Below are 111905 nucleotides of genomic sequence, written 5' to 3' on the forward strand. Positions count from 1 at the left end.
GACCAACACCTCCGAGGCCCTGCCGGGCCCGCTCACCCCGCTGACCATCGATCTGCACGCCGGCGCCATCCGGCTCGCCAACGAGGCCATGGGCACCATGATCGCCCTCGACGGAATCGCGCTGGAGCACTGGACAAGTCGCGTCACCACGGTGCTCGGCCATCACATCTACATCAACGCCTCCATCGGCGTGCTGGCCGCGGAGAACATGCCCGGCTGGGACGAGGAGAGCATCCGCCGCGACGCCTACGGCAATATTCCCGACGAGATCCCGCTGACCCCGCACGGCAAACCGCCCATGCCGACCGGCCTCGGCAGTGTCGCGGGCACCTGGCGCGCCACCTCCCGGGTGATCGCCACCGCCCGCCGCTTCGGCGCCACCGCCGAACTGATCAACGCCGCCGCGAAGGCCGAAGCGCTGGACGCCGAGGCGATTCACGAACTCGCCGACGAACAGCTGCATGTGCGCGCCCTGCTCTGGCGTGACCGGCTGTATCAGGCCTGGCAGGCGGCCTCGATCGGCGTCATGATGACCGGCGCGGCCACCGCCGTCCACGCCCGCGGCAAGAACGCGGGCGAGGTCCCGATCGACCTGCGTCGCCTGGAGTCGGCGAAACCGATGCTCGCGGTGGAACGCCTCGCCGAGATCTGCCGTGCCGATCCGGATCTGCGCGAACTCGCCCGCGCCGGCGACGTCGCCGGGGCCCGCGCGAAGTCGGCTGCCTTCGCTACAGCCTTGGACGAGGAACTGGCCGAGGTCGCCCACCGCGGCCCCGGTGAATGCGAACTGATCAACCCGACCTTCGGTGACAAGCCCACCCTGTTGGTCAACGCGGCCGCCCGCGCAGCCGAAATGCCCGCTCCGAAAAGGGAACCCGTAGATCAGTCGCCGGGTCGGACCGCTCGCATGGCCGCGGGAGCGACCGTCGCCCGGGAACGCGCCCGCGACGCCGTCGTCCGGATCAACCACTGCCTGCGCATCGCGGTGCGCGAACGTGGCGCCCGCCTCGTCGATGCCGGTGTGCTCCGCGTCCCCGAAGACGCATACTTCCTCACCTTGGACGAAATCTTCGTTCCTCCAGCCGATGTCGCGGGCCTGGTCACGCGCCGGAAGGCCGAGCGCGAACGCCTGAAGGCGCTCCGCATGCCCGATGTCATTGCCGGGCACTGGGAACCGGTCGCCGACGCGGGCGCGCTGGCCGCCGACGAAAGCCTCACCGGCATCGGCGTCTGCCCCGGCGTCGTGGAGGGCCGGGTGAAACTCGTGCTCTCCCTGGACGATGACATCGAGCCCGGCGACATCCTGGTCGCCTCGGTCACCGACACCGGCCACACCGCCATGTTCGCCTACGCGGCGGCCGTGGTCACCGACATCGGCGGCTCCGCCTCACACGCCGCCATCGTCGCCCGGGAGTTCGGCATCCCCTGCGTGGTCGACACCAAGACCGCCACCACCAGCCTCTCGGACGGCCAGCGCGTCCGCGTCGACGGGGCCGCGGGCACCGTCACCCTGCTCGCCGACGCCTGAGGCGCACCCCTGCTTGGGCCCGTGTTCGTGGCTCATGATCGAAAGGAACCCGCTCGTGACTTTCTCGCGCGCACTCCGCGGCACCGTTGCCGCATCCGCTGCCTTGTTCATCGGTGTTCTACCGCTGAATATTCCTGTGGCACTAGCAGATTCGGCCGCCGTACCGGTGCTCCGGGCGCCCGGCCAGGCCGACCGCCCGATGGGTCTGCCACACGCACCCAACGCTCGCGACATCGGCGGCTACCCGGTGACCGGCGGCGGCAAGCTGAAGTTCGGCCAGGTGTTCCGCGCCGACGCGCTGGACACACTGGATGCCGGTGAACAGGCCAAGCTCGAGGCCTTGAAGATCACCGGAGCCATCGACTTCCGCAGCCCGACCGAGGTGGCCGCCGCGCCCGACAAGCTGCCGGCCTCGATTCCGCGCATCGAACTACCGGTGTACGACCCCGCCAACGACTTCTACATCATGATCTCTCAGATCATCGGCAGCGGCCCGGAGAAGCAGCAGGAAACCCTCGGCAACGGCAAAGCCGCCGAGATCATGCGGACCTACTACCGCTGGTTCATCACCAACCCGACCGCCCGCGGTCAGTTCAGCACCGCGCTGCGCAGCATCGCCACCGCGCCCGGCCCGATCCTGTTCCACTGCACCGCCGGCAAGGACCGGACCGGCTTGATGACCGCCATCATCATGGAGGCGCTCGGCGTCGCGAAAGGTCAGATCTACCAGGACTTCCTGGAGTCCAACGACAACCTCGCCGCCGAGAACGAGGCGCTGCTGTCCGCGCTGGAGGCCCGTGGCCTGATCAAGGATCGCGCTCTGCTGATCCCGATCGTCGGCGTGCAGCGCGACTACCTCGACTCCTCCTTCGACCAGATCAAGCAGTCCTACGGATCGTTCGAGAAGTTCCTCAGCGAGGGCCTCGGGATCGACGCGGCGACCCTGGACGCGCTGAAGACCAAGCTGGTCAGCAAGAGGTGAACCGGCCTGCCGCCGCGCCGTGCAAGTGACCTGGCGGCAGTTTCCGGCCGCACTGCACCAGCAGCAGGTCCTGGGCGCGTCCGGTCAGTGGCTCGCCGGAGCCGTAGGTCCAGTCCATGTCGTCGGCGCGCAATTCGACGCCGTTCAGGTCGACGCCGAAGAACTTTATGCTCTTGGGCGATTGCTCGCTGATCACATACCGCAGCCGGTCTTCCGGGACGACGCGATCGAGTCCCAGCGCCACAGTGATGTCGAGCCCGTGGATGATGTCGTGACCGAGTGCGTCCTCGAACTTGCCGCCCGGCGGCTTCCAGGGGTGGGTGATGTTGTCGCGCAGGCATTTCACGAAGGCCGCCGACGAGATGTCGGCGGTCTCCCTGCGGGCCACGCGGTCCGCCATCTTATTGAAGTTGCCGCGCGCCTTCATCATCTCGAGCCCGAACGTAGGGAGCGACATCCGGAACGGCATGGTGATGTGGGCGACCACCTCCCGCACCCGCCACCCGGCGCACAAGGACGGCTTGTCCCATTCGCTCTCGTCGAGTCCGGCCAAAATATCGGCCAGCTCGCCCCGTTCCGCCTCGATCGCCTTGCGTACGTCACCTTCGGTCATCGGCACTCCTCGGTTCGGTCGAAACTCTCCTCGAATCAGGACGGTGCGAGACAGGCAGAATCATCGGATACGGCTAGGACGATTACCTGAAACGCTGGCTGTTCACGCCACGAGCCGGAGCTTTCAGCGGGCGCGTAGGAATGTTCCCGCATGCAGGTCGGTGCCGAAACCTTTTGCGAATTTCCCGTACTCGTAGAGCAGGTGCCCGTTCACCAGTGTGGCGGCGACGGCGCGGTCGTTGCGGTTGACCATCCGCCGCACGTCGATGCCGGGCATCGGCGCTTCGGCATAGGCGGCGCTGGATCCGTCGAAACCGGCCGGATCGATCACCGTGATATCGGCGCGCGCACCCTCACGCAGCTGACCGGCGTCGAGTCCGTACCAGTCGGCGAGCTCGCCGGTGAGCCGATGGACGGCCTGCTCGATCGGCATGAAACCGCGCTGATGCACCCGTTCGAGCAGGCGCAGACCGAAGTTGTAGAACGCCATATTCCGCAGGTGCGCACCGGAATCGGCGAATCCGACCTGCACCTGCGGTGACAGTTGCAGCCGGTCCAGCACGTCGTCGCGATCGTTGGCGATGACCGTGCGCCAGCGCAGGGCGGAGCCGTGCGCGACGGTCAGATCGAGCAGCGCGTCGGCGGGATGGATGCCGCGTTCGTCGGCGACCTGGCCGAAGGATTTACCGATCACCGCGGCGTCCGGGCACCCCACGATCTCCGCGTCGTAGAGATTCCGGTGCCACACCCGTGGCCCGAAGCGCTTGCCGAGATCCTTACGGAACCGGCGACGGTAGCCCTCGTCCGCGAGCAACTCGCTCCGCCGCATGACGTCACGAATGTTCAAAGCCGCTACACCGGAACCGAATTCCTCGAACACCACCAGGTCGACGCCGTCGGCATACACCTCGAACGGCACCGGCAGATGCTGCCAGCGGAACCGCGCACCACCCAGCTTGTTGGACAGCCAGGCCGCGGCGACAGCGGCGCGGGCGGTGGTCCGGTCGGCCTTCACATCGGCGGCGGCGATCAGCGTGGTCTTCAACGGCCGGCGGAACCGCCCCGCGCTCTGGGCGAAGTACCGCGCCATCTCCAGCCGCGAGGTGAGCGTCGGCGTGCTCTGATGCACCCGATTGCGTTGCCGCAGAATCTCATTCAGCGCGGCGTACTCTCGCCAGCTGGCGTATGTCGAAGGCAACTGCCGAGTGGGATAGCGCTTACCTTCCAGCTTGGAGAACGAGCTGCGGATAGTGGACAATCCGACGAACCCGGCATCCAGTGCGTCGATCAGCATGTGGCGCATGCGATCCAGCTCGGCCGCGGTCGGCTCCACATTCCCATCGACCGCCCGCTCCAACCCCATGACGGCGACACGGATATCCGAATGCCCGAGCAGCGCAGCCACATTCGCGCCGAGCGGCCGCCCCGCCAGCGACGCGGCATAGGACTTCGGATCGTCCCAATCCTTATGCTCCTTCACCGCCGCATTGACCGCGTCCCAGGGCAGCGCCTCCACACGCGCGAACATATCGGCGCAATCCTCCGCGTCGGCGTAAACCGTGGACAGCGAACAATTCCCGAACACCACCGTCGTCACGCCGTGCCGCACCGATTCCCCCAGCCCAGGGCTCCCGAGCACCTCCGCGTCATAGTGGGTGTGCACATCGAGCATCCCGGGCATCACCCATTTCCCCGCCGCCTCGATCGTGCGCACCCCGTCGGGCAGCCCTTCCCCGATCGCAACAACTTTGCCGTCAGTGACCCCGACATCGGCAACCCGAGGCGCACTACCCGCCCCGTCGAACACCGTCCCGCCGCGAATCACCACATCGCACCGCGTCATCGCAGGCCCCTCACATTGCTCGAGATATCCGGTACCCCCGGTATGCCCTACATGCTCCCACGCATCGCGTCACCCTGTGACGCCATCGACGCCTCTCGAGCGCCGCTCGGACGAATCTGGATCTTTCGGCCCACCCCGTTGCGGAAAGCCTGGAGCGCATCCGGAAACTCGTCGAGCCCGAAGGTGTGCGTGATCATGGTTTCGGCATCGATCGCGCCCTTGCCCATGAGTTCCACTGCGCGCCCGAAACTTCCGAGCACCGCCATCGAACCGATGATGCTGATCTCGTCGTTGTAGATCCGGAACGGCGACACCGCCGCGGTCGCCGCGCCCGGCGCCACCCCGAACTGTTGAAACACCCCGCCTCGCCGGACCCGTGTCAACCCGTCTTCGATCGCCGCGATTGCCCCGGTGCAGTCGATTACGACTTCCCAACCTCGAGCCCGGTCGAACTCTTCGGCCCCAGTCGCAATCGCATCGGCGCCCAACTTCGCCGCCACCTCGAGCCGCGCGGTGTTCACATCCACCACCGACACCGAAGCGGCCCCGGCTATTCGCGCCAGCTGCAACATCAACAAGCCCATCGTCCCCGCCCCGTACAGCAGATAGTGCGCTCCGAGCGTCCGTGGCAACCGGTCGAACCCGTGCACCGCGCACGACAGCGGCTCCACCAACGCCCCGTGCGTCATCGGCATCCCCTCCGGCAACCGATAACAGTTGGCCGCCGGCACCGCCACATACTCGGCCATCGCCCCATCCACGGTGTCGCCGATGGCACCCCATCGCTCACACAGATTCCCGCGCCCGATCCCGCAGTAATGGCAAGCCCCGCAGAACAACGACGGGTCCACCGCCACCCGATCCCCAACCCGCCATTCGCCCGCCGCTGTCACGATCTCCCCGGCGAATTCATGCCCGGGCACAATCGGATACGGCGTCGGCGGAAACTCCCCTTCGACAATGTGCACGTCGGTCCCGCAGATCCCGACCGCATGAACCCGCACCACCACCTCCCCGGCCTGGGGCGCCGGATCCGGCACCTCCCGCACCGAGAACCGCCCAGGCGTCTCCACCACCACCGCGCGCATCCCTCTACCTTGCACCCGCACCTGGCGCACCGGCCGCATTTCTCCCGGTTCCCGCCTCGATGTCGCCGGTCGCCCGTGGTCCGGATTGGTTAAGTGGGACACCACCGGGGGCTTTCTCGGCGGATGCCTCGACCATGTCCCACTTGGCAAGTCGCGCTACGTCGGGTGAGGTATGCGATGTGGTGGTGGGTGGGATCGGGCACACTGGTGCCGTGTCCAGCGTGGTCGATATGGCAGCAGCACGGTTTCCCGGCGGGATCCGGCGGTCGGCGGCGCTGTCCGGTATGGGGTGCCAGGCGGGGTGAACGACAGAGCGAGCGACGAATTCGAGCTCCGGGTTCGGACCGGCGAGGGGATCACGCTGGATGCGCTGACCGAGCCCATGCTCGACGACCTCCTCGACGCACAGGCTCCGCCGGCGGAGCCGTATCTCGAGATCGAACGCGGGAGCGGCCAGTCGATTCGGGCTCGTCTGCTCCCAGATCTCGTCTACCAGTTGAGCCATCATTCCGAGGCCGGGGAGTTCGAGCTCTACACCTCCGACCCGACCCTGGTCCGCGACATCCTGTGGGCCTGGGTCGACGAGGAACCGTGGTGGCTGGACCGCGTCGCCTGGTCACCCGTCGACCCGGCGATCGCCGAAATCGAATCCATGCGCCAGGAAATGACCGGCATGCTGGACGGTATGTCGCTGCTGGATGACCTCGGTGCGACCATGGACGACGCCCTCGCCCGCGCCGACGAACTTCTCGAAATGGATTGGGAAGCAACAGATCCCGACCTGTCCTGAATTGCGATGCAGCGGTGCGGGTTGCCGCGGCACGTTGCGATCCGGCCGCCGTTCGCTCGATCGAGCCCAAACCGCCTGCGCCCCCTGGTATCTGTAGATCCGTCGACATCTCCGACCACCCAGCTGCGGGAGGCACGGCATGGCACGCATCGGCGTTATCAGTTTTTCCGACGGGCGCGACTATGTGCACGCGGGTATCGCGCATTTCATCAGGACGACGGAAGATCGTCTGGTTGCGGCGCTTACGGAGGCCGGGCACGAGGTGATCTGCGGGTCTACGCCGATCAGTGACAATGCGCTGGCCGGGTCGGTGGCGCGGAGTGTGGCGGCGGCCGGGGTCGATTTGACGGTGTTCCATTATGCGGTGTGGGCTTTCCCGCATTTCACGATGCTGGCGGCGGGGGTGACGCCGGGGCCGTTGCTGTTGTTGTCGAATATCGATCCGGTGCAGCCGGGAATGGTGGGGATGCTGGCGGCCGGTGGGGCGCTGGATCAGATCGGGCGTGAGCATGCGCGGTTGTGGGGCGACCCGGCTGATTCGGAGCTGATTGCCGCGATCGGGGCCAGGGCGCGGGCGGCGGGTGCGGTGGCGGCCTTGCGGGGCAGTACTTTCGGGCGGTTCGGTGGGCGGCCGATGGGGATGAACACCGCGGTCGCCAATACCGATCAGTGGCAGCGGCTGTTCGGGATCGATGTCGAGGAGATCGATCAGTGGGAGATCGTGCGGCGCGCGGAACTAGCCGATGGTGCGGAGGCGAAGGGTGCGCGGGAATGGCTGGAGCAGCATGCCACCGTGCATTACGACGGGCAGAAATTGACCCCGGAGCTGCTGGAACGCCAGATTCGCTCGTATCTGGCGGTGCGTGAGCTGATCGAGGAGTGGCGGCTGGATTTCAGCGGGATCAAGGGGCAGCCGGAACTCACCCAGTATTTCGCGACCATGGACGTCACCGAGGCGTTCCTGAACGATCCCTACGATTGGAACGGGCCGAAAGAGACCCACGTGTGCGCCACCGAGGCGGATATGGACGGTGCGCTTACCATGCAGCTGCTGAAGCAGATCGCCGGTACGCCAGTGCTTTTCGCGGATGTACGGCACTATCACGCCGATCGTGACATCTGGGATCTGTGCAATTCGGGGCAGCACGCGACCTGGTTCGCGGCCCGCAGCGACGATCCGGCGGAGAACCTGGCGAAGGTGCACCTGTATCCGGAGGTGTTCTTCTTCCCGGCGGGCGGCGCGTCCGTCCACCACCTCGCCGCACCGGGGGAAATGACCTTGGCGCGACTCACACGTAAGGACGGGGCGTACCGAATGCAGTTGATGCTGGGCGAATTCGAAACCTACGACGCGGAGGCCAACGAGGCGTTGATGCGGCAGTCGACCTGGGAATGGCCGCACGCCTTCGCCCGGCTGGACGCGCCCGCCGACGACTTCCTGTCCCGCTTCGGCGCCAATCACATTCACGCGGTCCCCGGCGATCACCGCGAAACCGTCCGCGCGGCATGCGGATTGCTCGGGGTGACCCTGGACGAGTTCACTCGGGGTGCGCGGTGAGCGACGCGCTATTCCTCGGTGTCGACATCGGGACCTCCAGTTCGAAGGGCGTGCTGGTCCGTCCCGACGGCAGCATCGTCGCCAGAGCCGAACGCGTGCACGGTGTTTCGACGCCACGACCGGGCTGGGTGGAGCACGACGCGGAGAAGATCTGGTGGACGGATTTCGTCGAGATCGCCCGGGAGCTGGTCGCTGCCGCGGACGGTGCCCGCTTGGGCGGCCTCGGGGTCTCCGGTATCGGCCCGTGCCTGCTGCCCGCCGACGCCGCGGGCAATCCGCTGCGCCCCGCGATCCTCTATGGCGTCGACACCCGCGCGACCGCCGAAATCGCCGAACTGAACGAGGAATTCGGGGCGGACACGGTCCTGGAACGGGCGGGTTCACCGCTGACCACCCAGGCGATCGGCCCGAAACTGCGCTGGCTCGCCTGGAACGAACCGGAGGTCGCCGCCCGCACCGAATTGCTGCTGATGGCGAGTTCCTTTCTGGTGCACCGGCTCACCGGCCGCTACATTCTCGACCACCAGTCGGCCAGTCAGTGCGTGCCGATGTACGACCTGCGCAAGCGCGAATGGTCCGCGGACTGGTGCGAGACCATCGCGCCGTGGCTGCGGCTGCCCGAACTCGCCTGGCCCTCCGAGATCGTCGGCGCGGTCACCGAAACCGCCTCGGCGGCAACGGGTCTGCCCGCCGGGCTACCGGTCACCGCGGGCACCGTCGACGCCTGGGCCGAGGCCGCCAGCGTCGGGGTCGCGGCGCCCGGTGACGCGATGGTCATGTATGGCACCACCATGTTCCTGGTCCAGGTACTGACCGAACCGCAACCGCACCCTGGCCTGTGGACCACCTGCGGCGCCTGGCCCGGCACCTACACGGTGGCGGCCGGCATGGCCACCTCCGGCGCGGTGACCGAGTGGTTGCGCAAACTCGTCGGCGGTGATTTCTCCGACCTCGTCGAGGAAGCCGCCCGGGTGCCGCTGGGCAGTCGCGGGCTGCTGGTGCTGCCGTACTTCGCGGGGGAGCGCACGCCCCTGTTCGACCCGGACGCCCGCGGCCTGATCGCCGGACTCACCCTCGGCCACGGCCGCTCCGAGTTGTACCGTGCCGCACTGGAATCCATCGCCTACGGCGTCCGGCACAACTTGGCCGCGATGAGCGAGGAAGGCGGGCAGGCGCAGCGCTTGGTCGCGGTCGGCGGCGGCACCAGGGGCGGTCTGTGGACCCAGATCGTCTCCGACGTCACCGGCATGCCCCAGCAACTGACCGCCGAGACCATCGGCGCCTGCCTCGGCGACGCCATGTTCGCGGCCGCCGCGGCCGGCATCGATACCGCCGGCTGGAATCCGGTGGTGGACACCGTCGAACCCGACCGGCAGCGCTACGACCAATACGAACCGTTCTACCGGCACTACCGCGAGCTCTACACCGCTACCGCCGAGATCGCGCACTTCCTGGCCCGCGAGCAACACCGCGCGCACCCGGCTGGTGCCGAATAGGACCCCCATGCGAGGATGCGAGGTTATTTTCACCATGATTGGGTGTGCGGTACCAGCGAACACCCGGGAGGACCTTCATGCCCACCGTGACCTTGACCCAGCTCAACTTCAGCACCGTCGTAGCCGGTAACAACATCGTCCTCGTCGATTGGTGGGCCGGCTGGTGCGGGCCGAGCACCCACTTCGCGCCCGTGTACGAGGATTCCGCGGAGCGGCACCCGGAGCTGGTGTACGGCAAGGTCGACGTCGAAGCCGAGATCGAGCTGACCGCGCTGGCGCAGGTCGACCGATTCCCGACCCTGATGGCGTTCCGCGAGGGTTTGCTGGTGTTCAACAAGGCCGGGTTCCTGCCTGCCGCCGATCTGGAAGAGGTTGTGCAGCAGATCATGTGGCTGGACATGGACGCTGTGCGCCGCGCCGCCGCCGAAGGCGAAGGCGGTCAGGTCGCCGCGAAACCCAGCGTGTCGACGAATTCGCAACGCCTCGCGGGCCAGGCCGCCGGACCCGCCCGATATGGCTGGCCGGGCTTATGACCCCAGCGGGATCTTCCCCGGACCTGTGGCGCCTCGACGCCGCGCGCACCCGCTCGGTCAGCCCGGAGAACCCGACCGGCGCGCGCGGCGGCGGCGCACAGGCCACCGAGGGCACCGGCGCGCACGCGTCCCGGTTTCTCGGTCCCGGCTGGAAGGTCTCGCCGTCCATTCACCTCACCCCAGGTGAAACCGCTTTACTGGCAGAGGTTTCCGGCCCCGGGGTATTCCGGCACTTCTGGCTGACCACCGATCGCGCTGTGCTGCGCCAACTCACACTGCGCATGCACTGGGACGACGACCCGCGTTCCGCCGTCGACCTTCCGCTCGGCCACTTCTTCTGCAACGGCTGGGAAGAACTGGCCCTGCTCGGCTCAGAAATGATGGTCGTCGCCCCGGCCGGCGGCCTGAACAGCTACTGGCCCATGCCGTTCCGTTCCCGCGCCCGCATCACCCTGCACAACGGCAGCGACCGCACGGTACCGGTGTACTACCAGCTCACCTACACCGAGGAAGACCTCCCCGAGAACACCGCCTACCTGCACACCGAGTGGCGGCGCAGCGCACCTCTCGGCATTCCCGCGATCCACACCATCCTCGACGCGGCATCCGGCCCCGGCCGCTATGTCGGCACCTACCTGGCCATCCAGCCCGGCGCCGACGGCTGGTGGGGCGAGGGCGAACTCAAGTTCTACCTCGACGGCGACGCCACCCACCCCACCCTCTGCGGCACCGGCACCGAGGACTACTTCGGCGGCGCCTGGAACTTCGACCTGGCCGGCGCCTACCGCACCTACTCCACCCCGTATGTCGGCCTGCACCAGGTCCTTCCACCCGATGAGATCTACCGGGCCCACCAGCGCTTCGGCATGTATCGCTGGCACGTCCGCGACCCCATCTGCTTCCAAGAGAACCTGCGGGTCACGATCCAGGCGCTGGGCTGGGGTGACCCGGAGACATACCTCCCGCTGGAGCACGCCGACATCGCGACCACCGCCTGGTGGTACGCCTAGCGCCGATCCTCAGCGCAGCTTGCGGAAGAACTCGCGCAGGTCCGCGGTCAGCAGGTCCGGAGCTTCCATCGAGGCGAAATGGCCACCCCGGTCGAATTCCGACCAGTGCACCACGGTGTTCTGCTTCTCGGCGAGGCCGCGGATCGTGCTGCCGCCGGGGAAGATCGCGACGCCGGTGGGAACACCGGAGTTCGGGAGGTCGGCGCCCCACTGCTGCGATTCGTGGTACAGCCGCATCGACGACGCAGCGGTGTTGGTGAACCACAGCACTGCCAGATTGGTCAGGAGCAGGTCGCGGTCGATGGCATGGTCCGGGCGTGAGCTCGCCGGATTCGTATAGGTCTGAACCACATCCAGGATCCAGGCGAGCATCGCCGCCGGGGAATCCGCGACCGCGGGCGCGATGGTTTGCGGACGGCTGGCGTGCACCATGGCATAGGCGGAGCTGCCCTGATTCGACCAGTCCTGCAGTTGCGCCAGCTTCTCCTGATCCTCGGCGCTGTAGCCGGAGCCGTCGTCATCCCAGGTGGGGATGGTGATCGGATCGTTGAGATGGACTCCGGCGACATGCTCGGTATCGATGCGGCCCAGCTGCGGAGCGATGAACGAACCGGCGTCGCCACCCTGCGTCCCGTACCGCGAGTAGCCGAGCCGGGACATGAGTTTCGCGATGAGCTCGGCGCTGCGCTCGGTAGCGGCCTCGCCCGGATTGCGGGTCGGTCCGGACAGTCCGCAGCCCGGCAGGCTCGGAATCACCAGGTGGAACGCATCCGCCGGGTCCCCGCCGTGGGCGCCGGGATCGGTGAGCGGCCCGATCATCTCGGTGAAATCCTCGAACGGCCAGCCATGGATCAGTACCAGCGGCAACGCGTCCGGCTCCGGGGAACGCACATGCGCGAAATGCAGGCGCTGCCCGTCGATCTCGGTGACGAACTGGGGCACCGTGTTGCGGGCGGCCTCGGCTGCTCGCCAGTCGTAGCCGGTGCGCCAATATTCGGCCAGCTCCCGCACATACGAGGTGGGAATGCCGTAAGTCCAGCCGACGCCCGGCAATTCGTCGGGCCAGCGCGTGTTCGCGAGGCGCGCGTGGAGATCGTCCAGATCGGACTGCGGAATGTCGATGCGGAAAGGCTCGATGTTTGTCATGTCTGCAACGGTAGAATCGGCTTAGGACTGATTCGTTCCTAAGAAGACGCGCCGGTCAGCGCGGGACGACTGTTCCCGAGGTCCGGGTCGGAAACGACAACTGCGCCAAGTGCACCCCGCCCTGACCCCAGCCCGCGCTGGTGATCCACCACTGGTCCGCGTCCTGCACCAGCTCCGCGGCGTGCGAGCGGATGTGGCCGACCTTGTCGCCGATGCGGAAGCGGAAGGGATTGTCGCTGCGGAAGACATCGGTGCCGACATAGGTGGGGCGGGGGCCGATGAAGAGGTACCAGGAGTTGTTGTGGGGGACCACGAACGGGGATTCGGTGTTGCCGGCTTCGGTGCCGATGGTGGGGTCGGTGTAGGCGATGTGGCGGTCGCCCCAGCGGGTGAGGTCGGTGCTGAGGCGGTAGCAGACGACGTGGTGGCCGCCCTGGGGTGTGCTGGTCGCGCAGTAGTACATCACCCATTTCTCGCCCAAGCGCAAGATCATGGGGTCGCGGGCGTCGTAGCCGTCGTGGAAGAGCGGGCCGTGCGGGCTGCGGGTCCAGCGGAACAGGTCGGGGGAGGTGGCGAGGTTGATAGCGGCGCGGGTGCGGTCCGGCCCGCCGCCCGCATAGAACATGTAATAGCGCCCGCGGGAATGGATTACGTGCGGGGCCCACAGGTGGGTTTCGCCGTAGCCGGGATCGACGGTGAGGGCGGGGGCCCGCTTGGTCCAGGGGCCGTGCAGGTCGCGGGCTACGGCGTGCGCGAATTCGACCTCGTGGAACGGGTCGGCGGGTTCGGGGTGGGTGATGCCGAACAGATGCCAGCGGCCGTCGTCGGCGCGCACGACAGTGTGGTCGTTGATGTACCAGGGGCGGTGTTCGCCGACCGTGGGGTCGTAGATCTTCGCGAACGGCCCCGCTCGCACCACTTCGCGCGTCGCCATAACGACCATGATCCCGTCGCGCGGCCGATTCCGGGCCGGACTCAGCTGTTGGGTGTGCCGCTGGGTGGGGGAGCCTGGCCCGGGTACTGCTGGGAGCCGGGATGCGGTCCCGGAGGCTGATGCCCGCCTGGATGTTGTTGTCCGCCGGGCCCGTTCGGGAACTGGTGCTCGGTGGTCGGCCCGCTCGGAAACTGCTGCTGTTGCTGCTGGCGGGCCGGGTGCGGCATCACGGTGGTGGGTGCCTCGGGGCCGGTGGGGTACGGATGCCGCGGCGGCGCCGGCTGGTGACCCGCGTTCTGCGGGGTGTTGTTGCCGCTGCGCCGGAACCGGTTCGCGACCTGCCCGAACCGGCTGCCAGAGAAGTGCGAGCCGTAGACACCGAGGGCGAGCGCACCGGTGACGAGGATGGCGACGCCCGCCACCCAGTCGATATGCCAGAACGCGGCGATCACGCCGATGATCGAGGCGAGCATCGCCAGGCCTTTGACGGCCTCGTCGGTGGCATTGGATGGGGCCGGGGAATCCCCGCTGCGCAGTTCGCCGAGCAGGATCAGCACCGCGAGCAAGGGCAGCGCGATCGCGAAGGCGATCACCGAGATCCTCGCGGAGGTGCCGAGCGGATGCGCGGTGAGGAAGCCCTGCAGGATCACCACCCCGATGGCGATCAGGCCGCCGTACATGAGGTTGTTCTGCTTGGCCCAGCTCTGCCGTTCCGCGGGGGTGGCGAACTCGGAGTAGGCGTCGTCCTCTCTCATGAGGCCGACCCTACCCTCGCTACCCCTCGACCAGCACCTGACGCAATTGCGTCAGCTCCGCCGCGCTCAGTCCGTGCGTGCGCAGCCAGGCCGCGCCGCCGCCGTGCGTGGCGTGCAACCCGGCGAGGAACTGCCGGATCACCTCCGGGTCGACGGCGAGGATGCCGGTATTGACCGGCGGCAGACCGTGATAGGAGGGCAGCGCGTCCAAGCGCGCGCGGATCCGGGCCAGACGTTCCCCGGTCAACGCGTAGTCGGCGGCGATCACCTCGGACGGCACGCCGACCGCGTCCAGCAGGACCGCCGCGACCAGCCCGGTGCGGTCTTTACCGGCCGCGCAATGGAATACGACGGAGTGCTGGTCCGGGTCGGTGATGACGCGGGCCGCGGTCACCACGGATTCCGCACTGCCGCCCAGCAATTCGCGATAGAGCCCGACCAGGTCGTAGTGCTGTGCGTCGGGGACCAGGTCGGCCGGGGTGAGGCTGGTCTGAGTGGGTTTGCGCACGGGCAGATTGACCTTCCGCACCGCGGAGTCCGCCAGCAGGCCGTAGCCTTCCCGCTCCACCTCGTCGGGGTTGCGCAGATCGATCAAGGTGCGCAGCCCGAGCGGGCCGAGCAGGGTGCTCAGGTCGCCCTCGGTGAGGTGTTGCGGGGTGCTGGCGCGGTAGACGACGCCGAAACGGGTTGTCCCGCCGCCCTCCACAGGTAGGCCACCCAGGTCGCGGACGTTGTCGATCTCGGCGAATTCGATCCATCGCCGCAGGTTCGTCTCGGTATACATCAGTGCGCCCGCCCCGCGGCTGCTTCCTCCGCGCGGGTGAGCCCGCACAAACCGATCAGATCTTCGTGCAGTTCGAACCACACCGTGTGATAGCTGTCGATGATGGGCCGTGCCACCCAGAGATGTTCGCCCGCCTGGATTTTCGCGACCGCTTCGTCGAAGCGGGCCGGATACGGGCGCAGTCGCGGCGCGATCGAGCCGATCCAGCGGACCAGTGGCGTCACCCGCTCGTGCAGCCCGAGCAGCCGGGCCAGCACCGCCGCGTCGTAGGCGCTGTCGGCGTGATCATTGGGCGTGGCAGCGTCTTTCATCTGCCAGGCGGTGACGATCTCCTTGAGTTCGCCGTTGAACCCGCAGAATTCCTCGTAGATCGCGGTGACCGCGTTCGGGTCGATCTGGCGGCGTTCCTGTTCCAGCAGCGCGGCCACGTGCTCGCGGCCCGCCGGGGTCAGGCGCAGTCCGGCCGGTGTGTTCGCACACCAGCCTCGATCGACGAGATCGGCGCACCGGCACACGGTTTCGTATTCCGGCCGGCCGAGGCTGGTAGCCACGGCTTCGGGTCGCACTCGTCCCTTGATGCCGATCAGCCGGAGTAATGCCAAATCGGGGTTGTCGGTGGTCGGCTGCGTCTGGCTGTCGAGCGGGGTGGTGCGCGGCAGAGCATCGGACGCAGGCAAGGTCCCTGCTGTCATCGCTCCATTGTCGGCCGAATCGATTGCCGATGAACGCCTTTCACCCGCGCCGGTTCGGGCCGCCAGGGCTGCGGGAAGTTCGCCCGGATCGACTGTGGCCCACGCCGCAAGGCGCGCCACATCGGCGATTACAGCCTGCTCCACCGGTTTTCCGGTGACCTCGCCGAGCAGGACCACCCCCGCTCCGCCGTCCACGGTGACGGTGCGTCCAGCCAGCGCGGCGACGACCCCGGGCCCGCAGCCGACCACGCACGGCCGGCCCAGCTCGCGGCTGACCAGCGCCGCATGCGAAGTGGCGCCGCCCAATTCGGTGACGACGGCGCGGGCGGCGATCATGCCGTGCAGGTCGTCGGGGCTGGTGGTGACGCGCACCAGGATCACGTCCTCGCCGGCGGCGGCACGGGTTTCGGCCTCGTCGGGGTCGGTCACGACCACACCGGCAGCCAGGCCGGGACAGGCGGATTCGCCGCGCGCCAGCGGCATCGCCCCGGTATCGGTCCCGGACTCCGGACGCAGCACGGTCCGCAGCTGCTCGGGGCTGACCCGGCGCAGCGCCGTCTCGGAATCGATGAGACCTTCGTCGGCCATCGCGACCGCCGCCCGAACCGCGGCCCGCGCAGAACGTTTCGCCGGACGCGCCTGCAACAGCCACAGCCGCCCGGCTTCCACCGTGAACTCGATGTCCTGAATATCGCGCCCGTCGCGTTCGAGCAGCGCGGCGGCGGCCAGCAACTGGGAGTGTGCCGCGGGCAGCATGGTCGCCAGATCGTGCAGCGGCCGCGGTGTGGTCCGTCCCGACACCACGTCCTCGCCTTGCCCGCCGACCAGCCATTCGCCGAACGGTTGTGGCGCACCGGTATTCGGATTGCGGCTGAACAGCACCCCGGTCCCGGAGTGTGCGTCGAGATTGCCGAACACCATGGCCTGCACCGTGACCGCCGTCCCGAGCTGATCGGAGACGCCGCGATTGCGCCGATACGCCTTGGCGCGCGCGGAATCCCAGGACCGGAACACGGCGGTGATCGCGCCCCGCAGCTGTTCCCACGGATCCTCGGGCACCTCCGCGCGGGGATCGCCGAGCACGATCTCGCGGTATTGCGCGAGAAAGCGCCGGTGCGTGTCGCTCGCGTAGGACGGACTTCCGGTCTCGGCCAGCAAAGCCCGCTCGGCCGCGGTGTTCATCCCGAGATTGAGCACCGTGTCCATCATCCCGGGCATGCTGACCGCCGCCCCGGACCGCACCGAGACCAGCAACGGCTTGGTCGCGGCGCCGAATGTGCGCCCGGTACCGCGCTCCAGTGCGGCTATGCCGTCGCGCACGCCCGCCCAGACCGTTTCGCTCAGGGCACCGCGGGCACCGAACTCGGCCCACGCCTCGGTGGTCAGCACGAACGCGGGCGGCACCGGCAGACCCAGCGCCCGCATGTGATCGACGCTCCACGCCTTGCCGCCGATGCGTTCCCGCGGCAGCGCGCACGTCCCGTCCAGCTCGGCGACCGAAGGAGCATTCACCTGGTCGGTATGGTCCGGCAACTCCACGGGCCCCACTCCGGTCGTCATGTCACTCCTTCGGTTTCAGGTATCGGAAAGCCACCACGCACAAGCGGGTGACGGAGGCGGATCCGCCGCGAATCGAGGTCGCGGCTGGCCGGTCGCGGCTGGAACTTCCACAGGATCGCGGCGTCGGATCGCCCGGACGAATGGCGCGGTTCAGGCGCGAACTCCAGCCTGCCCGGGGCCGCTCCGGATGCGTACCGGTCGTCCCGGTCACCAAGACGAGATGGCGGCGGAAAAGAAGTGGCTGCCCGGATGGCGGGCCGCCTAGCGTGGGCCCGTGATATCCGAAGAGCAGGAAGAGGCGATCGACAAATCCGCGGACCCCTGGACTGCCTACGACGACACCATGGCCGGCACCGGCTTCTGGTCCATGGCGCGGCAGCTGCCCGTCATGATCGGCCGGGTCCTGCGCGAATGCTGGGCGGTGAACAGGCGCGATACCGCCGCGTTGGTGCTGTGCTCGCTGATCGCCGAGGTATTCACCGCCGTCGGCCTGCTGGCTACGACGAATGTCCTGGAGCGGTTGCTGGCCGGCGGGCCGACGCCGGACCGGTTGCGATCCGCCGCGCCCGCGCTGTCGCTGATCCTGGCGGCTATCGTGCTGCGCGGCGCTTTGCGGCAGGCGGCGACCTGGGTCCGGTCCCGCCTCGAGCCGCAACTGCGGCGCAGCCTGAGCGTCCGGCTGATGGAATTGAGCACCGGGGTGCGGCTTTCGGCGTTCGACGACGACGTTTTCCACAACACTCTGCACCGGGTGCGGGAGCGCGCTCAGCACGCGGTCCCGCTGCTCCTCGACGGCACACTGCGGCTGCTGGCCGGTGGTATCAGCTTGGTCGCTGTCGGCGGCGTGCTCACCGTGCTGCATCCGATGCTGCTGCCGCTGATGGTGCTCGCGCTGGTGCCGACGTGGTGGGCGTCGGTGCGGTCGGCGCACCTCGGTTACCAGGTGTACGCGGCCAGCAGTGGGGCAGAGCGGAGGCTGGAGACGCTCACGAATTTGATGGCCGATCGGGAACCCGCCGGTGAGGTGCGGGCCTACACGATGCGCGGTTTCCTGCTGCGTGAGTTCCGGCAGCTGGCTGTGCACGTGCAGGACCGGACGTTGCGGATGGAGCGGCGGCAAGCGCTGAGCCAGGCGACCGGTGAGGCGCTCAGCGCCGTCGGGGTGGGTGTGGTCTATCTGGTGCTCGGCGCGCTGCTGTTCGCGGGGGCACTGCCGCTGGCGGTCGCGGGCACCGCGGTCGTTGCGATTCAGACAGCCATGAGCACGCTGCGGGCGGTCGTGGAAAGCCTGCACTGGACCTACGAGAATGCGCTCTACTACCGGGATTACCTGGATTTCACCGCCGAAGCTGGCAGACAGCAGGAGCGCCGCGGCGGCGTGGCTCCGCCGCCGGAGGTCGACCGGATCAGCGCCCGCGGCCTGACCTTCACCTACCCATCCGGTGACCGGCCCGCGCTGAGCGGCGTCGACATCGATATCGCACCCGGGGAGATCATCGCGCTCGTCGGCGAAAACGGCTCGGGCAAAACCACTCTCGCGAAAATCCTGAGCGGACTCTACGAACCCGACAGCGGCACCGTGACCTACGGCGATGTGCCGCTGACCGAAATCGACCTCGAGCTGCTACGCGACCGGATCGCGGTGATCGCACAGAACTTCACGCACTGGCCGTTCTCGGCCCGCCAGAACATCACCATCGGCCGCACCGACCACCCGCAATCGGAAGTAGCACTGCAAAAAGCCGCGTCCGCCGCAGGCGCCGACGAGGTCTTCGCCGACCTGCCCAAGGGCGCCGACACCCTCCTGGATCCCACTTACCAAGGGGGAGCGGAACTCTCCGGCGGTCAATGGCAGCGCATCGCGGTAGCCCGCGGCCTCTACCGCGACGCCCCACTCCTGATCTGCGACGAACCGACCGCCGCACTGGACGCCCGCACCGAACACGCGATCTTCGAAACCATCCGCCGCCACGCCGCCCAGCGCACCGTCGTCCTGATCACCCACCGCCTCGCCAGCGTCCGCTACGCCGACCGCATCTACGTCCTCGACCACGGCCGCATCGCCGAACACGGCGCCCACCGAGATCTCATGGCCCGCAACGGCAGCTACGCCGAGTTCTACAACCTCCAGGCCCAGGCCTACGAGTAGACCCCGATCAGGCGACTTCCTTCTTCATCTGGGCGGTGATGATCTTCTGGTAGCCGGCGCCGAACAGGCGGGGGAGCAGGGCGATGACGCGGGCGTCGGCGCCGATGAGGATTTGGGCCTTGTCCTTGCGGATGCCCTTGAGCATGGCCTTGGCGGCGGATTCGGGGGTGGTTTTGGCCAGGCGGTCGAAGTTGGCGGCGAGGGCGTCGCGGTCGCGGTCGCCGCCGGCGCGGGCCTTCCAGGCGATGCCGGTTTTGACCATGCCGGGGTGGACGCAGCTGACGCCGACCTGGTGGCCCGCGATCTTCATTTCCTGGCGGAGCGCGTCGGTGAAACCGCGAATGCCGAATTTGGTTGCGTTGTAGGCGCTTTGGCTGGGGCAGGCGGCGAGGCCGAACATGGAGGAGACGTTGGCGATGTGGGCGTCACCGGAGGTGATCAGCTGGGGCAGAAAGGCTTTGGTGCCGTACATGACGCCCCAGAAGTTGATGTTGACGATCCACTCGAAGTCTTCCCAGCTGAGTTCTTCGACATTGGCGGTCAGCGAGACCCCGGCATTGTTGACCAGCACGTTGGCCGGGCCGAAATCGGCGTGTACGTCCTCGGCGTGGGCATAGACCGCGGTGCGGTCGGTGACGTCGAGTTTGTAGGCGCGGGCCCGGGCGCCGGCTTTCTCGCACAGCGCTGCCGTTTCGGCGACATTGTCGAGGTTGCGGCCGGACAAGGCCAAACGTGCACCGGCATCGGCCAATTCGAGCGCGAGCGCCCGCCCGATGCCCGCACCGGCGCCGGTGATGACGGCGACTTTGTCCTGAAAGTTCTTCACGGTGTTCCTTACTTGGTGGTGTAGCCGCCGTCGGCGACGAATTCGGAGCCGGTGCAGTAGCCGGCTTCGTCGGAAATCAGGAACAGCACCAGACTGGCCAATTCCTCCGGGGCCGCGGCACGGGGGAGCGGCTGGTCGGCGACCATCGCGTGCGAGCGCTCGGATTCCTCGGTCATCTCGGTGGCGACCACGCCGGGATGCACCGAGTTGACGCGGATGCCGTCGGCGCCGAACTCCTGCGCGGCCGCCTTGGTCATTCCGCGCACCGCCCACTTGGAGGCGACATAGCCGAGGATGTTGCTGAAGGCGATGATGCCGCCGATCGAGGAGATATTGACGATCGAACCGCCCCCGGCCCGGCGCATCGAGCCCACCACGGCCTTCATGCCGAGGAACACCCCGATCTGGTTCACGTCGAGTACCTTGCGGAAATCCGCCTCGGCGAGCTGTTCGATCGGGTCGACATGCACGATGCCCGCATTGTTGACCAGGCCCGACACCGGCCCGAACAGCCGTTCGGCCTCGGAAACCACGGACTGCCAGGCGGATTCGTCGGTGACATCGAGCGGCAGGTACACCGCCCGCTCGCCGAGTTCGGCGGCGACCGCCTTGCCTTCGTCGGTGCGCACATCGGTGACCACCACCGCGGCCCCCTCGGCGACCAGACGCCGCGCGAACGCCGCACCCATGCCGCGGGCGCCGCCGGTGACGATCACCGTCTTGCCGTTGACCCTGCCCATGTCCTGCTCCTTACTGCTCGAGGTCGGCGAGATGCTGGGCCGCGAGGTAGCCGAACACCATGGCGGGGCCGATGGTGGCGCCCGCGCCCGCGTAGCTGTTGCCCATGACGGCGGCCGAATTGTTGCCTGCCGCATAGAGTCCCGGGATCGGCGCACCGTCGGCGCGCAGCACCCGGGAGTGTTCGTCGGTGACCAGTCCGCCTTTGGTGCCGAGGTCGCCGGGCACCATCTCGACTGCGTAGAACGGGCCCTGATCGATCGGCGCGAGGCAGGGATTCGGCCGCACCGTGGGATCGCCGTAATACTGGTCGTAGGCGGATTCGCCGCGCTGGAAGTCCTCGTCGCGGCCGGCGCGAGCGAATCCGTTGAACCGCCGCACCGTTGCGGTCAGTTTGTCCGCAGGCACGCCGATCGCGGTTGCCAGTTCTTCGAGAGTGGCAGCCTGTTTGATGATCCCCGCGTCGAAATACTTCTGCGGGATAGGCCGTTTCGGGAACGTGCCGAGGAACAGGTATCGGTCCCGGAACCGCTGATCCATGATGAAATACGCGGGCACATGCCCGACGCCGGTGGCGTGCCGCTCGAACATGGTGTGCACCACGTCGACATAGCTGGCCGATTCGTTGGTGAACCGCTCACCGGCGTCGTTGACCATGATTCCGCCGGGCTGAGAGCGTTCGGCGAGACAGAAGAACGGCGGACCGTCCGGGTTGCGCACCGACGGGCCCCACCACGCGTCATCCATCAAATCCAAGGCCGCACCAGCGGATTCACCCGCGCGGATGCCCTCGCCGACGTTCTCGACGGCACCGACGGTCCAGTCGGTACTGACGGGGCCGGTGAAGTACTCCCGGCGCATCTCGAGGTTGTGCTCGAAACCGCCTGCGGCCAACACGACTCCGCGCCGGGCCCGGATTTCCACCGGCTTACCGTCGCGTTCGGCCCGCACACCGACCACCACGCCCTCGGAGGTAATCAGCTCCGAGAGTGGGGTATTCAGCCAGACCGGCACATTCGCGTCACGCAACGCCAGCCACAGCCGCGCCACCAGCGCCTTGCCCAGGCTCAGCGGGATTCTGCCGCGCAGCCGGTTGACGACCGCCTGCGCGCCCACCCGCACCGCGGTGCGCTTACCCTTCCAGGTGCGCCCGATCATGTTCAGATCGTGGAAATCGCTGACCGTGAACGCGATTCCCTTCGGACCCGACATGGTCGGTTGATTGATCAACGCCAGATCCTTGCCGAGCAGGCGTCCGTCCACGATCGCCGGTTCGATACTGCGGCCCTGCGCGAGCCCGCCCGGCTTCTCCGGGTGATAGTCGGAATAGCCGCGGTCATAGACGAATTGCAGATGCGGGGTGCGCGCCTGCAGATAGGTCATCATGCGCGGCCCGTTGTCCAGGAACGCGTCCTGCTTGACCTGCGGAACCCGATCACCCACAACCTCTTTGAGATACACCCGGGCCAGATCGGGGCTGTCGGGCACGCCCTCGCGCACCAGCACCGGATTGTTCGGGATCCACACCCCACCACCGGACCGCGCGGTGGAACCACCGAATTTGGCGCTCTTCTCGAGCACCACCACCGACAGCCCGCGATAGGCGGCGGTGAGTGCGGCGGTCATCCCCGCCGCGCCCGAACCCACTACGACAACGTCGAATTCCATGAATGTCCCCTCGCTCAGTAACCGGCGCCGGTCAGCATGCCGCCGTCGACCACGACCTCGGTGCCCGTGCAATAGCTCGCGGCATCCGAGGCCAGGAACACCACCGCCTCGGTCACCTCGGCGGGCTGACCCCACCGCGAAATCGGCAGTCCCGCAAAGAACTTGTCGCCATCGACGCCGGAACCGGCCGCCTCCGTCATCGGCGTGGCGATACCGCCGGGATGCACCGAGTTGACCCGGATCCCTTGCTTGCCCAGCTCCCGCGCCGCCGACTTGGTCACCCCGCGAATCGCGAACTTGCTCGCGCTGTACGCGGATAGTCCGGCCGCACCGATAAAGCCCTCGACCGAGGAGACGTTCACGATCGACCCGCCACCGGACTCGGTCAAAGCCGCTGCCACGGACTTGATCCCGAGCCAGGTGCCGGTCACATTGACGTTCAGGATGGTGGTGAAATCCCGCACCGGCATGTCCGCGATGGACTGAAACCGCAGTATCCCCGCATTGTTGACCAGCACATCGAGCCGCCCGAAACGTCCCTGCGCCTCGGTAACCGCTGCCGCCCAATCGGTTTCACTCGTCACGTCGTGATGCAGATAGTGACAGGCGGGTCCGATCTCGGCCGCCAGTTCCTTGCCCGCGTCGTCGAGCACGTCACCGAACACCACCCGCGCACCCTCCGCGACGAACCGCCGCACATGCTCGGCGCCCATGCCGCGCGCGCCTCCGGTGATCAACGCGACCTTGCCCGCGAGCCGACCCTCTCGATCCTGATCCATGGCTCGAACGCTAAGTCCGGCCGGCAGGCGGGAGCGGGTGCAGTCTCAGCCACCGAGACCTACGGCTGACCTCCACGCAAGCATCGGAAATATTTCTACTAGGCATATACAGACTTGGAGGCAGTGCATGAAGTTCTCGATGATCTTCGAGGCGCAGATGACCAACCCGTCGGCCGACCACGAACGCCAGGTGTTGCGTGACTGTGTCGAGCAGGCGGTGCTGGCCGAGGAGATGGGCTTCGACACCGTGTGGGCCGTGGAGCACCACGGGCTGAAGTGGTACGCGCATATGAGCGCCCCGGAGATCTTCCTGACCTGGGTCGCCGCGCGGACCTCCCGCATCCGGATCGGGCACGGCGTGGTGTGCATGCCGTTCAACTTCAACCATCCGGTGCGCGCCGCCGAACGCGCCGCGATGCTCGACGTGCTCTCCGGCGGCCGGGTCAACCTCGGCGCCGGCCGCGGCGCCACCCCGCAGGAGACCTCCATGTGCGGCGTCGACCCCGACCGCACCTATCAGGAGGTCGAGGAGGCCCTGTGCATCATCGGCAAGGCCTGGCAGGACCCGGAGGGCGAATTCGAGTGGCACGGTGAGCTTCTCGATATCGACCCGCATCCGCTGCTGCCCCGTCCGGTGCAGCTGCCGCACCCGCCGCTGTTCATGGCGTGCACCAAGAAGGACACCCTGAAACTGGCGGCCGACTACGGAATCGGAGCGCTGGTCCTCGGCTTCGCGGGCATCGAGGAGATCGCCGAACTGCGCCGCACCTATGACGCGGCCATCGCCGAGCGGACGGGGGAGAAGTTCGTCTCCACCGTGGTCAACGACCATTTCGCGGCGCTGTGCCCGACGATCGTGCTCGACGATCGGGAGCAGGCCCAGCAGATCGGCGCTCGCGGCCAGCGTTTCTTCGCCCAGTCGATCAAGCACTGGTACGGCGCGGGCCCGGTCCCGGACGAGGCGGTCGACAACAGTGTCGACGAGGTCGCGGGCATCAAGAAGGCCGCCGAGGAACACCTCGCCTACCTGCACGAGGCGAAGATCCCCGTGAAGCCCGGCGCCACTTCGGTTTTCAACGTGGAGCACGCCTACGGCAGCCCCGAGGACGCCATCGCCTACGTCGAACGGCTGCAAGCGGCGGGCGCCGACGAAATCCTGTGCCTGATCCAGATGGGCACGGTGCCGCAGGAAGCCTGCCTCGAGACCATCCGCCACTGGGGCGAGAAGGTCATCCCGCACTTCCGCAAGCAGTAACCCTCTCTCGACAAGGAACTCGAAATGACCGATCTCACCGGCAAAGTCGCCATTATCACCGGCGCGGCGCGTGGCCAAGGCGAGGCCGAAGCCCGCCTCTTCGTCGAACAAGGCGCCCGCGTCGTCCTCACCGACGTCCTGGAGACCGAGGGCAAGGCGGTCGCCGAATCCCTCGGTGACGCAGCCCGTTTCGTCCGCCACGATGTCGGCAACGCCGACGACTGGGCCGCCGCGGTGCGCACCGCGGTCGAGGATTTCGGCGGCCTGAACATTCTCGTCAACAACGCCGCCATCTACACCGCCAAGGCGCTGACCGACACCAGTGCCGAAGAGCTGGAACGCATCCTGCGCGTCAACCTGATCGGCTCCTTCCTCGGCATCCAAGCCGTGGTCGGCCCCATGGCGGCGGCGGGCGGCGGCTCCATCGTCAACATCTCGTCTCAGGCCGGGCTGCAAGGACTTCCGGGCCACGCCGCCTACGGCGCCTCCAAATGGGCTCTGCGCGGCCTCACCAAAACCGCCGCCCTGGAACTGGGCCCGGCAGGCATCCGCGTCAACTCGGTGCACCCCGGTCCCATCGCCACCCCGATGATCGGCCACCTCGGCCTCACCACCGGCCCCGGCAGCTTCCCGACCTTGCCCCTCGGCCGAGTCGGCCTCCCGGCGGAGGTCGGCAGCCTCGTAGCCTTCCTGGCCTCCGACGAAGCCGCCTTCATCACCGGCGCCGAGCTCGCCATCGACGGCGGCCTCTCCGCCGGGCCCTTCATCCCCCAGTAACCCCCCGCCGAGTGGCACACCACGGCGGGCCTACTCGGCCGTTGCCGCAACCATGTGCCACTCGGCGATACCAGATAGGAGGCGGCGATGCCGTTGAAGCCAGAGGCGCGGGCGATCGTGGACGCGGCCAACGCGTCGTTCCCGAAGCTCGGTACCGAGGTGCTCGATGCGGTGGAGGCGCGGCGGATGCTTGCCGCCCGGCCCACGGTCGCGGTGGAACCGATACCGGTTCGCAAGGTCGAGGAGCGGGTGGTCCCCGGCCCCGAGGGCGCACCACCGGTCCGCGTCCGCATCTATCACCCGGCCGGAGCGACCGGCGAACTGCCCGCCGTAATCTTCTGCCACGGTGGCGGATTCACGATCTGCAGCCTGGAATCCCACGATCAGCTGTGCCGCGCCATGGCCAACGAGGTCGGCGCGATCGTCGTCTCCGTCGACTACCGGCAAGCCCCCGAACACCGTTTCCCGGCCGCCGCCGAAGACGCCTACGCGGTGCTGTGCTGGGTCGCCGAACTCAAAGCATCACTGGGCGGCGATCCCACCCGCATCGCGGTGGCTGGCGACAGCTCCGGCGGCAACCTGGCCGCCGTGACCGCCTTGATGGCGCGCGACCGCAACGGCCCCGCCATCGCCTACCAGCTGCTCATCTACCCGATGCTGGACCCCTCCCGTGCCACGCCCTCCTACCGCGACAACGCCCACGGCTACTTCGTCACCGCCGACCACCTGCGCTGGTACTGGGAGCAATACCTCGGCCCGGACACCGCCACCGACAACCCCTACGCGGCCCCCGCGCGTGCCAACGACCTCTCCGGCCTGCCACCGGCGCACATCGTGACCGCCGAGTACGACCCACTCCGCGACGAGGGCGAAGCCTACGGTGCCCGCCTGCGCGCGGCGGGCGTCGAAACCGAGGTGCTGCGGTACAACGGCGAGTTCCACGGCTTCTTCAGCATGGCCGACCACCTCCCGGACGCGAAAGAGGCCGCCACTACGGCATATTCCGCTCTCCGCAGAGCACTGGGCGGCTAGCAGGAGCGTCCGTGGCGCAAGGTCCGTACTCGGCGTAAGTCGCTGAGCGCCTGAAGATCTGGCCGTGCGGCAGTACGCTTCGGCGATGACGAGGTTTCTGCTGCTGACCGTCGAGAGTGCGCAACCGTCCGGCGATCAGGTCCGGCTGCTACCCCGGATTCCGATAAGCGACCTGATTGCCCGGGGCGGCGGGCAGCTTCAGACGCCGATGCCGGGCAGCCCACTCGAATTGCGTTTGCCCAGCGGCGAGACCGCGTCTGCCAGAGTCGCCGCCTTCGGTGTCGAATCCTGGCAGCGGGAAGACGGCACGCTGTACACCACCAGCGACCCATCCAGCCCGGAGCTGACCCTCACCCTCGACGGCGCCTCGATTCCCGGCGATATCCCGCCCGGCACCGAAATCTGGCTCCCAGCAAGGGAATAGCGTGCACCCTGCCGGTGACCGAACACCCGCTACAGGGGGTGCCAGGTCAGCGGCAGGGGTGCTCGGTGGTGGAGGGTTATCCCTGCGTCAGGGCGTGGGCGGCGCCGCGGTGCAGCGGAACCGGTTCGGTCTTTTTGGCGTTGTCCTTGACGATGCCTTTGGCGGCCGAGTTCGCCTGTTCCAGTTGGGGTTTACGGTCGAAGACGGTCTTGGCGAGGACGCAGGCCAGGTTGGCGTCCAGGTCGTCGCGGACCAGCAGGACGTTGGGGACGACGATGGTTTTGGCGTCGGCCGGCAGTCCGTAGGTGGCGGCGGGGATGGTGCCTTCCTCGTAGACCGGGCTGACCTTCTGCATCGCGGCGTTGAGGCCGGCGATGTCGAGGAACTTGACCTGGTCGCGAGCCGAGGTGAACAGGTCGGTGATGCCCGGGGTGGGCAGGCCGCCGGAGAAGAACATGGCGTCGATGGAGCCGTCCTTCATGCCGTCCACGGTCTTGGTGAGATCGAGACGCTGGGCGGAGATGTCACTGTCCGGGTTCAGGCCCGCGGCCTGCAACACCCGGTTGGCGATCACCTCGGTGCCGGATTTCGGCGAGCCGGTGGAGACGCGCTTGCCGCGCATGTCGGCGACCGAGTTGATGTTGGCGCCCTTGCGCACGACCACCTGGGTGTAGTTCGGGTACAGGCGCGTAAGCGCTTGCACCGGTTGCTTTTTCCCGTCGAAGCTGCCGGTGCCGAGCACCGCGTCGGCCGCGGAGTCGGCCAGCGAGAACGCGACCTGGTAGGTACCGGCGACCAGCTGCTGGATGTTCTGCACGGACGCACCGGTTTCCGCGGCGGTGGCCTTGACCGTGCCGTTGGTGGCCTGCGAGATCTGGTCGGCGTAGGCGTTTCCGAGCGCGAAGTAGACGCCGGTCGCGTTACCGGTGGCGATGCCGACCCGAGTCTCTTGGTGCACTTCGCAATTCACCTCCCCGCCCGCGTCGGTCTTCGGTGCGTCGCGGCGACCACCGCAGCCGGTGAGCAGTCCGGCCGACAGCACCGCGACGCCGAGCACCGCGATCACCCCCGCCGATCTGGACCTGACGAAACCCTTTGCGACTGCGCTCATGTCGTCCTCCTTCGTGACAGGGCAGTGACCCCTACGGCCGCGCCGACCGCGACCAGCCCGGCGATGATCGCACCGGGCTCCAGGTACAGCAGCGTAAGCCCACCGAGTGCGGCGAGCACGCGGGCGGGTTTCCCCGCCGGTCCGACGCCCAGGATCCAGCCGCCGGTCGCGATGGCCAGTGCCGCCACCGCCAGGCAGGCGACCACTGTCGTCCACAGCACGCCGAGCAAAGGCCCACGGCCCAACAGGGATTCGCCGTTCGAGGTCATCACGAACACCACCGGCACCAGGAACGCGGGCAGGGCGTATTTCAGCGCCTGCCACATCGTCGGCACGGTTTTTCCGCCGGTGATCGCGGCCGCGCCGACAGCGGCGAGCGCGGTCGGCGGCGTCACTTCGGACAGCACAGAGTAGTAGAAGACGAACATCGCGGCCGCCGGCGCGGGCACACCCAGTTCCAGCAGCGCGGGCCCGATGATCGCCCAGCCGATGATGAACGACGCCGTCACCGGCACCGCCAAGCCCAGCATGGCCAGTGCCACGGCCGCGAAAACAACTGTCAGAGCCAGGATTACGGTGTGGTTGTCCGATACCGAGCCGGCCGCTTTGACCAGCAGCGCCGCGAGCTGAGCACCGAGACCGGTCTTGGTGGTCATCGCGGTGATCACACCGGCGGCGGTACACACCGCGACCACCGGCAGTGCCGACCGCACCCCGGAGCCGAGCGCGGCGAAGAGCAGACGCGGTGACCGGGCGCGGGCGCGGGTCTTGGAATCCAGGAACGCCAGCAGGAACGCCAGCGCGGTCGCGTACACCACCGACTTGGTCGCGCTGACCCCGATCAGCAGCAGCACCACGATCACGATCAGCGACAGGAAGTGGTATCCGAACCGGCCCAGCAGCCGCCACACCGAGGTGGTCGCGACCTCCACCGGCCGGGTGCCCAGCCGCCGGGCGTCGATCTCCACGGCGAGCAGAATTCCCAAGTAGTACAACAGCGTTGGAATCAGTGCCCAGCCGAGCACGGTCACATAGGACACGTCGAGATACTCGGCGACGATGAACGCCGCCACACCCAGCGTCGGCGGCGACAGGATCGCGCCGACACCCGCCGCGGCCAGCATGCCGCCGGCCTGCTCGGGCGGATACCCGGCTTTGCGCAGGATCGGCCAGGTCACCGCGCCGACACTGACCGCGGTCGCGGTACCCGACCCGGACACGGTGCCGAGCAGGAACCCGGAGGCGACAGTGGTGCGTCCGGCCGCGGTCCGGGAGCGCCGGAACGCCGACACCGACAGGTCGACGAAGAACTGTGCGGCGCCGGAGAATTCGAGCACCGCGCCGTAGAGCGTGAACAGCACGATGTAGGTGGCGGCGACATCCAGTGGGGTGCCGAAGAATCCGCTCGCCGAGTTGTACAGCGCGTCGATGACCTGCGAGAAGTCCAGCCCCGCATGCGCGATGGACCAGCCCTGCGGCATCAGCCCGCCGTAATAGCCGTAGGCGACGAACACCAGGCACACCAGCGGCAGCACCCAGCCGGTGGTGCGCCGGCAAGCCTCCAGCACCAGCACCAGCAGCACCGCGCCCATGGCGATATCGACCGGATCGAACAGCGCCTGCCGATCCAGGAAAGCGTCGTAACCGCCACCGCCGGAACCGATCTCGATCGGCAGCACCGGGTACAGGCACACCAGCAGCGTCACCACGGCCAGCGCATAGTCGACCGGTCCCGGCCCGGATTCCCGGTCCAGCCAACGGATCCCGGACCGATAGGCGAGAAACACCAGCGGCAGCGTGGCGGCCAGGAAGATCACCAGATAGAACTGGCTGCCCTGTGGTAGCGGGCGGAACACCTGCCACAGCGCGAGCAGCGCCACTGCGAACGCGACGGCGGCCACGATCCGCTCCGGCAGGCCCGTCAGCTCTCGGGCGGGGCGCTCCTCGTCGTCGACTTCGATCGTCTCCGGGAGTTGCCTTGGCTCATCGGGCAATTCGACGCGGGTGGTTTCGAACTTCCCCGGCTCGACCTTCCGGGCCTCGGTGTTTTCCGGCTCGGCCGGGGGTAGCGGCTGTTGCTCAGCGGACGGCTCGCCCCCCGATTGAGCGTCCTGCGAGTCCAACATGGCGCGACGATATCAACGCAGTAGGTCAAGATCACAGAGTTTCGAAACATGTTGGCCCGAACATTAACTAATCCTTAGGTGTGGGGATGCCCACATTTCGCTCGGGCGCCGGGGCCTGCCAGCGCGAGAACATCGCCCCGGGGGTCACTCCGCCCATCGCGACGGTCGTGCGGACCAGGTGCGATTGGTCGGCGAACCCGGTTCGCGCGGCCACCTCGGCGGCCGGGCGGAAAGGTAGCTGGACGACAGCCTCGCGCAGGCGATGCCAGCGCCGCAGGGTGGGCAGCGAGCACCCCAAGGTCGCGGCGCCGAGTTGGCGTAACCGTCTGGGCGACAATCCGACTCGCGCGGCCAGCTCGGCCGCCGGATCGCCGCCGTCGAGCAGGTCGAGCGCCTGGGCCAGCCGGGGATCGAGCGGCGGGTTCATGCCGAGCGTCCGGTCCACGGCCGCACGCAGCCGATCCGGTTCGAGCTCGGTGCCCAGGCCGGTCAGCAGCCGGGTGACCTGGGTGCTGTCCAATGCGTGCAGGCCAGGCGGGCCGGATAGCCGATAGGGGTCGATCCACAGCGAGACATAACCCGCCGGATAGCTGAACGTGCGAAAGACACGGGGCGAGACCAGGATTCCGGGCCCGCTGGTCACGCCCCCGAGTTCATCGCGAACCAGCACCGGCGCTTCCGCCGACAGCACAAGCTGCCATGCCGGGTGCCGGAACCCTTTCGGCTCCGCGGCGGAATTCTCGCCGATACAGGCGAACTCTGCCCCCAGCGCGACGAACGCGGCATTGCCGTTTCGTTCAATACGCCAGGACCGCGCCTGCTCGACCATGCATCCATGGTTGCACCCGCATCCGACCCCGGCCAGCGCGTCGCTTTGTGACGTCGACCTCGCGAAAGGCCCGACGATGAGACTTCCGAAATCCGCGCACACCGAGCGTCCGTGGCGAATCCACGAGATCGCCGCCGATTTCATCATCGAGGATGTGTGGGCCCTGCCGACACCCGGCGGTCCTGACGACCTGCCGGAGTTCGTGGATTGGTTCGCCTCCGACGACGGCGACGCCGAGCCCTCGGCGATTTACCGCATCCTGTTCGCGATCCGCTGGCGGCTGGGCGCGCTGCTCGGCCTGGATTCCGAGCAATCCGGTGTGGGCAAACGCGTTCCGACAGTGCGCGATCGGCTACCCGCCGACCTCCGCGACGGCCCTCGTGGCCCGGACCTGGCCACGGTGCCCTTCACCTCGGTATACCTGACCGACACCGAGTGGGTCGCCGAGATGGCAAACAAGACCGTCCACGGCCTCATGCACATCGGCTGGGTCCCCGACGGCAACGGCGGCTACCACGGCCAGATGGCCGTACTGACCAAACCCAACGGCCTGCTCGGCAGGCTCTACATGGCCGCAATCCTGCCGTTCCGGTACGGGCTGGTCTATCCCGCCCTGATGGCAATGATCAAACGCGGCTGGGCAGCCCGCGGAGTCGGTCGCAGCCCGAGATAGTTACGCGGGACATGACCGAGGGGTGCTCCCGGTATTCGCCTCGGTCATGTCCCACCTATCAGCGTTCGCCGAGTGCGCCGAGGGCGCGGTCGACGTCGGATTCGGTGTTGAAGAGGTGGAAGGAGAAGCGGAGGCCGCCGGCGCGGGCGGAGGCGATGACCTCTGCTTTCTCCAGGCGGTTTGCGGCGTCGCCGGCGCCGGGGACGGTGACGATCGCCGACGGCTGTTGCAGCGGCTGGTATCCGAGGTCGACCACGCCGGCGCGGAAACGGTCGGCGAGGCCGAGATTGTGCGCGTGGACCTTCTCCACGGTCAGCTCCTCGAGCAATTCCAGCGCCGAGGCGGCGGCGACCACGCCCAGCCAGTCCGGAGTCTGATCGAAACGCCTTGCGGTGGAGGCCAATGCGACGGGGGTGTACAGCTCGGCCCAGCGGTCCTCGGCGGCGTACCAGCCGGGGCCGATCGGCCGCAGCCCCTCGGCGGCCTCCGGGGCCGCGGCGAAGAACGCGACACTGCGCGCGCCGATCAGCCATTTGAACGTCGCGCACACCCAGTAGTCGGCGTCGTCGAAGCGCAACGGCAACCAGCCCGCCGCCTGGGTGGCGTCGAGCAGGAGTTTCGCCCCATTGGCCCGGGTGGCCTCGCGCAGCAGCGCGGTATCCGCGATCCGGCCGTCCGCGGATTGCACCACGCTGACCGCGACCAGTGCCGTCTCCGGGCGCACCTCTGCGGCCAGCCGCTCCAACGGGACGGTCCGCACCGCGAGATCGCCGCGGAACAGGAACGGCATCGTCACCGACGCGAATTCGCCTTCTACGACAAGCACTTCCGCACCGGCGGGCAGCGCCGCGGCGACGGGCCCGATGAGCCCGGAAACCGTGCTGCCCAGGCCGATGTGGTCGGCCTGCGCCCCGTCGAGCAGCCGGGCGAAGGCCGCACGGATATCCGGCACCAGACCGTCGTGCACCATGGGCGCACCCCGGCCGGCAGCCCATTGGTCCTGTACTTCCCGCAACGCGGCCAGCGCGCGGGCGGGCGGCAGGCCATGCGAGGCGGTATTGAGGTAGACGGTTTCGGGCGCGAATTCGGCGGGAGCTAGGGACATATCCCGAGCATGGCCCCGCGTATTCGGGCCGTCCAGCACCACTGCTGCCAAACTGGACCGATCTTCGGCCATCCGGTCAGCCCGTTAACCCCGTGCGCGCCTCGGTCACACAGTCGGCCCACTGCCGGTCGCCGAGCTCGGTGACACCGGAGTCGCTCATGAAGGCGCTGGACACGATGATCTCGGGGGCGAGCCGCCCGAGCCGCTCCAGGCTGGACACGAGCGTGTCGCGATCGCTGTGTCCCTCCAGGTAACCGGCCCACCAGCCGTCCTTGCCGAGCACCAGGGTGTCGCCGGTGAACAGGTGCCGTCGGCCGGAGATGGTCGCCAGGTAGCAGGCGCTGCCGGGCGTATGACCCGGCGTAGGAATCACTTCCAGCCCGCCGAGCGCGAAATGCCGGGTATCGAACGGGTCGTCGACCGGGACCTGGGTGACCTCGCCGGCGTCGGCTTTGTGAATGTGCAACTGTGCCCCGAACCGTTCCCGGACGGTGGCCAGCGACGAGGCGACCTCGTCGCGGTGGCTCAGATACTGGTGTGCGACCCCGCCCAGTTCGGCCATGTGGTCGAACTCGTGCTCGTGGGTGGTGTTGTAGAACAACACATTTCCCTCGGGGGAGGTCCACAGGTAGGCGTTGGTGTTCAACCCGGGGAACGGGCTCAGCGTGTCGGTCTGCCAGAGATCAGCGGAAATCTGCTTCATGACGTGCTCCGTCTCGATGCTGCCGTAACCGAGCCTAGTCCGGTTCGCGGAACCGGTCAGTCGGTTCCTGCGGTGGCCCACCTGTTCGTCAGGAGCTGGAAACTCGGTGTGTCGGCGAGTGCCTGGGAGGATTCGTAGATGCGCTGGTAACTGGTGGCGGTGATGCGCCAGCGGCCGTCGGAGTCCAGGCGGTAGCGGTCGGTGTAGTAGCCCGAACCGCGGATCAGGACGCCGTATTCGGTGGCGATCACGGTGTCCTCGAAAAGCCAGGAGCCGGTGGCGGTTTCGCCGTCGATGTCGATCTCGGGGTGGTTCGCCACATGTGTGGTGTTGACCGTCGGGCCGAGATTCTGCCGCATGAAATCGGTGATCGCGTCGCGCCCGTCGAAGACCAATGCCTTGCCGAGAGCGTGTGTGCCGTAACGACCCTCGGCGTCCACGGCGAGGGTGTCGGCGAACTCGTCCCATTGCTTCAGATCGAGCGTGCGAAAGTAGCGGTACTTCAGCTGACGGACAGCTTCCAGGGCGGCGAGATCCATCCGCACAGGCTCGCACGGGCGGTGGGCCGAGACAATCACTCCGCCTGCGCGGTTCCGGTGTTCAGGACGGGATCTCGACAAGTGCGTACCCGGTGTGCTGGGTACCCGCGTCGGCGATGCGCTCACCGTCCGGGCCCCAGCCTCCGCTGCAACCCCGGCACTCGCCGACCTGATTGGTGCCGGTGACATTGGCCAGCACTACGTAGAGCCGGTTGTCCCGGGCCCGGACCGGATAGACCTTCTCGAACGAGTCGTTCGCCACATCGAGCACCGAGCTCGCCAAATAGGCATGGCAGCCATCGGCTTTCGCACGCTCGGCGAGGTCGGCAAACCGGTTGTCGTAACAGGTGGCCAGCGCGAAACGCATTCCGTCGAGCTCGAATCGGCCGTCCCGGTCACCGGCTTCGAAGATCTCGTCCTCCGGGCTGTACAGATGCCGCTTGTCGTAGCGGGCCAGTAGTTGGCCGTCCGGGCCGATGACGAGGGAGGTGATGGCAGGCCGCCCGGCTGCGGTGACCACCGCGGCGTTGACCACGGCCGCCGCGTCGGCGGCACGACAGGCGGCGCGCACCGGTTCGAGCCGCGGATCCTGCGGTGTCAGCCAGAGATTCGGCTCCGCACGGATCATGTCCGGCACGTATCCCGTCACGGCCAGCTCGGGAAAGACGACGACCCGCGCGCCGGCCGACCGGATCAGCGCCGCCATGGTCTCGACGTTGTCGGCGATCGCACCTGGAACCGGGGCGAACTGCGCTGCTGCGACGATCATGCGCCTATCCTCACCCGCAGCCTCGAAGTCCGCTCAGTGGGTGTGCTGTCGTGGCTGCGGCGCATCCGGTTTTACCAGCCGGTAGCGCAACATCATGTCGCGGTCCTCGTGGTCGCCGAGAAGACAGCGCCAGCCGAGAGCTCTGCGCGACCGAGCAAGCGTCAGGTAAATAGCCGGTGAACAGTAGCTGTCGAGCGTCTCGCGGCCTCGGAACGCGCGTCGAGCGGGGGTACTCGCGAAGTGGGCGCGGTCCACGCGCCCGGAACCCCGTCCACGCCGAGGAGACCGCCGTGACCGAGAGTCCCGCCACCGGCACCCGCCCCAACGACACCGTCCTCGACCAAGACCTGGCACTGCGTGTCGCCGCCGGTCGTTTGGCGGAGGAGTTCGACGCGCTCGCCGACGAAGCCGTCATCGAAGGCATGCTGAACGCCGCCTACGACCACCTCGCCGCCGACGCCACCCTCGACAATTTCCTCCCGCTACTGGCCGAGCGCTACACCCGGGAATGGCTGCGCGCAGCCGCGGAGGAACGGTCCGCGCCCGCGATCCGCTGAGCAACAAGCCACCGCCGCTGCCACCCCCGCCACCCCCGCCACCCCCGCTGCTGCTGCTGCCTCCGCCTCCGCTGCCGCTGCCGCTAGCACTGGCGTTGTCGCTGGCGTGCCGTTGCCGTTGCTGCTGCCGCTGGCGTTGTCGCTGGCTGGCGCTGGCGCTGGCGCCATGGGTCGTCCACTGCGCTGCCCTGCCGGAGCCGGTTCCTCTCACATCCCTGGCACGGACTGCCGGACTGAGACGTCAACCGTTGGGGCGCACCAGGATCTGGATGTGATCGTCGGGGTTGCGGAGTGCCTCGATGGCGCCCGCGACGCCGTCGAGGCCGACCTGATCGGTGATCAGGGAGGCGGCGTCGATGCTGCCGTCGGCGATGCGGCCCAGGGTCTTGGCGTACTCCTCGTGCGGGTAGACCATGCACATCTGCAGCGAGATGTCCTTGTAGATGCCGACGATGGGCCGGATGACGTCGTCGGTCATCACCGAGCCCACCTGGAGGATGGTGGTTTGGCGGGGGACCTTGTACATCAGGTCGTTGAGCATGCCGGGGACGGCGGCGCAGACCCAGACATGCAGGAGCTGGCCTGGGGAGGCGGCCTCGCGCCAGACCTCGACCGGGTCCTGGACGGCCGGGTCGACCACTCGGTGTGCGCCGAGCCGTAAAGCGGTCTCCCGCCGCAACTTCGAGGGATCCGAGGCGACGATGGGGGCGACGCCGCGTTCGGCGAGGGCGGCGACAGTGCCCAAACCGACTGGGCCGCAGCCGATCACGATGCCGGTACCACCCTTGCCGATGCCGGTGCGGGCGACATTGCCGTAGCCGACCGCCAGTGGTTCGGTGAGGGCGGCGACGTGGGGCGGGACGTGCTCGGGGATGGGTTCCAAGGCCATGGCCTGCAACACCATTCGCTCGCCGTAGCCGCCGGGGAAGTCGTTGGAGAAGCCGACGCCGTGGATCTGGCCCGCGTGGTCCACGGCCCAGGGCAGGGCGACGACCAGCTGGCCCTCGGTGTGCGGGGTGTCCGGGCCCGCCGAGAGGACGCGGGCGGCGAGTTCGTGGCCCATCACGACGTCGCGGTGCGGGTCGAATTCGAAGGTGGGTACGCCGCTGTCGCGGGAGGCCTGGAGGAATTCGTCGGTGTAGTCGAGGGCCTGTTTGTCGGATCCGCAGATGCCGCAGGCCACCGTCTCCACCAGGACCTGGCCCGGACCGGGCACCGGGTCGGGGACCTCGTCGACGACCAGTTGACGGTCGCGCATCACTACGGCACGCATCAGTTGCTCTCCTCGGTCCCGAGCGCGGAAGCCAGTGCCTGGCCGTGCTTTTCGAAGGCGCTCTGGATGCCCGCGGTGAGGCCGCCGATCATCCGTTCGCTGTTGGCGTGCGCCCATTCCAGGGAGGCGACGCGGTTGCGGTTGGCGCGGGTGAAATGTGGAATCACGTGCTCGGCGAACAGTTTCGCCGAGCGCTGGGTGGCATCCCAGTCCGCGACGTTGAGGCCCAGCAGCAGGAAGGTGCCGAAGCCGCCGGATTGCTCGGCGAGCTTCTCGATGGTGGCGATGGCGTCGTCGGGGGTGCCGATGGTGGCGCGGCCGAAGGCCGGAAAGCCCTCGCCGGTCCACTGTTCCACCGCGGCGCGGGCCGAAGTGTTCCAGGGAGCCTGCCTGCCGCTGAGCTTCTCGATGTAGTCGACGAGGTGCCCGACACCCCATTCGGCGTCGCGCATGGCCTGTTCGCGGGTCTCGGCGATGTGCATGGGGGCGACGAGCCGCCACCTGGAGCGGTCCACGGTGTGCCCGTGCTCGGCCATGGTCTGCTCGTAGACCTTCCAATTCGGCAGTAGCGCTTCGTATCCGGAGGGATCGGAGGCTGCCAGCGACAGCAGTCCCGCACCGTGGCGTCCGGCCAGCACCGCACCGGACGGCGAGATCGTGGACGCCACCGCCATCTCCAGCTCGCCATAGGGCAGCAGCTGCAGTCTGGCCTCGTCCAGGTGATACCAATCTGATTGGGCGGTAACGGTTTCCCCGCGCAGCAGTCGGACCAGCACGCCCATGGACTCGTGCATCATGTCGCGCTGGCGGACCGGATCGATGCCCATCATGGCGGCGTCGGTGGCGAGCTGGCCGGGTCCGACACCCATCATGGTGCGGCCCATGTTCAGGTGATCGAGCAGGCACAGGCGGTCGGCGAGCATCATCGGCTGGTGATACGGCAGCGAGTTCACACCGGTGCCGAGCCTGATACGCCGCGTGCGCTGGGCCGCGGCGGCGAGGAAAACCTCCGGGGCGGCGATGATTTCGAGTCCGGCGGAGTGATGTTCGCCGATCCACGCTTCGGCATAGCCGAGCTGATCGGCCAGTTCCACCAGGGCCAGATCGCGGTGGATCTGCAGGGTGGGGTTGCCGGTCAGCGGGTGGTAGGGGGCGATGAAGAATCCGAACCGTTGCGGCCCGTTGTGCGCGTTATCGGTCAACGCGGTGTCCTTACTAGTACTGCTGAGTCCCGGCGGGTGCCGGGATGACGAGGGGCTTACCGGGACCAGTCGTGGCCCCAGTAGCTGTCCGCGGTGATTTCCTCTGCGGTGTAGGTGGATTCGTCGACCGTCATGCCCTCGCACCCGAATTCGAGGTCCCAGCCGCCCGGGGTGCGGACGTAGAAGGAGATCATCTTGTCGTTGGTGTGGCGGCCCAGCGTCGAGGACAGGTGGTATCCCGCCTTGCCGACCCGGTCCAGCGCGCGGCCCACATCGTCGAGCGAATCGACCTCGACCATGATGTGCACCAGGCCCGAACCCTCTTGTCCGCCAGAGGGAATCAGTGCCAGGCTGTGATGCCGTCGGTTGACGCCGAGGAATCGCACCCGCATCGGCCCGTATTCCGGTGGGGTGGGCAGCCGGAACGCGCCGCGTGGCAGGAAACCCAGCACCTCGGTGTAGAACCGGAACGCGGTGTCGAGATCCGGCACCGGCAGCACCGCGTGCCCGAGGCCCAATCCCTCGGTGACAAACCGATTTCCGTGTTGGCTGAGCACCGGAGAGTGGTCGAGCACCGGCCCGTGGAACACCTCCACGGTGGTGCCGGAGGGATCGACGAAGCTGATCACTTCCTCGACCCGCCGGACGTCGGCCTCCGCCAGCGGCAGCTGGGTGACCTCGATCCCGAACTGCTCCACCGCTTCTCGCACCTGGGCGAGCGCGCGGTAGTCGCGCACCTCCCACCCGATGGCGAGTACCTTGTCGGCTTCGCCAGGCACCAGCACCAGCCGGGCGGCCCGCTCGTCCATGCGCAGATAGATGGCATCGGGGTCGGGGCCGGTGCCCTCCGCGAACCCGATGACGTCGAAGGCGAAGGTGCGCCAGGCGTGCGGGTCGCTGACCGCGACCTTCACATAGCCGAGCGAGCTGATGACAGCCATAGTCGATCCTTAGGAGAGAGGGGTGGTCACAGAAGGTCCTGTTCGCGGGTGCGCAGGCCCAAAGCGCCTGCTGTTACCGCATTGTCGATACTGCGGCGCAGTGCCAGGCAACCCTGGAAGGGGCCCTCACCGGCCTCCGCGCACGCCCGCGCGGCCGGTCCGGACCACTGCACGCTGGTGTGCGCGGAACTGAATTTGACGACGCCGACCCGGTTTCCGCAGGTCTGGCAAGTGACCGCACTCATGTCAGAAAGTGCGCCCGGCGGCCAGATTCTCCGCCACTTCGGCCTCCCACGCATGCACGGCGCGGGTGGTGTCGACCTCGAATTCGAAACGGGCGGTCATCTTTTCGTCGATATCGGCGACATCCCGATAGAACTGCTCATACCAGCGCCGCAGCTGATAGACCGGGCCGTCCTCCTCACAGAGCAGCGGATTGTCGATGCGGGTCTTGCGCTGCCAGATCGCCACGTCCTGCTCGAACCCGCGGCCCAGTCCACTGGCGAACCGCACCGCCATCGCCTCGGACTCTTCCGGCGACAGCTCCGGGCGCTTCTTCACGATCGCGCCGTACTGCAGCACGAACTTCGTCGGCGTCACCGGGTAGTGGCAGTTGATCAGCACCGATTCGACTGCCACACCGTTGGATTCGCTGACCAGGTTGTCGATCATGTAGGAGGGCCCGTGGTAGTGCGCCTCGGAGCGCAGCACATTCTGCCCGCCGGCCTCCTTGGCCAGTTCGCCCTGCACGTCCTCGCGGCCGATGGAGGTCATGTACTGGCTGGCGACGTGCCCTTCGAAGACGTTCTTGAAGTAGGTCGGGAACGCGAAGTGCACGTAGAAGAAATGCGCCATGTCGACCACGTTGTCGATCACCTCGCGGCAGTTCGCGCCCTCGATGACGATCTGGTTCCAGGTCCAGTCGCTCCACTCGTCGCTGAACGCGCCCTCGATCCGCGGGATCGTGACTTCCTCGGCCGGTGGCTTGCCCTCCGGGTCGTTCCACACGAACAGCTGCTTGTTCTGCTCCAGCGTGGGCCAGGACTTGGTGCGCGCCAGCGGCGGCACCCGGCGCGCGTACGGGATGTCGGCACAGCGGCCGTTGCCCTTCCAGCGCCAGTCGTGGAACGGGCAGGCGAGGGTGTCGCCCTTGATGGTGCCGTCGCCCAGGTTCCCGCCCATGTGCCGGCAGTAGGCGTCGAGCACGTTCAGGGTGCCGTCGCTCGCGGCGAACACGACGAGCTCGGTGCCGAAAGCCTCGATGGTGTGCGGCTTTCCGTCGCGGAAGGAGTCCGCGAGGCCGAGGCAGTGCCAGCCGCGGGCATACCGTGCGGGCGGGGCGCCGGTGTCGATCACGCGCACCTGATCGTCGGTCATGATGTGGTGTCCTCGGGGGGATGGTCGTCGGCGGAGCCGACGGGGGTGGGTAAGAGGAGTATTTCGGTCAGGTCTATGACGGGCTGGGTTATTTCGATGCTGAGACTGCGGGTCGGGGACCGGTAGCGGGGGTCCCACTCAACGGGCGTTGCTCCAGACGCTCGAAAGCCGAGCGGTAGAACAGCAGCGGCGGGGCTTCCCGCTGTTCGCCGAGCGCGGTGACGTGACCGACCACGATGGTGTGGTCGCCGCCGTCGACTTCCTGGGCGAGCGTGCAATCGATCCACGCGATCGCACCGGCCAGCAGGGGTGCGCCGTTGGGGGAGCGCGTCCACTCCAAATCCGCGAATTTGTCTGTACCGCTGCGACTCAGCTGCCGGCACACCGATTCCTGGTCGGCCGCAAGGATGTTGACGCAGAACCGGCCGACCTCGCGGATGCGCGGCCAGGTGGTGGAAGTCCGGGCGGGGAAGATCGCGACCGCGAGCGGGTCCAGCGACAGTGCGGAGAACGACTGGCAGGCGAACCCCAGCGGCTGCTCCCCGTCCAGGGCGGTGACGGCGGTGACGCCGGTGCAGAACCGGCCGAGGACGGCCTTGAAGTCGAGGTCGACGGCCATATCGGCTGCCATCCTTTCACGACGAAGTTTCGACTAGACATATTCCGTTTCGCCATGAAAGTAAGCTGTGACCGCGAGGGGGTGTCAAGGATGGATTCCGGCTACCGAGAAGATCCGTAGCGGTCTACGTAGTTTCCGGGATTCGCCCATCGGCCCGGGTCGGCACTGTGATGGGGGACACAACAAGGAGTGCCGAAACCGCACATGCCTAGTCGAAATACTCCTAAGCTTGGATGCGCTACACCACTGGAGGTAACCATGACGGTCGAGATGCTGACCCATCCCGAGTCCGGCGAAGCGTGGACGGGAACGGGTCGAGCGGCCGCCAAGCCGGCGCAACCGCCGGTGTCCATGATCGAGCGAATGACGTTGATACTGGACGCCTTCGACGGCTCGACCCCGACGCTCACGCTGCTCGGTCTCGCCGAACGGACGGGGCTCCCACGATCCACGGTGCACCGCATCCTGGACCAGATGATCCGGCTGCGCTGGCTCGCGCACGCCCCCGGCGGCTACCGGCTCGGCATGCGCACCCTGGAACTCGGCGGACTTGCCGCCGACCACAACGAGATTCGCGATGTCGTCAGCCCGCTGCTGCACGATTTGGCGCAGCGCACCGGCATGGTCGGGCACCTCGGCGTGCTCGACGGGCGCGAGGTGCTGTACCTGGACAAGGCCGGCGGCCGCGGCACCGCGAACGTGCCGACCCGCCTCGGCGGCCGGATGCCCGCGCACAGTACGGCTTTGGGCAAAGCGCTGCTCGCCTCGCTGGAGCCGAGCATCGTGGAAGCCTCCTTCCGTGATCCGCTACCCCAGCTGACAGCCCGAACCATCTGTGACAGAGGCGAATTGCATCGCGAGCTGGCGCGGATCCGGCACCGTCAGGGCGTGGCCGTCGACAACGAGGAGGCGGTTGCCGGGATCGCCTGCGTCGCCGTCCCCGTGCGCGGCCGTGGCGCCGCCGTCGCCGCCCTCTCGCTGACCGCTCAGATCACCGGTGAACGCACCGCTCTCGACACCGCGCGGCTGGCCCGCGTCCTCGTCGAGGTGGCCCACGAAGCAGGCCGCAGCCTCTTCCCGAGGCATGCGCGGTGGCGCTAGCCGGATTTTCCTGGCCAGGTATATACCTAAGCGATATAGTCCGATTCGTGAGTGATCGAACCAGGCGTGGCCATGAGTGATGTGAAAGTCCCGGAGCTGCCGACCACCAGCTGGGCCGTGCTCGGAATGCTCTCGCACGCCGAGGAATTGTCGGGCTACGACCTGAAGAAGTGGGCCGACTGGAGTCTCCAGTTCTTCTACTGGAGTCCCTCCTTCAGCCAGATCTACGCCGAACTGAAGCGCCTGGAAAAGCACGGCTACGCCACCTCGCGCACCGTGCTGCAGGATGACGGCGTCCGCGGCAAGCGCATGTACGCCATCACCGAGTCCGGCCGCGCCGCCGCCGCCCAATGGGTCAACCACGCTCCCGTGGAAGCCCCCGTCCTCAAGCACAGCGTCATGCTGCGCGCCTGGCTCGGCCACCTCGCCGAACCCGACCGCCTCCGCGAAATCCTCACCGAGCACATCGATTACGCCGAACGCATGCGCAAACTGGCCGAAATCGATGCCGAAGGCGCCGACGAAAACCCCGACTGGGCCTATCCCGGCGCCGTCTTGCGCTGGTGCGTCCGCCACTACGAAGCCGAACGCGACTTCGCCAAGGAACTCCTCACCGACGTAGCCAAACTCGCCGCCGAATCCCCAAAACGCACCCCAAAACCCAAGGGTCGCCGCGCTTCCTGAGTCGCTGGCGATTGTGCTGCAGTTCCGCCATGGCCCAGATGTATGCGGATCGTGCACTCCACGGCTCCGTCGGCTGATTTTGGCGAAATCCGAAGGAATATTGCACGATCTGCATACTTTCCACAGGCTGTGGAGCTATCCACAGGCGCAGGTATTTCCGCAGGTGAGCATCTAAGAGTTGGGGCGCGCTCCAGTCATGCTCTAGCCATGGTGATCACACGCGGGGAATTGCTCGCGACGGGGACCTCCCGGTCGGCGATCGATGCTCGGTTGCGGCGGGGCGTCTATACGCGGTTGCTGCCTGGGACTTATTGCCTGGGTGCGCCGAAGCCGCTGGATCGGTGCCGAGCCATTGTCGCTTGGCTGCCCTCTGCGGTGCTGAGCCACCGCACCGCGGCTTGGTTGTGGCACATGCTCGGGGAGGAGCCTGTCGTCTTCGAGGCGACAGTGCCAACCGGCACCTATCGGCGAACGCCTGATTGGCTGCACTTGTATCGCCGTGAGCTTCCTGCCGGGTCCGTCGGCGAGGCGTGGGACTTGCCCACCACCTCGCCAGCACTCACCTTGCTGGATTGTGTCGCTGTGTCGGCAGGCGACGCGGCCGACCGGCTGGTGGACGAAAACCTCCGCAGGCGCGTACCGCCGCAGGAAGTCGCAGACCTGTGCGCGTCGGGCAAACGGGGTACCGCCGCGATGCGGCGGCAACTGCGGGAAGCGGCGCTGGACTTCGCATCAGAGCCCGAGCGCTTGTTCGCGCGGGCACTGGCCCGGCGTGGAGTGCATATGTTCCCCAACGAGAGTGTCGGGCCGTATGTCTGCGATTTCGTGGACAAAGCGTCGCGCACGATCATCGAGATCGATGGACGGGAGTTCCACAGTGAGCCAGGTGTATTCCGTCAGGATCGCCGCCGTCAGAACAGCCTGCTGCTCGACAAGTGGCTGATACTGCGCTACGCCGCCGCCGATGTCTTCGGACGGCTGGACGAATGCGCTGACGAAGCGGCAGCGGTGGTTCTGAGACGGCGAAGGCAATTACGGCACCGACGCTCACGGTGACGGATGTATGCGGACCGTGCAATTTTCGGCGGTTCAGGCTGGTTTCGGGCACTTGTGGTGCTCGACTGCACGATTTGCATACGCCCATTCACTGAGACATCCGCTTTCCATACTCGCTAGGAATATTTCTACTAGGCATATAGGAGGTGGTCATGCGGACCGATATCGTGCAGCAGCGCTCGCTGGACCCGATCGAGGCGGGGATCGCCGCGATCGCGGCGGGTGGGTTGGTGGTTGTCGTCGATGACGAGGATCGGGAGAACGAAGGGGACCTGGTGCTCGCGGCGTCGCTGGCGACGGCGGAGAGCATCGGGTTCATGGTCCGCCATACCAGTGGGGTGTTGTGTGCTCCGATGACCGGGGAGGATCTGGATCGGTTGCGGTTGCCACCGATGGCGGCGGTCAATGAGGATCCCAAGGGCACTGCGTACACGGTGTCGGTGGATGCGGTCGGTGGAATCAGCACCGGCATTTCGGCGGCGGATCGGGCTCGCACGGTGAAGGTGCTGGCCGACCCGGCCACTGGGCCGAGCGAGCTCACACGGCCCGGGCATGTGTTCCCGCTTCGCGCCGATCCGGATGGCGTGCTCGGTCGCCCCGGCCACACGGAGGCCGCCGTCGACCTGACCCGGCTCGCGGGGCTGCCGCCCGCCGGCGTGATCGCCGAGATCGTGCGCGATGACGGTTCCATGGCGCGCCTGCCCGAGCTCATCGAATTCGCTCGCACCCACGGGCTGCCGATCATCTCCATCGCCGACCTCATCGAGTACCGCCGCCGCGTCGAGCGCACCCTGAGCCGGGTGGTCGAGACCCGGCTGCCCACCAGGTTCGGCGAGTTCCGGGTCGTCGGCTACTGCGATGACCGCACCGGAACCGAAACCCTCGCACTGGTTTTCGGTCAGCCCGGTAGCGACGGCGTGCTGGCCCGGTTGCATTCGGAGTGCCTCACCGGCGATGCCCTCGGCTCGCTGCGTTGCGATTGCGGAGATCAGCTCGACGCCGCGCTGCGGATGGTTGCCGAGGCCGGCAGCGGGGTGGTGGTGTATCTGCGCGGGCAAGAGGGGCGTGGGATCGGTTTGCTGAACAAGTTGCGCGCCTACCAGCTTCAGGATCGGGGCGCCGACACCGTCGAAGCCAACCTGGCGCTGGGTCTCCCGGCCGATGCGCGCGAATACACCGCCGGTGCACAGGTTCTCGCCGATCTGGGCATCCGTTCGGTGCGGCTGCTGAGCAATAACCCGGCCAAGCAAGCCGGTCTCGAGGAGCATGGGATCGCGGTGCTGCAGCGTCTTCCACTGCAGGCGACACCGACTGAACACAACATTCGTTACCTACGCGCCAAGCGCGATCGCATGAATCACCAACTCGCCGGTGTCGACGCGGAACCGCAGCGCGCCACCTCGTAATGCTGCCGTCCGGAACGGTCGGGCAGCGATCCGTCTGGCCGGAGGGCAGCGCTGCTACGGTGCGGGACACGGTCCGGCTTGGTGTAGCTTTTCCGGTTCTCGCCGCAGCTGATGATCATGAACCCGGGTGATTTGCCCCAGGATTGCCGAATCGTGCGCGTTTCACTGTGAAGTATTTACGTTCCCGGCCGCCGCGCCGTGCCCTGCTGGTTTCCTGATGCGGTCAGGATGGAGAGTCCGCGAGTTGGGTGAGCCGGAAGCCGGGGACCGCGGTGCACCGAATACCTCTGAGACAAGATCACTTTCGTTCGGGCTGGGCCTGGTCGGTGCTGGGTGCGCTGATCGCGGTCGTCGGTGTCGTGGTGTGGGTGGCGCGACCCGAACCGATCACCTGCGAGGCGGCCACCACCGCAACCGACACCATGGCCACCACCCAGATCGCGTTGCCGCCCAGCAGTTCCGGCGTCGCGACCAAGCGGACCACGTCGCCGTCGCCGTCGCCGTCGCCCACGCCGTCCCCGTCTTCGGCGGTCCCGGGGGAGGCGCGCTACTACTCGTTCAGCCCCGGCGTCGCCTGCTCATATCAGGACCTGCCGGTGGACGGCTTTTACGTCGGCATCTCCACCTCCGAGTACGGCAACGCCGATCTGTGCGGCGCCTACCTCGACGTGCACGGCCCCTACGGCGAAGTCCGCGTTCTCATCGCCGACCGCTGCCCGGGATGCGCTCCGGGCCAGCTGGATCTGAGCACCGCCGCCTTCGAGCAGATCGCCGACCCGTCCCAGGGCGTCGCGGACATCCGCTACAGCGTGGTCCGCGACCCGGACCCGGCACCGGAAATGATCTACGAGGTCAAGCCGGACTCCTCGGCGAGCTGGATGGCGATCCTGTTCAGCAACACCGGAAACCCGTTGCGGCAAGTAGCGATTCGCCCGGCCGAAGACGGCGGCGAGTGGCAGGACCTGACCCGCGGACCGGACAACCACTGGACGATCTCCGGTGCGGGCGAGGGCCCCTTCGCCGTCCGCGTCACCGACCTCTACGACCACGCGACCGAGATCTACGGCCTCACCCTGGACCCCGGCCCACACCTCACCGGGGCCCGCCTCTATACCAACGAGCCCCCGCCGGAACCGACCACCACGACCACGGAACCGGCAATAGTCCCGCCGTCGGCCCCGACCGCGATGCCCACCGCGGCCGGATCGGAAGCCGACCGGGCACTGGCGGAATGTAAAGCGGGGTAGCTCAGTCCACCAGCGCGTCGACGAGCGTGCGATTGCGCCTGTCGGTGTACCGCTCCAGTGATCAGCCACACGAGGTCGAGCAGGCGTACGCGCCCACCGGCAAGACCTGCGAGGTCACCCAGTCCCACTTGGTTACGCGAAGGGAAGATCGCCGAACTCTGGGCCAACCGCGATGACCTGGGCATGGCCCTGCAGTTGGGCGGGGTGCCCCGACGCCGATGTACCTGCTGCGCTGCGCCGAGATGAAGCCCGCGGCGCGGAAAGCGCTGCGCACCTAGGTCAGCGCGCACCGAGCTTCGCGGCCAACGCCCGTCCGGCTGCGCGGCCCGAAAAGATGCAGCCGCCGAGGAAGGTACCTTCCAGGGCGTTGTAGCCGTGCACGCCGCCGCCACCGAAGCCGGCGACCTCGCCCGCGGCGTACAGCCCGGGGAACGGTTCACCATCGGGGCGGATGACCTGGGATTCCAGGTTGGTTTGCAGGCCGCCGAGGGTTTTGCGGGTCAGGATGTTGAGCCGGACCGCGATCAGTGGGCCGGCGGCCGGGTCGAGGATGCGGTGCGGTTTGGCGACGCGGCCGGCCTTGTCGCCGAAATACTGGCGGGCGTTGGTGATGGCCATGAGCTGGCTGTCTTTGCTGTACTTGTTGCCGATCTCGCGGTCGCGGGCCACGATCTGGCGTTCCAGGGTGGCGTAGTCGAGTTGCGGGCCGCGGGCGATCTTGTTCATTCCGTCGACCAGGTCGCGCAGGTTGTCGGCGACCACGAAGTCCGCGCCGTGCTGTTTGAAGGCTTCGACCGGGCCGGGTGCGCCCTTGGCGACGCGGCTCTTCAGGGTGAGCTTGAGGTCTTTGCCGGTGATGTCGGGGTTCTGCTCGGAACCCGACAGCGCGAACTCCTTCTCGATGATCGACTGGGTGAGCACGAACCACGAGTAGTCCTCGCCGGTGGCCAGGATCGCCTTCATCGTGGTGTTGGTGTCGAAACCGGGGAAACACGGTGCGGGCAAACGCTTTCCGTGCGCGTCGAACCACATCGAGGACGGGCCGGGGATGATCCGGATGGCATGGTCGGGCCAGATCGGATCCCAGTTCATGATGCCCTCGGTGTAATGCCACATCCGGTCGCGGTTGACGATGGCGCCGCCCGCGGCCTCCGAGATGCCGAGCATCCGCCCGTCCACGTGCGCGGGCACGCCCGAGATCATCGTCTGCGGGCAGGGACCCAGGCGGTCGACCGGCCAGTTGCGGCGGATCATCTCATGGTTGTGGCCGATGCCGCCGGAGGTGACGACCACGGCCTGCGCGCGGAATTCGAAGTCGCGCACCACCTCTCGCGAGGACGCCTTGCCGCGCTCCAGATCGGTATCTTCCAGCACACTGCCACGAACGCCGACCACCGCGCCGTCCTCGACGATCAGCTCGTCCACGCGATGCCGGAAGCTGAAGCCCACCAGCCCCTTTCGTTCCGCTTCGAGGACGGGCTCGGCGAACACCCGCAGCACCTCCGGCCCGGTGCCCCAGGTCAGGTGGAACCGCGGCACCGAATTGCCGTGCCCATCGGCGAAACCGCCGCCGCGCTCGGCCCAGCCGACCAGCGGCGTCACCCGCAAACCCAAGTCGTGCAGATAATCCCGCTTCTCGGTGGCGGCGAAACGCACGTAGGCCTGCGCCCATTGGCGTGCCCAGTGGTCCTCGTCGTCGCGATCGAAACCGGCAGAGCCGAGCCAATCCTGTAGTGCCAGTTCATAGGAGTCATGGATGCCGAGCCGGCGCTGCTCCGGACTGTCGACGAAGAACAACCCGCCCAGCGACCAGAACGCCTGCCCGCCGAGGTTGTTGCTGTTCTCCTGATCCAGCAGGTGCACCTTGCGGCCGGCCTTGCTCAGTTCGTAGGCGGCAACCAGTCCGGCCAGGCCCGCGCCGACGACGATAACCTCGGCCGCGTCCGCGAATTCGGGGCTGCAGTTCTTCATTTCGATCCTTCGGTGGAGGGGGTGCTGTAGGCCAGCACCACGTGGCAGAAAAGGTCGGTGCGCCGACGCCGGACGTGGCGGCTGCGCGGTTCCATCAGTACTTGGACGGCGGTGCCGTCGTGCACGGCGACGAGCGCCTGCCCGAGCGCGGTGGGGTCGGGGACGGTGCGCCCGGCCCGGGCCAGCGCGGCCACGATGGTCGGGATGAGCGCGGCGACGATCGCGTCCTCCCGTGCGGCCACCACCCGGCGCAGCGCCGGCGTGCGCAGCGCGTGCGAGGTGAACTCGGCGGTGATGCGAAACCACGCCTCGTCGAGCGGGACCGCGCGCACCAGCCGATCCACCGCGGCGGCGATGTCCTCGGTGCCGTCGACGGAAATATCGTCCAGGGTGGCGCGCACATCGGCCAGCATGTCGGCGGACCGCTGCTCCCACATAGCCAGGAACAGCTCGTCCAGCGAACTGAAGTTCGAGTAGAACGCGCCCCGGGTGAACCCGGCCCGCTCACACACCCGCTCCACCGAGGCCCGCCCGAACCCCTCCTCGGCGAACACCTCATAGGCGGCCGTGAGCAGCCGATTCCTCGTCTCGACCCGCCTGCGGGTAACCCGCGGCGCGCCCGTTGCCGACGCCAACCGAACCTCCTCACGCCGATACAAAACTGTATTCAATACAGAAATGTATCAGAAGTGGAGTACGCCCAGCCCGAAACGAGCCAATTGGCTATCAAGCGCACACGCAGGGCGGGGCCAAGTGTCGATGTGAGAAGCCCCCGGTATCGGATTCCTCGAGTCGGGACACAACTGACAGCCCGACCGGGCGGCACAATGTCGAAAGGCCGCGCGCTGTTGGCCGCAGCCGTGTGCCGCTGGGTGGACGGGTTGCCGACATAGGTGGCTAGTCGAGGGCCTGGGGTTGTCTGTCGGTCGAGCTCGGTCTCGGGCGCAAACGCGGAGTCTTCCGAAAAGTGCTGTAGCGAGCCACCTTTGATACCACCGCCGCAGTTCGGCAGGCAGGTGAGAGCGGAACGCGGTTCCGGGCAGTCGGATTCAACTGAAGGTTTGCTCCGAACGCGCGTGCGAGTTCTCGTACTCGCGGTGAGCGATCTTGGTCAGCAGCGCTCGGGGTTCCGGTATGACCTAGCAACATCCCGGTCACGAAGATGCGGCGACAACTATTTGACCCGTGCACGATTCACTCCGTGACTGCCGAGAAGCCGTAGCTCGAACCGGAATTCAGCGCTGCCCTAGTGCGATAGGCCGGTAGCTGGTCGTAAGCGAGGATTCGCTCAGAGCGCCGCGCACGGCAGCGCCACCGAGTGGGCGCGCGGGCGGCGCACCGCCACAACAGGTCTCGGCACCTAGGCAAAGTGCCCGCATACAACGATTGCGTGCCGAGCGGGTCTCGCTTGGCTCCGATTGCTTGACGGTCGCTTCGCCGATTCTTACCTTCGCGGATATAGGCCGAGTGATAGTCATTGACTATCGTCACTCGGCCTCTCACAACGGCGTGAGTTGGGTGATCACGATGGTAAACCGGAAGATAATTCGTTTCGAAAGGTGGCGGCTGGTACGGGCATTCGCATTGCTCACGTTCACAGCCGGAATCGCGGCGGCGAGCCTAGGGACAACGACGGCCTGGGCGAATCCCTGTACCGCAGTGGATGTGGTGGTCGCCAGGGGGACCGGCGAGCCGGGCTGGCTCGGGGCCGCGGTTGGTGATCCGCTGTATGGCACACTGCGGCAAGCGCTTCCGGTGGATTCGACGGCGTATTCGGTGAACTATCCGGCGAATCTCGGCGTCCCTACCTCCGTCAGCGACGGCACTCGCGACATGACCGCGCACCTCGAGCATCAGGCCGCGATGTGCCCGGATCAGCGTTTCATCCTCGTCGGATATTCGCAGGGCGCCATCGTCGTTCACGGTGTGCTCGGCACCGGCAACGTGGCCTCGATGGGTGGTATCCATACCCTCCCCGGCTGGATCGAGCCGAGGGTGGCGGCCGTGCTGTTGTTCGGTGACCCCAACCGCCTCGCGGGCTGGGGTGTCCCCGGGGCGTACGGCTGGCGCACCGGAAACTACTGCACCGCAGGCGATCCGGTGTGCGGTGCCGGACTCGACTGGGGCGCGCATTCGAACTACGGCTGGGCGATGTGGCCTGCGGCGGGCTTCGCCGCCAGTCGGGTATAGACCGGACCGGGAAATCCGGACAGTGGGGTCGGCGTCCGCCGACCCCACTGTTGCGTGCTCTCTACCAATGCAGCCCGGGGATCACCTTCGTGACGCGAGCGGCCGGTGTGGGAAGCGCCATCAGGGGGAGCAGCGCCGGTGCGAGCATCGTCAGGGGACTGCGCGACGAACTGGGCTTGTCCTCGGTCTTCGGCTGAACCCCTTGTGCCGCACGGGATTCCCCGAACATCCGGAACCCCTGGTGCAGGATGGACCGCTTCATCGACGGCATCAGCACATCCACCGCCTGGGCAAAAGTGCCGATAGGCGTGTCGATGCGGTGCGGGCGCTGTTCCAGGGCGCGCAGCACGATGGCGGCGGCCTGATCCAGGTCGTGAACCGGCATGGAGCGGTAGAGATCGGTGGGGGCGATCATCGGGGTGCGCACCAGCGGCATCCGCACCGAGGTGAAAGTGATTCCGGCGTCGCGGTTTTCGACGGCAGCGATATCGGAGAAATTGTCCAGGGCGGACTTGCTCGCCACGTAGGCGGCGAACCGGGGGACCTTGGTCTGCACCGCAATGGAGGAGATGTTGACGACGTGGCCGAAACGCCGGGCCCGCATGGACGGGAGCAGCGCCAGGATCAGCCGGACCGCGCCGAAGTAGTTGACCGCCATGGTGCGCTCGAAATCGTGCATGCGGTCGGTGGAGTTGAGCACCGACCGGCGGATCGAACGGCCCGCGTTGTTGACCAGGTAGTCGACATGGTCGTGCTCGTGCAGCACGGTCTTGACCAGCAGCTCGACCGCTTCGGGATCGGTGATGTCGCACGAGTAGGCGAAGGCGGACCCGCCCTCGGCGCGCACGGAATCCACTGCGGCGTCGAGATCTTCCCGGCCACGGGCGACCATGAGCACGGTGGCGCCGCGGCGGGCGACGGCGTGCGCGCTGGCCAGGCCTATCCCGGAGGAAGCGCCGGTGATCAGCACGATGCGGCCCGTGAAGGGGTCACCGGAGCCGGGGTGGTCCCGGTCGGGGTCGAGGTTCTCCCGCCAGTAGTGCCAGAGGTGCTCGGCGTAGCTGTCGAACGCCGGCACGGTCAGGCCGGTCTCGCGCAGCTGGGCCTGGGTGGAGTCGGAGACGAATTCGGCGGTGAAGCCGACGTGCGGGGCGACGGCGGCGGGGATGCCGGCCTGTTCGAAGAGGAAGTCGCGCACGGCCGGCACGCCGGGCAGGTGCGCGAGACCGCTCAGGGCGAACCCGCTGCCGGGGACCACGCCGATGCCGGTGGGCCCACCCGCCGCGGTGGCCAGCGCCCGGTACACCTCGTCGAAGGGCTGCGGTTGCGGGTTGACCAGGTGGAAGGTGCGCCCGTCCAGGCCTGGCCGGCGGACCAGCTCGACCATCGCGGCGGAAACATAGTCGACCGGCACGATATTGGTGGCGCCCAGATCCGGCAGCGGCATCGGCAGGTCGGCGGGCAGACCGGCCAGCTTCGCGATGGCGGGGAAGAAGTAGTAGGGGCCGTCGATCTTGTCCATCTCACCGGTGCGCGAATCGCCGACGACGATCGCGGGCCGGAAGATCCGCCAGCGCACGCCCTCGGCCGCGCGGACCAGTTTCTCGGCCGCGAACTTGGTGCGGTGATACGGCGAGGTCAGCTGCTGGCCGAGGTCGAAGTCCTCCTCGAAGAACTTGCCCTTGTGATCACCGGCGACGGCCACCGACGACACATGGTGCAGCACCGCGCCGAGCTGACGGGCCAGCGCGATCACCGATTCGGTGCCGGCCACATTGGCCGCGTGCGCGGTCGCCTCGTCGGCGCTCATGTCGTAGACGGCGCCCAGGTGAATCACGTGGTCGGCCGCGGGCGGGTTGTCCTGTAGGCCGAGGTTTTCGGCCGTCAGGTCGCCGAGTAGCGCGAACACTCGCTCGCCGCCGTGCCAGCCTTCGGTGAGTTCGCCGAACTTCGCCAGCGACGCCTCACGGATCAGCACATGCACGATCGCGTCGGGTTCGGCGTCGAGCAAGCCCTGCACGACCCTGCGCCCCAGAAATCCGGTACCGCCCGTAACGATGTAGGAAACCATCGCTCCTCCTGCTTTGTCTTGAATCGTCTTGTGGCACAACGCCGATCCGACATGCAGCCTTGGATGCGGATAAAAGAAGCCGGGGAACACCTTCGGCCCGACTGATTAGAAACTGTAATAGGTAGGGCGAGTCTGCGGCAAAACGACACGGTGTGGAACTGGTCACCTTGTCCGCCCAGGTCAGAGGGTATGTGTGACAACACTTTGCAGTTACCGCGTGTGCGGGGAACTCCTTGGGGCGGAATGGAAACCATTGATCGTTCGCCGGGTCGCCGTAGACTTGGCGATCGGCGGGCGGGTGGTCCGTTCGCGTCGGGTGGTTCGGCGGTGGCGGTGATGTATGGGACGTCGACGACTTATCGGCAGTCGCACGCGACGCTGCTCGACTACTGGTTCTGTCTGCTCGTCGGGCTGGTATTCGCCGGTGGCGGAACGCTTGTCGTGCTGTCCGCGCTGGCGGCGGTCGCGGACCGGACGAACCCGGCCTTCGACCAATTCGGCGTCGCCTTCGGATTGGGTCTGGGCCTGCTCTGGAGCGCCCTCGGCCTGGGCAGTCTGTGGCTGGCCCGCGAAATCCTGCGCACCACAACACGTTTGATCATCACTCCGGATGGTCTGACGCACGTCCACGACGGCGCGGCCACCGCCTTCGCTTGGTCGGAAATCGCCCTGATCCACGCGGTGGGCCCGCGCCTGACCATCCTCCCGGGCGTGCGTGACCTCTACCTGATCCCCACCGCTGACCTGCACGCCACACCCGACGCCATCCTCACCACCATCCGCCATTACTGCCCGACGGTGACGATCACCAGATGACGCCCGCTAGCTGGCTATCACTTCGTCGACGGTGGCGGCGATGCGGTTGCGGAAGATGTTGGGGGAGAAGGTGATCGCATGGTCGCGGACCGCAGCAGAATCGTAGTCGGCGGAGCTGAAGGCGGCCATGGCTTTGGCGAAGCCCTCGACGACCACCTCGTCGGGTCCGTGCGGAACGTGCTCGCCGCTGACGCCGGGGATGACGGTGTCCAGCGCGCCGCCCTCGCCGACGGCGATAACCGGTGTGCCGCAAGCCATCGCCTCGACCGGCACGATACCGAAATCCTCGACTCCGGGCATGAGCAGGGCGCGGGCCCGGCGGTAGGTGTCCAGCAGGACCTCGAAAGAGGTGGCGCCGAGGAAGGCGGTTTCGGGGCCCGCGATGGATTCGAGGTAGGGGCGGAAGCGGCCGTCGCCGAGGACGACCAGGCGGACGCCGGCCTTCTGGGCGGCGCGGATGGCGAGGTCGGCGCGCTTGTAGGGGACCAGGCGCCCGGCATAGAGGAAGAAGTCGTCGCGCGGGATCGCGGGTGCGGGAGTGAAGCGTTCGACATGGACCGGGGGATTGATGACGGAGGCGGGCATGCCCCACCAGTCGTGGATGCGTTCGGCGACGGCGCGGGAGTTGGCGATGACGTGAGTGAGATGCAGGGCCGCGCGTAGCTCGTTGCGGCGGGTGAATTCGCCGAGCACCGATAGCGCTGCCTGTCCGGCGCGCCCGCCCGCCTCCTGAGCGCGGAAGGCCGGGTCCCAGGCCCAGCGGGCGGGGGAGTGCACGTAGGCGATGGTGGGCGCGTCGGTGGCGAAGACGGCTTGGGTGGCGAAGGCGAAATGGCTGATCAGGACCGCGTCGAACCGATTGCGCAGCGGCAGTTTGCGCAGGGCGCGGGGCAGGAAGGGCATCAGCGGTGCGTGCGACCCGACCGCGGAATGCGCCTTGCTCAGCCAGGTGTCGTGCACGGTGTGCAGCGGCGGCCGCACGCTGTCGGGCTCCACGATCGGCGCGAAGACCTCCGCGCGCGGCCAATTCTCGAAGAATTGGGCGACACAGGTCTCGGAGCCGCCGAGTTCGGTGAACCGCTCGTGCACGATTGCCATACGCGGGAAACTCATCAGGATTCCAATCTTCGCGGCGCCGCGTAACGGCGAATGGCCGGTGCCACCGGGCGGCCGATCAGCAAACCTTCGACGCTGCGCTGCTCGAGGGCTTTGCGGTAGACGATGGCGGCTTCCCGGCAGGCGGCGACGGTCTCGGCGATGTCGGCTTCGGTGTGCGCCGCGGACGTGACGAAGGATTGGCCGAGCACGCCGCGGTCCAGCAGTTCCTGGATGAACAGCGTGCGAAAGGCCTGCGACGGCTGCCTGTCTGCGTCGCGCGTCGCGTAGATCAAGCACGACGGTCGGCCGAGCACCTGCAGGTAGTCGCCGATGCCGAACTCGGCCGCGACGGCATTGACACCGTCGGCCAGCAACTGTCCGGCATGCTCCATGCGCGCGATCGGGTCCCCGGTCTCGTATTCCCGCACCACTGCGCGAAAAGCGGCCAGGGAAGCCGTCTCCGGGCCATGCGTGGTCGACAGCAGGAACACCCGTTCCCGGTCGGTGCGCAGGCCGCCCAGTTCCATGAATTCCCGTCTGCCCGCGAGCGCCGACAGCGGAAACCCGTTGCCCATGGCCTTACCCCAGCACGACAGGTCCGGCCGCACCCCGTAGACCGTCTGAGCCCCGCTCGCCGACCAGCGGAACCCGGTGATCATCTCGTCGAAGATCAGCAGCGCGCCGTGGGTGTCGCACAGCGACCGAACACCCTGCAGGAACCCGGGTTCCGGCTCGGCGAGCGCGGTAGCGGCCTCGAGCACGACCGCGGCGACCGGGCCCGCGTCGAGTACCGCCGCCAACGACGCCAGGTCGTTGTATTGGAACCGCACCGTGCTGTCCGTGGACGGAATCCCGCGGTCCATGGCGGTGGTCCCGATGAACCAGTCGTCGACCGAGAAGAACGGCTGATCGCAGATGGCGATAGCGGTGCGCCCGGTGGCGGCACGAGCCAATCGCACCGCCGCGGTGGTGGCGTCGGAGCCGTTCTTGGCGAATTTCACCATGTCCGCCCCGGGCACGAGCCGGAGGAAATCCTGCGCGGCCAGCAGTTCCAGCTCGGACGGGCGGCTGAAGCTGACGCCGTCGGCGATGACCCGCGCGACGGCCTCCGATACCGGCTGGAACCCGTGCCCGAGGGTGACCGAGCGCAGCCCCATCCCGTACTCGACGTAACTGTTGCCGTCGGCGTCCCAGACCCGGGCGCCCTTGCCGCGCACCAAGATCGGCGCCATCTGCTCCGGATACTGGTCGGCGCCGCGGGCATAGGTGTGGGCGCCGCCGGGCACCAATTCGTGGAGCCGGGCTTGTAGTTCGTTGCTGCGCGTGAAGCGGCGATGTCGGGCAGGGGGATCTTCACTGGGCGCAGATTGCATGACGGGCTCCTCCGACGGTGGGTAACGCACGCGCACTAGAATTGCCCGCTGCACCAATCGCATTGTGCGCGAAGGATCTACGGACCACTGTAAACCCCGTCGGGTGACGCTGTCGTTTCGTTACTGGAACACTGCGCGCCACGCGACACACTTAGCTGAACGTGCGCGTGACCGAGCCGGTTCATGCGGGGGAGGTAACTGCCCACAGGTCGTAATCCGCCCGGCGTCCGGTGGGCCCCACGAATTGCCGCATCCGTCCTTCCCGGATCATGCCGGCCCGCCCCGCGATATCGGCGGACACGGTGTCCTCGGGCTCGATCTCGGTGGCGATCCGGCGCAGCCCGAGTTTCTCGAAGCCGTGCGCAATCAGCAGGCGCGTCACGGTTTCCCGGATCCGATCCTGGGGCGGCTCGGTCCACACGAACATCCGCGCGTTCCGGTCGAACATGTCCAGTTCGAAGAGGCGGGCTTCGCCGGTGTACACCCCGTCCACCTCGATCGCCAGCACCAATCCGGCGGGCGAGTGCAATCCGGCTCGCGCACCGAGATGTTCGCGGACCCACCTCGAATGTCGGTGCCGCGAATTCCATTCGGCTGCCGTGGTTTCCGGGGCTATTCGGTCGCGCGCCCGGACCCGGCTGTCGCGCCACCGCGTCCAGTCCGAGAACCGGCGGGTGCGGACCACCACCTCCGGATGTCCGGGATCACTCAGCCGCACTTCGGCGGTGGCGCGCAGCGGATCGGCCGCGTGCAGCGTCCGGCCCGCGTAATAGCGCGCGGTCGCCAGCGCGACGGCGGTGCGGCTCAGCGAGTCCACGTCGTGCTCGGCTACCTCGGGCACCGGATCGCCGTCCGAGTGCCGGGCTATCCAGTTCGCGGTGGCGCCCTCGGCCGGGATATCGGACGCCAGGACCGCCCACAGATCGTGGTCGCGCCGCTCACCGCCGACGTCGAAGTAGCGCGCCATCAACGCTTCGCGTCGCATGCCGAGTGCGGCCGCCCCCGCGGCCGTTCCTTTGTTCGCGGGTGAGATCGGCGCGGTGATCCGATGCAGGCCGGCCCGGCGGAACCCGAAGTCCAGCATCATCGCGACCGCGAGCCCGCCGAGGCCGTGCCGCGCGAGCCGCGCGTCCACCCAGACGCCCAGTTCCCCGGTCCCGCCGGCGAGCGATCCGAGTTCGATCTGCCCGGCGAACCGGCCGTCGACCTCGATCACCGTGCCGAGCCGCCGCCCGGCGCGGGCATCGGCGCGGCTGTCGAAAACCTCACGCACCCAGAGCTTTCCGGTATGCCGCTCGGCCCAGTCCAGCGGTGAGGTGGTCCAGAACGGTTCGATATAGCGCTGATCGCGCAACCGGATCCGCCGCCATTGGGCGTAGTCGTCGATCCGCGGTGGCCGCAGCACGACCGTCGCGTTGTGTAGGCGCACCGGACCCAAGCGGATCCGGGACAGGGACACTTCACCGTCGGGCACGGCTCACCCCCTGGGTCGCTGGCGGCCTAGCGGTGTGGTGCCCAGCGCACCGTCGGTGGACACGGTCAGCCGCCAGTAACCCCCGGCCTGGTCCTTTAGCACGACACCGGCCTCGGGCCGGTCGGAAAGCCAGGCGCCGCTGGACAATACGGCCGCACGCACCGAGTTATCGGGACCTTGGGCCTGGAAGATGTCGGCATCGCTGGCTCCGGCCCGGCCGACCATGGTCCCGGCGAAGAACGGCGTATGCATGCTGTCGCGGCTGATCACCGTCCAGCCGTCGGGGAACATGCCCGGTTCCAGATCGTCGGTGTTGGTGGAGATCAGGTTGATCGCGGTGCCCTCGGGGCATCCGGTGTGGTCGATCCGAAGGTCGGTGGGCGCTTTGTCCATGTCCTTGTCGAAAATGACGTTCGCCAAATATGGCTGGCGGCAATAGATCAGATCCACACCGACCGTGCGGGCCGCGACTTTGCAATTGACCATGCCGAACTGGGACGGGCCACCGCGCTTCAAATCTCCGATAGATAGGGCGATTTCCGCGCCTTCGAACCACACATTGGTCAGCCACCAATCATTGGACGCGCCGTCGACGCGAATGTGGTTGACCGTGGTGCGCGGATCCCGGTCGGACACGAATTCCACATTTGTCATGGAGAGTCCGGCATTGTGATCGTTGCCGGTGCCCAGCACGCCCACGTAGTTGCTGGTCAATTTGGACGAGGTCACATAGTTCTGGATGCAGGAGGTGACGATCCCGGTCCCGAAATTGTTGATGTCGCAGTTGATGAAGGCGGTACCGCCGGTGTCACCCTCGAGCACCACGCCGCGCTGCTGCACGAATTTCGGGTGGTTGTCGCTGAGGTGGTTGCCGCGCAGCACCACCGCGTCGAAGGAGCACCGGAAACAATTGGACAGCAGCACAGCCGTCGAGGCCGGACCCGACATGAAGATTCCGAGCCGGGAGAACCGCACCCGATTCTGTTTGCGCAATTCGATGAGGACGACGTCGGATTCGCAGGTGATCAGCGAGACGTCGCCGCCGTCGCCGAGCACCGTCGCGTAATCGGGCAGCTTCGGGAACGAGGTCACGTTGTATTTGCCCGCGGGCAGATACAACACCAGCGACGCGTCACCGACGTCCGCGGCCCGCGCGATGGCGGCGGTGTCATCGGCGATGCCGTCACCGATGGCGCCGAAATCCTTGACGTTGCGGGCCGAGGGCGCGTCCGTCACGTGCGGCGACCGGAATTCGAGACCGGGAGCATCGGAGGAAGTACAGGCCGCCAGGGGTAGCGCGGCGGCAGCACCAAGCGCGGTGGCGAGCATTCTGCGGCGGCCGACACCATCGTCTGTCATCTCCGTGTTGTCTTCCCCATCAACCGTTTCAGGCCATTGCCTGGCTTGCTGTACGCTACCGCGCCGGTCAGCCGATCGGCGCCGAATGTCGCGACCGCGCCGCGCAATTGGGGGATATTGGTGGCACCGAGTTCGACAATGCCCAGACTGTGCTCACAGAGCGGGGCCACCGCGATCGCGTCGGCGGCGTGCGCCACCGGCGCGACCTCTACCAGCACGTGGTCGAAATCGGTGCGCAGTTTCGCCAGTGTGGCGGCGAACCGGTCGGAGGCGAGCAGGTCGGCGGTCTGCCCGTCGACGGCGCCCAGGGGCAAGACGGTAAGCCCGGTTTCCGGCCAGGACGTGAGTGCCTCGGGCACCGGCGTCGAACCTCGCAGCACCGCGGCCAGGCCCGGGCTGGAGTCCTCCCGCGAACTTCCAGCACCCGAGGTGTCGGCGTCCACGAGCACCACGTTGCGCCCGGTGTCGGCGAACGATTTCGCCAATGCCTCGGCGACTTCTGGCCGCGAGGCCGGGCCGAGGCTGGTCATCAGCACGGTGCCGGCCTCGCCGTCGCGCAGCAGCCGAGTCCGGAGCCGGCGGGTTTCGCCGACCGCGCCGGGCATGCCTTCGTCGATGATGCCGAGGATCGGAATCCGCCCGCCCAGTACGCCTTCGAGATCATTGGAGGTGCGCAGGGTGCGGTCGGTGCGGTCCCGCAGGAACGCCGCCAGTCCACCCAGCGCCAGGCCCGCGAGCAGCCCGATCAGATAGATCCGGGTGCCCTGCGGTCCGGCCGGGGTGGTGGGTACTTCGGCCTTGTCGATGACTTCCACTCGCGCGGCGGGCGCGGCGGTCTTCTCGATCGTCTCCAGTTCGCTGACCAGCCGGCGGAAGTGCGCGACGACGGTATTGGCCAGGTCGCGGGCCAGCTGCGGGTTCTCGTCGGTGACCGAGATGATGATGGTGGCGGTGGCCGGCGGCGAGGAGGCGGTGATCTTGCTCCGGACCTCCTCCACCGACATCTTGATGCTCAGATCATCGATGACCCGCTGCGCCACGGTGGCGCTGGTGGCCAGTCCCAGGTAGGACCGCACCCGCCCCTGTGCGGCCAGCCCACCCTGATAGGAGTCGTTGACAGAGGTTCCGGTCGCCATCGAGACGTAGGTGCTGGTGGAGGCGACATAGGTGGTGGGCTGGCTGCGCAGGTAGGCCCCCGCCGCCACCAGGCACACCGCGAGCACGGCGACGATGATCAACCAGCGCCGCCGCGCGATTCTCAGATAGTCGGTCAATCCCATTGCGCGGAACCTCTTTTCCCTACTGATAAAGCTGGAACGTCGATGGCCGGGGGCTGCGGTTTGGCGCGCCGCCGGAATTCCTTGACCGCCAGGTAGATAAGCCACGCCAGCACCGCCGCCTGCAGGAATTTGCCCAGGTTCTCCATGCTGCCGAGGAACCCACGCTCGAACAGCGCCGAGGACCCGGTCATGGCCAGCGCGAGGATGACGAGCGGGAAGTAGCGTGAGTACAGCGATTTCGCCCAGGCGAGCAGCAGCAGGAAGGTGAACGCGACGCCCAGGACCACCCCGGGATAGCCGCCGATCACATAGCCTTCGTTGACATTGCCCTCGGCCAGCGACACCGACACCTGGCTCATGTCCACCGACGCGCCGCGGATGTCGTTGGCCCAGGCCACGCCCGACTGGAACTTCTGGGTGCCCAGCAGCTGTCCCGGGATCAGGCTGAAGGTGCCGTGGCGCAGCACCTCGGTGGAGGTCAGCCAATAGTCGGGCCCATGGAAGTAGGCGTCGGTGGCGGCTTCGAGCAGGTCGAAGCGGCGCAGGATGGACAGGAACGGCCGCACCAGCGCCGGATACTGCGAATCGGTCAGGGCAGCTTCGGATTTGGCGAACTCGGTGATCTTGAACGACTGCAACCAGCCGAAGCCCAGAATGCCGACGATGCCGATCGCGCCGACGCCGTAGGCCTTGGTGCGGTTCCAGCCGAGGATGGCGAACCGGACGGCCACGGCCATGGCGGCGCCCAGGATCGGGGTCTTGGATTCGACCACCACCGTCCACATCAGCTCCACCGCGAGCAGTCCGCCGAGCACCAGCACGGTGGTCTGCTGCCGCGCGGGCCGCAGGAAGATGATCAGCCCCATGGCCGCGATGGTCGCGAGAATGGTGACGAAGCTCAGAATCGGATTCGCGACGCCGACGTCACCGGCCTGGCCGACCGAGCCGGTGGCCATCGAGGCCCCGCGACCGAGCAGTCCCACCACGTACATGGTGGCCAGCGCGGGCACGAAGTCCGCGTTGGCGGTGAGTGCGGGTTCGGGGCGCATCGGCTGCCGGCGCGCCCAGAGCGCGTAGGCCACGACCAGCCCCGCATATACCCACAGCCCGAATACGACGTGATCGAGGACCAGCGACATCACGCGGTCGTACCCGAGGTCGGCCAGGCGCGGGTCCGGGACATTGTCGCCGTAGTGGGTCTGCGGCTGCACGATCAGCAGCACCACCGGCCGCGCCACGTAGGACAGCGACCAGAACGCGGCCTGGGCGATCAGGAACACCCGCGCCACACCCGGAATCCGCAATGCGGCGAAGACGATGACGATCAGGGCGACCGCGATCAACGCGATATCGGTGGCGGCGCTCATGGCGCGCTCCCCTCGAGCGCGACGACGATCTCCCGGGCGCGATCCACATAGCGGTGCTCGTCGGCGGTGATCCGCTGGTATCCGGCTTCGGCGATGGCGGCGGCCTTGTCCGGGTGGGCCGCACACCAGTCGAGGATGCCGCGCAGCTCGTCCGGGTTGTCGAACAGGAAGCATTCGACGGTGTCGCGCAACAGTTCCGCGTGCTCGTCGGTGCGTTCGCCGACGAAAAGCCCACCGGCGGCGGGGACTTCGAAGGTGCGGCAGGTGTGGGTGTCGCGGTTGCCGGAGTTCAGCAGCACCAGATTCGCGGTGATGCCCGCGACGACGGTCGAGTACTGCTGTCCGTAGACCGGGCCGCCGACGGTCGCGCCGGTGCCGCGCAGTTCGGGTATCCGGCGCCAGCCGGGCCCGCGCACGAGCATCCGGTCGCCGTAATGTCTTGCCAGGTCCACCAATTGGTCGCGCCGGTCGGGGCGGCACACGCCGATGAAACCGGCCAGGTACTCCCGGGTGCCGCGCCGGGCGGTGCGGTGATGCCAGGCCGGGTCGTAGGCGCTGCGCACGAACAGCACGCGCCCCGCGCCCCGCTCTTCGAGTTCGGTGATGTTGTGCCGCTTGGTGGTCACCACCAGATCCCAGCCGGCTTCGTGCGCAAGGTATTCGGGGCTGGTGTTCTCCGGGTTGGCGACGTCGTCGGGGCTGTAGTGGACCCGCAGCCGCGCCGGGGTGTCCAGCAGCCGCCGCTGATCCAGGTGCACGCCCTTGAACACGAAAAGCACGTCGGGCCGGAATGCTGTTGCGGCTCGGTCGATTTCGGCGTGCAACCGCTCGACCTGCCAGGGTGCGCGCCGATCGGCGAGCTTGGCATAGACCCACGGCGCCGATCCCCGGGCGGGCAGCGTGACCGGCGTCGAATCGAGCACGACGACCTCGTGCCCGGCCTGCCGGAACCCGTCGGCGAGCGAGCGCGCATTGCTGCCGACCCAGTCGTCGCCGATATAGAGGATCTTCACCTCAGCCCCTCCTTCAGCGGCACACCGGCGGCTGCGCGCTCGCGCACGATGAGCCAGCGCACCCTTGCGAGATACCAAGCGGCCACCGTGAATTCGATGACAACGGTCCCGTAGACCAGCGTCCACACCGAATGCGTGCGGAACGCGATCCCCAGCGCGACGGCCGCGACGCAGGTGCCGAGGATCGCCCCGATCAGGATGCCGGTGGTGTCCTGGCGCACCGGCAGCAGCGCCGTGGTGACGAACGAGGTGACCGTGGTGGCGGGCAGGATGAAGACCTCCACCCGCAACAGCGCGATCGCCGCGTCGAATTCGTTGCCGAACACCAGGTGCACCAGCATCGGCGCGGCCAGCCACACCACACCGGCCGCGATCGTCGCCGCCCCGACACACAACGCCAGCGCCTGCAGCGCATGCCGCCAGAACCGGTGGTCGGTGCTGCGCCGGGCCATGCGGGGGAGCAGCGCGAAACCGATCGGGTCCAGGGTGGACTGGATGGCGCGGACCAGTCGATCGCTGGCCGAGTAGAGGCCCAGGGCCACCGTGTTCAGCACCGCGGAATACACCGCCGCCGAGCCCTGGCCGTAGAGGGTGACCAGCAGCCGCGAGGTGAGAATCGGTGCCCCCGTGCGCAAGACACCCACGAACAGGTGCGGCCGGGACGGCCTGCCGTAGGTCCGGATCGAATCCCACCAGGTCAAGGCCACGGTCGGGATCGAGGACACCAGCAGGCACAGCAGCGCCAGCTGCGCGCTCGGCAGCCGCGGCAGTAGCCCGACCAGCAGGATCAGATAGCCGATCCGCCCGACCGCCTGATATGCGGTGGAGGTGCCGAATCGACCCTGGCCGATGAGCAGCCAGTCCTCCGACACCGACCAGAACCCGCCCGCGAACAGCCCGAGCAGAATCATGTCGACGGTTTCGGGCAGCCGGACCGTCAGACTCAGCAGCAGGGCCGCGCCGAGCACCGCCAGGATGCTGGCGCGAATGGCGAGATAGTCACCGCGCAACTGATTGATGTGCGCGTGCCGTTCGGCTCCGGTGCGCCGGTCGGACTCGTCGTGCACCCGCGCGGCGAGGAACTGCGTGATCCCGAGATCGACGAGCAGCGACCCGAGGAAATACGACGACATACCGATGGCGAGCAGGCCCATGCCGTGCGCGCCCAGCACCCGGGCGATCAGCGGCACCGTCACGATGGTGATCAGGTACTGGCCGTACTTGCCGAACATGACGTAGCCGATATCGCGGAGTAGCCCGACCGCGCCCTGGGAGCGGTGCGCGCCGCCGCCGGCCGGACCGCGGACATCTTCGGTTTTGCGATGCTTGGGTTCAGCCATGGCGCAGGTGCTCCAGAAAAGCGGCGACCGTGCGCGCCGTCGCGCCGATTGCGAAGTCGGCGGCTCGTACCCGGCCCGCCGCGGCGAGGCGGGTACGGAGATCAGGATCTTCCAGCAGAGTGTCCAGCGCGGCGGTGAGCTGTTGCTGATCCCCGCCGGTGACGAGGAGTCCGTTGACTCCGTCGTCGACGATTTCCTCGGGCCCGCCCGGCCCGGAAGCGAGCACCGCGCACCCCGCGTGCATGCCCTCGACCACGACCTGCCCGAAGGGTTCTGGCAGCACCGAGCAGTGCACGAGCACGTCGGCCGCACGCAGGTAGGGCCCGGGATCGTCGACGTGGCCGGTGAACTTCACCGGCAGCGCGAGTTCGGCTGCGAGCCGTTCGAGCTCCGCCCGGTACGGCTCCTCGTCGAAGAAGGTGCCGCCGACCAGAAACACCTCGCGCGGTGCGACTTTCGTCTCGGACAGCGCCCGCAGCAGGAGATCTTGGCCCTTCCACGGGCTCAACCGGCCGACGACCGCGACAACGGCATCCTCCGGCGCGCGCTGGGTGGCCCGGGGGAGCTCCTCGCCGAGTTCTACGCCGGGATAGGCGACGACGGCGGGCTTGTGGCCGGTGGACAGGGTCGCGAGGGTGGCTTCGCTGTTGGCGAGATAGCCGTGCGCCACAAGCCGCCCGAGCGACCGGATCACGAAAGTCGGCAGCCGCCCGAAGTAGTCGGCGGCGATCCGATCATGCACCTGCCACACCAATGGAATTCGGGCCCGCCGGGCGGCAACGACCCCCATCACCAGCGCCTTGGTGCTTTCCGCGACAAGGACATCCGACTGCCGCGCGCTGCCCCCGACCGACCACCCGAGCCGCAGCAGCGCGACGAATCCGGCCAGCAACCGCACCGGGCCGGACCCGATGGTCATCGCGCGGCTGTCGAAAGCGCCACGCAGCACCCGGGTTTCGACCCCGCGTGCTCGCATTCGCTCGACCATCGGCCCGTCCTCGGTATAGATCACGCTCGGTTCGAAGCCCGGTATGGCCGCCAGTGCCGACACCAGCCGCATAGTGGCCAGCTCGGCACCGGAGGGGGCGGCGGTGTGCGCCAGGAAAAGGACCCGAGTCATCGTCTGATATCCCGGTACATCGTCAGATGTCGCTCCGCTGTGACATCCCACGAAAAAGTTTCCGCGTGGGCACGGCATTTCGCGGTTTCGGGCAGGTCACCGTCGAGCGCATTGACGATTCGTGCACCCAGTGCCATCGAATCGCCGGCCGGGACGATGAGCGAAGGATCCAGTCCTCGAACCGAATCCGGTAGTCCGCCGCAATCGGTGACGATGGGGGCGCGACCCGCGGCCAGCGATTCCAAGGCGATGAGGCCGAAGCCTTCCAGCGCGATGGTGGGCACAACCGTCAGTTCGGCCGCCGCGTACAGGGCGGTGAGTTCGTCATCTGTGACGTGCCCGGAGAAGCGCACCGAATCACCGAGAGAGGCTGCCTGCGAACGCAATTCGGCCTCCGCAGTCCCCGTGCCGACGATCACCAGCCGCGCGGTCGGATGCGCACCCAAGACATCCGGCCAGCACCGGAGCAGGTTGTCGATGCCCATCCGCCGTTCCAGCCGTCGCACGCACAGCACAGTGCGGAACTCGGAGCCGCTCGACAGCGGCGCCGCGGTGAACCGCGTCAGGTCTACTCCGGGAGGTATCACCTCGATTCGATCGGCCGGAACCCGATAGTCATTACTGAGGACATCGCGAAAGTAGTGCGACAGCACCACGAATCGATCGGCCCGCTGGTATCGCAGGCGTTCCACGAGATACTTGGCGCGCGTGGCGGATTCACGTTGCCCGGCGAGCTTGCTCTCGGCCGCCCAGGGTCCGTGGAAATGCACCACCAGCGGCACCCCGCCGCGCCGGTCCACCGCGGCCGGGCCGTACAGGCAGAAGTGACGGTCCAGCACGGTATCCGGATGCAGGTCGCGCCGATCGAGGAAAGCGGTGCGCGCGCGGTGCATCGTCGAACCACCCAGCGGCCCCCAAGATTTCGCCCCGGGGACTTCCGGCGCGGCCCCGAAAGCCGCCGCCGAAACCGACGCTTCGGGATTGCGGGCCAGCGCCTGAAATAGGTCGGTGAAATACCGGTTGAGACCACCGGGCGCCGAGGCGAACCATTCCGAACCCGTCATATGGACAGAAACAAACCCGGGCCCTGCCGACACCCCAGCCCCCTAATTCCCTCGCATCGATCGTCCCTGCGTGCGGACGTCTTCGCAGCACAATGCCGAACTAGCTTCCCGCGCAACAGTCTAGGTGAACGCGGCGTGCGCGGGTCCGCAACAAGGGAGTCCGAGTACTCTGGCCTGCGAGAGCATCGCAGGTGTAAATTGCACAGCGAGTTCGAGCTCGCCGACGAGCCGACCCGCGGGGGGCCAGCGGGAGGATCAAAGACTTTGGGGACCGGAACGTCTGTGGCCGAGCGCACCGACATCGCCGAGCGCGAAATTCGCGTGCTCGTCGAGAACGGGGAGTATTGGCTGCGTAACCGTGGCGACATCGCGATGATGGCCGTCACCGTCGAGCGGATACGCGCGCGCTGGCCGCATGCGCGCATCGGGTTGCTCACCCATCAGCCCGCCATCCTGCGTGGCCTGCTGCCGGAGGTCGAACCGATCTGCGGTCCCGACTGGAGCTGGGGCTCCGACAGTTGGCTGACCCGCACGACCGCGACGAAACTGATTGGTCCCGCGGCGCTGTGGTGGCGTGCGACGACCGACGGTCCGAAGGATCGGCTGCGGGCCATCCGCTCCGCCGATCGTAATGTCCGGCCGCGTCCGGACGATGACACCGAGGAGATCCCAGAGGAGTTCCCGGTGCAGATCCCCGACGCGGTGCGCGAGGCCTCGCTGGTGCTCGCCCTGGGCGGCGGCTACCTCACCGATGTCGACCGCTACCAGGCCCATCGCACCATGGACTTGCTGGAACACGCAGGCGGACTGGGGATTCCGACCGCTCTGATCGGGCAGGGCCTGGGCCCGATGCACGACAAAGACCTGTGGCGCCGGGCCGGGGAGGTGCTACCCAATGTCGACTTCATCGGACTGCGTGAGGCGCGCCGCGGACCGGAACTGCTTTCGCAACTGGGCGTTCCCCGCGAACAGGTGCTGGTGACCGGCGACGACGCTGTCGAATTCGCCTACCGGCTGCGCGATCCCCGGATCGGCGCCGATATCGGACTGTGCCTGCGCGTCGCCGACTACTCCAAAGTCAGTGCCGCCGCGCAAGACACTCTCGGCAAGGTGGTGCGCGCCCGCGCCGCCGAGCTCGACGCCGGGCTGATCCCGCTGATCATCTCCGAATACGCCTCGGAGGACCGGCTTTCCACGCTGCCGCTGCTGGCGGGCGCCGACCGGGCCCGGCCGCCGGTAGGCCGGGGCGCCAACGCCCACGACGTGGCCCGCCAGGTCGCGGGCTGCCGGGTCCTGGTAACCAGCGCCTACCATCTCGCGGTTTTCGCTTTGTCCCAGGGCATTCCGGCGGTCGGCATCACCGCCTCGGAGTACTACGACGACAAGTTCCACGGCCTGGCCGGGATGTTCGGCGCCGGGCTGCGCGTCGTCCACCTCGATGACCAGGACCTGTCCGAACAGCTGACGGCCGCGATCACCGAACTCTGGGACAACGCTCCCGCCCTGCGGGATCCGTTGCAGCAGCGGGCGATGGACCAAATAGATGCCAGCAGAGCCGGATTGGAGCGCGTCTTCGGATTGGTGGAGGACGGACCGCGGAGTTTGCCCGCCCCGCCTCCTCCGTCGGCTAACCATCCCCAGGGCCCAGTCCAACGATTAGGGGGCTGAAATGTCAACGCTGTCCGTGGTAGTCCCGGCGTACAACGCCGGGCGCACCTTGGCGACGACCCTGCGCACCGTGCTCGACCAGGACGTCGATTTCGAGTTGCTGGTACTCGACAACGCCAGCACCGACGAGACCGGCGAGCTGGCGCACTCGTTCGCCGATCCCCGAATCCGGGTGCTGCGCAACGAGACCGTGCTACCGATCGGGGACAACTGGAACACCGCGATCCAGGCGTCCACCGGGGAACTGGTGAAGGTGGTCTGCGCCGACGACGTGCTGCGCCCCGGCGCCCTGGCCGCTCAGCTCGAAGTCATGGCCGACACCTCGATCGCCATCTCCTCCAGCCGATTCGAGGTCATCGACGAGGCGGGGGAGCTGCTCGAAACCGACCTCGGCCTGCCCGGGCTGCTCGGCCGGCAGTCCCCGCGGGCGCTGGCGCGTGCCATCGTCCGCCGCGGCCCCGCCGACTTCGGTCCGACCGCCGCGGGCATGTTCTATCGCTCGCATTTCGACAAGGTCGGTGGTTTGCGCGGCGACCTGGTCTTCCCGATGGATGTGGACCTCTTCGCCCGCGTCGCCTCCTTCGGCGTCTTCTTCGGAATGACCGAAATCCTGGCTGCCTGGCGTAATTCGTCGTTCAACCTGTGCAGCCAGACCTCGACGGTGAGCAAGCTGACCGACATGCTGAAGTTCCACCACCGCCTGGCCGGCGACTACCCGGACCTGGTGACCCGCGGTGATGTGCTGGCCGGTGACACCCGCTTGGCGCGGCAAGCCCTGCACCGCCTCCGGGTGCGTACCGTGGCGACGGTACGAAATCGCCCGGACCTCTTGTAGAGATCCGGGCGAAGCCCTCCGTCATCCCGGCGTGCTTTCAGCCGGGATCAGATGCTCCAGAGCCGTCCATAGGTGATGACGGTGTCGCCGCTGGAGCTGGTCACCGCTACGAAGGGCCGAATGTTGGTCTGCCCCAGTACTCCGGTCACCGTGCCGTGGAACGCGCCGAGCCGGAGGTACCCCTCACTTCCGGACACGGAGCCGCTGGCCACCTCGATCGTCTTGATGCCCGGCCCGAACCCGACCTCCAGTTCGATCCCGAGACGCGGAATCAGGCCGTCGAGCTTCAGGACGGAATCGTTGCCGAGATCTAGACCCAGACCCGGTGTGCGGTACTCGAACCGGATCCTGCCGTTGAGCGTGGCCGGGTACCCGACCTGGTAACCGATGGTGATCTTTCCGGACCATTTGTCGGCGTTCGGGCCGCTGATCCGGTAAGCCGCTTCGCCGTTGTGGAACCACTCCCGGGTCAACGGGTTTCCGTCCAGCGGCGGCACGAAATCGATGCGGGTATCGGACTGGATCGCCTCGACCGTGCGCGAACTCTGGTCGACGATACTGTTGCTACTGTCGATCGCCGCGGCGGCCGACCCGTTCCCGATCGCCAATCCTGTTGCCAGGACCGAGGCCAACGCGAACATACGCACACTCCGAGCCCGGAGCTTGGTTTCCCTCATCTGAATCCCCTTTATATCCCCGCGCCCCGATGAGCGCCTGACGGTCAAGCGCGCGAGGCAACATTCCATCGTCCAGCTTCATCAGGGTGACAGTAAATAGTTGGTGTCATATCAACAGATCTGAGCCGAGCGAGCAACAAATCCGCTGCAGCGCAGCGAATTCAGGGCGATCATACTCCTTTCACTGGTCCGTCCGGGTGGTCCGAGAACCATCGGCCCTCGAGTTCGGGAAAGCGCTCGCGGACCTCGGGTAGCAGGTCGGGCAGCGTCAGCAACACCGAATCCGGCTGCGCCGCAAGCAGTTCGTCCGGAGAAACAATCGGCACGTCGGTGCCCGGCATGCGCCGCCCCTGCTTGGCCGGTGACGCGTCGGCCACCGCGGTGATCAATCCGCGGTGGACGCCGGCCAGGCTGAACAGGGCGACCGCACGCGAAGCGGCACCATAGGCGTAGACCCGAAGGCCTTGCGCGGACTGCGCTTCCAGCCAAGTGCGCAGGGCATGGGCGTGCGTGTCGGTGACCTGTTGCAGGCGTTGCAGGGCGGCCAGATCGAGATGCCGGGCCTCGGCCGACAGCGTGGCGCGCACGCTGTCGTCGGGTTCGGCGTCGCCGTGCACCGCGGCCAGCAGCACGGTCCCGCCGTAGAGGTCGAACTCCCAGGTGGCGATCGCGCTCATCTCGGCGTCGGCCAGCAATCGCCGCAGCGCGGATAGCGAATAGTAGGCAAAATGACCGTGCCGCAACGAATTCCACTGTCCCGCCGCGACAATCGTTGCCAGCGAATGGTACTGGAGCAGCAGTATCCCGCCAGGCGCGGTCGCCGCCGCGCGTTCGGCAAATGCCGCACGCTGATCCGGCTCGTGCATGATCCCGAAGCAATCGAGCACCACCTCCGCGGTTCCGCTCACCTCGCTGAACCCGCGGGAGGTCAGCAGCGGCACCCACGTCCCACCGTGCGGACTCCCGAATTCGCGCACCGTCCGCCCACGCAGCAGCCCGGCGACCCGCTCGACGGCGTCGGCGGCCTGATCCCGCAACGCTTGCGGCTCCACTCCGCGCGGCTCCTCGGCCCGGGTGTCGTCTTCGGCCAGCTGTGCCAGCCCGCACTCCACGCAGAAATCCATCCGCAGCGGATGCGCTGTCTCGCTCGCGTCGATCGGCGCATCGGTGGGCGGAAAGTGGTCCGCCGCAGGCACTTTCCCCAGATCCAGGATCGGATGCAGCGCGTCGCCCCGGCAGCCTCGGCAGGCAATCACCACGATTCTCTCTTCCTCATGCGACGATGACCTGGTGCGTATCGAGCGATGCGATCTGGCGGATGTCCTGCTGCTGATCCCGCAGCCCCACCGTGACGACCGCGGCCTGTTCACCCGGACCTTCGACGCCGAGCTCTTCGACGAGTACCTGGACGTCCTGGGCGCCGCCGCGAGCTTCGTCCAGGATTCCCAATCGCGTTCCGCGCGTGGGGTTATCCGCGGCATGCACGGCCGCTCCGGGCGCGGCGAGGCGAAGCTGGTGCGCTGCGCCAACGGCGCCGTCCACGACGTCCTGGTCGACATCCGCCCCAACTCGCCGAGCTTCGGTCAGCAGCAGGCGTTCCGGCTCGACGACATCGACTTCCACACCCTGTACGTGCCGCCCGGCTTCCTGCACGGCTTCCAGGCGCTGTCGGCCTACGCCGACGTCTGCTATCGCATCGATCGCCCGCACGACCCCGCCGAGGATCTGGGCGTCGCCTACGACGACCCGGAACTCGGCGTCGAGTGGCCGATGCCGGTGAGCATCGTCTCGGCCCGCGACGCCGCGGCTGGCAGCTGGGAGCATCTGCTCAGGACCGTGTGGAAGGGCTGAACTTACCCACCCCGCCGCCTCCGTCGGCTGCCGTCCCCGAGCGTCTGCGCATCGACGCGTCCAGCACGCCGCTGTCGCGCAGTTTCTCCAAGTGCGCGAGCCGGGTGAAGCGCTGGAAGAAGTCGTCGCTGGTGAGCTTTCGTGTGGTGTATTCCTGATAGAGCTGCGCCGCACCGGCGGGCACACTCCACCAGGCCTTGAACCCGAGTTCGCGACGCGCGGCCGAGAAGTCGACCCGGTAGGAGCGCGGATCGGCCCCGCTCTCTCCGGTAATCAGCAGCCGTGACCCCGGGACCGCCTCGACCACCGCTTCCGCGATCTGCGCGACCGTCAGATTGTTCTCCTCGGTGCCGACGTTGTAGGCCCGGCAGTGGATCGCCTCGATCGGTGCGGTGAGGCACGCCGCGAAGGCCCACGCGATATCTCCGGCATGCACCAGCGGCCGCCACGGCGTGCCGTCGGAGAGCACCTTCACCTCGCCGGTCAGGACCGCGTAGCCGACCAGATTGTTCAGCACGATGTCCGCGCGCAGGCGCGGTGAGAACCCGAAAGCCGTTGCGTTGCGCAGGAATACGGGGGAGAAGCTGTCATCGGCGATGGCCGCGACGTCGTCCTCCACCCGCACCTTGCTCTCGGCATAGGGCGTGAGCGGCCGCAGCGGCGCGTCCTCGGTGACCAGCTCGGCGCCGCCCGCCCCGTACACCGAGCAGGTCGAGGCGTACAGGAACCGCCGCACCCCGGCGTCTTTCGCGAGCTGAGCCAGTCGCACCGAGGCATGGTGGTTGATGTCGTAGGTGATCTGCGGGGCCAGCGCGCCCAGCGGATCATTCGACAGCGCCGCCAGATGGATCACCGCATCGAAGCCCTCCAGCTGCTCCGCGGTGACATCCCGCAGATCCACCGCGATTCCCGGCGGATCACCCGGAAGCTCACCCAGCACGCAATCTTCGAAGTATCCGGTGTCCAAGCCCACCACGTCGTGGCCGGCGGCGCGCAGCACCGGCACCATGACCGTGCCGAGGTACCCCTGGTGTCCGGTAACCAATACCCGCATTCACTTGCCTCCCAACGCGATAACGGCTTTCTCCAGGACGAACGCTTCGGCGTGCGGTGCGTGGCACTGCACGCCGCGCAGCCGGGAAAGCCCGGTGAACGCCTGCTCGTCGAACCAGTCCCGGCCGGCCTGGGACGGGTAATACTTGTGCAGCAGCCGCGCCTTCTCCTCGGCGACTTCGGTTGCCACCGGGTGGAATACGGTCGGCCGCGGGGTATCGGTCTCCCATTTGAGGATCTCGTAGCCCAGGATCAAGTGGTCCCGGAACTCCGTCGGCGCCAGCTCGGCGAGCAGCCGGTGATCCTGGTGTGCGTCCGCGCGGTGCGGCGCGAACACCAGATCGGGATCGGTGCGGCCGCGAAAGGTGTGCAGCGCGTTCTTGATTCGATCCCAATGCGCCGGCGCGCGGCCATCGGGCACATCGAGTACGGTCAAGGTGAGATCGGCCTCCGGGCAGAACGCCCGCAAAGCCGACAGCTCCTCGTCCGCGCGCGGCGTCCCCGCACCGGAGAGCACCAGCGCGCGCACCCGCAGGCCCGGCGTGGACCGGGCCAGGGTGAGCAGGGTCGCGCCCATGCCGATCGCGACGTCGTCGCAATGCGCGCCGAGCACCGCGATTTCCGCCACGGGCGCGGCGGAAAGGTTCATCACCTGTGCTGCTCCCACACCATCCACGGCCGCTTGCCGGTGCGGTAGGCGTCGTCGAGTTCGGCACGTTCCTTGAAGGTGTCGGCCGGCTTCCAGAAACCCAGATGCTGGTAGCCGAACAGCCGGCCCTGGCCCGCGAGCGCACCGCACGCGTCGGCGACCAGGTCACCACCGCGCGGCAGCAGGTCGAAGACCTCCTGGGTGAGCACGAAGTAGCCGCCGTTCTCCCACAGCGGCATCCGCGAGACCGGCATGATCTCCTTCACCTCGCCGTTGGGGGTGAGATCCACGCAGTGGAACGACTGCTGCGGTGGCACCACCATCATGGAAGCGGCCGCGCCGGAGGCATCGAACTTGTCGATCATCGTGTCCAGCGGTGCGTCGGTGAGCACGTCGGCGTAGTTGGCCAGGAATTTCTCGTCGCCATCGAGGTAGGTGCGCACCCGCCGGAGGCGTTCGCCGATGGCCGATTCCACGCCGGTGTCGACGAAGGTGATGGACCAGTCGCTGATGTCCTCGCGCAGCAACTCCACCTGGCCCTCGCGGATGACGAAATCGTTGGACACCGACTCGTCGTAGGTGCGGAAGAAGTTCTTGATGTGGGTGGCGCCGTAGCCCAGGCACAGGATGAACTCCTTGTGCCCGTAGTGGGCGTAATAGCGCATCACGTGCCACAGCAGTGGCCGCGGGCCGACCAGTTGCATCGGTTTGGGCAGCAGGTCGGAGCCGTCGCGCATCCGCATGCCATAGCCGCCACAGAAGAGCACTACCTTCATTTGCTTTCCCTCCCCGGGAAATTGGTGATTCCGGTGGACCCCTCACCGGTGGATTGGTCGGCACTGACCGTCAGGTCCGCGTGATGCACAGTGGGCAGCGGATAGACGAGCTCGCCGCCCCATTCGCCGACATGCCGCAGCTGTGCGGTGATCTCGGCTTCCAGGTTCCACGGCAGCACCAGCACCACATCGGGCCGGTCCGCGTCGATTCGCTCGGGCGCGTGGATCGGAATCCGGGTGCCGGGGGTGAATCTGCCGTGCTTGTAAGGGTTTCGGTCGACTGTGTACTCCAGCAGGTCGGGCCGGATCCCGCAATAGTTGAGCAGTGTGTTGCCCTTGCCGGGCGCGCCGTAACCGACCACCCGTTTTCCCGCCGCGCGCATGTCGAGCAGGAACCGCAGCACGTCCTGGCGGACCTGCTGGGCGTGTGGTGCGAAGCCGGCATAACCCGCGGGGGAGTGCAGGCCGGCCGCGCGCTCCATCGCCAGTACTTCCTCGACGGAGGCAGCTGGTTCGGCGACCGCCTCCGGCCGTGCCCACAGCCGGATCGAACCGCCGTGCGTGCCAAGCAGTTCCACATCGACCACGGTCAGACCGGCGGTCGCGAGCGCCCGCTGCGCGGCCAGCACCGTGTAGTACTGGAAATGCTCGTGATAGATGGTGTCGAACTGGCCGAGCCGAATCAGGTTGTAGGCGTGGTGCACCTCGATCGAGAGCCAGCCGTCGTCGGCCATCAGCGCACGGAGCGAGCGCGTGAATCCGCGCAGGTCAGGCACGTGGGCGTAGACATTGTTGGCGACCACCAGGTGCGCTGGACCGTGCGCATGGCGCACTTTCGCGGCCGAATCCTCGTCCAGGAACGTGGTTTCCGTGGGTACGCCAGCAGCACGCGCGGCGGCGCCCACGTTCACCGAGGGTTCGATGCCCAGGCACGGGACGCCCGCGGCGACCAGGTGCCGCAGCAGGTAGCCGTCGTTGCTGGCGGCCTCCACGACGAAAGACTCGGAACCGAGCCCCAGCTTCGCGATGGCCTGCGTGACGAAAGATTCGGCATGGCGCACCCAGCTTTCCGAATACGACGCGAAATAGGCGTACTCGGTAAATGTTTCCTCGGGTGTGATCAGGGCCGGGATCTGCAATAAGAGGCAGTCTTCGCAGAGGCGTAGGTGCAGTGGATAGGTCGGCTCGGCAAGATCGAGTTCATCAGCCGTTAAGAACTTTTCACACGGCGGTGTGGCACCGAGGTCGAGAACGCTCGACACCCGCTCGGAATCACACAGTCGACAACGCATGCAGCACCCACCATCGCCGGAGAAGTTTGACGCCCGGCGCACCGCCGGCACGCCCGTTAGTTCGACTCGATCCAGTGAGACGTTACAACGAAGGCCCTGCGTGGCGGGGGCGAAATCAACTGAGTGGTAGCGGGTTCCGGACGAGTTGGGGGTGGTTCTGGCCGGTAGCATACCGACCGCTACCCGAATCCCCACCGCTCCCAGCCCCTATTGCCCAGGGGCTTCGATGCACCGAAGATCTGTCACCAGGCCATTTCTCGCGTGAAGATCATTTTCCGTGGGGGAGTAAACCGACCGGCCGAGTTTTAGCTACCCTACGGAACACTTTGCCTGCCAGATCAATCCGTAGGTGAACCCGATTGTGTTCTGTAACAATTACCGGTTGGCCGCCGAATGACCGAACACCCCAGGCGGTTGATGCTTGCCGCGGGGACCGATCGACGGTGATCGGGGGTGACAATTCTCTCTCCCAGGGGGAGGTGCGTGTTCAATGAGCTTCGAGCTCACCGACGACGACGATCTCGAGGTATCGAGACGCTCGCGAGTCTTGCCACGTTCGGAACGCGAGCGCTGGCAGGCCGAGTATGTAAGGCGCTTGGGCGCAACGGATTTCGCCGTCATCGCGGCTGCCGTGGGCCTAGCGCAGATCATCCGTTTCGGCCGTCCCGCGGCCGAGACGCTGGCCTGGCCGATGCCCTACGAGATCGGCTACACCGTGGTCTCGGCGGTGCTGGCGCTGGCCTGGATGGGGTTCCTGGCCAGCGGCAATACCCGATCGCCGCAGGTGGTCGGCAGCGGCACCGAGGAATACCGGCGCCTGGTCTCGGCCACCCTGCGCCTGTTCGGGATGATCGCGATCCTGTCGCTGATCATGCGTGTCGAATTCGCCCGCGGATACCTGGCAATCGCATTGCCGCTCGGGTTGTTCGGGTTGATGCTCAGCCGGCTGGGCTGGCGGGTGCACGCGCGGCGGCGGCGGCGCGAACGCGGCGAGTACCTGGCCTCGGTGCTGGTGGTCGGTTCCCCGGAAGCGGCCAAGGCGATGGCGGGCGCGTTCTCCGAGGACCCGGCATCCGGGTATCGCGTTGTCGGCGTGTGCATCCCGGACGGTCCGGCCTCCACCACCGAATACGCACTCGCCGCCTCCGGGCGCAGCTTCTCGGTGGTCGGGGATGACCGGTCGGTCCTGGAGGCGGTGCGCCACAGCCGTGCCGACACCGTCGCGGTGACCGCCACCGACTACCTCGGTCCCGCCGAATTGCGCCGCATGGCCTGGGAACTCGACCCGCTCGGGATAGAGCTCATCGTCACCCCGGGCGTCGTCGACATCGCCGGCACCCGGCTGACCAACCGGCTCGTCGCGGGCATGCCGATGCTGCACATCGCGAAACCGCAGTACGACCGCGCCAAGTCGACCGGCAAGGCGGTGTTCGACGTCTGCTTCGCGGGCGGGGTGCTGTTCGCCATCCTCCCGGCGCTGCTCGTGATCGCGCTGCTGGTGAAGCTCACCAGTTCGGGGCCGGTGTTCTACCTGTCGGAGCGAATCGGGCGGGGCGGCAAGCCCTTCCAGATGATCAAGTTCCGCAGCATGTACGTCGGGGCGGAGCGCGAAGCTGCAGCACTCATCGAGCAGCAGGGCGGCAACCCGCTGAACTGGAAGATGAAGGAGGATCCGCGGATCACTCCGCTCGGCCGGGTGATCCGCAAGTTCAGCCTCGACGAGCTGCCGCAATTCCTGAACGTGCTGCGCGGTGACATGAGCGTCGTCGGGCCGCGCCCGCAGGTCCAGCGCGAGGTCGACACCTACGACAAGGAGATCCGCCGCCGGTTGCTGGTGAAGCCCGGAATCACCGGGTTGTGGCAGGTCAGCGGGCGGTCGGATCTCAGCCCCGAGGACTCGGTCCGGCTGGATCTGTCCTATGTCGAGAACTGGTCGATGGTGCTGGATCTGCTGCTCATCGCCCGTACCATCAGCGCGGTCGCCAAGGGCGAGGGAGCGTACTGATGATCCTGGTCACCGGGGCGGGCGGGTATCTCGGATCGGTGCTGGTGCCCGAGTTGCTCGCCCTGGGTCACCCGGTGACCGCCGTCGATACCTTCCCGTTCGGGGATGTCCTCGCCGAACATCCGCGGTTGCGGATCCAGCGCGGGGACGTGCGGCACCTGGAGTCGGCGATGCTGGACGGGATCGGCACGGTGATCTCGCTGGCGGCGATCAGCAATGATGAAGCCGGGCGGTTGAATCCGCGCTGGACGACCGCGGTGAACGAGAGCGCGGTCGCCCGGCTGGCGGGTCTCGCACGGGACGCCGGGGCCCGGCAGTTTCTGCACGCATCGACTTGCGGGGTGTACGGCGCGGCCGATGTGCTCCTGGGCGAGACCGCAACGCTCGCACCGTTGTCGGAGTACACGCAGTCGAAAGTAGATGCAGAGCAAGCACTTATCCGCGCGGCGACGCCGGAATTCCGGACGGTGTCGTTGCGGCTGGGCACGCTGTGCGGAGTAGCGCCGCGGATGCGGGTGGACCTGGCGGTCCACAACATGACCCACCACGCGCTGACCCGAGGCACGATCGGCATCGACGGGGACGGCGCGCAGTGGCGGCCGTTCCTGCATGTGCGTGATGCCGCGGCCGCCTTCGTCACCTGCCTGGAGCTGCGGTTGCAACGGCCGGTCTACAACGTTGTCGGGCAGAACATGCGGGTGCGAGAGCTGGCGGAGTTGGTGGCCAAGCAGTTCGACGACATCGACGTCGAGAGGCGCAGTAGCACAAACGATATTCGGAACTATCGCGTCGCCGGTGATCTGTTCACCGCCGAAACCGGTTTCGCCCCTGCGTATTCCGTGGCGGATGCGATCAAGGAAGTGCGGGGATACCTGGAGATCCCGGAACAGCTTGCCGCCGTGGGGGAGCCGCGCTTCTCGAAGGCCGCCACCATGGCGCGCATCCTGGTCACCCCGGTGATCGCGGGTGGTGATCCCGTGCGCCGCGAACCGCTGCCGCTGGCGGTTCCCCTGCTCGGCGCGGCCGAAGAGGCCGAAGTGCTCGACACCCTGCGCTCCGGGTGGCTCACCACCGGCCCGAAAACCAAACGCTTCGAGCAGATGTGCGCCGACTACCTCGGCGCCGGGCACGCCATCGCCACGAACTCCTGCACCGGAGCACTGCACGTCGGCCTGGCGGCCGCCGGTATCGGACCCGGCGACGAGGTGATCACTTCACCCATCACCTGGCCCGCCACCGCGAACGTCATCGTGCATCTCGGCGCCACCCCGGTCTTCGCCGACGTCGAACCCGACACCGGCAATATCGACCCGGCCGCCGTCGCCGCCGCGATGACCTCCCGAACGAAAGCCATTGTGCCCGTTCACCTTGCCGGTCAACCGTGCGACATGGACGCCATCACCGCCCTGGCCGAGGCGCACGGCGTGCTGGTCCTGGAGGACGCGGCCCACGCCATCGGCGCCGAGTATCACGGCCGCAAGATCGGCCGCCTCAGCACCATGACGGCATTCAGCTTCTATCCGACCAAGAACATGACCACCATCGAAGGCGGCCTGCTGGTCACCGACGACGACCACCTCGCCGACCGAGCCCGGATGCTCAGTCTGCACGGCATCAGCCGCGACGCGTGGAAACGCCACTCCGCCAACGGTTCTCCGCATTGGGAGCTGTATGAACCGGGCTACAAATACAACATGCCGGACATCGCCGCATCCCTAGGGCTGCACCAACTTCCGTGCCTCGACGAGTTCATCAGAATCCGTGCCTCCTACGCCGCTCGCTACGACGAACACTTCGCGGACCTTCCCGCAATCACCACACTTGCCCGCCGCACCGATTCCCGGCACGCCCACCACCTCTACGTGATCGCGCTCGAACCACATCTGATGACGCTCGACCGCGATGAGTTCATGGCCGCCTTACGCGCGGAAAACATCAGCACCGGAATCCATTTCAACTCCCTGCACCTACAGCCCTACTTCCGCTCCCGCGGCCTCACCCCTGACGCCTACCCGAACGCCCGCGACCTCTCCGCCCGCATCCTCTCGCTCCCGCTCTACCCCAAAATGACGCCCGCGGATGTCGACGACGTCGCCGCCGCCGTCACCAAACTGGCACGCGCCTACCAGCGCTGACCAGGGCCTTCCGTGGACCCGCGCGGACTGCTTCGGGCCGCGCGGGTTGCGGCATCAGCGACCGCCCGCTGATCCGCACCCGCTCGCCGCGCGAAGCGTGCGGGGTAACGACGGCAACCCGTTAGCCGATGGAACAATGAATACGAAGCCATCTCATGCAATCGCTCTTACCGCAATCGCAATTGAAAGGCTGAAATGTCCCACCGGAAACTTGCCAAAATCTCCCTCTCCGCCAGCGCGGCAGTAGCCGCCCTCATCGCCACCAGCGCTCCCGCTGCAGCCTCGAACTACCTCCCCGTCGAGCTCCCCATGATCACCACGGGCGCCCACGGCCTGGGCTGCTCCGGCGACGTCTGGGCAGTAGGCAACGTCTACCCCGACGGCGACGTCCCCGGCACCGTAATCCTCCAACTCAAAGGCTGGCTCAAGGTCTTCGGCGTCCCTGCCCCCTGGTGCACCCTGGCCCCCACAGTCCACTGGCGCAACCTCGACACCGGCGCCACCGGCCAAGCCTCCACCCCCCTCGGCGCCTGGCAACCCTTCTTCTGGTCGGCCCCCGTAGTAGGCAACCTCCGCCTCGTAACCGGCCCCGGCCAAGTCGAATTCACCCTCACCACCGACCTCCCCCACACCCCCAGCGTCACAAACTTCCGGGTGTACTGACACCAGCCCTCGGCCGTCGCCGAGCAAATGCCGCATTCTGTGACAGCTTCAGGAATGTTCAGGCCGCGAAGTTTCGGGAGCCCTGTGTCAGTGGGCTTCTCTACGCTGCCGTGCATGACCCGTTCCCGAACCAGACCGCACCACACTCCCTTCGCCCATGAGTTGGTCGGCACCGACCCTGGCGAGATGAACGCCGCCTCGTCCTCTGGGGCCTCGCTGGCGGGCGATGGTGGGCTCTCGCCTGTTGGGATGGCGTGAGAAGTGTTCAGACTCGATGGCGAAGTGGGTGTCTCCTACAGCCAGATCTACGTTGTGAGTGACCCATGCGACTACAGCCCGCGCATGCACGAGGCGTTCGCCGGACAGAACTCTGGACTGTGCGGCGCCGCGGTACCCGGCGCACTTTTCCTGAGCACCGGTTTGCACACCGGCAAAGTCGGCTTCACCGTCGAAGTGCGTAGTCACGCTCCCGCACTGGATCCGGCATGGGAAGAGGTCGTGGAGGTCTCCTTCTACCCGCTCTCGGAGCAGAGTTTCCTGTTGCAGTGGGCTGGTGAGGCTTCCTGGGAACTGGACTTGAAAGAAGGGCTCGACTACCGGGTGCGGTACTGCGCGCAGGGCATGGACCAGGCACGAGAGAAGGACGTCAGACTCGACGATGAGCCACTACAGGACCGTTACCTCCTACAGTTCTGGCCCGCCCCACCCGAACCGGACCGCATAGTGCGCCAAACCTCGCAGGACGCGGCCTCCTCCCATGCCTGGGCCCGAAAGCAACCCGATGCCGAGTTCCGCGTGCGGGCCATCATGGCCCAACGACGGGCACAGCTCACCCCTGAAGGCGCCGAATCGTTTCGCGACGCCGAATCTCCAAACGGGACCGCGGATATGGCGGTCATCTCCCGCGACGCCGATATCCAGTCTGTCCGCGAGCAGTTGACATCGCTGAGCTCCTATCCCACCGCGCTGCCCTGGGATTGGGCCGCCACCTTCGTCCTGCCAGCCGACGAGCGCGTCGGTTACATGGAAGCGTTCCTCGAAGAGATCGGTGAGCACGCCTTTGCCCTCGGTACTGTCCTGGCGTCGCTGGAATCCGGGCAAAACTACTACCTGGCCTTCGTGACACCAACCGAGTTCGAACAGCTCTCGCGGCTTCTCACCGCACACCGGATGAGCGCTGAAAGCGTGCGGTATGGCCGCTGGACGCCGCGTGCGAGCCCGGAACAGATCGCCGGAAGCAGCGCGATCAGAGCCTGGGCCGTTCACATTCCGCAGACCCCAAGCTGACCCCTTCGGACCGCGCGGGTCAGCGTGATCAGCGCGCGTTTCGTGTATCCGGCAGGCTCCTGCGGATGCCCTGCTCAGTCGTTGTCCACAATCTGCAGTAGGCCAAACGAGAACACCATCCAGCGGTGCTCGACGGCTCCGTCTGCCTCGACGATCCGGAACCTGTACGACTCGTAGGGTGGCCACAAGGCGCCCTCCTCGACTGCGGGCCCGAAGCGCTCGACAACTTCGTCACGCAGACAACTCCACGGCACCAGATCAGCGAGGCCGGACAGGGCAGCGCGTGGAGCATGGGCCACCCGTGCGAATCCGGCATTGTGCGCGATGGGAAGGTCTGGCGAGGCCAGATAGAAGAACTCCAAGTCCGGCCAAAGGGGCAGTCTGGAGTAGGTGCAACGGGTCAGCGTGACCGGTTGGCTGCCCTTGGATTGCTCGGTGTGCAGCGAATCCGGCGGCCCCAGCAAGGCTGGAACCTGCTCGAACCATACCGAAGGCCGGAGGATCTGCTCGTATTCGACTGCGATGCTGTCCATTTCGCTGTGGTCGGCATCCAACGCTGTGAGTGCTTTCTCGACGAGGGAATCGTTGCCCCGGAACATGGACAGCAGTCTCAGTTGAAATGTGCGAATGCCGGCGCCGTCGGTGGCAGTCATGCCTATCTCCCTGCCCTAGATCATGCGGCCCACTGTTAGCCATCCTCACTCACACCGTAGTCAGCAGGATCGAATGTGCTCAGTTGCAACGACTCTGCACCGGCGGCCGCCGCGGCTTGGCTCGCGTCGATACCGAAATGTTCGACGGGGCGTACTCGCGGCGTCCACCGGGAATGGTGCGCCTCGGGCGATTAGGGTCGACGCTGTGTCCCGCGCTCGCCGATCTCTCCTACGCTCGCCTACTTCAACTTGACCATCACGCGGGGCAGCCTGCGCTTCACTCGGTTCGCTGACGTCTGGATGCGCGGTGTGCGGCTGGTAGACACGAATGTCAGCCAAACCGACTGGCGGAAGCCCAGCTGATCGATTCAGCCTGGTCAGCAGTCGAGACCATCAATGCCAAACTGAACTCTGTCCGTTTCGAGCTGCCGACTTCGCCAGCGGTCTCGACGCCCTCGACGGCGCAACCATCGGTGTCTGCCAGCTGATGGACCTCGCCCCAGCCTTCGCGGACGAATTGGGCATCATTGTCCTGGCACGCTAGCTAGGTGTGCCGCTGCCCCCAGGCCCGCGTTTATGCTCAGGGCATATGACCAGTTCAGCGATATTGACGGTGGAAAGAGTTCTCGGCGAGGAGCCCTTTGCCGAGATAGGGATGTTGGGGCAGGTAGTTACGCGGGGCGAAATCACTGTGGCAGCAGGAGATGTCGGCCGACTGCGGTTCGATATCGGCAGTCAGGCAGGCGGCTGGTCGACGGGTTGGCAGCTCGGCGTTTACGGGCCGGAGGGGCGGTGCAGGCATCTGATGTCCACGGGATATCCGGTCCATTCGATCGATATCCACCCGACGTTGCCGCTCATCGCGATCGGCGTTGGGGACTATGACGGCGGCTATTTCTTCGAAGGTGAACTCCTGCTGCTCGATGCCGAATCGGGGCGCCTGACCCGTGCACTCCGGGATGGACGTGAGGTCCGGAAGGTGCAGTGGCACGGAGAGCAGACGCTCCGGATGATCCTCGGGCCGATCAGCGACCACGATGTCGAGGAGCCGTGGACCCGTGGGGTCGACGTGAAAATAGAACGAAGCGACTGGTCCGCGGTCTCCGAACGTTCGATCGATCGTGCCGAACTGTCCGGGCCGGAGATCGACTGCGAGCAAGTGACCAGACGGACGAATGTCGATCGGACCTCGCGGCGGCAGGTGTGGGACATGGCTCGGCTGGCTGACGGACGCGTGCTGGCGGCCTTGGGTGGCGTTCAGCTGGAGTCGTGGCTGCCTTCCGGCGAGCGCGAGTGGGTGCTCACCTCGCAGTCTGTTGGCAGGCAGATCGAAGTCTGTGCTGATCAGCAGTCGGCATGGACCAATACCGCATCGGATCAAATCTGGACCAGCTCAGGGTTGATCGACCCGTCCTCCTCAGTGGCCAGGGTCTCGCTGGCTGACGGACAGGTGATCGAGACATTGGCCCCGGGCTTCCCGGTGATCGCCACAATGGATACCAAAGGGTGGCTCGCTCTGCGCAATTCGAAGTACGCCGCGAATCCCACCGAGGTGGTCTTGATTGGGCCGGACAATCAAGCCGTACAGTCGGTGACGCTCGGTCGACTCGACGCTCTCAACTACTCATTCCAGGTCCGCCGAGCATCTACGCTCTACTTTGTCGCTGGTTCCAGCGACAGCATCTGGAACGGCACCACCCAGGTCGTGTCGGTCGACGCGACGTCGGGCACCGTGACGCCCCTATTTCCTCTGGCGTGGGAGGACCAACCCGACGGTTACGCATGCAGCGCCGGTCCCGCTATTCAGGTACGCGACGCCGTAATTCATGCGGGCGCTATTTCGAGCAATCGTGCAGCGCTGCCGGGGAACCGGTTCGTGGTCCGCCGGCACCTACGTGATGGCGCACCCGAGTGGGTCTTCACCGCCGACTACCCGATTACCGCGCTCGACGGAGACGACGAGACGGTGTTCATCACGCTCTACTCCGGCGAACTGCTCGCTCTGGACGCCGCGACCGGCGAAATGCGTTGGCGTCAACCACTGGCAATCCGTGAAATACCCGTAGTGCCAATGTCATTGGTCGCCGAGCCAAGCCGCCTGCTGATCGGAACTCTCGATGGCCGAATCCTGGACTGCTCCGTCCGACCTTGAGACGCCGCCTAGAGTGGTGCGCGCCTCATGATCCGCGCTCATCGGTGCGGGTTCAGGCGGTCGCATCGGCCCCACCTTGGACGCTCAGTGAACCGGCAACCGCAAACGGTGTCCCGCCGATAGCCGAACCTGGCCCGCATCGGCCGACCGAACGCGTCCCGGAGCGTGCCGTCCTGCCTCAGCCGGCGCTGTCCTGCACCGGATAGTCGATGATGACCACACCGCCGGTGGCGTAGTTGGCGACATCGTCGGCCGCCCGCTGGCCTTCCGGCGACGCCGAAGCCGCGGCCATGGCGGCGGCGTCAGCGAAGTCGGCTTCGAAGACCGCGAAATACGGTGCTTCTCCCTCGGTCGCCGCCACGTCGAAGCTGTAGCGCCACGCAAGCAGGCCGGGCATCTTCATGGCCAGTGGCAGGTGGTTGGTCACGTAGTAGTCGCGGAAGTGGTCAGGGTCGGCGGGCTTGGGATAAAGGACCAGCAACTTATGCATGACGACCTCCGTCCAGCGGCGAGACCACAACACCTTGGGTGACCTGGGAGCTGCTGCTGTGAACTGACGCCGACCTCGTTAGGTGCGGAGCATCGAGATCCGGCTGCGGACGGAGGTGGTTTCGAGGAGCGCGGGGGAGTCGGTGGCCCGCCCCAGCGGTAGGTCGCCCGCGAAGTTGTTGAATCGTCATATGCGCAGGTTAGGGCTTGATGTGCGGTCGAGGGAAAGACCGATTCGGGATAGGCTCAGAACGGATCATTATCAATCGAGGGGGAGGGCACGTGGCGCCGGATACGGTGAGCCTGCGGTACTTCCTGGTGCTGGCACAGGAATTGAACTTCACCCGCGCGGCCGCACAAATCGGTATCGCGCAGCCCGCACTCAGCGCCCGGATGCGCCGATTGGAGGCGGAACTCGGTACGAGCCTGCTGGTTCGCAACACGCGTAGCGTCGTATTGACCACGGCCGGTGCGGCTTTGGCGGAGTCCGCGCCGCCCGCGCTGGCGGCCCTGGACCGGGCATGGGACGCCGCCCGGAGCGCGGGGGCCGGTGAACTGGGCACGCTGCGCGTCGGATACAGCCTCAGTATGGGAGCCGAGACGGCACCGGCCTTGGTGGACAGGCTGATTCGCGGCAACAGCGGACTCGAGGTCGGCGCGGTCCCGATGGCGACACCGGAGATCTCCCCGGCGGTCGCCGACGGCCGCATCGATGCCGGGATCACCCGCGGTGAACAGCCGGGCCATGGCGTGCGCCGGTTCCTGCTGCGGAGTGAGCGCATCGGGGTCCAGTTGGCACAGCATCATCCGCTGGCCGAACATCCGGAGATCGGGATCGCCGACGCGGCCGCGTATCCGCTACGACTCCCGGACCGTGCGGCCAACCCCGTGATCCACGATGAGCTGTCCGCACTGTTCCGCAACGCCCGCCCACGCCCCCGATTCCGCACGCCCGCAGTCGCTTTCGACATGTATCAGCGCGACCTGCGCGACGGGCTCACCCTCGCCCCGGCCGGAGAATCCGCGGTCCCGGCCCTATCGGCCGGTCTCACCTGGCGACCGCTGCGGGGCGCGCCCAGCCTGACGATCCACCTGGTCCTCCCACGCGAGCAGTCGCCACTACACCGCCGCATCCGTGCCGTCGCCAAAACCCTGGCGCACGAGTTGCACTGGCTACCGGACTGACGCGCAAAAGGTCGAGCGAGACGGACATCTGCGGTGGCGAGGCCGAAGGCCTTGCGCCCGGCGAACTCGCGACGACGGCGGTCTTGCCGATTGTCCGACATTATCCGGGCATTGGCGTCCGCATGCACTAACGCGGTACCGCGCCGATCAGCTTGCTGCCGCCCTTATTGGTGACCAGGCAGTGCACCTCCCGGCTGCGCGACCAGCTAACCGAATCGATCGGGTAGAGGTAGTACGCGCCCAAGTTGTTCCACATCGGACTGTTGCCGAGCACGAATTCCAGCTTGCCGAGGCACATCTGCTCGGCCTGCGAGATGACGGACCGCTCACCCGGCCACGAACCCTTGGGCAACTCGAATTCGGCGATCACCTCGGCCTCGTGGGCTTGGGCGCACGGCGTCACCTGCACCCTGACGAGCCTGCCGGTTCTGTCATTCAGTCCGTCGACGCAGTCACCCGTCCGGACATTGAAGACGGAATCGTCCCCCGCACTCGTAACCTCGCCGCGCGAGTTTCGCTCCGGTCCGCCGAGGACACCCCCCGTAGCGATGGCGACCAGCACCAACACCCACGCGCCGGACGCCACCAGGCCGCCGATCGCCAAACCCTTGCCCTCCTGGCGACGCGACTTGATCTGACCGAGCGCGGCAATGCCGAACGGCACCGCCAGCAGCCAGCCGCCTATCAGCCCGAACACCAGACTTGCGATCGCTAATCCATTGACCCCTCGCTGCCGCGGTGCCCCATAAGGGTCGCGCGGCATCGGCGGATAATCCGGCCCAATAGGCACGCCCGCACCGCCGCCCGGCGAGGCATACTCCGCAGTGGACGAATGCCCTTGCGGCGGTTGCTGATTCGGATACATCGGGCCAACGCCTCCATCAAATACCTGACCCATCCAGCACAGGCCAACCGGATAACCTACCCCGCTCGTGGATCGGCTTGACAGCCCGCTCCCTCAACTGCCGGAGCAGGCTCGCCGACCGCGGCGACCGAAACCGCTTCGCGGACAGCGGGTCCCGGTCAGATTATTTCCCCGTTTCTCCGCTCGAACTGCACCAGGCGACCGAAGGACGTGAACTCACTATTCGGCAGATCAGTGCGTCCGGCGAGCAGAGATCATGTCGGCCCGTTGGCCTTCGATTCGGCGTCATGCGCCAAAGGTCAACGCGCTGAGATCATCTCAGCGTCTGACCTGCGTTGCCCCAAAGCTGCGCGCCGGCGATGTCGGAACAGGAGCGGCGCGAGCAACGCCGCGTCCACCACCCGGAGTTGCTCGCGGCGAAGTCGGGTCTGCGAGGTTCGCGCGGCCCCTACCATTCCGCCGGCCTGACCGATGCCACGTTCTGCCTGCGGCAGAACAGCAAGCTGGTCCGGGTCGACGATCACTACGGTCGATCTCATGGCAACGGTTACCACGCGCACGGTCCGATACCAGGCCGATGGCCTGACAATGGTCGGGCACCTCGCTCTCCCTGCCGGTGACCAGCGCCGTCCGGCGGTGCTCCTCGGCCCAGAAGGGCCAGGGCTCAGCGATGTCGAGCGCCACCGGGCCGAGGCCTTGGCCGAGCTCGGCTACGTGGCCCTCGCCTTCGACCTGCACGGCGGCCAGTACCTGGCCGACCCTGAGGCCATGCTGGCTCGTTGCATGCCGCTGCTCGACGACCCCGGCCGGATGCGGGACATCGGACACGCGGCGCTCGACGTGCTGCGTGCCGAACCGCGGACCGATCCCGGCCGGATCGCCGCGATCGGCTACGGCACCGGCGGCGCGATCGCACTGGAACTCGGGCGGGCCGGAGTCGACCTGCGCGCGATCGCGACTGTCAATGGACTGATCACCGGCCGGCCGGGCGAGGCGGCGCGCATCCGCTGCCCCGTCTGGGCCGGGGTCGGGTCCGAAGACCCGATCATGTCCGCCGCGAAACGCGAGGCGTTCGCCGCCGAGATGCAGTCCGCGAGCATCGACTGGCGCCTCGTGGTCTACGGCGGCGCCCTGCACGCCTTCCATCATCCGCCGGTCGACCAGCCCGTGGTCCCCGGCGTCGGCTATCACGCCCGGCACGCGCAACGGGCCTGGCGCGATGTCGTCGAGCTGCTCGGTGACAATCTGAACGACGAAGCGGAGAGCATCGTCGGCTCGTAACCGGATACGTCGGCTCCGCGTAACCGGGCAGTTGCCGGTCTGTGGCACGAGTTGGGTTGGGCAGGATGACAGTTCAAGCGGAGCACGGCGGTTCGGCGATAGACCGCGCCACGCGACTATGTGAGGGCTGGGCTCACCACCGGCGGAGGCCTCTCGGTTCGGATCTCGCGATGACCAGGTCAGGATTTCGCCTGAGCAGTTCAGCTGCGATCTCGTCCAGTGATATCGGGCGTAGCCAGCGCTCCGAGATGGCGAGGGGGTAGCCGACCCAGATCTTGCCGATCGGGCCGTAGACCCATCTGGGCCAACGCCTTTCGGTGAGCTTCGGCTTGGGCTCGACTAGTTCGATAGCCAGGTACCTCATGGTGTGCACTGTGCTCAGATGGATACGCGATATCCCGGCCCACGGGATTCGGCCGAATGGGCCGAGCGTTACCCCTTGATCGTCGACTGCCACATCGGGTGCAGGGCGGATGAAGTGGTGCAGTCCGAGGAGCAGAGAGAGGGCTCCCGAAATGAGAGCAGCGAACACGGGAAACGTCAGTGCGGATTCGGTGGTGGTGGTCGTCATGAGTAGCAACCAGCCGACCGCGATCCCTATCAGCCCCAACACGATCATCTCTACCCAACGGACCCACGAAGATCGAAAGATCGTTGGCGGATTCGGTAATTCCTGACGCTGGTCCACGTTCATCGACTGTAGTGCTCGCCGTTCGGCAGGCAGAGGTCAGCGCGAACATCGTGGCGGGTAACGGTGCCTGCACTGGATGCACTCACCTCGGCAATAGCGGGCGTTCGGCCGGTGCCAGAAGCCTCGAGGCTGTTGTTCTTTCACGCGCCTCAGGCGGTGCGGCTAGTGGACCTTGCGGAACCGGGCGTCGAAAAACGTAAAGATCGCGAACGCGGCCAGGCCGAGCGCAACGATGAGCAGCAGCACGGTGCCGTACGGCTCGGCAGCCAGGGTCTTGAGCGCCACGTCCAGCCCGGTCGCCTTCTGCGGCTGGCTCTGCACGGCGGCCACGATGACGAGCACCCCGGCGCCCGCGTACACCGCACCGAGCGCCGCGTACCCGACCTGCCCGAGCCGGACCACGACCCGTTCCGTCGACCGGCTCGCCTTGCGGAAGTCCTGCTCTTCGTGGAACCGCTTCGACCAGCCATGACGGGCGACGAACAGGCCCGCGACGACGATCGCGAGCCCGATGGCGATCACCACCGGCTTGCCCCACTCCTTGCTGAGCAGGCTGCCGATGAGACCGAGCTGAGCCTGGTCGGTCGACGAGGCCGGCGACCCGTTCGCGAGCTTGGCCGCGCTGTAGGCGAGGTAGCCGAACAGAACCGCCTCGCCGAAGTTCATCGCGCGCAGCAGCTTCTGCTTCCGGCTGTCCCGCGCGCCGGTGAAGGCCTCGAGCAACTGCCACACCACGGCGACCCCGAGCCCGACGGCGATTAGCCAGAGCACGAACACGCCGCCGGTGTTCTCCGCGAGGTTCTGCAGCGCGCCGGTCTTGTCCGCTTTCCCGACCCCGCCGCCGTCGAGGTCACCGAGCGCGACCTGAACGCAGACCCACGCCACGAGGAGGTGAACTACGCCGTACGCCACCAGGCCCACCCGCACCGCCAACTGGAACGGCGCGCTGCCGGCCACCTCGTGATGGACCTGATTCGACTTATTCATAACCACACCACGAGAAGACCGTAACCGCGCGAGGTCTCGCTGGTACCCGTAATGCACGCGCTGCTGCCAGCCACCCGGCGGTCATCGAGGGGGGCCGCCACGCCGCGAGGACATCGCAGGACACCTGGTGCGCCGGAGGCAACCGCCTCAGGGCCTTCCTCGAGGGCATGGAATCTGCCTCGGGCGCAGAAGATTACCCAGCAATGCCCGGTTGTAAACTGCCTGTATAGACACAGCGTCAAGGGGACTCTACGATCGACTGTTCTGCAGCCGCAGGGCAACACGCTGCTGTCTCGACAGCCCGGGGGAAAGTTCTTCCTGTGCAAAACAATTCATCCGTGGAGTCCGGCGCTCCCACGCCTACTCCCTGGGCTGCAGAGCCCCCGACGCCCGAGAACACCATGGACACAGCCCTGCCGGCCCCCGCACGGAAATCTCGGCGCAAGCTCGTGCTGTCGCTGATCGCGCTGGCCGGCGTCTGCGCCGGAGTCGGCGGGATCGCTGGATATCTTGCCCTGCAAAGTAATTCGGTGCAATACGCGGTCGGCGACTGCGTGAAATTCGACGCCAGCAGCGACATCTCGGAACAGGACTGCGACGACGCGACGAATTCGCAGTACCGCATCGTGGCCCGCGGATCCGTGGCGGTCGTCCCGGAAGCACCCTGCATGAAGTATCAGAACGCCACCAGGACCGCCGTCGATCCCACCGACACCAAAACGGTGCTGTGTCTCGCGCCAACCCAGTACAACAGCACGGACCCGGGCGCATTACACCCGCACGATTGCGTCGAAGCCAAGAACGAAGGCGAAACTATAACGCGCACAAGCTGTCTCACCTTCAGCAACAACACCCACCGAGTAGTCGGCACTGAGCTGCGGCCGCGGGTTCCGGTCACCGACCAGGCCTGCCGCACCCACCCCACGGCCCGCGGCGCCTACGCGCAGGCCTCGCTCGGCGGTCGCGCGATCGTGGTGTGCGTGGTCCCGGTCGATCCGAAGGAGATCGGAAACGTCCAAGTCGGCGACTGCACAGATGCGACTCTTGCCAGGCTGGTCGAGTGCAAGACGCCGGACGCCAAACTTCGAGCGCTCGCCGTTCGCACGGTCTACCAGCGCCCCGCCAGACCGGAATGCCTCGGCGTACCCGGCGCCACCGCGGTATCGGTACGGTCCGGCAACAAGACCGACCTGGTGTTCGTCTCCTGCTGGGGCCCGGTCCCCGAAAACCGGCCCATCTACGCCCACGCGGGCGATTGCCTCGCCTTCCCCGCCTCCGCGCCAACGGCTTTGGCCACGCGAGTGGACTGTTCGGACCCCGCGGCGGACCGCAACGTCCTCGCCCGCGTCGACAGCACCAACCGCGACGACTGCCCGGGCGCGGCCACCTCGGGAATCACCTGGGACGACATCCCGGCCGGCCCGCTGACCATCTGCCTGTCCCGGCGCTGACGCCGCACCGGCGGATCGACCATCCGTGTCCGCCGCTGACCTCACCCCGCCTGCGGCGTCTCGGCGGTACGTGAGCCACGGCCGCCTGCACCGGTAGAGCTGGGCTTCGTCGAATCGGGAATGGACGATCCGACAAGCGGTGAGGATGTGGCCCGTTGACCTAGACCGATCAGCCTATCGACTGAGGCGACAAGTGAGCTGACGGCCGGCATGTCTTGGACATGCCCGCCGCCAGCTTGTATTTGCACGGTCGGCTGACAGCCCATGGCGCGAGATGGCCTGCACGGCAACGGCTCTGACCAAATTGGCTGATGTCGCAGCCGAGCTCGATTCGGCAGATAAGCGGCAGATGCGGATGTCCGAACGCGCCGGTCGCGATATGAGCGCACACCTCGGCTGAGCATAGCCAGTGTGGCCATGATCTCCTGGCAGCCTGCTCGGTGAAACATCGACTCCCGATGGACCGATGCGACCATCATGGATTCCAATCACGCAGATAGCTACCCTATGTACGTTAATCACGCACCTGGCGTAGCTTTGCTCATCGGAATTCTCGTCCTCACCCCCTCGTGGTGGTGACACTTCGGTGGCGCGGCAAGTCTTGGCTCGTAGTGGTGCTCGGTGGTGCGGCCGCGGTGGTCATCGGCTACGTCGTGGGCCAGGCTGCAATCCCTCTGATTTGGTGAAGACCGTTGCCCACGGAGTCGATCACCGTATTCGCGCCCGCTGGCATGTGCGGATGTCCTGAGCCGCAACCGATCTCACCCACCAACCGAGCAGGTACGGCGTTCACGAGCGCGCGGTATGCGGTGACCGCCTGAGCCCGCAGGCATGATGGTGCGTTACCGATGCTGGGATGATCTGCCCGTTGATCCACCGCAGGCTCGCGCTGGTCGCTTGGGACCACGCGATCCGAACGCTCAGCCCGATCAAGGGCGAGCGCCAATCCACCAGACCCCGATCCGACCGGTGATCAGGTGTCATGTGCGATCGTGATCATCCGACTGGCCGGGTCAACCACACTGGGCCAGCCCGTACCCGGCGCCGGCCCGACCCATTTGCGACCGTCATCTTCAGTCCATTCGCAACCTGCGGGCTCGCCACCATCGAGGTGCACATCGAGGAAGTTCGACGCCTGCCATCGAGCGGAGGTCGCGATGCCAGTGGGGAGCGGATTGAGCGGCGACAGCCAGGAGATGTGGGTGAGGTAGGGGTCGGCCCACCGCCCTCCGAAGATTCCCCTGGCAGTGCTGTATCGCACGCACAGCGCCAACTCCGTGTCGATCCAGCACTCCTCGACCGAGATCGAACGGCCACGGTTCGCAAGGAAGACAAAGTTCTCGGCGACAGCAACAGCCCACCGGCGACACGGCTCGAACATGAGATCCGCGAATGTCGGATCCGCCGGTCCTGGATCGACCTCCTCTTTTGGCTGCCGACGAGAACGGGGCACCGCGGAGCCGCTGTGGGCGTATACCACCATGTGTGTGACATTCGTGGCGTCGGAGACCGTAGATTGATCCAACTCGGGCTGGTCGTCGCTGTTGTCGGGGACGAGCCCGGTGCCGGGGATCACCGGCAGGGGCGCACGGCGCCCTTCCTGAAGGAAATGTTCACGCGCCCACCGTATCTGCCCCTTCCCGCCGCCCGCAACACACGTCCAGGCAACTGCTGGTGGTGCGCCCGGCGCCTCCGCGCGCTGTCACCGATGGTCTGCCAACCCGATCAGGGCCAGCTCCGCAGCGCGGTCTCGTAAAGCGTATCGGTCCGGGGTTTCCTCCCCGATCTCGCCGGTCTCGTCTCGATTCCAGGCGGCCGTGGCTGCCTCGGCCAACTCTAGGGGCAAGCGAACGGAGACCGGCTGAACTCGAGGGGCGATACATTCGCCAATATCGTGCGTTCACCGGCAACCGTGATGCGTTCGGCCGTTGATCTTCCGCAGTCTCGCTTCGGACCGCGCGGGTCGCGGCGGAAGCGGGCGGTCGAGCTGGGATGGCGGACCAGCTTGCGATCCGTAGCCTGGATGGGTGGGAGTTGTGGATATCGGCTGCGGGCCTGGTGTGGGTTGGGATTTCGCGGGTTCGTCTGCTGCCGCGCCGTTGGGTGGCGCGATCATCGGGTACCGCGATGTGGGTGGCGCTGGGTTGGACTTGCGGGTTGCCGCGACGGCGGCGGTCGCCGTGATGATCGAGTTCGGGGGCCGTGAGTTGATTGTCGACGACGCTGGTGGCCGGCAGACGTTGGGCAGTTTCGTCGTGGGACTTCCCATGGCTCCCATGCGTATTCGTAGCAGGCAGGCCGAGTGGGTAGAGGTTCGCTTGTCGCCGATCCGGGCGTACTCCCTGTTGGGTATTGCCGCAACCGATCTGGGCCGTGGCGTTGTCTCGTTGGAGGAGCTGTGGGGATCGGAGGTCCGGCGACTCCGGGAGCAACTCGCGGACGCGGGGACTTGGGAGGAACGGTTCGCCCTGACGAAATCGTTTCTGGCACAGCGCGACAGGCCGACGCGGACGCCGGATCCCGAGGTGATGGCCGCCTGGCATCGCATACTCGCTTCCGGTGGTCAGGTGAAGGTCGGCGAGCTCGCCGGCTCCCTCGGATGGAGCCGTAAGCGGCTGTGGGCGAGGTTCGAATCCCAGATCGGTCTGACACCCAAGCGGGCGGCGATGCTGGTCCGATTCCGTTGCGCGGTAGACAGTTTGCTGGCGGGCCGGCCCGCCGCCGACGTCGCGGCGGTATGTGGGTACACCGATCAGGCTCACCTGTGCCGGGATGTGTCGATCTTCGCGGACCGCACACCGGGGGCGCTGCACGCGGACAACCTGCCTGCCATCGCCCTGGATCGGTACCGGGCCTGGGGAACATTTTTCCAATCCCAGGGGTGATCTATCGGTCGATAGTGGTGTTCACCTCGGTGTGTTCGGCGAGCCGAATGCACTGAGCCCGCACCCGATTGACGACGAGAGGGCACCTATCGTGACCGACACCCTTCACCCTGCGAAGCTACAGAACCGCCCTGGAGAGCAGTCGGTGACGACACTGCTGCTGGCCGGCGGTGTCGTTGGTCCGCTGCTCAACATCGTTGTCATTCTTGTCCTCGGGGCCATACGCCCTGACTACAACGCCTGGGTAGTCCCCGACAGCAACCTCGAACTGGGGCCTGGTGGGTGGATGCAGATAACCAACTACATCGTCACCGGAGCGCTCCTGCTCGCTTTCGCCCTCGGGACGAGGCGGCTTCTGCGAACAGGACGTGGGTCCACCTGGGTGCCGATCCTGCTGGGCATCTATGGCCTGACCTTCGTCGCCATCGGGCCTATCCTTCCCGATCCGTCGCTGGGTTATCCGCCGGGAGCGCCGGAGGTGCTGACCGTTCACGGCGCCATCCATAGTCTCCTCGGTCTGGTTCAGTTCACTTCGTTGGTTGCGGCTTGCTTCGTGCTGGCACGGCGCGATAGGGCCCTCGAAAGGCGCGGCTGGGCTTGGTATTCGGTCGCCACCGGCGTGCTGGTCGCCATCTCTTATGTCGTCTTCGTCCTTCTCGCCAAATTGTCCGATGGGGGACCGGCAGGGCTCATCGAACGGCTGGGGATCATTGCCAGCGGCATTTGGATTGCTCTGCTGGCGATCCGCCTGATGATCGGAAACGACGACAGATCAACCGGACGGTAATCGACTGTTCCAGTGCGTTGCCGATACTGAGATGATCTCGGCCCGTTGCTCTTTGGGGCGTGCCGCGCGGCTGATGGGCCGCGCGGCATTGTCGGAGGTCGAGCCCTAGACGCCGCGGTCCAGCATGGTGAGGAGTTGGTCGGTGAGGTGGTCGAGCTGCTCGGGTTCGAGGAAGCGGAGGGGTCCGTCTACTGCCAGATAGGCCAGGCCGTGGACCGTGGGCCAGGCCAGGAACTCCGCGCCGGGGCGGCGTTCGCGGGGGAGGAGGCCGGTGTCTACCAGGCCGTCGAGGGAGTCCGAGAGGATTTCTATTGCGGATCTGCCGGTGGGGCCGGCACTTTCGGGTTCCGCGACCGCGGAGACGTCGCGCTGGGTGGCGAAGGCGGTGCGGAACAGGCCGGGTTCCGCGCGGGCGAAGCGCAGGTAACCGGATCCGACGGCGCGGAAGCGGGCTCGGGCGCTGGCGGCTGGGTCGCCGGAGGGTGGTAGCGCCTCCTGTTCGGCGGCCATGGCGGTCGCCAGTTTCGCGAGGGCGACGCGAGCTACCGCCTGCACCAGGGCTTCTCGGTCCTTGAAGTGGGTGTATGCGGCGTTGGGTGCGACCTCGGCCCGGCGCGCGGCTTCGCGCAGCACGATCGACTGAGGGCCGCCGCCTTCGCGGGCCATAGCGACGCCGGCGTCGATGAGCGCTTCCCGGAGCGCGCCGTGCCGGTAGGTGGCGCGCCGGGGTTTCCGGCTCGCGGGTTCGGTCATTGGTCCTCCTGTGGTCGTGAGAAGTGTATCTGGACATTGTCCAGAAGTCGTGTATGTTCCTTTCTGGACAGTGTCCAGAAGCAACAGTCGCATCCCGGAGGAATGATCATGAAGACCGAAAAGCTGCTCACCGCAGGCGTTATCGCCACCCCGTTGTTCTTCGCCGTGGCCCTGCCCCAGGCGGTCGCTCGCGACGGTTTCGATCTGAGCCGGCACATGATCAGCCAGTTGTCGCTCGGCAGCCTCGGCTTCCTGCAGATCGCGAACTTCCTCGTCACCGGCGTGCTCTTCATCCTCGGCGCGATCGGGCTCAATCGCGTCCTGACCGAGGGCATCGGACACGTATGGATTCCACGCCTGGTGGCGGCATTCGGCGCCGGGCTGATCGCCGCGGGGCTATTTGTCGCCGACCCGGTCAACGGCTACCCGGTCGGCGAGCCGGACAGCCTGAGCTGGCACGGCATCCTGCACGGTGCCGCCGCCACGCTCTCCGGTCTTGCCCTGGTGGCCGCGCTCATCATCCTGGCCCGCCGCTTCATTCGCGACGGACGAAAGGGTATGGCAGCAGCCAGTATTGCGATTGCCGCCGCCTTCATGGTTCTGCCCGCCGCCCTCCCCAGCGTTGTGAGCATCACGTTCGCCACGGTCTCCTTCCTGGCGTGGGGCTGGATCTCGCTCTTTGCCGCTGCCCAGCTTCGCCATCACGCCACGGCCTCCACGCACACCCCCGCTGCCGTTCGAACCCCCGACTTCGAACTGGTCTGATTCGCGGCTTGGAGTGCGAAAAAGCGCCGGTATCATACGAATTCGTATGACACCGGCGCTCTCTTGGGGAAAGGGCACCATCCCGTGCCGCCGGGGACTGGGACCTCGTCAAGTTCGCCAACATCTACGACGGCTATGCAGCATTCGACGACATCCCGATTGACTGGGCCGGGCGGTCAGCAGGATCTCGACGCGATCGGAAGCCGTTGCGCCGCAGCCCTCACGCTCGCGCGGGTCGCGCATGAGTGCGTCTCACCGGGCGGAGAGGCTGGACGAACCCGAAGTCAGCAGGCTCAAAAGTATCTTCACGGGATTTACGTGATCGCACTCGCCCGGCTGGCTGGGGAGGCCGCCGCCGCACACCGGCGTCGCAGTTGCCGCCGGTGTGGCGGTTTCGCGCGGCGCGGTGACGTCGGCGTGCGCGGGAACCAGCGGCGCCAGCATCAGGGCGCCGGCAAGGACGGCAGTGGCAAATGATCGGTTCATCAAAAATCCTTCAGCTCTAGCAGTTCGACCGGCTGCCGCGATCGCCCCGGGCAGCTCCGATCACGCTATGCCGTGGCATTACTTGCCTGTAGACCCCGGTTTTCCCGCCCGCAGTTCCCGGGGCATGGACTGTGCGCACTTATCGGTCTTGGCCCGCCTGTCCTCGACTGTCCGCCGCTACCGAAGCCAAGTTCCAAGGTATTGCCCAATCCTGTGCTACAGCATAATCTTCCCTTCACCAAGCGGATACTTGCTTTGGGATTGGTACGGAAGGAGCTTCTTCATGAAGGTCAACGTTTTGCTGGCGACTGCGGTCGCAGTCGGGTCGACCGGCCTGTCGGTCGTGCTCGGTGCGCCGGCCGCGAATGCGGGGACAGCGTGTAGCTGGAACCCCGGCAATTGGGGTTTCTCCGATTCGGTGATGGATGGCCCCTACGGCAGCTACAACCTGTACAACGGCAATTCCACCAGTTGCGGCAAGATTCCGGGAGCCACGGTGGTGGAAGGTGCGCCGATCAGAGTCATCTGCCATTTGGACAACGATCAGGGCAACTCCTGGGTTTATCTCCAGACCAGCTCAGGTAATCGAGGCTGGACCTCCCGCTCCAACGTGGGCAGCTGGTGGCCGAGCCGTCCCAAGTGCAGCTGACCGAAGGTTTCAGGGCGCTGACACAACGGGCGGCCAGACTCGCGGTTCGACATTGGCGGGCTTCCCGACGCCATCGTTTCCCCAGTCGAACTCCGGCGGCGGTGGCCCCCACTGCCGCGGTTGTGTGAAAACGATTGGCTCCGAGCCGAAGTCGGCAGCCATGAAACTGGTTCTCCCCGCGAACGCGAATCGTGCGAACACGGCTGCCCCTTTGAAGGTAGCCGTGTTGAACCAGGCGTCGCCGCTGAAGGTTGCCTCGCCGAACCTGGCGGCGCCGCCGAAGGTCGCTCCGCCGAATCCGGCGTCGCCGCCGAAAGTCGCATCGTCGAACCTGGCGGCGCCGCCGAAGGTGGCCCCACCGAATCCGGCGTCGCCGCCGAAAGTCGCGTTGTCGAACCAGGTGTCGCCGCTGATGGTCGCCCCACCGAATCCGGCGTCGCCGCGGAAGGTCGTGCCGCCGAACCTGGCGTTGCCGCTGAAGGTCGCTGCGCCGAATCCGGCGTCGCCGCCGAAGGTCGCCGCACCGAACCAGGCGGTGCCGCCGAAGGTGGCTTTGTCGAAGCCTGCGATACCGCTGAACACGGACTTGTTGAAGGCGGCGTCACCGCGGAAGGCCACCTCGCCGAACCAGGCGGTGCCGGCGAAGGTGGCGTTGTCGAAACCGGCGGTGCCGGTGAACTGTGCCTTGTCGAACCAGGCGTCGCCGCTGAAGGTCGCCTCGTCGAAGCGGGCGGCGCCGGCGAAGATGGCACGGCTGAGGTTGACGTCTTCGAGGTAGGCGGTCCGGAAGTCGAACTGGCTTGCCGACCAACTGTATTCGGCTTCCGCGCGGAGGTGGTCGGCGATCACGCGGATGATGGTCGCGCGGACCTCCCGGTCGTTCTGCCGGTACTCGAAGTGGTCCTCGTCCTCGCCGGTGTCGCCGCCGGTCGTGCGTTTCTGCACATGTTTGGTCTGGTGGTTGCCGCCGAGTTCCGGGCTGTAGGGCAGGCGGAGATAGCCGCAGAGCACGTCGATGCACTGTTGCCTGCGTAACCCGTCGGCCTCGTCGGCGGTGCCGGCCATCGCGTACACCCCGGCGATGCGTACCGCGGCATCGGTCGCGCCGAGCTGGGCGGCGGCGGCGCCGAAACGTTCGACGAAGCGGCTCTGCTCGGCGTCCCGCTGGCGGCGGTAGGCGATCACCAGGGCGACGACACCGCCCACCCCGGCGACGATGGTCAGCGCGACCTTGGTGATGTCGATCGGCGCGGCCGCCGCCTGGCTGGTCGGGGTGTAGCGGGACACGACCTGATAGGCGACGTAGGCGATGAATATCCCGGCCACGAGCGCGCTCAGGATCGCCGGTAGCAAGCCGAACCGCTCCGCCCAGCGGCGAATCGCTCTGTTGCTCTTGCCGATTCGCGTCTGCCCTGGAGCCGGTCGCGCGCGCTCCCACCCGAACATCGCTCGACCGCCTATCGGGGGATGGTGACGATTTGGATCGGTGTGCCCAGGGGTGCTCCGTTGCTCGTGGTGGTGAATGACAGGGTGCCGCTGCAACCGGGGATGGTGTAGGCGCCGTTGATGTTTCGCAGCTGACTGATCACGTCGGTGGCCTGGGGGACACGGTTGGGTGAGGCCAGCCGGATCGCGCGGGTGGCGGTGAGCAGCGCGTCGTGGGTCAGGCAGGTGTAGGCGTCGGCGTCGGTGACGCGGTACCCGCCGGCGGTCAGGGCCTCCGCGTAGGGTTGCCAGCCCTCGGGCGGGCTGCCTTGGCCGTGTGGCCAGGTGTGCGGGTCCGTCACTCCCGCATAGACGATGGACAGCCCGGCTTTACGGAGTTCCTCGTGGTCACCGCGGTCGATGACCGTGAGCGCCGCGACCCCGGTCATGATCGTCAACGGCCGGTCGCGGCAGACGCGCCGGGCTTTGAGCGATTCCAGGAACACCGGGAGATCGGTGACGCGACCCGCGTAGAGGATGATCGCGGCCCCGGACTGGCAGATGTTGATGGTGACGGCGTCGAAAATCTGCGGCCAGGTGTCGCCGGGCAGCGTGGCGCCGACGAACGCCTGATCGGGCAGATCGCCGATCCAGCCGCCGAGTTGGTCGTGGAAGGCCTTCTGCAGGGCGCCGGTGTAGAGATCGCCGCGGTCTTCGGAGTTCTGATCCCACACCACCATTGCCGGGCCGGACGGTGGGTGCGCGGTCAGGTGTTTGGCGATGGCGGCGACGTAGTCGCTGGTGGTCGGGGTGGCGCGCAGCATGCCGGGGATGTTGGTGTAGTTCAGGTCGTCGGCGGTGGTGATCGCGCCGATGATCGGAATCTTGGCCTCGGACAGTTTCTTGGCGGCCTCGCGGGTGGAGATGACACTGGTGCCCAACGCCACCACGGCGACGACGCGGCGGCGCTGGTCGGAATCGTCGCGGGTGTCGATCAACTGCTGCACCGGTTCGGACCAGCGGGTCTGATAACTGCCGGGATTGGCCAGCAGCAAGCGAATTCGCGGTTGCGGGTCGCCGATCACCCGGGTGGCGTTGATGCGCGCTTGTGCGGTCGCGGCGCCGATGAGCATCTGTTTGGCCTGCTCGCTGTCGAGCTGGCCTGGGCGCGAGCCGGGGCCATCGGGGGCGGGCGGCTGCGACAGCGGGCCGAATACCGCGACGGTGACGTAGTTTTCGCCGACCTCGGCGTTTTGACGGGCGATCTGGTCGACCACCGGCTGGGAGGCCTCGTCGAAACCGGTGAAGGCGCCGTCGGTGACGCCGATGCACTCGTCGTCTTGCAGGGTCAAACCAGCTGCGGCGCACGGTTCCGGGTCCGACGACAGTAGCCAAAGTTTCGCGGGCACCGCGACCACCACCACGAGGGCTGCGACCGCAGCGGCTGCCAGGAGCGGGCGGCGGCGCACCCGATCCCAGATCGCAGGCCGTTGCGGCGGATTCGGGTCGTGCGGCGCGGGGTCGGCCGGTTGCTGAGCGGGTGGGATCTCGCCTGCGGCGTCCCGGCGTTTCTCCTCCCACTCGGCCAGCGCGGCGTCCAGTTGCTCACCGGTCAACCCCGGACTGGTGATGGCGAGGCACGCCCGCACGATAGCGCGGGTCGCTGCCGCCGTCGGCATGGCGAAGCCAGGGGTGATCGCGCGGGTCAGCACCTCCGGGCCGACCCGCGCTGCCTCGGCCAGACGCCCCTGCTGCACACCGCCGACCGTTGTCGCCTCGGTAACCAGCGCGTGCAATTCCTGTTTGAACAGATCCGGATTCACAGCCGTGCCCCCCGCTCGGTGCGTAGAGCACGCAGTTTCTCGATCATCGCCCCATCAACCTCCTTGCGGTGGTTCCCCCAGCCCGGACGAACCCGTCGCCTGCGCGCTCGAGGTAAGCCGTTTCGAAAACCAACGCGCACAAACATATTCGACCAAGCATCCGCGGCCCGTGCGGGAAACCATGATTTCCCATTGGTGCCGAAACGCTGCCGGTCCACCCCGCAACTCCATCATGCCGGAACGGGCCATCGAAACACGTTGTGTCCGAGCATGGTTCGCAACGGTTTACAGTGGCCTGGACGGGGCATTTCGGACTACCCACGAGACGAACGGAGACCGGCCTCATGTCCGAAATGAACAAGCGCAATCTCATCTACTTCGAAAATCCGTCTATGCGCGGTCTGTACGACAGTATGGAACAGTGGCAGGAGGCGAATGGCCGCCGATTGCTGTCCGTCAGTGTGCAGCCGGACGGTGAGAATTACTGTTGCATCGCGTTGACGAATCCGACCGAGGTCGTGATAACCAGCGAGGATGGGAACAATCACGCGAATGTCAGCCGGTTCGGCATGCTGGCCGTGGACGCGCAGTAGACGCTGGGACATGGGTCCGAGAGCCTCGCTCATGGAAGGGGAGGTGGGCCCGGGGTTCTACTTGTTTTGACCCACAGGAGGACCCATGACCCAGAACAACCGTCCCTCGTACCTGAGCTTCGGCCTCGCCTGGCTGCTCGGATACGGCGCGTTCGCGCTCACCTACGGCGCCGATCCGCCGGTGCCGTCCGCGGTAGCGGCGATCCTGCTGTTCGGCGGACTACTGATCGCTCTGATCATCACCGGCGTCGGGGCCGTCCGGGCACAGCGTGGTGCCCACGGCCGTGAGGCTGTCGCCGGCAAGTTGCTGGCCGTCGCATGGCTGGTCGGCTTCGGTGCGCTGTCTGTTCTCATCCAAGCCCTGAGCACCGCGCTGGACGAGCCCGAAGTGCAGACACTGCTGTGGCCGAGCGGGGCTGGTCTCGTCGTCGGAATGATCTATCTCGCAGGCGGACTCGCCTACCGCGACACCCTGCAATACGCCCTGGGAGCCTGGCTGGCCGTACTGTCTTCGGCCGCCCTGTTCCTGGACGGAGCGAACCTCTACTGGGCGCTGGCCCTGATCGGCGGCGGCGGTTACCTCGTCGCGACAGTGCTGGAGCCGCGCCGCCGCACGTCGTCGCCGGTGGCAACCCAGCGAGTGGCACATAGCTGAGGCAAACGCCGAGTAGCGCCTCCATGGTGTGCCGCTGGGTTCAGGCTGGGAGGTAGGTGACCCAGCTGTAGCCGTCGCGTTGGAGGCGTTGGGTTTCGCGCCAGGAGGCTGGATCGAGGGTGGGGAATCGGACGTCGCCGTCGAGTGCGGACTCGATTTCGGTGATTTCCAAGCGGTCGGCGGCGGCGATGAGCTGGGCGTAGATCTCGCCACCGCCGAAGCAGATCGCCTCACCTTCTCCGGCCGCCGCCAATGCTTCATCGATCGAACCGACGACGGTGACACCGTCCGACGCCCAACCACCTTGGCGCGTAACCACTATGGTGCGCCGACCAGGCAACGGCCGCCCGATCGAGTCGAAGGTGCGACGCCCCATGATCAGCGTCTTCCCGAGCGTCATCCGCTTGACGCGCTGCAGATCATCCCGATCTCGCCAAGCCAGATCCCCACCCCTGCCGATAACGCCGTTCCGAGCCACCGCGGCAATGAGCGTCAAGGTCACTTCGCCATCATGCCTGGACAGGGCAGGGGCCGCACGGGCAGCTGGCGTCGATCGAGAATCGGGCGCTCACAATGGCCGTTCGCAAAACGAGGGCCGCACCCTGAACTGGTCAACCGGCGCGACCAGGTGCATTCCCAGCCGATTTGCGCCCGGCCGGGGCGATTGGAAAAGTGTGCTAGTTCAATCTTTCGGGGAGGTTCTTGTGGGTTCCAGAGTTGCTGACACTTTCGTGGTCGATGTTGATATCGATTCGGAACCGGGCGAATTCGGCGATCGGAACACCATCGGGGGTTGGCCGGTGCTGGACGCCGGACAGGCGTGGCCCACGTGTGCGTGCGGAACCCGACTGGCGCTGTACTTCCAGCTCGAAGTGCCCGCCGAGGTTCCGCACTTCGGTGGTGATCAACTGCTGGTGTTCCACTGCCCTGCAGAGGGCGACACGGGGGGACATAGCACCGAACCTCAACTGCCCGAAAACTATTGGGACAACCCACCGGGGGCCGACTCGGTATTCTGGCGGATCCTGCTGCAGCGCAACGGAATGCCCCGCGAGACGGCCGACCCGCATTTCGAACCGCGCCGCCTGGAGCTGTACGCCGCGGAGGATCGGGTCACCGAACCCGGCTTCGAAGGACCGCTCAACGACTTCAAGGTCGGTGGCACGCCGCGCTGGGTTCAGGCGCCCGAGCACTATCGCTGCGCGTGCGGCGAGGACATGGTCTTCCTGTGTCAGGTCTACGAGGATTTCCCGTTCGCCGACTACGCCGACCCGGACCCCGACGAGTCGGTCGACTGCGCCGGCATCGACGACGGTCTCTTCCTAGGTAATCAGGACTACATCCTTGCCTGCCCCGGCCACTGCGACCCAGCCGCCGCGTGGCCGGTCTGCCAAAACTGATCTTCTACGAGCCGGTGGAGACGTACGGCAACGGGTGCGGCACGTCGAGGTGCTCGATCCGGATGGGAACAGTTTGTCTCTCGCGCAAGGCGGGGCCTAGCGACCGGTCGCGCCGTCGATCAGTTCGCGGAGGATGTCGGCGTGGCCGGCGTGGCGGCCGGTTTCCTCGATCATGTGGGTGAGGGCCCAGCGGACGGTGGGGGCGCGGCGATCCGGATGGGGGAGTGGTGCGGAGAGGTCGGTGCATTCGTCGAGAACCTTGTTGGCGCGATCTACTGTGGATCGGTAGTGCGCGACGACGTCGGCGACGGTGTCGGCAGGTGCGGCGTGGAACGTCGCTTGCCAGTCGGTGACCTTGTCCCCGAGGAACATTGAGCGTTCGACGTTGGTGAGGTGTTCGAGCAGGCCGAGCAGGTTGGTGCCCGACGGGACCGCGGCCGTTCGGACCTGCGGTTCGGGGGCGCCGTCGACTTTTGCGGCGATCGAGGTTCGCAGGTAGTCGAGAAAGCCGCGCAGGACTTCGATTTCGCTGCTTCCGGTGCTCGGTGGCGGGGTGTCGCGGCGGCGGGCGGCGGTGGGCATGGTGGTCTCCTCAGGCGGTGCGGCGGATGAGCAGCAGGTGGTCGGTGACCTCGGCGGTGCGTCCGTCCGGTCCGGTCGCGATCCGTTTGGGGGTGCCGGCTCGCTCCACAGTCCAGGTCGACGGGTCCAGTTCGATATCCGCGGCGACCTCATGCGGGGTCGGGAATCGGACATCGGGGTCCTGGTTCCACGACCACGGCGCGGTCGATCCGTGGTCGACGACCAGTAGCAGGCCACCCGGGCGCAGTGCGTGCGCGGCCGCGCGCAGGACTATGGAGCGGTCCAGGTCGAAGGGGGTGTGGAGGTAGTGGACCGAGACGAGGTCGAACTCGCCCGAGGGGAACGCGTCGCGCAGGTCGTGTTGCTCGGCGGCGATCCGGTCACCCAGGCCGTGGGCGCGGGCGAGTTCGGTCAGCCGCTCGACCGCCACGGCCGAGATGTCGACCGCGGTGACGCGCCAGCCCTGCCGGGCGAGCCACAGCGCGTCCCCGCCGTTGCCGCATCCGAGATCCAATGCGGCACCGGGCGGACCTGTAATCGTCTCGGCGAGAAGGTAATTCGGCAGTGGATCGGTCGACGCCGGTCGGTTCGCATAGACACCGTCCCAGAATGCGACCGCATCGGTGGTACTCATCGAGGCTCCTTCTGTCGGGATGCTCCCAAGTCTTGCGGGACACGGCACGATCTGGCACGAAAAATTGCGGTTCCGGCAAGATGGGGGTTATGGACCCCGATACGGAGAACGTGCTCGACTCGGTCGGACCCCGGCTGCGCGCGCTGCGCCGCGACCGCGGCATCACCCTCGCCGACCTCGCGGCGACGACCGGGGTATCGGAAAGCACCCTGTCGCGGCTGGAGAGCGGGCAGCGCCGGGCCAGCCTGGAACTGCTGTTGCCGCTGGCTCGTACCTACAACGTCCCGCTGGACGACCTGGTCGGCGCCCCGCGCACCGGCGACCCGCGGATTCACCTGAAACCGATCCAGCGCTACGGGATGATCTTCATTCCGTTGTCCCGGCGGCCCGGCGGGACGCAGGCTTTCAAGATGATCATCCCGGCACGTCCGGAACCTTTGGAGCCCACACCGCAGACGCACGAGGGTTTCGAATGGTTGTATGTCCTCAATGGCCGCCTGCGGCTGATGGTCGGCGATCGGGACCTGACCTTGTCGGCGGGCGAGGCCGCCGAATTCGACACGTCGTTGCCGCATTGGCTGGGTAGCGCCGACGGCGGAGCGGTCGAGTTACTCATCCTCTTCGGATTGCACGGGACGCGCGCGCACGTGCACCCCAGCCGGGGCGGCTGACATTCCCCACAGAATGTTCTGCGCCACATCACCTCTCGACTGCTGTCGGACCCTCCGGCTCGGGAGTAAGGTCCCTCTTATACGGTACCGTATAAGAGGAGGATCGACATGACACTTCCCCCAGGCCAACGCGCTGTCGAAGGATTCCCGCGCTTCGGCACACATCTGCATCACCCGCCGCCGGCCGTCCCCGTCGACCCGGTCATCGAGGTCGGCGGAGCGTTGACCCAAACGATCACACTGTCGGTGGCCGACCTCGCGAAGCTGCCCCGGCAGGAACTGCGAGCCGACTTCCATTGCGTCGCAGGCTGGTCGGCGACCGATCTGCTGTGGGAAGGCACCTCCTTCGCGGCCTTCTATCGCACACAGGTCGAACCACTGCTCGACAAGCCCGCCAGTCACGTGATCTTCGAAGGTCTCGACGGCTTCCAGTCGATCGTGGTGCTCGAGGACGCCCTCGCCGACGACGTGCTCATCGCCGACCGCCTCAACGGGCAGCCACTCGACAGCGACCACGGTGCCCCGGTGCGGCTGGTCAGCCCCAGTCAATACGGCTTCATCAACACAAAACACCTGTGCCGCATCGAATTCCACACCTCCGAGCCGCCGATCCAAGACCGCTGGTCGCCCCTCGCGTCACACCCGCGGGCAAGGGTCTGGGAGGAAGAACGCCACCGTCATCTGCCCGGCCGCGTGGTACGGCCGGTCTATCGATCGCTGATCGGTCCGATCCGCGCGCTCAGTGCGCGGGGAAGTCGGCCGCAGTGACCGTGACCGCTATCGGATGAACCCACGACGTCAGGGCGTCGTCAGTGACCGCTATCGGGTGAACCACGAGGTCAGGATGTCGTCCACGATCTTGGCGATCGGCAGCTGGGGTGCGGGTTCGATCCCGGGCTCCTCGGCCAGGGGGTGTGCCAGCTCGGGCACGGTGGTGACGGCGGCGTCGGCGCCGTGCGTGCGCAGAGCCGCGACCAACTCGTCGGCGTCAGCACGGAACTGCGGGAAGTCCAGCTTTCCGCTGACCACCAAAACTTTTGCGCGGTCGCCGATTTCCGCGGCCCGTGCGACGAAGTCGAGGCGGTCGGCGACGGCGTTCGCATCCTCGTCCCAGGAATAGGGCTGTCTGGTGAACTCCTCGAGGAGGCCCACCACCGAGCGCGCCCGGACCGCCGGATTCACCAGCGCCGCCGCCCGCACCGCAACCTCGCCCCGCGCCAGCGTCAGCAACGCGACCCCGCCACCGAGCGACCCGCCGACGATGCTGATCGGCCCGTCCTCGACGGGCAACTGATCCCGCAGCGCCGCCAACGCCGCCGGGAACTCGTCAGCCGCCCCACTGATCATCCGATCGGTGTAGGCCCGCAACGGATCCCGCTGCACGAGCTCGAGTCCGGCATCCATCCGCCCGTCCACCATCCGCGCCCCGCAGAACGGCATCCCCAAATACACCCGCCAAGCCGGGATTCCAGCCATCGGCAGCGCGGCAGCGAACGCCGCGTCCGACCGCGGCGCATCGAGCATGTGCCACGCCACCAGCAGCGGAGCGGAGCCCTCGACCCCCTCCGGTGGCAGCGCGGTAAAGGGGACGCCTGCGGCGGTGCCGGTAATCGGTTCCATGCTCGGATGGTAGGAGCACGGTCGCGCCGTGCGGAACAACTTCTGCTCAGGGTGAAACGGACTCGACGCAATCCTGGCTTCGCCCTGCGGCGATCATGATCATCAGGACTTGGTGGCGGCATTGTGCGAGTAAGGCCGCCACCAGTGCCTGATGATCTTGTTGCTCGCCGACGAGGCCCTCGTCGCGCATGCATTTCCCGCTATCGCTGCCGGTGCCGCCGTCTGGTCACTGCGGCACTTGCCTGAGGTTGTCACGAAGTTCGTGTGCACCGGATGCCGTTGTTCCCGGTCGTTTTCATGCGGGACGGCTTGGGCATCACTCATGGCTAGATCGCTCACTGCGTGGAGCTGGCTTCTAGGACGCCGCCTCGATCAGTGCGGTGAAGACGCGGGTGATCACCAGTTCGATCTGGGCGACCGTGCGGTCGAGCGGGCCGAGCGGCTGGAAGAGGTGGCTCAGAGTGAGGCGTACGAGGATCTCAATCAGCGATTCCAGATCCGCATCCGAGATGGTCGCGAGTTCGTAGCGTTCGCGCATCGCGGGCAGCAACGCCGCGAGCGCGCGGCCGAGGACCGGTTCGGGTTCGGTGATCAGTGCGGGCAGCAGGGTGGTGTCGCTGCTGTCGCGACCGGACAGCACCGCTTTGAGCAGAGTGTTGTCCGCACCGGTGCGCAGGGTGTACTCGGCGGCGCGGGTCATGCCGGTGATGGGGTCGGGATGCGCGGCGAGGGTGTCGGCGATGCCCCGCAGGAAGGCGCCGAGCTCGCGCTCGATGAGCGCGTCGGCCAGGGCCTGTTTGGTGCCGATCTCCTTGTAGAGCACCGGCCGGCTGATCCCGACGTCCTTGGCGATGCGGGACATGTTCACCGCGCCCCAGCCCTCGGTGCACACCACGTCGCGGGCGGCATCGAGCATGCGTTCGCGCAGCAGCAGGCGCATCTCGGTCTGAAAGTTCGGGGCTTCAGCCACGAAGGTCATCGTACATCAGCTGGCCATGTGACTCCGTCGTTGACAACAGTAGGCAAGTTGTATCTACTGAATACACATTGCTCGAATGTGTAAACGGAGTGGGATATGACTTCTCGAATCGGCGAATCGGGACACCCGGTAGCCGCGCCCGACCACTGGCGGGACCGCAAGCGATACCTGTGGCTGCTCGGATTGGTGGCGCCGACCTCGCTGGGCGTCGCGGTCGCACTGGTCTGGGGCTGCAACAAGCTCGGCTGGCAGGCGGTCGCGCCCGTCTGGTGGTGGATCGGCCCGATCCTGATCTACGTTCTGCTCCCGACCCTGGACCTGTTCTTCGGCCCGGACGGGCAGAACCCGCCGGAGGAGGTGATGGAGCGACTCGAGAACGACAAGTACTACCGCTACTGCACCTACGTCTACATCCCGTTGCAACTGCTGAGCATGGTCGTCGCCTGCTACCTGTGGACCGCCTTGGACCTGGCATGGCTGGGCATCGACGGCGGCCTGGGCGTGGTCTCCAAGATCGGTTTGGCGTTCAGCATCGGCGCGATGGGCGGCGTGGGCATCAACACCGCGCACGAACTGGGACACAAGAAGGACCAGCTCGAACGCTGGCTGTCGAAGATCACGCTGGCCCAAACCGCTTACGGCCACTTCTATATCGAGCACAACCGCGGCCATCATGTGCGAGTGGCCACGCCCGAGGACCCCGCCAGCGCCCGCTTCGGCGAAACCTTCTGGAGCTTCCTGCCGCGCAGCGTGTGGGGCAGCCTGCGCTCCTCGTGGGAACTGGAGACCACCCGGTTGCGGCGTATGGACAAGAGCCCGTGGACATTACACAACGACGTCCTCAACGCCTGGCTGATGACGCTGGTGCTGTGGGGCGGCCTGACCGCGGTGTTCGGGCCGTCGATCCTGCCGTATCTGCTCGTGCAGGCCGTCTACGGTTTCACCCTGCTCGAGACGGTGAACTATCTGGAGCACTACGGGTTGCTGCGGCAGCGCACCGCATCCGGGCGCTACGAGCGCTGCACTCCGGTGCACAGCTGGAACTCCGACCACATCGTGACCAACATCTTCCTGTACCACCTGCAGCGGCACAGCGACCATCACGCCAATCCCACCCGCCGCTATCAGACCCTGCGCAGCATGGACGGCGCACCGAACCTGCCCAGTGGTTACGCCAGCATGATCGGCCTGGCCTACTTCCCGCCGCTGTGGCGCCGGGTCATGGATCACCGTGTGCTCGACCATTACGACGGCGACATCACCCGCGTGAACCTGCAGCCCGGCAAGCGGCAGCGCCTGCTCGCGCAGTACGGGGCGCGGTGATGGCCGCCTACCGCTGCCCGGTCTGCGACTACGTCTACGACGAAACCGCCGGCGCGCCCCGCGAGGGATTTCCGGCCGGCACCTCGTGGTCGGCGGTGCCCGACGACTGGTGCTGCCCCGACTGCGGCGTCCGGGAAAAGGTCGACTTCACCTCCGAAGGGAAGATCCGATGAATATCGACTACAAGCTGTTCCGTTGCCTGCAATGCGGTTTCGAATACGACGAGGCGCTGGGCTGGCCGGAGGACGGCATCGCACCCGGCACCCGCTGGGACGAAATTCCCGAGGACTGGTCGTGCCCGGACTGCGGTGCGGCGAAGACCGATTTCGAGATGGTCGAGGTCAGTCGCACATGACGGGACAGATCGTGATCGCGGGCGCGGGCGTGGCCGGTGCGACCGCGGCCCGGACCCTGCGCGACGCGGGTTATTCCGGCCGCATCGTGCTCGTCGGCGCGGAATCCCATGCGCCGTACCGGCGCCCGATGGTGTCCAAGGATCTACTCGCCGGGACCCGCGATGTCGGCCGCTGCCTCCTCGAACCCGAAACGTATTGGGCCGGAAACGGTATCGAGCTGCGGGTGGCAACCACCGTCACCGATATCGACACCGACCACGGCCGGGTGTGGCTGAGCAGCGGTGAGGCGCTCGGCTACGACAGCCTGCTGCTGGCCACCGGGGCGCGGGCGCGACGGCTGGAACAACATCCGCCGGTCAGGGTTCGTACTTTGCGCGGCGTCGGCGACATCGCGGCGCTGCGGGCGGCGATCGACAGCGGGCCGCTGCTGATTGTCGGCGGCGGACTGGTAGGCCTCGAGGTGGCCGCCACCGCGCGTGGTCTCGGTGCGGAGGTGCACATCCTGCATGCGGGTGCTGCCCCGCTCGATCGGGTTGTGCCGCAGGAGGTCTCGGAGCTGGTTCAGTACTTGCACGCCGAACATGGGGTGCGCATCGACAGCAATGTTCGCCTGACCGGGATAGAGCAGATCGATACCCGCGGCGTTGTCGCGACCGCCACCGACGGCCGCACCTGGACAGGTTCGTCCGCCCTCGTCGCTATCGGCGCGGAACCCGACACCGCGCTCGCCCGCACGGCTGGAATCGCCGTCGACGCAGGCATTCTCGTCGACGAGTGGTACCGCACCTCCGCTGCGGGAGTCTTCGCTGCCGGCGACGTGGCCCGCCGCTTCACCGCCCACCGTGGCCGCCACGAGCGCAGCGAGCACTGGAACAGTGCCTTGGCGCAGGGCGCTGCCGCCGCGAAATCCATGCTGGGGCAACCCGTTACCGAGCTGGAGCTTCCGTGGGGATGGACAACTCAGTATGGCGTGAGTCTGCAATTCGCCGGTTGGATGCAGTCGCGCGAGGAACTGGTGGTCCGGGGCGCGATCGAGTCACGAAACTTCACCGTCCTGGCTCTATCCGGCGGTGCGCTTGTCGGCGCGATCACCGTCGGGCGGCCCAGGGACATCAGAGCTGCCCGGGAGCTGATCGCGACCGGTGCCGTGCTCCCGAGCGCCGATTGGGCCGACGAAGCGGTGGACCTCACCCGAATTGTCCAGGCTCCGTTGCCCGTCCGGCGCTAGCAGTACATCTTCGGAGGACTGGTTCGTGGTAGCACGCTGTCGCGCCGAATTGTTCGGCGAGACACTGGCGAGCATGGCAGATATTGCGTTGCCGAATGAGAAAGCGGCACAACGGTTCTTCCTGAAATTGTCCGGGGCGTGCGCGGTGGTCGGCGGCATCGCCACCTATTTGGCCTGGCATTCGAGCGCCGGATTCGTTGCCGCGCTTGCCTTCAACGCCGCGTCGACCATCTGGCCGGCGATAATGGGCATTCTCATGTTGCGTCGAGCACGCGCGGTGAAACCCGCTGCGCCACAATAATTGTGAGCTACGAGCTGTTCACCGCCGTGCCCGGATCAACGCGTCAGTTCGCGACCTTCTCATCCTCGAGAGTTCCGCGGATCTCCTCGCGAAGCTCTGGTCCCTCGTGGTGCTGATGCGCCGAGATCGCGTGCTCGTAGGCCGCTTGCAGGACCTCGTCTTCCTCACCTGAGATAGTGAGCGTGCAATTCATTTGACTGGGGAATCTACGGCAGTCAGCGACTTTTCTAGTCATCGAAAAAGCCTCCTGATAGATCAATTGGTGCGCTTTCTACGGTAGACCCAAAAGCCGCGCAATACCGCAACGAGCGCATAATGGTCAGGTCGGTAGTTCCCGAGCAAGACTCCACACCTCGGAGGTATCTCGATGGAGCGTCACCAGAATCTCTCCCAGGACGCCCGGCGTAAAGCGGGAGACGAAAGCGCCGCCGCCCACCGCGCCGAACGCCACGATCAGATGACAGACATGAACCTCGCCCGCACGGAATCCGGCGGTGATTACGAGCCACCGACCCGCGAGGACATGGAAGAGATCGACGGCGAGCGGAAGAGCACGCCACGCGAAGACCGCCACGCCGCCAAGTCCGCGACCCACGACGCGGCCCGCCTCGCCAACACCGACCTCGACGAAGGCGCCTGATCGGCTGCTTCGATCCGCGAACGGCCCCACCGCAGCTGTACCTGGCACCGCCTGGTGCAACCCGGCGGGCGCTGCGAGACGCTTCGACTGGCGGGCGCGGGGTAGATCATGGTGGAGGCCGGTGTAGCGCCGGTCCGGAGACGAGGAGGTTTCGTGCCCGACCCCGCAGCAGTTCTGTTCGACATCGACGGCACCCTCGTCGACTCCAACTACTTGCATGCCAGGGCCTGGCACGCGGCCTTCCGTGAGGCCGGCACCATCGTCCCGACCTGGCGCATTCATCGCGCCATCGGCATGGACGGCGCCAAGCTGGTCGAGACCTTGGCCGGCGATCTCGACGATGCCGCCGCCGATCATGCCGATGACCTGCACACACGCTATTACCTGGAGAGCGCCGACCAGCTGACGTTGCTGCCCGGAGCCCGCGAGGCCCTGGCGGACCTGCACGCGCGGGGTCTGCGGGTGGTGCTCGCCACGTCCGCACCCCCGGACGAGCTGTCGCTGCTGCGCAAACTGCTCGACAGCGAGTCCGTGCTCTATGCGGTGACCGGCGGCGAGGACGTCGAGACCGCCAAACCGGATCCGAGCATCGTGCGGATCGCCCTGGATCGGGCCGGTGTCCCTCCGGAGCGTGCGGTCTTCGTCGGCGACACGGTGTGGGACGTGCGGGCCTGCGCCTCCGTCGGCGTGCCGACGGTCGGGGTGCTCAGCGGTGGCATCTCGCGCGCCGAACTCCAGGACGAGGGAGCCGCGTTCGTCTGCGACGACGTCGCGCACCTGCTGCGTGAGGTCGGGGACAGCCCGATCGCGCGCCTGCTCTGAGCGGGAGCAGAAACCCGCTTCTTCGCGCTACTACGGCGACTCGCATCAGACCTGCTCGAAGCCGGGCTGT

General features: G+C 67.0%; 109 protein-coding genes (1 of these 109 only partly in view). 48 read left to right on the forward strand and 61 right to left on the reverse strand.

Annotated features, from left to right (window positions below; translation table 11 throughout):
- Together IBX22_RS38160 and IBX22_RS25725 are read left to right on the forward strand one after the other, a co-directional pair.
- Positions 1–1528 carry the 3' portion of a PEP-utilizing enzyme gene (locus IBX22_RS38160; protein ID WP_194818265.1) on the forward strand. Its footprint begins 899 nt before the window's first position, so 1528 of the gene's 2427 nt are visible here — the last part of the coding sequence; its start codon lies beyond the left edge, outside the window; the stop codon is at positions 1526–1528.
- Positions 1529–1583: 55 nt separating this feature from the next.
- Positions 1584–2510 (forward strand): tyrosine-protein phosphatase, encoded by a 927-nt coding sequence (locus IBX22_RS25725; RefSeq protein WP_309234792.1) that lies wholly within the window; start codon positions 1584–1586, stop codon positions 2508–2510.
- On the opposite strand, the gene IBX22_RS25730 is transcribed toward IBX22_RS25725, so the two are convergent.
- The 3 genes from IBX22_RS25730 to IBX22_RS25740 all read right to left on the reverse strand — a co-directional run bounded on the left by IBX22_RS25730 (position 2497) and on the right by IBX22_RS25740 (position 6053).
- Positions 2497–3123: a maleylpyruvate isomerase family mycothiol-dependent enzyme gene (locus tag IBX22_RS25730; RefSeq protein ID WP_194818267.1), complete on the reverse strand. Its 627-nt coding sequence runs from the start codon at positions 3121–3123 to the stop codon at positions 2497–2499. The two genes, IBX22_RS25725 and IBX22_RS25730, sit on opposite strands and share 14 nt — an antisense overlap.
- A 123-nt stretch (positions 3124–3246) precedes the next feature.
- Positions 3247–4965 carry an amidohydrolase family protein gene (locus IBX22_RS25735; protein ID WP_194818268.1) on the reverse strand — a complete coding sequence of 573 codons (1719 nt, stop codon included), beginning with the start codon at positions 4963–4965 and terminating at the stop codon, positions 3247–3249.
- 47 nt (positions 4966–5012) lie between these two features.
- The gene (locus tag IBX22_RS25740; RefSeq protein ID WP_194818269.1) at positions 5013–6053 is read right to left on the reverse strand and encodes a zinc-dependent alcohol dehydrogenase family protein; all 1041 of its coding nucleotides are present in this window, start codon (positions 6051–6053) and stop codon (positions 5013–5015) included.
- A gap of 301 nt (positions 6054–6354) precedes the next feature.
- Between IBX22_RS25740 and IBX22_RS25745 the strand changes: the two genes are divergently transcribed.
- The 5 genes from IBX22_RS25745 to IBX22_RS25765 all read left to right on the forward strand — a co-directional run bounded on the left by IBX22_RS25745 (position 6355) and on the right by IBX22_RS25765 (position 11440).
- A complete protein-coding gene (locus tag IBX22_RS25745) occupies positions 6355–6843 on the forward strand; it encodes a hypothetical protein (protein WP_194818270.1) in 489 nt (162 codons plus the stop codon).
- Positions 6844–6982: 139 nt separating this feature from the next.
- Complete coding sequence (locus IBX22_RS25750) at positions 6983–8401, forward strand: L-fucose/L-arabinose isomerase family protein (protein ID WP_194818271.1); 1419 nt, start codon at positions 6983–6985, stop codon at positions 8399–8401.
- The gene (locus IBX22_RS25755; protein WP_194818272.1) at positions 8398–9897 is read left to right on the forward strand and encodes an FGGY-family carbohydrate kinase; all 1500 of its coding nucleotides are present in this window, start codon (positions 8398–8400) and stop codon (positions 9895–9897) included. The genes IBX22_RS25750 and IBX22_RS25755 overlap by 4 nt, the downstream gene beginning before the upstream one ends.
- A 77-nt stretch (positions 9898–9974) precedes the next feature.
- Positions 9975–10430 (forward strand): co-chaperone YbbN, encoded by a 456-nt coding sequence (locus IBX22_RS25760; protein WP_194818273.1) that lies wholly within the window; start codon positions 9975–9977, stop codon positions 10428–10430.
- Positions 10427–11440, forward strand: coding sequence for a glycoside hydrolase family 172 protein (locus tag IBX22_RS25765; protein ID WP_194818274.1), 1014 nt, complete (start codon positions 10427–10429; stop codon positions 11438–11440). Before IBX22_RS25760 ends, IBX22_RS25765 begins: the two co-directional genes overlap by 4 nt.
- 9 nt (positions 11441–11449) lie before the next feature.
- On the opposite strand, the gene IBX22_RS25770 is transcribed toward IBX22_RS25765, so the two are convergent.
- The 5 genes from IBX22_RS25770 to IBX22_RS25790 are packed head-to-tail and all read right to left on the reverse strand — an operon-like array spanning position 11450 to position 17311.
- The gene (locus IBX22_RS25770; protein WP_194818275.1) at positions 11450–12586 is read right to left on the reverse strand and encodes an epoxide hydrolase family protein; all 1137 of its coding nucleotides are present in this window, start codon (positions 12584–12586) and stop codon (positions 11450–11452) included.
- A 55-nt stretch (positions 12587–12641) separates the two neighbouring features.
- Positions 12642–13520 (reverse strand): family 43 glycosylhydrolase, encoded by an 879-nt coding sequence (locus IBX22_RS25775; RefSeq protein WP_228539435.1) that lies wholly within the window; start codon positions 13518–13520, stop codon positions 12642–12644.
- 41 nt (positions 13521–13561) lie between these two features.
- Entirely contained in the window at positions 13562–14275 is a 714-nt protein-coding gene (locus IBX22_RS25780) for a hypothetical protein (protein WP_194818277.1), read from the reverse strand.
- A gap of 19 nt (positions 14276–14294) precedes the next feature.
- Positions 14295–15059 (reverse strand): tyrosine-protein phosphatase, encoded by a 765-nt coding sequence (locus IBX22_RS25785; protein WP_194818278.1) that lies wholly within the window; start codon positions 15057–15059, stop codon positions 14295–14297.
- Positions 15059–17311: a pyruvate, phosphate dikinase gene (locus IBX22_RS25790; RefSeq protein ID WP_194818279.1), complete on the reverse strand. Its 2253-nt coding sequence runs from the start codon at positions 17309–17311 to the stop codon at positions 15059–15061. The genes IBX22_RS25785 and IBX22_RS25790 overlap by 1 nt, the downstream gene beginning before the upstream one ends.
- 274 nt (positions 17312–17585) lie before the next feature.
- Between IBX22_RS25790 and IBX22_RS38375 the strand changes: the two genes are divergently transcribed.
- A complete protein-coding gene (locus IBX22_RS38375) occupies positions 17586–19460 on the forward strand; it encodes an ABC transporter ATP-binding protein (protein ID WP_194818280.1) in 1875 nt (624 codons plus the stop codon).
- 7 nt (positions 19461–19467) lie between these two features.
- Here the strand turns inward: IBX22_RS38375 and IBX22_RS25800 are convergent, their stop codons facing one another.
- Genes IBX22_RS25800 through IBX22_RS25815 form a run of 4 tightly spaced genes read right to left on the reverse strand, consistent with a single transcriptional unit; the run spans position 19468 to position 23471 of the window.
- The gene (locus tag IBX22_RS25800; protein ID WP_194818281.1) at positions 19468–20286 is read right to left on the reverse strand and encodes an SDR family oxidoreductase; all 819 of its coding nucleotides are present in this window, start codon (positions 20284–20286) and stop codon (positions 19468–19470) included.
- Between the two features lie 8 nt (positions 20287–20294).
- A complete protein-coding gene (locus IBX22_RS25805) occupies positions 20295–21026 on the reverse strand; it encodes a glucose 1-dehydrogenase (protein WP_194818282.1) in 732 nt (243 codons plus the stop codon).
- 10 nt (positions 21027–21036) lie between these two features.
- A complete protein-coding gene (kstD, locus tag IBX22_RS25810; protein ID WP_194818283.1) occupies positions 21037–22692 on the reverse strand; it encodes a 3-oxosteroid 1-dehydrogenase in 1656 nt (551 codons plus the stop codon).
- Between the two features lie 14 nt (positions 22693–22706).
- The gene (locus IBX22_RS25815; RefSeq protein WP_194818284.1) at positions 22707–23471 is read right to left on the reverse strand and encodes a glucose 1-dehydrogenase; all 765 of its coding nucleotides are present in this window, start codon (positions 23469–23471) and stop codon (positions 22707–22709) included.
- Between the two features lie 127 nt (positions 23472–23598).
- On the opposite strand from IBX22_RS25815, the gene IBX22_RS25820 reads away from it, so the two are divergent.
- From IBX22_RS25820 to IBX22_RS25835, 4 genes are all read left to right on the forward strand, one after another.
- Positions 23599–24726 (forward strand): LLM class flavin-dependent oxidoreductase, encoded by a 1128-nt coding sequence (locus tag IBX22_RS25820; RefSeq protein ID WP_194818285.1) that lies wholly within the window; start codon positions 23599–23601, stop codon positions 24724–24726.
- Positions 24727–24750: 24 nt separating this feature from the next.
- Positions 24751–25503 carry a glucose 1-dehydrogenase gene (locus IBX22_RS25825; protein ID WP_194818286.1) on the forward strand — a complete coding sequence of 251 codons (753 nt, stop codon included), beginning with the start codon at positions 24751–24753 and terminating at the stop codon, positions 25501–25503.
- 87 nt (positions 25504–25590) lie between these two features.
- Positions 25591–26535, forward strand: coding sequence for an alpha/beta hydrolase (locus IBX22_RS25830; protein WP_194818287.1), 945 nt, complete (start codon positions 25591–25593; stop codon positions 26533–26535).
- Positions 26536–26620: 85 nt separating this feature from the next.
- A complete protein-coding gene (locus IBX22_RS25835) occupies positions 26621–26959 on the forward strand; it encodes a hypothetical protein (RefSeq protein ID WP_194818288.1) in 339 nt (112 codons plus the stop codon).
- Positions 26960–27035: 76 nt separating this feature from the next.
- On the opposite strand, the gene IBX22_RS25840 is transcribed toward IBX22_RS25835, so the two are convergent.
- The 3 genes from IBX22_RS25840 to IBX22_RS25850 form a co-directional block, all read right to left on the reverse strand.
- Entirely contained in the window at positions 27036–28070 is a 1035-nt protein-coding gene (locus IBX22_RS25840) for a TAXI family TRAP transporter solute-binding subunit (protein WP_194818289.1), read from the reverse strand.
- On the reverse strand, positions 28067–30196 hold the full coding sequence (locus tag IBX22_RS25845; RefSeq protein ID WP_194818290.1) for a TRAP transporter fused permease subunit: 2130 nt from the start codon (positions 30194–30196) through the stop codon (positions 28067–28069). Before IBX22_RS25845 ends, IBX22_RS25840 begins: the two co-directional genes overlap by 4 nt.
- A 67-nt stretch (positions 30197–30263) precedes the next feature.
- The gene (locus IBX22_RS25850; RefSeq protein ID WP_194818291.1) at positions 30264–31025 is read right to left on the reverse strand and encodes a helix-turn-helix domain-containing protein; all 762 of its coding nucleotides are present in this window, start codon (positions 31023–31025) and stop codon (positions 30264–30266) included.
- A gap of 76 nt (positions 31026–31101) precedes the next feature.
- Between IBX22_RS25850 and IBX22_RS25855 the strand changes: the two genes are divergently transcribed.
- A complete protein-coding gene (locus IBX22_RS25855) occupies positions 31102–31698 on the forward strand; it encodes a DUF2867 domain-containing protein (RefSeq protein ID WP_194818292.1) in 597 nt (198 codons plus the stop codon).
- Positions 31699–31756: 58 nt separating this feature from the next.
- Here IBX22_RS25855 and IBX22_RS25860 read toward each other — a convergent pair whose 3' ends face one another.
- The 4 genes from IBX22_RS25860 to IBX22_RS25875 all read right to left on the reverse strand — a co-directional run bounded on the left by IBX22_RS25860 (position 31757) and on the right by IBX22_RS25875 (position 34814).
- The gene (locus tag IBX22_RS25860; RefSeq protein ID WP_194818293.1) at positions 31757–32803 is read right to left on the reverse strand and encodes an aminotransferase class V-fold PLP-dependent enzyme; all 1047 of its coding nucleotides are present in this window, start codon (positions 32801–32803) and stop codon (positions 31757–31759) included.
- A gap of 76 nt (positions 32804–32879) precedes the next feature.
- Positions 32880–33506, reverse strand: a complete 627-nt coding sequence (locus tag IBX22_RS25865; protein WP_194818294.1) for an MBL fold metallo-hydrolase — start codon at positions 33504–33506, stop codon at positions 32880–32882.
- A gap of 56 nt (positions 33507–33562) precedes the next feature.
- Positions 33563–34045 carry a nuclear transport factor 2 family protein gene (locus IBX22_RS25870; protein ID WP_194818295.1) on the reverse strand — a complete coding sequence of 161 codons (483 nt, stop codon included), beginning with the start codon at positions 34043–34045 and terminating at the stop codon, positions 33563–33565.
- A 61-nt stretch (positions 34046–34106) separates the two neighbouring features.
- Entirely contained in the window at positions 34107–34814 is a 708-nt protein-coding gene (locus IBX22_RS25875; RefSeq protein ID WP_194818296.1) for a carbon-nitrogen hydrolase family protein, read from the reverse strand.
- Positions 34815–35104: 290 nt separating this feature from the next.
- On the opposite strand from IBX22_RS25875, the gene IBX22_RS25880 reads away from it, so the two are divergent.
- On the forward strand, positions 35105–35371 hold the full coding sequence (locus IBX22_RS25880) for a three-helix bundle dimerization domain-containing protein (RefSeq protein ID WP_194818297.1): 267 nt from the start codon (positions 35105–35107) through the stop codon (positions 35369–35371).
- Between the two features lie 241 nt (positions 35372–35612).
- Here the strand turns inward: IBX22_RS25880 and IBX22_RS25885 are convergent, their stop codons facing one another.
- The 6 genes from IBX22_RS25885 to IBX22_RS25910 form a co-directional block, all read right to left on the reverse strand.
- Positions 35613–36644 (reverse strand): zinc-binding dehydrogenase, encoded by a 1032-nt coding sequence (locus IBX22_RS25885; protein ID WP_194818298.1) that lies wholly within the window; start codon positions 36642–36644, stop codon positions 35613–35615.
- Positions 36644–37846: an LLM class flavin-dependent oxidoreductase gene (locus IBX22_RS25890; RefSeq protein WP_194818299.1), complete on the reverse strand. Its 1203-nt coding sequence runs from the start codon at positions 37844–37846 to the stop codon at positions 36644–36646. Before IBX22_RS25890 ends, IBX22_RS25885 begins: the two co-directional genes overlap by 1 nt.
- A 56-nt stretch (positions 37847–37902) precedes the next feature.
- On the reverse strand, positions 37903–38787 hold the full coding sequence (locus IBX22_RS25895; RefSeq protein ID WP_194818300.1) for a VOC family protein: 885 nt from the start codon (positions 38785–38787) through the stop codon (positions 37903–37905).
- A 26-nt stretch (positions 38788–38813) separates the two neighbouring features.
- Positions 38814–39032: a hypothetical protein gene (locus tag IBX22_RS25900; protein ID WP_194818301.1), complete on the reverse strand. Its 219-nt coding sequence runs from the start codon at positions 39030–39032 to the stop codon at positions 38814–38816.
- Position 39033: 1 nt separating this feature from the next.
- Entirely contained in the window at positions 39034–40164 is a 1131-nt protein-coding gene (locus IBX22_RS25905; protein ID WP_194818302.1) for a Rieske 2Fe-2S domain-containing protein, read from the reverse strand.
- Positions 40165–40252: 88 nt separating this feature from the next.
- Positions 40253–40783, reverse strand: coding sequence for a flavin reductase family protein (locus tag IBX22_RS25910; protein WP_228539436.1), 531 nt, complete (start codon positions 40781–40783; stop codon positions 40253–40255).
- 258 nt (positions 40784–41041) lie between these two features.
- On the opposite strand from IBX22_RS25910, the gene IBX22_RS25915 reads away from it, so the two are divergent.
- The 4 genes from IBX22_RS25915 to IBX22_RS25930 all read left to right on the forward strand — a co-directional run bounded on the left by IBX22_RS25915 (position 41042) and on the right by IBX22_RS25930 (position 45030).
- Positions 41042–41884 (forward strand): IclR family transcriptional regulator, encoded by an 843-nt coding sequence (locus IBX22_RS25915; protein ID WP_194818304.1) that lies wholly within the window; start codon positions 41042–41044, stop codon positions 41882–41884.
- A gap of 72 nt (positions 41885–41956) precedes the next feature.
- Complete coding sequence (locus IBX22_RS25920; RefSeq protein ID WP_194818305.1) at positions 41957–42568, forward strand: PadR family transcriptional regulator; 612 nt, start codon at positions 41957–41959, stop codon at positions 42566–42568.
- A gap of 411 nt (positions 42569–42979) precedes the next feature.
- On the forward strand, positions 42980–43624 hold the full coding sequence (locus tag IBX22_RS25925) for an endonuclease domain-containing protein (RefSeq protein ID WP_194818306.1): 645 nt from the start codon (positions 42980–42982) through the stop codon (positions 43622–43624).
- Positions 43625–43776: 152 nt separating this feature from the next.
- A complete protein-coding gene (locus tag IBX22_RS25930) occupies positions 43777–45030 on the forward strand; it encodes a bifunctional 3,4-dihydroxy-2-butanone-4-phosphate synthase/GTP cyclohydrolase II (protein ID WP_194818307.1) in 1254 nt (417 codons plus the stop codon).
- Between the two features lie 298 nt (positions 45031–45328).
- Here IBX22_RS25930 and IBX22_RS25935 read toward each other — a convergent pair whose 3' ends face one another.
- On the reverse strand, positions 45329–45541 hold the full coding sequence (locus IBX22_RS25935) for a hypothetical protein (RefSeq protein WP_194818308.1): 213 nt from the start codon (positions 45539–45541) through the stop codon (positions 45329–45331).
- On the opposite strand from IBX22_RS25935, the gene IBX22_RS25940 reads away from it, so the two are divergent.
- Positions 45453–46277 carry an expansin EXLX1 family cellulose-binding protein gene (locus IBX22_RS25940; RefSeq protein ID WP_228539603.1) on the forward strand — a complete coding sequence of 275 codons (825 nt, stop codon included), beginning with the start codon at positions 45453–45455 and terminating at the stop codon, positions 46275–46277. The two genes, IBX22_RS25935 and IBX22_RS25940, sit on opposite strands and share 89 nt — an antisense overlap.
- A 279-nt stretch (positions 46278–46556) precedes the next feature.
- Here the strand turns inward: IBX22_RS25940 and IBX22_RS25945 are convergent, their stop codons facing one another.
- The gene (locus IBX22_RS25945; protein ID WP_194818310.1) at positions 46557–48248 is read right to left on the reverse strand and encodes an FAD-binding dehydrogenase; all 1692 of its coding nucleotides are present in this window, start codon (positions 48246–48248) and stop codon (positions 46557–46559) included.
- Positions 48245–48883: a TetR/AcrR family transcriptional regulator gene (locus IBX22_RS25950; RefSeq protein ID WP_194818311.1), complete on the reverse strand. Its 639-nt coding sequence runs from the start codon at positions 48881–48883 to the stop codon at positions 48245–48247. The genes IBX22_RS25945 and IBX22_RS25950 overlap by 4 nt, the downstream gene beginning before the upstream one ends.
- Positions 48884–49775: 892 nt before the next feature.
- Between IBX22_RS25950 and IBX22_RS25955 the strand changes: the two genes are divergently transcribed.
- Complete coding sequence (locus IBX22_RS25955) at positions 49776–50438, forward strand: cutinase family protein (RefSeq protein WP_194818312.1); 663 nt, start codon at positions 49776–49778, stop codon at positions 50436–50438.
- Positions 50439–50499: 61 nt separating this feature from the next.
- Here IBX22_RS25955 and IBX22_RS25960 read toward each other — a convergent pair whose 3' ends face one another.
- Positions 50500–52509 (reverse strand): SDR family oxidoreductase, encoded by a 2010-nt coding sequence (locus IBX22_RS25960; RefSeq protein WP_194818313.1) that lies wholly within the window; start codon positions 52507–52509, stop codon positions 50500–50502.
- Between the two features lie 327 nt (positions 52510–52836).
- On the opposite strand from IBX22_RS25960, the gene IBX22_RS25965 reads away from it, so the two are divergent.
- A complete protein-coding gene (locus IBX22_RS25965) occupies positions 52837–53325 on the forward strand; it encodes a hypothetical protein (protein ID WP_194818314.1) in 489 nt (162 codons plus the stop codon).
- 6 nt (positions 53326–53331) lie between these two features.
- On the opposite strand, the gene IBX22_RS25970 is transcribed toward IBX22_RS25965, so the two are convergent.
- From IBX22_RS25970 to IBX22_RS26015, 10 genes are all read right to left on the reverse strand, one after another.
- Entirely contained in the window at positions 53332–54438 is a 1107-nt protein-coding gene (locus tag IBX22_RS25970) for a glycosyltransferase (RefSeq protein WP_194818315.1), read from the reverse strand.
- A complete protein-coding gene (locus IBX22_RS25975) occupies positions 54438–55796 on the reverse strand; it encodes a glutamate-1-semialdehyde 2,1-aminomutase (protein ID WP_194818316.1) in 1359 nt (452 codons plus the stop codon). Before IBX22_RS25975 ends, IBX22_RS25970 begins: the two co-directional genes overlap by 1 nt.
- 181 nt (positions 55797–55977) lie before the next feature.
- Positions 55978–57270: a GNAT family N-acetyltransferase gene (locus IBX22_RS25980; protein ID WP_194818317.1), complete on the reverse strand. Its 1293-nt coding sequence runs from the start codon at positions 57268–57270 to the stop codon at positions 55978–55980.
- A 3-nt stretch (positions 57271–57273) separates the two neighbouring features.
- A complete protein-coding gene (locus IBX22_RS25985; protein WP_194818318.1) occupies positions 57274–58629 on the reverse strand; it encodes a glycosyl hydrolase family 28-related protein in 1356 nt (451 codons plus the stop codon).
- Entirely contained in the window at positions 58626–59909 is a 1284-nt protein-coding gene (locus tag IBX22_RS25990; protein WP_194818319.1) for a Wzz/FepE/Etk N-terminal domain-containing protein, read from the reverse strand. The genes IBX22_RS25985 and IBX22_RS25990 overlap by 4 nt, the downstream gene beginning before the upstream one ends.
- On the reverse strand, positions 59900–61276 hold the full coding sequence (locus IBX22_RS25995; protein WP_194818320.1) for a hypothetical protein: 1377 nt from the start codon (positions 61274–61276) through the stop codon (positions 59900–59902). Before IBX22_RS25995 ends, IBX22_RS25990 begins: the two co-directional genes overlap by 10 nt.
- Entirely contained in the window at positions 61273–62289 is a 1017-nt protein-coding gene (locus IBX22_RS26000) for a glycosyltransferase (RefSeq protein ID WP_194818321.1), read from the reverse strand. The genes IBX22_RS25995 and IBX22_RS26000 overlap by 4 nt, the downstream gene beginning before the upstream one ends.
- Positions 62286–63629, reverse strand: a complete 1344-nt coding sequence (locus IBX22_RS26005; protein WP_194818322.1) for a lipopolysaccharide biosynthesis protein — start codon at positions 63627–63629, stop codon at positions 62286–62288. The genes IBX22_RS26000 and IBX22_RS26005 overlap by 4 nt, the downstream gene beginning before the upstream one ends.
- Positions 63622–64749 (reverse strand): glycosyltransferase family 4 protein, encoded by a 1128-nt coding sequence (locus tag IBX22_RS26010; protein ID WP_194818323.1) that lies wholly within the window; start codon positions 64747–64749, stop codon positions 63622–63624. The genes IBX22_RS26005 and IBX22_RS26010 overlap by 8 nt, the downstream gene beginning before the upstream one ends.
- Complete coding sequence (locus IBX22_RS26015) at positions 64746–65813, reverse strand: glycosyltransferase family 4 protein (RefSeq protein WP_194818324.1); 1068 nt, start codon at positions 65811–65813, stop codon at positions 64746–64748. Before IBX22_RS26015 ends, IBX22_RS26010 begins: the two co-directional genes overlap by 4 nt.
- A gap of 282 nt (positions 65814–66095) precedes the next feature.
- Here IBX22_RS26015 and IBX22_RS26020 point away from each other — a divergent pair, with 282 nt between their 5' ends.
- Positions 66096–67481 (forward strand): polysaccharide pyruvyl transferase family protein, encoded by a 1386-nt coding sequence (locus IBX22_RS26020; protein WP_309234794.1) that lies wholly within the window; start codon positions 66096–66098, stop codon positions 67479–67481.
- Position 67482: 1 nt separating this feature from the next.
- Positions 67483–68316 carry a glycosyltransferase family A protein gene (locus tag IBX22_RS26025; protein WP_194818326.1) on the forward strand — a complete coding sequence of 278 codons (834 nt, stop codon included), beginning with the start codon at positions 67483–67485 and terminating at the stop codon, positions 68314–68316.
- Positions 68317–68363: 47 nt separating this feature from the next.
- Here IBX22_RS26025 and IBX22_RS26030 read toward each other — a convergent pair whose 3' ends face one another.
- Complete coding sequence (locus IBX22_RS26030) at positions 68364–68993, reverse strand: MspA family porin (protein WP_194818327.1); 630 nt, start codon at positions 68991–68993, stop codon at positions 68364–68366.
- A 170-nt stretch (positions 68994–69163) separates the two neighbouring features.
- On the reverse strand, positions 69164–70249 hold the full coding sequence (locus tag IBX22_RS26035) for a methyltransferase domain-containing protein (RefSeq protein ID WP_194818890.1): 1086 nt from the start codon (positions 70247–70249) through the stop codon (positions 69164–69166).
- Positions 70250–70283: 34 nt separating this feature from the next.
- On the opposite strand from IBX22_RS26035, the gene rfbC reads away from it, so the two are divergent.
- Entirely contained in the window at positions 70284–70844 is a 561-nt protein-coding gene (gene rfbC, locus IBX22_RS26040; protein ID WP_194818328.1) for a dTDP-4-dehydrorhamnose 3,5-epimerase, read from the forward strand.
- Here the strand turns inward: rfbC and IBX22_RS26045 are convergent.
- From IBX22_RS26045 to IBX22_RS26060, 4 genes are read right to left on the reverse strand one after another with little or no spacing between them, the layout of a single operon-like run.
- Positions 70822–71898 carry an NAD(P)-dependent oxidoreductase gene (locus IBX22_RS26045; protein WP_194818329.1) on the reverse strand — a complete coding sequence of 359 codons (1077 nt, stop codon included), beginning with the start codon at positions 71896–71898 and terminating at the stop codon, positions 70822–70824. The genes rfbC and IBX22_RS26045 overlap by 23 nt on opposite strands.
- Positions 71899–72546 carry a PIG-L deacetylase family protein gene (locus tag IBX22_RS26050; protein ID WP_194818891.1) on the reverse strand — a complete coding sequence of 216 codons (648 nt, stop codon included), beginning with the start codon at positions 72544–72546 and terminating at the stop codon, positions 71899–71901.
- Positions 72546–73322, reverse strand: a complete 777-nt coding sequence (locus tag IBX22_RS26055; RefSeq protein ID WP_194818330.1) for a glucose-1-phosphate cytidylyltransferase — start codon at positions 73320–73322, stop codon at positions 72546–72548. The genes IBX22_RS26050 and IBX22_RS26055 overlap by 1 nt, the downstream gene beginning before the upstream one ends.
- Complete coding sequence (locus IBX22_RS26060) at positions 73319–74614, reverse strand: class I SAM-dependent methyltransferase (RefSeq protein ID WP_194818331.1); 1296 nt, start codon at positions 74612–74614, stop codon at positions 73319–73321. Before IBX22_RS26060 ends, IBX22_RS26055 begins: the two co-directional genes overlap by 4 nt.
- A 490-nt stretch (positions 74615–75104) precedes the next feature.
- Between IBX22_RS26060 and IBX22_RS26065 the strand changes: the two genes are divergently transcribed.
- The 4 genes from IBX22_RS26065 to IBX22_RS37635 all read left to right on the forward strand — a co-directional run bounded on the left by IBX22_RS26065 (position 75105) and on the right by IBX22_RS37635 (position 80704).
- A complete protein-coding gene (locus tag IBX22_RS26065) occupies positions 75105–76619 on the forward strand; it encodes a sugar transferase (protein WP_194818332.1) in 1515 nt (504 codons plus the stop codon).
- Positions 76619–78754, forward strand: a complete 2136-nt coding sequence (locus IBX22_RS26070) for a bifunctional SDR family oxidoreductase/aminotransferase class I/II-fold pyridoxal phosphate-dependent enzyme (protein WP_194818333.1) — start codon at positions 76619–76621, stop codon at positions 78752–78754. The genes IBX22_RS26065 and IBX22_RS26070 overlap by 1 nt, the downstream gene beginning before the upstream one ends.
- A gap of 195 nt (positions 78755–78949) precedes the next feature.
- On the forward strand, positions 78950–79417 hold the full coding sequence (locus tag IBX22_RS26075; RefSeq protein ID WP_194818334.1) for a hypothetical protein: 468 nt from the start codon (positions 78950–78952) through the stop codon (positions 79415–79417).
- Positions 79418–79678: 261 nt separating this feature from the next.
- Positions 79679–80704 carry a hypothetical protein gene (locus IBX22_RS37635; RefSeq protein ID WP_228539438.1) on the forward strand — a complete coding sequence of 342 codons (1026 nt, stop codon included), beginning with the start codon at positions 79679–79681 and terminating at the stop codon, positions 80702–80704.
- A gap of 74 nt (positions 80705–80778) precedes the next feature.
- Here the strand turns inward: IBX22_RS37635 and IBX22_RS26085 are convergent, their stop codons facing one another.
- Positions 80779–81357, reverse strand: a complete 579-nt coding sequence (locus tag IBX22_RS26085; protein ID WP_194818335.1) for a hypothetical protein — start codon at positions 81355–81357, stop codon at positions 80779–80781.
- Between the two features lie 589 nt (positions 81358–81946).
- Between IBX22_RS26085 and IBX22_RS26090 the strand changes: the two genes are divergently transcribed.
- On the forward strand, positions 81947–83509 hold the full coding sequence (locus tag IBX22_RS26090; RefSeq protein WP_194818336.1) for a PQQ-binding-like beta-propeller repeat protein: 1563 nt from the start codon (positions 81947–81949) through the stop codon (positions 83507–83509).
- A 178-nt stretch (positions 83510–83687) separates the two neighbouring features.
- Here IBX22_RS26090 and IBX22_RS26095 read toward each other — a convergent pair whose 3' ends face one another.
- Positions 83688–83999 (reverse strand): EthD family reductase, encoded by a 312-nt coding sequence (locus IBX22_RS26095; RefSeq protein ID WP_194818337.1) that lies wholly within the window; start codon positions 83997–83999, stop codon positions 83688–83690.
- Between the two features lie 281 nt (positions 84000–84280).
- Here IBX22_RS26095 and IBX22_RS26100 point away from each other — a divergent pair, with 281 nt between their 5' ends.
- The gene (locus IBX22_RS26100) at positions 84281–85183 is read left to right on the forward strand and encodes a LysR family transcriptional regulator (RefSeq protein ID WP_194818338.1); all 903 of its coding nucleotides are present in this window, start codon (positions 84281–84283) and stop codon (positions 85181–85183) included.
- Positions 85184–85310: 127 nt separating this feature from the next.
- On the opposite strand, the gene IBX22_RS26105 is transcribed toward IBX22_RS26100, so the two are convergent.
- Entirely contained in the window at positions 85311–86081 is a 771-nt protein-coding gene (locus IBX22_RS26105; protein WP_309234795.1) for a DUF4190 domain-containing protein, read from the reverse strand.
- Positions 86082–86585: 504 nt separating this feature from the next.
- On the opposite strand from IBX22_RS26105, the gene IBX22_RS26110 reads away from it, so the two are divergent.
- Positions 86586–87329, forward strand: coding sequence for a dienelactone hydrolase family protein (locus IBX22_RS26110; RefSeq protein ID WP_194818340.1), 744 nt, complete (start codon positions 86586–86588; stop codon positions 87327–87329).
- A 133-nt stretch (positions 87330–87462) separates the two neighbouring features.
- Here IBX22_RS26110 and IBX22_RS26115 read toward each other — a convergent pair whose 3' ends face one another.
- Together IBX22_RS26115 and IBX22_RS26120 are read right to left on the reverse strand one after the other, a co-directional pair.
- Positions 87463–88017 (reverse strand): hypothetical protein, encoded by a 555-nt coding sequence (locus IBX22_RS26115; protein WP_194818341.1) that lies wholly within the window; start codon positions 88015–88017, stop codon positions 87463–87465.
- A gap of 165 nt (positions 88018–88182) precedes the next feature.
- The gene (locus IBX22_RS26120; RefSeq protein ID WP_194818342.1) at positions 88183–89007 is read right to left on the reverse strand and encodes a DUF1206 domain-containing protein; all 825 of its coding nucleotides are present in this window, start codon (positions 89005–89007) and stop codon (positions 88183–88185) included.
- 401 nt (positions 89008–89408) lie between these two features.
- Here IBX22_RS26120 and IBX22_RS26125 point away from each other — a divergent pair, with 401 nt between their 5' ends.
- Positions 89409–90458, forward strand: a complete 1050-nt coding sequence (locus IBX22_RS26125; RefSeq protein WP_194818343.1) for a hypothetical protein — start codon at positions 89409–89411, stop codon at positions 90456–90458.
- Positions 90459–91431: 973 nt separating this feature from the next.
- On the opposite strand, the gene IBX22_RS26130 is transcribed toward IBX22_RS26125, so the two are convergent.
- Positions 91432–92034 carry a hypothetical protein gene (locus tag IBX22_RS26130; protein ID WP_194818344.1) on the reverse strand — a complete coding sequence of 201 codons (603 nt, stop codon included), beginning with the start codon at positions 92032–92034 and terminating at the stop codon, positions 91432–91434.
- A 451-nt stretch (positions 92035–92485) separates the two neighbouring features.
- Between IBX22_RS26130 and IBX22_RS26135 the strand changes: the two genes are divergently transcribed.
- Together IBX22_RS26135 and IBX22_RS26140 are read left to right on the forward strand one after the other, a co-directional pair.
- The gene (locus tag IBX22_RS26135; protein WP_309234796.1) at positions 92486–93343 is read left to right on the forward strand and encodes an AraC family transcriptional regulator; all 858 of its coding nucleotides are present in this window, start codon (positions 92486–92488) and stop codon (positions 93341–93343) included.
- 91 nt (positions 93344–93434) lie between these two features.
- Positions 93435–94130 carry a DUF998 domain-containing protein gene (locus IBX22_RS26140; protein WP_194818345.1) on the forward strand — a complete coding sequence of 232 codons (696 nt, stop codon included), beginning with the start codon at positions 93435–93437 and terminating at the stop codon, positions 94128–94130.
- Positions 94131–94235: 105 nt separating this feature from the next.
- On the opposite strand, the gene IBX22_RS26145 is transcribed toward IBX22_RS26140, so the two are convergent.
- Positions 94236–94883: a TetR/AcrR family transcriptional regulator gene (locus IBX22_RS26145; RefSeq protein WP_194818346.1), complete on the reverse strand. Its 648-nt coding sequence runs from the start codon at positions 94881–94883 to the stop codon at positions 94236–94238.
- Between the two features lie 102 nt (positions 94884–94985).
- Here IBX22_RS26145 and IBX22_RS26150 point away from each other — a divergent pair, with 102 nt between their 5' ends.
- A complete protein-coding gene (locus IBX22_RS26150; protein WP_194818347.1) occupies positions 94986–95648 on the forward strand; it encodes a DUF998 domain-containing protein in 663 nt (220 codons plus the stop codon).
- A 252-nt stretch (positions 95649–95900) separates the two neighbouring features.
- Here IBX22_RS26150 and IBX22_RS26155 read toward each other — a convergent pair whose 3' ends face one another.
- Positions 95901–96134 (reverse strand): hypothetical protein, encoded by a 234-nt coding sequence (locus IBX22_RS26155; RefSeq protein WP_194818348.1) that lies wholly within the window; start codon positions 96132–96134, stop codon positions 95901–95903.
- 283 nt (positions 96135–96417) lie between these two features.
- Here IBX22_RS26155 and IBX22_RS26160 point away from each other — a divergent pair, with 283 nt between their 5' ends.
- On the forward strand, positions 96418–96783 hold the full coding sequence (locus IBX22_RS26160; RefSeq protein WP_194818349.1) for an SH3 domain-containing protein: 366 nt from the start codon (positions 96418–96420) through the stop codon (positions 96781–96783).
- Positions 96784–96792: 9 nt separating this feature from the next.
- Here the strand turns inward: IBX22_RS26160 and IBX22_RS26165 are convergent, their stop codons facing one another.
- Both IBX22_RS26165 and IBX22_RS26170 read right to left on the reverse strand, forming a co-directional pair.
- Entirely contained in the window at positions 96793–98229 is a 1437-nt protein-coding gene (locus IBX22_RS26165; RefSeq protein WP_194818350.1) for a pentapeptide repeat-containing protein, read from the reverse strand.
- A gap of 11 nt (positions 98230–98240) precedes the next feature.
- Positions 98241–100031 (reverse strand): ABC transporter substrate-binding protein, encoded by a 1791-nt coding sequence (locus IBX22_RS26170; protein ID WP_194818351.1) that lies wholly within the window; start codon positions 100029–100031, stop codon positions 98241–98243.
- Positions 100032–100375: 344 nt separating this feature from the next.
- Here IBX22_RS26170 and IBX22_RS26175 point away from each other — a divergent pair, with 344 nt between their 5' ends.
- A complete protein-coding gene (locus IBX22_RS26175; protein ID WP_194818352.1) occupies positions 100376–100624 on the forward strand; it encodes a hypothetical protein in 249 nt (82 codons plus the stop codon).
- 85 nt (positions 100625–100709) lie between these two features.
- Positions 100710–101279: an ABC transporter permease gene (locus IBX22_RS26180; protein WP_194818353.1), complete on the forward strand. Its 570-nt coding sequence runs from the start codon at positions 100710–100712 to the stop codon at positions 101277–101279.
- Positions 101280–101319: 40 nt separating this feature from the next.
- Here the strand turns inward: IBX22_RS26180 and IBX22_RS26185 are convergent, their stop codons facing one another.
- Positions 101320–101781, reverse strand: a complete 462-nt coding sequence (locus IBX22_RS26185) for a dihydrofolate reductase (RefSeq protein WP_194818354.1) — start codon at positions 101779–101781, stop codon at positions 101320–101322.
- A gap of 202 nt (positions 101782–101983) precedes the next feature.
- Between IBX22_RS26185 and IBX22_RS26190 the strand changes: the two genes are divergently transcribed.
- Positions 101984–102679 carry a hypothetical protein gene (locus IBX22_RS26190; protein WP_194818355.1) on the forward strand — a complete coding sequence of 232 codons (696 nt, stop codon included), beginning with the start codon at positions 101984–101986 and terminating at the stop codon, positions 102677–102679.
- A gap of 96 nt (positions 102680–102775) precedes the next feature.
- Here IBX22_RS26190 and IBX22_RS26195 read toward each other — a convergent pair whose 3' ends face one another.
- Positions 102776–103261, reverse strand: coding sequence for a DinB family protein (locus IBX22_RS26195; RefSeq protein ID WP_194818356.1), 486 nt, complete (start codon positions 103259–103261; stop codon positions 102776–102778).
- Between the two features lie 10 nt (positions 103262–103271).
- Positions 103272–103895 carry a bifunctional 2-polyprenyl-6-hydroxyphenol methylase/3-demethylubiquinol 3-O-methyltransferase UbiG gene (locus IBX22_RS26200; protein ID WP_194818357.1) on the reverse strand — a complete coding sequence of 208 codons (624 nt, stop codon included), beginning with the start codon at positions 103893–103895 and terminating at the stop codon, positions 103272–103274.
- Positions 103896–103984: 89 nt separating this feature from the next.
- On the opposite strand from IBX22_RS26200, the gene IBX22_RS26205 reads away from it, so the two are divergent.
- Positions 103985–104566, forward strand: coding sequence for a helix-turn-helix domain-containing protein (locus IBX22_RS26205; RefSeq protein WP_194818358.1), 582 nt, complete (start codon positions 103985–103987; stop codon positions 104564–104566).
- A gap of 108 nt (positions 104567–104674) precedes the next feature.
- Complete coding sequence (locus IBX22_RS26210) at positions 104675–105334, forward strand: molybdopterin-dependent oxidoreductase (protein WP_194818359.1); 660 nt, start codon at positions 104675–104677, stop codon at positions 105332–105334.
- A gap of 51 nt (positions 105335–105385) precedes the next feature.
- Here IBX22_RS26210 and IBX22_RS26215 read toward each other — a convergent pair whose 3' ends face one another.
- Positions 105386–106186 carry a S9 family peptidase gene (locus tag IBX22_RS26215; RefSeq protein ID WP_194818360.1) on the reverse strand — a complete coding sequence of 267 codons (801 nt, stop codon included), beginning with the start codon at positions 106184–106186 and terminating at the stop codon, positions 105386–105388.
- Positions 106187–106541: 355 nt separating this feature from the next.
- Positions 106542–107156 (reverse strand): TetR family transcriptional regulator, encoded by a 615-nt coding sequence (locus IBX22_RS26220; protein WP_309234797.1) that lies wholly within the window; start codon positions 107154–107156, stop codon positions 106542–106544.
- Positions 107157–107261: 105 nt separating this feature from the next.
- Between IBX22_RS26220 and IBX22_RS26225 the strand changes: the two genes are divergently transcribed.
- The 5 genes from IBX22_RS26225 to IBX22_RS26245 all read left to right on the forward strand — a co-directional run bounded on the left by IBX22_RS26225 (position 107262) and on the right by IBX22_RS26245 (position 110373).
- Entirely contained in the window at positions 107262–108488 is a 1227-nt protein-coding gene (locus IBX22_RS26225; protein WP_194818361.1) for an alkane 1-monooxygenase, read from the forward strand.
- Positions 108488–108661: a rubredoxin gene (locus tag IBX22_RS26230; RefSeq protein WP_194818362.1), complete on the forward strand. Its 174-nt coding sequence runs from the start codon at positions 108488–108490 to the stop codon at positions 108659–108661. The genes IBX22_RS26225 and IBX22_RS26230 overlap by 1 nt, the downstream gene beginning before the upstream one ends.
- Positions 108658–108843, forward strand: a complete 186-nt coding sequence (locus IBX22_RS26235; RefSeq protein WP_194818363.1) for a rubredoxin — start codon at positions 108658–108660, stop codon at positions 108841–108843. Before IBX22_RS26230 ends, IBX22_RS26235 begins: the two co-directional genes overlap by 4 nt.
- The gene (locus IBX22_RS26240) at positions 108840–110072 is read left to right on the forward strand and encodes an NAD(P)/FAD-dependent oxidoreductase (protein WP_194818364.1); all 1233 of its coding nucleotides are present in this window, start codon (positions 108840–108842) and stop codon (positions 110070–110072) included. Before IBX22_RS26235 ends, IBX22_RS26240 begins: the two co-directional genes overlap by 4 nt.
- 73 nt (positions 110073–110145) lie before the next feature.
- Complete coding sequence (locus tag IBX22_RS26245; protein ID WP_194818365.1) at positions 110146–110373, forward strand: hypothetical protein; 228 nt, start codon at positions 110146–110148, stop codon at positions 110371–110373.
- 43 nt (positions 110374–110416) lie between these two features.
- Here IBX22_RS26245 and IBX22_RS26250 read toward each other — a convergent pair whose 3' ends face one another.
- Positions 110417–110566, reverse strand: a complete 150-nt coding sequence (locus IBX22_RS26250; protein WP_339401787.1) for a DUF1059 domain-containing protein — start codon at positions 110564–110566, stop codon at positions 110417–110419.
- Between the two features lie 174 nt (positions 110567–110740).
- On the opposite strand from IBX22_RS26250, the gene IBX22_RS26255 reads away from it, so the two are divergent.
- Together IBX22_RS26255 and IBX22_RS26260 are read left to right on the forward strand one after the other, a co-directional pair.
- Entirely contained in the window at positions 110741–111013 is a 273-nt protein-coding gene (locus IBX22_RS26255) for a hypothetical protein (RefSeq protein ID WP_194818367.1), read from the forward strand.
- 153 nt (positions 111014–111166) lie between these two features.
- Positions 111167–111835: an HAD family hydrolase gene (locus tag IBX22_RS26260; RefSeq protein WP_309234798.1), complete on the forward strand. Its 669-nt coding sequence runs from the start codon at positions 111167–111169 to the stop codon at positions 111833–111835.
- The last annotated feature ends 70 nt before the right edge of the window (positions 111836–111905 follow it).

This window comes from Nocardia sp. XZ_19_385, assembly GCF_015355755.1.
In the GTDB taxonomy this organism is placed as follows: Bacteria; Actinomycetota; Actinomycetes; order Mycobacteriales; family Mycobacteriaceae; genus Nocardia.

What these genes read in the sequence shown, in the direction of transcription:
- IBX22_RS25730 (WP_194818267.1), bottom strand. Translation starts at nt 3,123, where the DNA reads ATGACCGAAGGTGACGTACGCAAGGCGATCGAGGCGGAACGGGGCGAG.
- IBX22_RS25735 (WP_194818268.1), bottom strand. Translation starts at nt 4,965, where the DNA reads ATGACGCGGTGCGATGTGGTGATTCGCGGCGGGACGGTGTTCGACGGG.
- IBX22_RS25740 (WP_194818269.1), bottom strand. Translation starts at nt 6,053, where the DNA reads ATGCGCGCGGTGGTGGTGGAGACGCCTGGGCGGTTCTCGGTGCGGGAG.
- IBX22_RS25750 (WP_194818271.1), top strand. Translation starts at nt 6,983, where the DNA reads ATGGCACGCATCGGCGTTATCAGTTTTTCCGACGGGCGCGACTATGTG.
- IBX22_RS25760 (WP_194818273.1), top strand. Translation starts at nt 9,975, where the DNA reads ATGCCCACCGTGACCTTGACCCAGCTCAACTTCAGCACCGTCGTAGCC.
- IBX22_RS25765 (WP_194818274.1), top strand. Translation starts at nt 10,427, where the DNA reads ATGACCCCAGCGGGATCTTCCCCGGACCTGTGGCGCCTCGACGCCGCG.
- IBX22_RS25770 (WP_194818275.1), bottom strand. Translation starts at nt 12,586, where the DNA reads ATGACAAACATCGAGCCTTTCCGCATCGACATTCCGCAGTCCGATCTG.
- IBX22_RS25775 (WP_228539435.1), bottom strand. Translation starts at nt 13,520, where the DNA reads ATGGCGACGCGCGAAGTGGTGCGAGCGGGGCCGTTCGCGAAGATCTAC.
- IBX22_RS25780 (WP_194818277.1), bottom strand. Translation starts at nt 14,275, where the DNA reads ATGAGAGAGGACGACGCCTACTCCGAGTTCGCCACCCCCGCGGAACGG.
- IBX22_RS25785 (WP_194818278.1), bottom strand. Translation starts at nt 15,059, where the DNA reads ATGTATACCGAGACGAACCTGCGGCGATGGATCGAATTCGCCGAGATC.
- IBX22_RS25790 (WP_194818279.1), bottom strand. Translation starts at nt 17,311, where the DNA reads ATGACGACCGGAGTGGGGCCCGTGGAGTTGCCGGACCATACCGACCAG.
- IBX22_RS25805 (WP_194818282.1), bottom strand. Translation starts at nt 21,026, where the DNA reads ATGGGCAGGGTCAACGGCAAGACGGTGATCGTCACCGGCGGCGCCCGC.
- kstD (WP_194818283.1), bottom strand. Translation starts at nt 22,692, where the DNA reads ATGGAATTCGACGTTGTCGTAGTGGGTTCGGGCGCGGCGGGGATGACC.
- IBX22_RS25815 (WP_194818284.1), bottom strand. Translation starts at nt 23,471, where the DNA reads ATGGATCAGGATCGAGAGGGTCGGCTCGCGGGCAAGGTCGCGTTGATC.
- IBX22_RS25820 (WP_194818285.1), top strand. Translation starts at nt 23,599, where the DNA reads ATGAAGTTCTCGATGATCTTCGAGGCGCAGATGACCAACCCGTCGGCC.
- IBX22_RS25825 (WP_194818286.1), top strand. Translation starts at nt 24,751, where the DNA reads ATGACCGATCTCACCGGCAAAGTCGCCATTATCACCGGCGCGGCGCGT.
- IBX22_RS25830 (WP_194818287.1), top strand. Translation starts at nt 25,591, where the DNA reads ATGCCGTTGAAGCCAGAGGCGCGGGCGATCGTGGACGCGGCCAACGCG.
- IBX22_RS25835 (WP_194818288.1), top strand. Translation starts at nt 26,621, where the DNA reads ATGACGAGGTTTCTGCTGCTGACCGTCGAGAGTGCGCAACCGTCCGGC.
- IBX22_RS25840 (WP_194818289.1), bottom strand. Translation starts at nt 28,070, where the DNA reads ATGAGCGCAGTCGCAAAGGGTTTCGTCAGGTCCAGATCGGCGGGGGTG.
- IBX22_RS25845 (WP_194818290.1), bottom strand. Translation starts at nt 30,196, where the DNA reads ATGTTGGACTCGCAGGACGCTCAATCGGGGGGCGAGCCGTCCGCTGAG.
- IBX22_RS25850 (WP_194818291.1), bottom strand. Translation starts at nt 31,025, where the DNA reads ATGGTCGAGCAGGCGCGGTCCTGGCGTATTGAACGAAACGGCAATGCC.
- IBX22_RS25855 (WP_194818292.1), top strand. Translation starts at nt 31,102, where the DNA reads ATGAGACTTCCGAAATCCGCGCACACCGAGCGTCCGTGGCGAATCCAC.
- IBX22_RS25860 (WP_194818293.1), bottom strand. Translation starts at nt 32,803, where the DNA reads ATGTCCCTAGCTCCCGCCGAATTCGCGCCCGAAACCGTCTACCTCAAT.
- IBX22_RS25865 (WP_194818294.1), bottom strand. Translation starts at nt 33,506, where the DNA reads ATGAAGCAGATTTCCGCTGATCTCTGGCAGACCGACACGCTGAGCCCG.
- IBX22_RS25870 (WP_194818295.1), bottom strand. Translation starts at nt 34,045, where the DNA reads ATGGATCTCGCCGCCCTGGAAGCTGTCCGTCAGCTGAAGTACCGCTAC.
- IBX22_RS25875 (WP_194818296.1), bottom strand. Translation starts at nt 34,814, where the DNA reads ATGATCGTCGCAGCAGCGCAGTTCGCCCCGGTTCCAGGTGCGATCGCC.
- IBX22_RS25885 (WP_194818298.1), bottom strand. Translation starts at nt 36,644, where the DNA reads ATGCGTGCCGTAGTGATGCGCGACCGTCAACTGGTCGTCGACGAGGTC.
- IBX22_RS25895 (WP_194818300.1), bottom strand. Translation starts at nt 38,787, where the DNA reads ATGGCTGTCATCAGCTCGCTCGGCTATGTGAAGGTCGCGGTCAGCGAC.
- IBX22_RS25900 (WP_194818301.1), bottom strand. Translation starts at nt 39,032, where the DNA reads ATGAGTGCGGTCACTTGCCAGACCTGCGGAAACCGGGTCGGCGTCGTC.
- IBX22_RS25905 (WP_194818302.1), bottom strand. Translation starts at nt 40,164, where the DNA reads ATGACCGACGATCAGGTGCGCGTGATCGACACCGGCGCCCCGCCCGCA.
- IBX22_RS25910 (WP_228539436.1), bottom strand. Translation starts at nt 40,783, where the DNA reads ATGGCCGTCGACCTCGACTTCAAGGCCGTCCTCGGCCGGTTCTGCACC.
- IBX22_RS25915 (WP_194818304.1), top strand. Translation starts at nt 41,042, where the DNA reads ATGACGGTCGAGATGCTGACCCATCCCGAGTCCGGCGAAGCGTGGACG.
- IBX22_RS25920 (WP_194818305.1), top strand. Translation starts at nt 41,957, where the DNA reads ATGAGTGATGTGAAAGTCCCGGAGCTGCCGACCACCAGCTGGGCCGTG.
- IBX22_RS25925 (WP_194818306.1), top strand. Translation starts at nt 42,980, where the DNA reads ATGCTCGGGGAGGAGCCTGTCGTCTTCGAGGCGACAGTGCCAACCGGC.
- IBX22_RS25930 (WP_194818307.1), top strand. Translation starts at nt 43,777, where the DNA reads ATGCGGACCGATATCGTGCAGCAGCGCTCGCTGGACCCGATCGAGGCG.
- IBX22_RS25940 (WP_228539603.1), top strand. Translation starts at nt 45,453, where the DNA reads ATGGCCACCACCCAGATCGCGTTGCCGCCCAGCAGTTCCGGCGTCGCG.
- IBX22_RS25945 (WP_194818310.1), bottom strand. Translation starts at nt 48,248, where the DNA reads ATGAAGAACTGCAGCCCCGAATTCGCGGACGCGGCCGAGGTTATCGTC.
- IBX22_RS25955 (WP_194818312.1), top strand. Translation starts at nt 49,776, where the DNA reads ATGGTAAACCGGAAGATAATTCGTTTCGAAAGGTGGCGGCTGGTACGG.
- IBX22_RS25960 (WP_194818313.1), bottom strand. Translation starts at nt 52,509, where the DNA reads ATGGTTTCCTACATCGTTACGGGCGGTACCGGATTTCTGGGGCGCAGG.
- IBX22_RS25970 (WP_194818315.1), bottom strand. Translation starts at nt 54,438, where the DNA reads ATGAGTTTCCCGCGTATGGCAATCGTGCACGAGCGGTTCACCGAACTC.
- IBX22_RS25975 (WP_194818316.1), bottom strand. Translation starts at nt 55,796, where the DNA reads ATGCAATCTGCGCCCAGTGAAGATCCCCCTGCCCGACATCGCCGCTTC.
- IBX22_RS25985 (WP_194818318.1), bottom strand. Translation starts at nt 58,629, where the DNA reads ATGACAGACGATGGTGTCGGCCGCCGCAGAATGCTCGCCACCGCGCTT.
- IBX22_RS25990 (WP_194818319.1), bottom strand. Translation starts at nt 59,909, where the DNA reads ATGGGATTGACCGACTATCTGAGAATCGCGCGGCGGCGCTGGTTGATC.
- IBX22_RS25995 (WP_194818320.1), bottom strand. Translation starts at nt 61,276, where the DNA reads ATGAGCGCCGCCACCGATATCGCGTTGATCGCGGTCGCCCTGATCGTC.
- IBX22_RS26005 (WP_194818322.1), bottom strand. Translation starts at nt 63,629, where the DNA reads ATGGCTGAACCCAAGCATCGCAAAACCGAAGATGTCCGCGGTCCGGCC.
- IBX22_RS26010 (WP_194818323.1), bottom strand. Translation starts at nt 64,749, where the DNA reads ATGACTCGGGTCCTTTTCCTGGCGCACACCGCCGCCCCCTCCGGTGCC.
- IBX22_RS26015 (WP_194818324.1), bottom strand. Translation starts at nt 65,813, where the DNA reads ATGACGGGTTCGGAATGGTTCGCCTCGGCGCCCGGTGGTCTCAACCGG.
- IBX22_RS26025 (WP_194818326.1), top strand. Translation starts at nt 67,483, where the DNA reads ATGTCAACGCTGTCCGTGGTAGTCCCGGCGTACAACGCCGGGCGCACC.
- IBX22_RS26030 (WP_194818327.1), bottom strand. Translation starts at nt 68,993, where the DNA reads ATGAGGGAAACCAAGCTCCGGGCTCGGAGTGTGCGTATGTTCGCGTTG.
- IBX22_RS26045 (WP_194818329.1), bottom strand. Translation starts at nt 71,898, where the DNA reads ATGCGGGTATTGGTTACCGGACACCAGGGGTACCTCGGCACGGTCATG.
- IBX22_RS26050 (WP_194818891.1), bottom strand. Translation starts at nt 72,546, where the DNA reads ATGAACCTTTCCGCCGCGCCCGTGGCGGAAATCGCGGTGCTCGGCGCG.
- IBX22_RS26055 (WP_194818330.1), bottom strand. Translation starts at nt 73,322, where the DNA reads ATGAAGGTAGTGCTCTTCTGTGGCGGCTATGGCATGCGGATGCGCGAC.
- IBX22_RS26060 (WP_194818331.1), bottom strand. Translation starts at nt 74,614, where the DNA reads ATGCGTTGTCGACTGTGTGATTCCGAGCGGGTGTCGAGCGTTCTCGAC.
- IBX22_RS26065 (WP_194818332.1), top strand. Translation starts at nt 75,105, where the DNA reads ATGAGCTTCGAGCTCACCGACGACGACGATCTCGAGGTATCGAGACGC.
- IBX22_RS26070 (WP_194818333.1), top strand. Translation starts at nt 76,619, where the DNA reads ATGATCCTGGTCACCGGGGCGGGCGGGTATCTCGGATCGGTGCTGGTG.
- IBX22_RS26075 (WP_194818334.1), top strand. Translation starts at nt 78,950, where the DNA reads ATGTCCCACCGGAAACTTGCCAAAATCTCCCTCTCCGCCAGCGCGGCA.
- IBX22_RS26085 (WP_194818335.1), bottom strand. Translation starts at nt 81,357, where the DNA reads ATGACTGCCACCGACGGCGCCGGCATTCGCACATTTCAACTGAGACTG.
- IBX22_RS26090 (WP_194818336.1), top strand. Translation starts at nt 81,947, where the DNA reads ATGACCAGTTCAGCGATATTGACGGTGGAAAGAGTTCTCGGCGAGGAG.
- IBX22_RS26095 (WP_194818337.1), bottom strand. Translation starts at nt 83,999, where the DNA reads ATGCATAAGTTGCTGGTCCTTTATCCCAAGCCCGCCGACCCTGACCAC.
- IBX22_RS26105 (WP_309234795.1), bottom strand. Translation starts at nt 86,081, where the DNA reads ATGGGTCAGGTATTTGATGGAGGCGTTGGCCCGATGTATCCGAATCAG.
- IBX22_RS26110 (WP_194818340.1), top strand. Translation starts at nt 86,586, where the DNA reads ATGGCAACGGTTACCACGCGCACGGTCCGATACCAGGCCGATGGCCTG.
- IBX22_RS26120 (WP_194818342.1), bottom strand. Translation starts at nt 89,007, where the DNA reads ATGAATAAGTCGAATCAGGTCCATCACGAGGTGGCCGGCAGCGCGCCG.
- IBX22_RS26125 (WP_194818343.1), top strand. Translation starts at nt 89,409, where the DNA reads ATGGACACAGCCCTGCCGGCCCCCGCACGGAAATCTCGGCGCAAGCTC.
- IBX22_RS26145 (WP_194818346.1), bottom strand. Translation starts at nt 94,883, where the DNA reads ATGACCGAACCCGCGAGCCGGAAACCCCGGCGCGCCACCTACCGGCAC.
- IBX22_RS26150 (WP_194818347.1), top strand. Translation starts at nt 94,986, where the DNA reads ATGATCATGAAGACCGAAAAGCTGCTCACCGCAGGCGTTATCGCCACC.
- IBX22_RS26155 (WP_194818348.1), bottom strand. Translation starts at nt 96,134, where the DNA reads ATGAACCGATCATTTGCCACTGCCGTCCTTGCCGGCGCCCTGATGCTG.
- IBX22_RS26160 (WP_194818349.1), top strand. Translation starts at nt 96,418, where the DNA reads ATGAAGGTCAACGTTTTGCTGGCGACTGCGGTCGCAGTCGGGTCGACC.
- IBX22_RS26165 (WP_194818350.1), bottom strand. Translation starts at nt 98,229, where the DNA reads ATGTTCGGGTGGGAGCGCGCGCGACCGGCTCCAGGGCAGACGCGAATC.
- IBX22_RS26175 (WP_194818352.1), top strand. Translation starts at nt 100,376, where the DNA reads ATGTCCGAAATGAACAAGCGCAATCTCATCTACTTCGAAAATCCGTCT.
- IBX22_RS26180 (WP_194818353.1), top strand. Translation starts at nt 100,710, where the DNA reads ATGACCCAGAACAACCGTCCCTCGTACCTGAGCTTCGGCCTCGCCTGG.
- IBX22_RS26195 (WP_194818356.1), bottom strand. Translation starts at nt 103,261, where the DNA reads ATGCCCACCGCCGCCCGCCGCCGCGACACCCCGCCACCGAGCACCGGA.
- IBX22_RS26200 (WP_194818357.1), bottom strand. Translation starts at nt 103,895, where the DNA reads ATGAGTACCACCGATGCGGTCGCATTCTGGGACGGTGTCTATGCGAAC.
- IBX22_RS26205 (WP_194818358.1), top strand. Translation starts at nt 103,985, where the DNA reads ATGGACCCCGATACGGAGAACGTGCTCGACTCGGTCGGACCCCGGCTG.
- IBX22_RS26210 (WP_194818359.1), top strand. Translation starts at nt 104,675, where the DNA reads ATGACACTTCCCCCAGGCCAACGCGCTGTCGAAGGATTCCCGCGCTTC.
- IBX22_RS26215 (WP_194818360.1), bottom strand. Translation starts at nt 106,186, where the DNA reads ATGGAACCGATTACCGGCACCGCCGCAGGCGTCCCCTTTACCGCGCTG.
- IBX22_RS26225 (WP_194818361.1), top strand. Translation starts at nt 107,262, where the DNA reads ATGACTTCTCGAATCGGCGAATCGGGACACCCGGTAGCCGCGCCCGAC.
- IBX22_RS26230 (WP_194818362.1), top strand. Translation starts at nt 108,488, where the DNA reads ATGGCCGCCTACCGCTGCCCGGTCTGCGACTACGTCTACGACGAAACC.
- IBX22_RS26235 (WP_194818363.1), top strand. Translation starts at nt 108,658, where the DNA reads ATGAATATCGACTACAAGCTGTTCCGTTGCCTGCAATGCGGTTTCGAA.
- IBX22_RS26240 (WP_194818364.1), top strand. Translation starts at nt 108,840, where the DNA reads ATGACGGGACAGATCGTGATCGCGGGCGCGGGCGTGGCCGGTGCGACC.
- IBX22_RS26245 (WP_194818365.1), top strand. Translation starts at nt 110,146, where the DNA reads ATGGCAGATATTGCGTTGCCGAATGAGAAAGCGGCACAACGGTTCTTC.
- IBX22_RS26250 (WP_339401787.1), bottom strand. Translation starts at nt 110,566, where the DNA reads ATGAATTGCACGCTCACTATCTCAGGTGAGGAAGACGAGGTCCTGCAA.
- IBX22_RS26255 (WP_194818367.1), top strand. Translation starts at nt 110,741, where the DNA reads ATGGAGCGTCACCAGAATCTCTCCCAGGACGCCCGGCGTAAAGCGGGA.